Origin of the sequence: Clostridium hominis (assembly GCF_014287825.1) — a bacterium.
Lineage (GTDB): Bacteria > Bacillota > Clostridia > Clostridiales > Clostridiaceae > Clostridium > Clostridium hominis.
Map to the genome: position 1 here is coordinate 230,685 of NZ_JACOOO010000004.1, position 115,343 is coordinate 346,027.

87 protein-coding genes, 1 other RNA gene and 4 riboswitches (2 of these 92 cut by a window edge) are annotated in these 115,343 nt (G+C 28.9%); of the genes, 12 read left to right on the plus strand and 76 right to left on the minus strand.

The window, feature by feature from the left end; genetic code table 11:
- From hcp (H8S20_RS02880) to H8S20_RS02980, 22 genes are all read right to left on the minus strand, one after another.
- Positions 1-345 carry the start of a hydroxylamine reductase gene (gene hcp, locus H8S20_RS02880; protein ID WP_032119793.1) on the minus strand. Its footprint begins 1,383 nt before the window's first position, so the window shows 345 of its 1,728 coding nt (coding positions 1-345); it begins with the start codon at positions 343-345; its stop codon lies beyond the left edge, outside the window.
- A 98-nt stretch (positions 346-443) separates the two neighbouring features.
- The gene (locus tag H8S20_RS02885; protein WP_032119794.1) at positions 444-629 is read right to left on the minus strand and encodes a DUF1858 domain-containing protein; all 186 of its coding nucleotides are present in this window, start codon (positions 627-629) and stop codon (positions 444-446) included.
- Between the two features lie 71 nt (positions 630-700).
- On the minus strand, positions 701-1,258 hold the full coding sequence (locus H8S20_RS02890; protein WP_032119795.1) for a hemerythrin domain-containing protein: 558 nt from the start codon (positions 1,256-1,258) through the stop codon (positions 701-703).
- Positions 1,259-1,521: 263 nt separating this feature from the next.
- A complete protein-coding gene (gene hcp / locus H8S20_RS02895; protein WP_032119796.1) occupies positions 1,522-3,195 on the minus strand; it encodes a hydroxylamine reductase in 1,674 nt (557 codons plus the stop codon).
- Between the two features lie 195 nt (positions 3,196-3,390).
- A complete protein-coding gene (locus H8S20_RS02900) occupies positions 3,391-4,902 on the minus strand; it encodes a bifunctional metallophosphatase/5'-nucleotidase (protein WP_186859236.1) in 1,512 nt (503 codons plus the stop codon).
- 33 nt (positions 4,903-4,935) lie between these two features.
- Positions 4,936-6,234: an MBL fold metallo-hydrolase gene (locus H8S20_RS02905; RefSeq protein ID WP_186859237.1), complete on the minus strand. Its 1,299-nt coding sequence runs from the start codon at positions 6,232-6,234 to the stop codon at positions 4,936-4,938.
- Between the two features lie 337 nt (positions 6,235-6,571).
- A complete protein-coding gene (locus H8S20_RS02910) occupies positions 6,572-7,312 on the minus strand; it encodes a response regulator transcription factor (protein WP_186859238.1) in 741 nt (246 codons plus the stop codon).
- 39 nt (positions 7,313-7,351) lie between these two features.
- Positions 7,352-8,248 carry a carbohydrate ABC transporter permease gene (locus H8S20_RS02915; RefSeq protein WP_081921805.1) on the minus strand — a complete coding sequence of 299 codons (897 nt, stop codon included), beginning with the start codon at positions 8,246-8,248 and terminating at the stop codon, positions 7,352-7,354.
- 13 nt (positions 8,249-8,261) lie between these two features.
- Complete coding sequence (locus tag H8S20_RS02920; RefSeq protein ID WP_032119800.1) at positions 8,262-9,143, minus strand: carbohydrate ABC transporter permease; 882 nt, start codon at positions 9,141-9,143, stop codon at positions 8,262-8,264.
- Positions 9,144-9,286: 143 nt separating this feature from the next.
- Positions 9,287-10,612, minus strand: coding sequence for an ABC transporter substrate-binding protein (locus H8S20_RS02925; RefSeq protein ID WP_186859239.1), 1,326 nt, complete (start codon positions 10,610-10,612; stop codon positions 9,287-9,289).
- Positions 10,613-10,719: 107 nt separating this feature from the next.
- On the minus strand, positions 10,720-12,555 hold the full coding sequence (locus H8S20_RS02930) for a sensor histidine kinase (protein WP_186859240.1): 1,836 nt from the start codon (positions 12,553-12,555) through the stop codon (positions 10,720-10,722).
- A 175-nt stretch (positions 12,556-12,730) separates the two neighbouring features.
- Positions 12,731-14,158, minus strand: coding sequence for a phosphoglucomutase/phosphomannomutase family protein (locus H8S20_RS02935; protein WP_186859241.1), 1,428 nt, complete (start codon positions 14,156-14,158; stop codon positions 12,731-12,733).
- A gap of 16 nt (positions 14,159-14,174) precedes the next feature.
- Positions 14,175-16,565 (minus strand): glycoside hydrolase family 94 protein, encoded by a 2,391-nt coding sequence (locus tag H8S20_RS02940; RefSeq protein ID WP_186859242.1) that lies wholly within the window; start codon positions 16,563-16,565, stop codon positions 14,175-14,177.
- A 234-nt stretch (positions 16,566-16,799) separates the two neighbouring features.
- Complete coding sequence (locus H8S20_RS02945; protein WP_186859243.1) at positions 16,800-17,753, minus strand: alpha/beta hydrolase; 954 nt, start codon at positions 17,751-17,753, stop codon at positions 16,800-16,802.
- A gap of 226 nt (positions 17,754-17,979) precedes the next feature.
- On the minus strand, positions 17,980-18,477 hold the full coding sequence (locus H8S20_RS20310; RefSeq protein WP_207725233.1) for an alpha/beta hydrolase: 498 nt from the start codon (positions 18,475-18,477) through the stop codon (positions 17,980-17,982).
- A gap of 15 nt (positions 18,478-18,492) precedes the next feature.
- On the minus strand, positions 18,493-18,957 hold the full coding sequence (locus H8S20_RS20315; RefSeq protein ID WP_207725234.1) for a serine aminopeptidase domain-containing protein: 465 nt from the start codon (positions 18,955-18,957) through the stop codon (positions 18,493-18,495).
- Between the two features lie 151 nt (positions 18,958-19,108).
- Positions 19,109-19,717 (minus strand): sugar O-acetyltransferase, encoded by a 609-nt coding sequence (locus H8S20_RS02955; protein ID WP_186859244.1) that lies wholly within the window; start codon positions 19,715-19,717, stop codon positions 19,109-19,111.
- A gap of 203 nt (positions 19,718-19,920) precedes the next feature.
- A complete protein-coding gene (locus H8S20_RS02960) occupies positions 19,921-20,799 on the minus strand; it encodes an ROK family protein (RefSeq protein WP_186859245.1) in 879 nt (292 codons plus the stop codon).
- Positions 20,800-20,814: 15 nt separating this feature from the next.
- Positions 20,815-22,818, minus strand: a complete 2,004-nt coding sequence (locus H8S20_RS02965) for a beta-galactosidase trimerization domain-containing protein (protein WP_186859246.1) — start codon at positions 22,816-22,818, stop codon at positions 20,815-20,817.
- A 34-nt stretch (positions 22,819-22,852) separates the two neighbouring features.
- Positions 22,853-23,689 (minus strand): carbohydrate ABC transporter permease, encoded by an 837-nt coding sequence (locus tag H8S20_RS02970; protein ID WP_032119808.1) that lies wholly within the window; start codon positions 23,687-23,689, stop codon positions 22,853-22,855.
- Positions 23,690-23,704: 15 nt separating this feature from the next.
- The gene (locus H8S20_RS02975; protein ID WP_081921806.1) at positions 23,705-24,691 is read right to left on the minus strand and encodes a carbohydrate ABC transporter permease; all 987 of its coding nucleotides are present in this window, start codon (positions 24,689-24,691) and stop codon (positions 23,705-23,707) included.
- 84 nt (positions 24,692-24,775) lie between these two features.
- Entirely contained in the window at positions 24,776-26,083 is a 1,308-nt protein-coding gene (locus H8S20_RS02980) for an ABC transporter substrate-binding protein (protein WP_042282119.1), read from the minus strand.
- Positions 26,084-26,203: 120 nt separating this feature from the next.
- Between H8S20_RS02980 and H8S20_RS02985 the strand changes: the two genes are divergently transcribed.
- Both H8S20_RS02985 and H8S20_RS02990 read left to right on the plus strand, forming a co-directional pair.
- Positions 26,204-27,955, plus strand: a complete 1,752-nt coding sequence (locus H8S20_RS02985) for a sensor histidine kinase (RefSeq protein ID WP_186859247.1) — start codon at positions 26,204-26,206, stop codon at positions 27,953-27,955.
- Complete coding sequence (locus H8S20_RS02990; RefSeq protein ID WP_186859248.1) at positions 27,936-29,429, plus strand: response regulator transcription factor; 1,494 nt, start codon at positions 27,936-27,938, stop codon at positions 29,427-29,429. Before H8S20_RS02985 ends, H8S20_RS02990 begins: the two co-directional genes overlap by 20 nt.
- A gap of 98 nt (positions 29,430-29,527) precedes the next feature.
- Here the strand turns inward: H8S20_RS02990 and H8S20_RS02995 are convergent, their stop codons facing one another.
- Both H8S20_RS02995 and H8S20_RS03000 read right to left on the minus strand, forming a co-directional pair.
- A complete protein-coding gene (locus H8S20_RS02995) occupies positions 29,528-31,297 on the minus strand; it encodes an oleate hydratase (RefSeq protein ID WP_186859249.1) in 1,770 nt (589 codons plus the stop codon).
- 223 nt (positions 31,298-31,520) lie between these two features.
- On the minus strand, positions 31,521-32,081 hold the full coding sequence (locus H8S20_RS03000; RefSeq protein WP_032119812.1) for a TetR/AcrR family transcriptional regulator: 561 nt from the start codon (positions 32,079-32,081) through the stop codon (positions 31,521-31,523).
- A 361-nt stretch (positions 32,082-32,442) separates the two neighbouring features.
- Here H8S20_RS03000 and speD point away from each other — a divergent pair, with 361 nt between their 5' ends.
- Together speD and speE are read left to right on the plus strand one after the other, a co-directional pair.
- Positions 32,443-32,862, plus strand: a complete 420-nt coding sequence (speD, locus tag H8S20_RS03005) for an adenosylmethionine decarboxylase (RefSeq protein ID WP_186859250.1) — start codon at positions 32,443-32,445, stop codon at positions 32,860-32,862.
- A gap of 10 nt (positions 32,863-32,872) precedes the next feature.
- Positions 32,873-33,724 carry a polyamine aminopropyltransferase gene (gene speE / locus H8S20_RS03010; protein ID WP_032119985.1) on the plus strand — a complete coding sequence of 284 codons (852 nt, stop codon included), beginning with the start codon at positions 32,873-32,875 and terminating at the stop codon, positions 33,722-33,724.
- Positions 33,725-33,806: 82 nt separating this feature from the next.
- Here speE and fliB read toward each other — a convergent pair whose 3' ends face one another.
- From fliB to thiW, 8 genes are all read right to left on the minus strand, one after another.
- Positions 33,807-34,949 (minus strand): flagellin lysine-N-methylase, encoded by a 1,143-nt coding sequence (gene fliB / locus H8S20_RS03015; protein ID WP_186859251.1) that lies wholly within the window; start codon positions 34,947-34,949, stop codon positions 33,807-33,809.
- Positions 34,950-35,060: 111 nt separating this feature from the next.
- A complete protein-coding gene (locus H8S20_RS03020; protein WP_032119815.1) occupies positions 35,061-35,792 on the minus strand; it encodes an ABC transporter ATP-binding protein in 732 nt (243 codons plus the stop codon).
- Positions 35,773-36,774, minus strand: coding sequence for an ABC transporter substrate-binding protein (locus tag H8S20_RS03025; protein ID WP_186859252.1), 1,002 nt, complete (start codon positions 36,772-36,774; stop codon positions 35,773-35,775). Before H8S20_RS03025 ends, H8S20_RS03020 begins: the two co-directional genes overlap by 20 nt.
- 33 nt (positions 36,775-36,807) lie before the next feature.
- Positions 36,808-37,581 (minus strand): ABC transporter permease, encoded by a 774-nt coding sequence (locus tag H8S20_RS03030; protein WP_032119817.1) that lies wholly within the window; start codon positions 37,579-37,581, stop codon positions 36,808-36,810.
- 135 nt (positions 37,582-37,716) lie between these two features.
- Positions 37,717-37,820: riboswitch (TPP riboswitch) on the minus strand.
- 66 nt (positions 37,821-37,886) lie between these two features.
- The gene (locus tag H8S20_RS03035) at positions 37,887-38,633 is read right to left on the minus strand and encodes a TatD family hydrolase (RefSeq protein WP_243177484.1); all 747 of its coding nucleotides are present in this window, start codon (positions 38,631-38,633) and stop codon (positions 37,887-37,889) included.
- A 146-nt stretch (positions 38,634-38,779) separates the two neighbouring features.
- A complete protein-coding gene (gene thiE, locus H8S20_RS03040) occupies positions 38,780-39,421 on the minus strand; it encodes a thiamine phosphate synthase (protein ID WP_032119818.1) in 642 nt (213 codons plus the stop codon).
- Positions 39,411-40,223 (minus strand): hydroxyethylthiazole kinase, encoded by an 813-nt coding sequence (gene thiM / locus H8S20_RS03045; protein ID WP_032119987.1) that lies wholly within the window; start codon positions 40,221-40,223, stop codon positions 39,411-39,413. Before thiM ends, thiE begins: the two co-directional genes overlap by 11 nt.
- Before the next feature lie 4 nt (positions 40,224-40,227).
- Positions 40,228-40,770, minus strand: coding sequence for an energy coupling factor transporter S component ThiW (gene thiW, locus H8S20_RS03050; protein ID WP_032119988.1), 543 nt, complete (start codon positions 40,768-40,770; stop codon positions 40,228-40,230).
- A gap of 346 nt (positions 40,771-41,116) precedes the next feature.
- Positions 41,117-41,228: riboswitch (TPP riboswitch) on the minus strand.
- A 194-nt stretch (positions 41,229-41,422) separates the two neighbouring features.
- Here thiW and H8S20_RS03055 point away from each other — a divergent pair.
- Entirely contained in the window at positions 41,423-42,379 is a 957-nt protein-coding gene (locus tag H8S20_RS03055) for an alpha/beta hydrolase (protein WP_186859253.1), read from the plus strand.
- 66 nt (positions 42,380-42,445) lie between these two features.
- On the opposite strand, the gene H8S20_RS03060 is transcribed toward H8S20_RS03055, so the two are convergent.
- The 6 genes from H8S20_RS03060 to H8S20_RS03085 form a co-directional block, all read right to left on the minus strand.
- Positions 42,446-43,405: a tRNA dihydrouridine synthase gene (locus tag H8S20_RS03060; protein WP_186859254.1), complete on the minus strand. Its 960-nt coding sequence runs from the start codon at positions 43,403-43,405 to the stop codon at positions 42,446-42,448.
- Between the two features lie 153 nt (positions 43,406-43,558).
- A complete protein-coding gene (locus H8S20_RS03065; RefSeq protein ID WP_186859255.1) occupies positions 43,559-44,941 on the minus strand; it encodes an MATE family efflux transporter in 1,383 nt (460 codons plus the stop codon).
- A gap of 306 nt (positions 44,942-45,247) precedes the next feature.
- Positions 45,248-46,048 (minus strand): TMEM164 family acyltransferase, encoded by an 801-nt coding sequence (locus tag H8S20_RS03070; protein WP_186859256.1) that lies wholly within the window; start codon positions 46,046-46,048, stop codon positions 45,248-45,250.
- Between the two features lie 230 nt (positions 46,049-46,278).
- A complete protein-coding gene (locus tag H8S20_RS03075; RefSeq protein WP_032119823.1) occupies positions 46,279-47,130 on the minus strand; it encodes a DegV family protein in 852 nt (283 codons plus the stop codon).
- A gap of 194 nt (positions 47,131-47,324) precedes the next feature.
- Complete coding sequence (locus H8S20_RS03080; RefSeq protein ID WP_032119824.1) at positions 47,325-48,614, minus strand: sensor histidine kinase; 1,290 nt, start codon at positions 48,612-48,614, stop codon at positions 47,325-47,327.
- Between the two features lie 187 nt (positions 48,615-48,801).
- The gene (locus H8S20_RS03085; protein WP_186859257.1) at positions 48,802-49,512 is read right to left on the minus strand and encodes a LytR/AlgR family response regulator transcription factor; all 711 of its coding nucleotides are present in this window, start codon (positions 49,510-49,512) and stop codon (positions 48,802-48,804) included.
- A gap of 203 nt (positions 49,513-49,715) precedes the next feature.
- Between H8S20_RS03085 and H8S20_RS03090 the strand changes: the two genes are divergently transcribed.
- Positions 49,716-51,440, plus strand: coding sequence for a sensor histidine kinase (locus H8S20_RS03090; protein WP_186859258.1), 1,725 nt, complete (start codon positions 49,716-49,718; stop codon positions 51,438-51,440).
- Positions 51,441-52,278: 838 nt separating this feature from the next.
- Here the strand turns inward: H8S20_RS03090 and H8S20_RS03095 are convergent.
- The 10 genes from H8S20_RS03095 to mgtE all read right to left on the minus strand — a co-directional run bounded on the left by H8S20_RS03095 (position 52,279) and on the right by mgtE (position 69,550).
- Positions 52,279-52,926, minus strand: coding sequence for a YczE/YyaS/YitT family protein (locus H8S20_RS03095; protein ID WP_186859259.1), 648 nt, complete (start codon positions 52,924-52,926; stop codon positions 52,279-52,281).
- Positions 52,927-53,186: 260 nt separating this feature from the next.
- Positions 53,187-53,288, minus strand: a complete 102-nt coding sequence (locus H8S20_RS03100) for a MetS family NSS transporter small subunit (protein WP_141395464.1) — start codon at positions 53,286-53,288, stop codon at positions 53,187-53,189.
- Positions 53,289-54,800 carry a sodium-dependent transporter gene (locus H8S20_RS03105; protein WP_186859260.1) on the minus strand — a complete coding sequence of 504 codons (1,512 nt, stop codon included), beginning with the start codon at positions 54,798-54,800 and terminating at the stop codon, positions 53,289-53,291.
- A 493-nt stretch (positions 54,801-55,293) separates the two neighbouring features.
- The gene (locus tag H8S20_RS03110; RefSeq protein WP_186859261.1) at positions 55,294-61,692 is read right to left on the minus strand and encodes an NPCBM/NEW2 domain-containing protein; all 6,399 of its coding nucleotides are present in this window, start codon (positions 61,690-61,692) and stop codon (positions 55,294-55,296) included.
- A 177-nt stretch (positions 61,693-61,869) separates the two neighbouring features.
- Positions 61,870-61,954: riboswitch (cyclic di-GMP riboswitch) on the minus strand.
- 687 nt (positions 61,955-62,641) lie between these two features.
- Entirely contained in the window at positions 62,642-64,156 is a 1,515-nt protein-coding gene (locus tag H8S20_RS03115) for a hypothetical protein (RefSeq protein ID WP_186859262.1), read from the minus strand.
- A gap of 37 nt (positions 64,157-64,193) precedes the next feature.
- Positions 64,194-65,219 (minus strand): nucleoid-associated protein, encoded by a 1,026-nt coding sequence (locus H8S20_RS03120; protein WP_186859263.1) that lies wholly within the window; start codon positions 65,217-65,219, stop codon positions 64,194-64,196.
- Between the two features lie 220 nt (positions 65,220-65,439).
- Positions 65,440-65,795: a transfer-messenger RNA gene (gene ssrA, locus H8S20_RS03125) on the minus strand.
- 240 nt (positions 65,796-66,035) lie between these two features.
- Entirely contained in the window at positions 66,036-67,439 is a 1,404-nt protein-coding gene (locus H8S20_RS03130) for a sensor histidine kinase (RefSeq protein ID WP_243177486.1), read from the minus strand.
- The gene (locus H8S20_RS03135; protein ID WP_186859264.1) at positions 67,432-68,106 is read right to left on the minus strand and encodes a response regulator transcription factor; all 675 of its coding nucleotides are present in this window, start codon (positions 68,104-68,106) and stop codon (positions 67,432-67,434) included. The genes H8S20_RS03130 and H8S20_RS03135 overlap by 8 nt, the downstream gene beginning before the upstream one ends.
- Positions 68,107-68,215: 109 nt before the next feature.
- Positions 68,216-69,550: a magnesium transporter gene (gene mgtE, locus H8S20_RS03140; protein WP_186859265.1), complete on the minus strand. Its 1,335-nt coding sequence runs from the start codon at positions 69,548-69,550 to the stop codon at positions 68,216-68,218.
- Positions 69,551-70,182: 632 nt separating this feature from the next.
- Between mgtE and H8S20_RS03145 the strand changes: the two genes are divergently transcribed.
- On the plus strand, positions 70,183-71,505 hold the full coding sequence (locus H8S20_RS03145) for a sodium-dependent transporter (RefSeq protein WP_032119852.1): 1,323 nt from the start codon (positions 70,183-70,185) through the stop codon (positions 71,503-71,505).
- Positions 71,506-71,886: 381 nt separating this feature from the next.
- On the opposite strand, the gene H8S20_RS03150 is transcribed toward H8S20_RS03145, so the two are convergent.
- The 3 genes from H8S20_RS03150 to H8S20_RS03160 form a co-directional block, all read right to left on the minus strand.
- Positions 71,887-79,461: an NPCBM/NEW2 domain-containing protein gene (locus tag H8S20_RS03150; protein ID WP_051986974.1), complete on the minus strand. Its 7,575-nt coding sequence runs from the start codon at positions 79,459-79,461 to the stop codon at positions 71,887-71,889.
- A gap of 220 nt (positions 79,462-79,681) precedes the next feature.
- Positions 79,682-79,766: riboswitch (cyclic di-GMP riboswitch) on the minus strand.
- 102 nt (positions 79,767-79,868) lie between these two features.
- The gene (locus H8S20_RS03155; RefSeq protein WP_032119853.1) at positions 79,869-80,228 is read right to left on the minus strand and encodes a hypothetical protein; all 360 of its coding nucleotides are present in this window, start codon (positions 80,226-80,228) and stop codon (positions 79,869-79,871) included.
- Between the two features lie 160 nt (positions 80,229-80,388).
- Positions 80,389-81,375, minus strand: a complete 987-nt coding sequence (locus tag H8S20_RS03160) for a Gfo/Idh/MocA family protein (RefSeq protein ID WP_032119854.1) — start codon at positions 81,373-81,375, stop codon at positions 80,389-80,391.
- 453 nt (positions 81,376-81,828) lie between these two features.
- Here H8S20_RS03160 and H8S20_RS03165 point away from each other — a divergent pair, with 453 nt between their 5' ends.
- Positions 81,829-82,695 (plus strand): amidase domain-containing protein, encoded by an 867-nt coding sequence (locus H8S20_RS03165; RefSeq protein ID WP_032119855.1) that lies wholly within the window; start codon positions 81,829-81,831, stop codon positions 82,693-82,695.
- Positions 82,696-82,742: 47 nt separating this feature from the next.
- Here H8S20_RS03165 and H8S20_RS03170 read toward each other — a convergent pair whose 3' ends face one another.
- The 4 genes from H8S20_RS03170 to H8S20_RS03185 all read right to left on the minus strand — a co-directional run bounded on the left by H8S20_RS03170 (position 82,743) and on the right by H8S20_RS03185 (position 86,654).
- Positions 82,743-83,639, minus strand: a complete 897-nt coding sequence (locus H8S20_RS03170) for an aminoglycoside phosphotransferase family protein (protein WP_032119856.1) — start codon at positions 83,637-83,639, stop codon at positions 82,743-82,745.
- A gap of 148 nt (positions 83,640-83,787) precedes the next feature.
- Positions 83,788-84,963 carry an NAD(P)-dependent malic enzyme gene (locus H8S20_RS03175; protein ID WP_032119857.1) on the minus strand — a complete coding sequence of 392 codons (1,176 nt, stop codon included), beginning with the start codon at positions 84,961-84,963 and terminating at the stop codon, positions 83,788-83,790.
- Positions 84,964-84,987: 24 nt separating this feature from the next.
- Positions 84,988-85,596, minus strand: a complete 609-nt coding sequence (locus H8S20_RS03180; protein WP_032119858.1) for a copper homeostasis protein CutC — start codon at positions 85,594-85,596, stop codon at positions 84,988-84,990.
- Between the two features lie 95 nt (positions 85,597-85,691).
- Entirely contained in the window at positions 85,692-86,654 is a 963-nt protein-coding gene (locus tag H8S20_RS03185) for a glycosylasparaginase (RefSeq protein ID WP_032119859.1), read from the minus strand.
- A 213-nt stretch (positions 86,655-86,867) separates the two neighbouring features.
- On the opposite strand from H8S20_RS03185, the gene H8S20_RS03190 reads away from it, so the two are divergent.
- Positions 86,868-88,454: a sigma 54-interacting transcriptional regulator gene (locus tag H8S20_RS03190; protein ID WP_032119860.1), complete on the plus strand. Its 1,587-nt coding sequence runs from the start codon at positions 86,868-86,870 to the stop codon at positions 88,452-88,454.
- Positions 88,455-88,710: 256 nt separating this feature from the next.
- Here H8S20_RS03190 and H8S20_RS03195 read toward each other — a convergent pair whose 3' ends face one another.
- Complete coding sequence (locus tag H8S20_RS03195) at positions 88,711-90,093, minus strand: aspartate ammonia-lyase (protein WP_032119861.1); 1,383 nt, start codon at positions 90,091-90,093, stop codon at positions 88,711-88,713.
- 586 nt (positions 90,094-90,679) lie between these two features.
- On the opposite strand from H8S20_RS03195, the gene H8S20_RS03200 reads away from it, so the two are divergent.
- Positions 90,680-92,287 carry an oligosaccharide flippase family protein gene (locus H8S20_RS03200; protein ID WP_032119862.1) on the plus strand — a complete coding sequence of 536 codons (1,608 nt, stop codon included), beginning with the start codon at positions 90,680-90,682 and terminating at the stop codon, positions 92,285-92,287.
- A 258-nt stretch (positions 92,288-92,545) separates the two neighbouring features.
- Positions 92,546-93,244 carry a hypothetical protein gene (locus H8S20_RS03205; RefSeq protein ID WP_032119863.1) on the plus strand — a complete coding sequence of 233 codons (699 nt, stop codon included), beginning with the start codon at positions 92,546-92,548 and terminating at the stop codon, positions 93,242-93,244.
- A 124-nt stretch (positions 93,245-93,368) separates the two neighbouring features.
- On the opposite strand, the gene H8S20_RS03210 is transcribed toward H8S20_RS03205, so the two are convergent.
- From H8S20_RS03210 to H8S20_RS03305, 20 genes are all read right to left on the minus strand, one after another.
- Positions 93,369-93,926, minus strand: coding sequence for a Fe-S-containing hydro-lyase (locus H8S20_RS03210; protein WP_032119864.1), 558 nt, complete (start codon positions 93,924-93,926; stop codon positions 93,369-93,371).
- A gap of 2 nt (positions 93,927-93,928) precedes the next feature.
- Positions 93,929-94,771 (minus strand): fumarate hydratase, encoded by an 843-nt coding sequence (locus H8S20_RS03215; protein ID WP_032119865.1) that lies wholly within the window; start codon positions 94,769-94,771, stop codon positions 93,929-93,931.
- 117 nt (positions 94,772-94,888) lie between these two features.
- Positions 94,889-95,995: a M42 family metallopeptidase gene (locus H8S20_RS03220; RefSeq protein ID WP_032119866.1), complete on the minus strand. Its 1,107-nt coding sequence runs from the start codon at positions 95,993-95,995 to the stop codon at positions 94,889-94,891.
- A gap of 37 nt (positions 95,996-96,032) precedes the next feature.
- Positions 96,033-97,103: a M42 family metallopeptidase gene (locus H8S20_RS03225; protein WP_032119867.1), complete on the minus strand. Its 1,071-nt coding sequence runs from the start codon at positions 97,101-97,103 to the stop codon at positions 96,033-96,035.
- Positions 97,104-97,126: 23 nt separating this feature from the next.
- Positions 97,127-98,251 carry a Sapep family Mn(2+)-dependent dipeptidase gene (locus tag H8S20_RS03230; protein ID WP_032119868.1) on the minus strand — a complete coding sequence of 375 codons (1,125 nt, stop codon included), beginning with the start codon at positions 98,249-98,251 and terminating at the stop codon, positions 97,127-97,129.
- Between the two features lie 74 nt (positions 98,252-98,325).
- On the minus strand, positions 98,326-98,847 hold the full coding sequence (locus H8S20_RS03235) for a GrdB-related putative oxidoreductase (RefSeq protein ID WP_032119869.1): 522 nt from the start codon (positions 98,845-98,847) through the stop codon (positions 98,326-98,328).
- Between the two features lie 12 nt (positions 98,848-98,859).
- Positions 98,860-100,203 (minus strand): PTS sugar transporter subunit IIC, encoded by a 1,344-nt coding sequence (locus H8S20_RS03240; RefSeq protein WP_032119870.1) that lies wholly within the window; start codon positions 100,201-100,203, stop codon positions 98,860-98,862.
- 34 nt (positions 100,204-100,237) lie between these two features.
- The gene (locus tag H8S20_RS03245; RefSeq protein ID WP_032119871.1) at positions 100,238-100,570 is read right to left on the minus strand and encodes a PTS sugar transporter subunit IIB; all 333 of its coding nucleotides are present in this window, start codon (positions 100,568-100,570) and stop codon (positions 100,238-100,240) included.
- A 63-nt stretch (positions 100,571-100,633) separates the two neighbouring features.
- Positions 100,634-101,221, minus strand: a complete 588-nt coding sequence (locus H8S20_RS03250; protein ID WP_051986975.1) for an RDD family protein — start codon at positions 101,219-101,221, stop codon at positions 100,634-100,636.
- 267 nt (positions 101,222-101,488) lie between these two features.
- Positions 101,489-101,959: an SsrA-binding protein SmpB gene (gene smpB, locus H8S20_RS03255; RefSeq protein ID WP_032119872.1), complete on the minus strand. Its 471-nt coding sequence runs from the start codon at positions 101,957-101,959 to the stop codon at positions 101,489-101,491.
- A 195-nt stretch (positions 101,960-102,154) separates the two neighbouring features.
- The gene (rnr, locus tag H8S20_RS03260) at positions 102,155-104,377 is read right to left on the minus strand and encodes a ribonuclease R (protein ID WP_032119873.1); all 2,223 of its coding nucleotides are present in this window, start codon (positions 104,375-104,377) and stop codon (positions 102,155-102,157) included.
- 179 nt (positions 104,378-104,556) lie between these two features.
- The gene (secG, locus tag H8S20_RS03265; RefSeq protein WP_032119874.1) at positions 104,557-104,787 is read right to left on the minus strand and encodes a preprotein translocase subunit SecG; all 231 of its coding nucleotides are present in this window, start codon (positions 104,785-104,787) and stop codon (positions 104,557-104,559) included.
- 207 nt (positions 104,788-104,994) lie between these two features.
- Positions 104,995-106,035, minus strand: a complete 1,041-nt coding sequence (locus H8S20_RS03270) for a lysylphosphatidylglycerol synthase transmembrane domain-containing protein (RefSeq protein ID WP_186859266.1) — start codon at positions 106,033-106,035, stop codon at positions 104,995-104,997.
- A complete protein-coding gene (locus H8S20_RS03275; protein WP_186859267.1) occupies positions 106,028-106,711 on the minus strand; it encodes a polysaccharide deacetylase family protein in 684 nt (227 codons plus the stop codon). Before H8S20_RS03275 ends, H8S20_RS03270 begins: the two co-directional genes overlap by 8 nt.
- Positions 106,712-106,717: 6 nt before the next feature.
- On the minus strand, positions 106,718-107,791 hold the full coding sequence (locus tag H8S20_RS03280) for an MGDG synthase family glycosyltransferase (RefSeq protein WP_186859268.1): 1,074 nt from the start codon (positions 107,789-107,791) through the stop codon (positions 106,718-106,720).
- 200 nt (positions 107,792-107,991) lie between these two features.
- A complete protein-coding gene (locus H8S20_RS03285; protein WP_186859269.1) occupies positions 107,992-109,005 on the minus strand; it encodes a glycoside hydrolase family 130 protein in 1,014 nt (337 codons plus the stop codon).
- 156 nt (positions 109,006-109,161) lie between these two features.
- Positions 109,162-110,244 carry an SGNH/GDSL hydrolase family protein gene (locus tag H8S20_RS03290; protein ID WP_186859270.1) on the minus strand — a complete coding sequence of 361 codons (1,083 nt, stop codon included), beginning with the start codon at positions 110,242-110,244 and terminating at the stop codon, positions 109,162-109,164.
- A 12-nt stretch (positions 110,245-110,256) separates the two neighbouring features.
- Entirely contained in the window at positions 110,257-111,363 is a 1,107-nt protein-coding gene (locus H8S20_RS03295) for an SGNH/GDSL hydrolase family protein (RefSeq protein ID WP_186859271.1), read from the minus strand.
- Between the two features lie 172 nt (positions 111,364-111,535).
- Positions 111,536-112,831, minus strand: coding sequence for a phosphopyruvate hydratase (gene eno, locus H8S20_RS03300; RefSeq protein WP_186859272.1), 1,296 nt, complete (start codon positions 112,829-112,831; stop codon positions 111,536-111,538).
- Between the two features lie 259 nt (positions 112,832-113,090).
- Entirely contained in the window at positions 113,091-113,690 is a 600-nt protein-coding gene (locus H8S20_RS03305) for a serine/threonine-protein kinase (protein ID WP_032119879.1), read from the minus strand.
- Between the two features lie 159 nt (positions 113,691-113,849).
- On the opposite strand from H8S20_RS03305, the gene H8S20_RS03310 reads away from it, so the two are divergent.
- Positions 113,850-115,343, plus strand: the 5' portion of a protein-coding gene (locus H8S20_RS03310) for a glycoside hydrolase family 35 protein (RefSeq protein WP_186859273.1). The gene runs 273 nt beyond the window's last position; the window shows 1,494 of its 1,767 coding nt (coding positions 1-1,494); the start codon lies at positions 113,850-113,852; its stop codon lies beyond the right edge, outside the window.

Sequence of the window (115,343 nt, forward strand, 5' to 3'; positions counted from 1 at the left end):
CCATAAAGCAGCTTCTGATAAATTTTCTTTATTATCTAATTTAGCTATTAACTCTGTCTTTATTCTTAAAGTTTCTTTTACTCTACTATAAAATACTTCATTATCAAAATTTGCATTAGTTATTGTTGTAAAAAGATTTAAAGTTATAAAATTATTTATTTCTTTTTTTATTGTTTTTCCTTCTTTTCTTAATCTTGTTGTTACTTCTGATAAACCTTTAGTAACATATATCAATAAATCCTGCATATTTGCGAGCTCTGGGCTTTTTCCACATACTCCAAACTTAGTGCAACCTGTACATCCAGCTGTTTCTTGACATTGAAAGCAAAACATTTTATTTTCCATTTCTATTCCTCCAAAATTAAAATATTTATATTATATACACATTTTACATTCTATTTAATAATTGGTCTGTAACACTTGTTACAAAGTTAAATTTTATTTTATAAATTATTTAATTTTTCTACTACATCATCTAAATTTAATCCGTGAATACTACAAGCTTGTTCTAATGACTCAACTCTTGCTGATGGACATCCCAAGCACCCCATCCCAAAACTCATTAATACTTCTGCTGCTTTAAAATTTATATCTAAAATTTCACCTATTGTCATATCTTTATTTATCATAATTCATCTACTCCTTATATTTTCAAATTATTTATTAATAGTACTTTTGTAATTGTTACCAATACTTTACCTTATACTTCTTCAATATACTCTCTTTCTAGTTCCTCTAAGATATCTATACTTTTTTCTTTAATATCATTATTTTTAAGTTCAAATTCTATACATTCCTCATTAACTAAATCTAAAATACTTGATTCTAACTCTCTTTCAGCATATTTATAAATTACTCTATCTTCTTTATCTATATGTCTCTCTAAAAGATGCGTATAAGAAATAGCATTTGCTATAAGATCTAGCTTTGATTCTTCATTTCCATTTTTAACATTTTCTAACGCTCTGCTAAAATCTTTAATATACAATCTTCCTAAATCATGTTCCACAAGCATTCCCGTTTTAACTACTTTTTCTGCTGTTCCACCTAAGTGTTTTACCATTTTATCAAAAAGTATATCTTCCTCTTTTCTATGATGATGTTTATCCGCATACTCAACTATAAACTCTAACATTTTATCGAAATCCTCATAATTAACTTCTTCATCTTTTAAAACTTTAAAACAACAAATTCTTACTATCTTAAGCATTCTACTTATATTTTCATGTTCATTATTCATTACTTCTATAGCATTCATATTTTCTGCCTCACTTTCTAACTTTATATTTATAACTTTAATCTTATTTATATTTAAACTTTATCCTTTATTACTAGCGACTACATTTCATATAATATACCATCTTTCATTAAAACACTGTAACATTTGTTACTATAAAAAAATAATGTGCATTTTATATATACTATTATTTTCACTCCCTCATACTTTTCACATAATTATAATTTTCTAAAAATAAAATAGGCTCTGTTAGATATTTTAATCTAACAAAGCCGTAAATTTTTTTATATTTCTTGCTTTAAGCAACTCTTTAAATCATCATCCGCTGTACTTATAGGTTTTAAATCAAAAGTATCAACTAAATATTGAAGTACATTAGGACTTAAAAATGCAGGAAGTGAAGGACCTAAGTATATTCCTTTTATGCCTAATGATAATAATGCTAGTAAATCTGCCACAGCTTTTTGTTCGTACCAAGATAAAATTATTGATAATGGTAATCCATTAACATCTGTTCCAAAAGCATCTGCAAGTGCTGTTGCGATTCTAACTGCTGAATAAGCATCATTACATTGTCCTACATCTAAAAGTCTTGGTAATCCTGCAACTTCTCCAAAGTCTAATTTATTAAATCTATATTTTCCACAAGCTAAGGTTAGTATTATACAATCCTCAGGAACCTTCTTTGCAAATTCTGTGTAGTAATTTCTACCTGGTCTTGCCCCATCACATCCACCAATCAAGAAGAAGTGTCTTATCTTTCCATCCTTAACTGCATTAACTATTGCCTCTGCATTGCTTAAAGTTGCATGATGACCAAATCCTACTAATATTTCATGTGGTTCTTGATCTTCTTCGTATCCACCAAGATCTAAAGCTTTATTTATGATTTCAGTAAAATCTTTTTTACCATCTTTATTTTTTCCTATATGTTTAACTCCATCCCAGCCTACTACACTTGTTGAAAAAATTCTGTCCTTATATGTGTCTCTTGGTCTCATAAGACAGTTAGTAGTCATAAGTATACATCCAGGTATATTATCAAACTCTTTTTGTTGATCTTGCCAGGCACCACCAAAATTCCCTACAAGATGAGAATATTTTTTTAGTCCTGGATAGCCATGGCTAGGTATCATTTCACCATGGGTATAAATATTTATTCCCTTACCTTCAGTCTGTTCTAACAACATTTCTAAATCTTTCAAATCATGTCCTGACACTATTATAAATGGTCCTTTTTTTACATGAACATTTACTTTATGGGGTGATGGATTGTCATAAACTGTAGTATTTGCTTCATCTAATTTCTTCATAACTGCTACACTCATATCCCCAGTTCTCATCGTCCATCTTATTAGTTCTTCTACACCTAAACTATCATTGCATGTAGCTTCTAATGCTCTTGCATAAAAATTATCTACTTGGTCATCATAATATCCAAGTTCTCTCGCTTGATGGCCATAAGCACTTATTCCTTTGAGCCCATACACTATCGTTTGTCTTAAGGAACGAATATCAGGATCTAAATCTTGATCATACATTATTCCTGCTTTTTTAGCATCTTCTAGCATTTCTGATTTTGTACTGCTTAAATTGTATGTAGCATGTTCTGTATCATTTTTAATCTTTCCTACTCTTTTTCTCAAAACTTCCTTTATCTTTTGTGATTGTTTAAGCATTTCTACATGAACATCTGCATCAAAATTCACATTTGTTAATGTAGTAAATAAAGTATTTTCAATAAAACTTACTATATCTTTATCTAAATTCTCTCCCTTTTCAATTATCTCTTTTGCATAGCAGCTTATTCCTTTTGCTTGATAAATAAGTAAATCCTGAAGTGCTGCTACTTCTGGAGTCTTGCCACATACACCTAGCTTTGTGCATCCCTTTCCCCCTGCAGTCTGTTCACATTGATAACAAAACATTGGATATTCCAACGCCATATTGTTTTCCATAACCTATACCTCCAATTAATATTCTCTATAAATATAATTCCCTAATTTCTTTTTAAATATGCCTACGTAACTAATTTACTTCAAACCTTTTTATAATATTAAATAAAAAATATAAATGTCGATAATAATTCTTCTTTCGTATAGAAACAGAATCATTATCGACATTCACTTTGTACTTTAGCGTGTATTATTTTTTTATTTAATTGTGTAATTACTTTCATCCAGAACTTTAATTTTTTTATTTTCTTGGAAATAATTTATTATTAATTCACTTATATCTACATTTATTTCTTTAACTACCTTTGCATTTTCATACGCAGGATATATTGAAGTATTAGTTGCACGATAGTTATTTAAAACTATAGTATATTCTTTATTTAAATCAATTTCCTTACCATCCTTCTTCATAGATACTACTCTATTGCCAAACTCCTTTGATAAATCTATTTCATAAGTTAATCCACCAAAAGTATCGTAATTATAATTTTGAACCTTAGGAACAAGGAATCCAGTACTTATTTTTACTTCATTATCTTCTACAACAAAATATGTAGCAGCTTTTTCTATAGCTTCTTTTAATTTATGTCCACTTATCTTTAACACCATTAATGTATTTGGATATGGATAATTAATTAAAACATCTCTAATTGAAACATTCTTTTTAAAGCCAATAGCTGAATCAAATAATGATAACGCTGAAAAATCTGCACCTGAAACATCTAGATGTACTTGATGTAAGAAGTTTATAAACGGATGTCCTTTTAATCTTGCTATAAAGATATCATCCATAAGTATATCTTTATCAAATTCTCCAATTTCATTGTTTAGATAATCTTCTAATTCAAGCTGAACATTATTAAATATCTTTTCTATTTCTTCATTAATTTCATCATTCAACTTAGATACGTCAATTAATTCATAAGATGCTTCTTTACTTTCAGTATCTAATACAATCTTAGTAAAGTTTTGTCCATTATGTAATGGTTGTGCACAAACCACTCCATTAATCTTCGTGATAAAAGATCTATGTTGATGTCCGCTTAATACCATATCTATTGAATCATACTTTTCTAAAAGTTCACTTGCTTGATTTTCTTTAGTTAACTTTTCTGTTGGAGTATTAGTCCCATCTAAACTCTTTTCAAAGCCTCCATGATAACAAACAACTATAAAATCTGCTTTTTCTTTTAGCTCTTTTTCATACTTTCCATAAACTTCAACAGGATCTAGGAAAGTTACTCCATTAATATTATTTTCATGTTCCCAATTTGGTATAAATGATGTTGTAAATCCAATACATCCAATCTTAAATCCACTATAATCAAATATCTTATAAGGCTTGGTTTCAAGAGATAACCCTTCAATATTAGCATTTATTATTTTATTTTCTACCTCTTTATAAGAGTTAATTAAATAATCCTTACCATAATTAAACTCATGATTACCAATAACATAGGCGTCATATCCTATAAACTCTAAACCTTGAATTAGAGGATTTTTTTCTATTTTTCTTTTAGATAAATAATGAGCTAAAGCTGATCCTTGAATTAAATCTCCACAGTCAACTTTTAAAGATGCATCATAATTCTTTTCGTCTTTTAATATATAACTCCCTATCTTAAGAATCCCAAGATCCATATCTTTAACATAATTAGTAGGATAAACATAACCATGTAAATCACTTGTTTGATATATTGCTAATTTCATTTGTGTCTCCCTTCAAATAAAGTACTAAGTACTTTAAATCGTTTGTCCTTTTTCAACTAAAATCATATCTCCATTTTCGTTATAAAGTTTTTCTGGACGATATGAATGAATAGGTGCTAATAACTTAGGTTTTATTAAGTTAATTATTTCTATTAAATCATATGGACGAGCATGTCCACTACACACCACTCTATTAAACTCAATATTTCTATCAGCAAAAGATTTTACAAAAGGTTCAAATGCCGGGTCAAATTCTCCTAACGGCTGTGCATCACAGTGAATATAAACTCCACCTTCTTTTAACTCATTAAAATGTTTAAGCGCAAGTGTTCCTAATTGCCAGAAATATTTTTCTGTATCATTTAATAACTCTTCAAATTCAATCTTTAATTCTGGATTTAATCCGTATTCTTTATTATCTAAATCATAGTAATAAGCTTCATATCCAGCTGCTTCTTTTACTACATATGCACTGTATGAATCTAAAACCACTGTTCTTGGATTTGTTTTTAATATATTTAAAATTCTTTCAACATTTGCAATATAATAATTAAATGTTATTTGTTTTCCTTTATTATCATTTACAATTTTATTAATTTTATCTATTAATTCTGATTCATTAGCTGGTTCTCCACCCCTTAAAGAATCACCGAAATCTTGGAATGATACGCTAACACCTTCTATTAATAATACATCACAGTTTTCACTTTCTTTACAGAAATTTAAAGTATCATTTTTTCTATAACCATGTAATCTTATATCTCCTGTATAAGCTATAGTTAAATCTGGAGTTTCTATAAATAATCCACAAGCTCCATAAGCATCATGGTCTACGGGCATAACTTTAACCTTTATTTTACCTACTTGAACTACTTCATTTTCTTTAACCCCATTTACATCTCTTGTATTTTTAATCCCGTTATTTTCATAAAGTGGGAAAAGAAAATCATTATTTATATTTAATGTATTTAATAATGACTTTGTGCCTTCTAAAGTATATAGAGGTACTTCTGGATTTAAGTAGTTAACTATCTTAGAGTGATCTAAATGGATATGTGATAAAAATACTGCGGTATTCTTAAAATTATTCTCTTTTGACTCATATCCCTTTAAAGGTATTTTAGGATCAAACATATTATCTAAAAATGGAACTAGTTTTTCATCTAATAAACCTTGTAAGTCTGTAGGATTTACCTTTGCAGCAGGATTGTATTCTGAGCCAAAGTCAAAGAATATATGACTATCTTCATAAGCAACTTCAATTATAGTTCCTCCAATTGTTAAAACCCCGCTATGGAATGTAATTTTTGTTTTTTTATCCTTTAAAACCATTCTCCTAACAACTCCTCTTATGTATATTTTAGTTTACTTCTCTCTTTGTTTAATACTATTTATATATCACATTTAATAAATAGCATAGAACATTTTATTATACATTATATTTTTACATTTGTATCGCTTATATAATTATTTTTTCCTAATTTCTTTTTTATAATTATACATATTTTATATTCATAACATTAAGCTCTAATTAATTCTTCTTTAAACTTATCCCTTATATAATTATCCCTCTTTTTCTTATTATATAAAAAATAATAAATAAAAAATCAAGGATACACATAATTTTAATATGCATTTCCTCGATTTATATATTTTACTTTATATAATTTTAACTATTTTTATTTCTATATTCATTAGCCGAACATCCTTCAAATTTTTTAAATACCCTTGAAAAATGAGCCATATCAATAAATCCAACCTCTTCGGCTATATTTCCTATTCTCATCGAAGGATTTCTAAGTAAATCCTTGGCAACATTAATTCTTATTTGATTAAGGATATCAGAAAAACTTTTTCCTGTATGCTTATTTAATAGCTTACTTAAATACCATTGACTAACATAAGTTTTTTCTGCTACTTCAGCTAATGTTACCTTTCTAGTGTAATTTTCTTGAATATACTTCAATGCATTTTTTACTATAAAACTATTTGCTGAATTTGATTCTGACTCCTCTGCTTCACTATGAATGTTCTTTTTCTTTAAATTCCCAACCATAGTACTAACTGCTTCTTCTATTTCTTTAAGGTTAGAAGGTTTCAATATTAACCTTGTTACACCTAACTGAATAGCTTTTTGTGCATATTCAAAATCACGAAATCCAGTTAATATAGATATCTCCATATCTGGAAATTCTCCTTTTAACCCAGCAATCATAGCTAGTCCATTCATTCTTGGCATAGAAATATCTGTAATAATTAAATTGGGCTTTATATTTCGTATAAGCTTTTGACCTTCAAACCCATCATATGCTGTTCCTGCAACAATACATTCCCATTCACCCCAAGGCATTGTTCTGCTTAAGCCTTCAACTATAATAGGTTCATCATCAATTATTACAATTTTATACATATAGCCCTCCTTTTTCCAAATAATCCCATCAAGAAAATTTTATCCTTTAACTGCTCCTGCTGTCAAGCCTTTAATTATGTTCTTCTGAAGTAGCAAATATACTATAAATACTGGTATTAAAATAATAGTTACAGATGCAGCCATAAGCCCATAATCAGTACCATACTTAGAACTTATCTCATTTAAAAGAGCGCATACTGGATAATTTGCTCTTTTACCTATCATTGTAGTTTGTACAAATAAATCATTATATGACCATAAAAAACTAAATATCGCTACTGTAGATATAGCTGGTTTACTAATTGGAACAATAATTCTTGTAAATACAGTAAAGACATTTGCGCCTTCCATGTATGCAGATTCTTCTATATCAATTGGAATTGATCTCATAAATCCCATCATAACAATTGTTGCAAAGCTTAAATTACTTGCTATTTGAGGTAATATAACTGACGTAGCAGAATTTAATAATCCCCATTTAATCATCATTTGATATACAGGAATAATAGTTGAGAAAACTGGAAACATAAGACTTGCTATTAATAATCCATCTAATATTACTTTCCCTCTAAATTTATATCTAGTCATAGCAAATGCCATCATAGATGATAGCACTATCACTCCAACAGTTACGCTTCCTGATATTAAAAAACTCATTCCATAAGCTCTCAATATATTTAAATTATTAAAAGCATTTCTATAGTTATCTAAGGTAAATTCCTTTGGTAAGCTAAATGAAGATGTTAATAATTCTGCTGATGGTTTAAATGAATTTATGATAACCCATATAAAAGGAAATATAGTAGTGACAGCCCAAAAAATTAATACTGCATATAATATAACTTTACTTGCACTAGCTTTCTTCTTGTTAACTCTTTTGGTTTGAGTTTTATTTTTTCTAATAGTTTTTTCTACAATTACACTATTATCTACCATTCACTAACACCTCCTATGCTTGATTTTCTGGTTTAACTATAATATTTATACCTCTAGAAACTGCAATACCTAAAATAACTATTAACACTGCTAAAGCTGAACCATAATCGTAGTTATTCATTCCAAAGGTACTTTGATACATGTATGTTCCTAAGAAGTGAGTTAATCCTTGTGGTGCTCCATTAGGAACTAATACCCAAGGTAAGTCGAATACCTTTAAAGCTCCTGTTACAGCTAAAACTACACAAGTGCAAAGTACACCTCTTAGCATCGGAAAGGTTATATAAAATACTTGCTTAAACTTGCTACAACCATCTATTGATGCAACTTCATAAATATCTTCTGGAATATCACTTAGTCCTGTTAATATAATTACAAAATAGAAACCTACGTAGCTCCATATCGTAGGTATAGCAACCATGATAAACGCTAATGCTGGACTTAACCAATTAACTGGGCTTTTTCCAACCATCTCTAATAACTGATTTAACATACCTCCATTATAGTTATAAAACAATTTAAATATTAAACCTATGGCAGTTGCAGAAATAACTACTGGAAAGAAATATACTGTCCTAAAAAACTGTTGCATGCGTTTTGTTTGACTTACCATAACTGCTAAAACAAAAGCAATTCCTACTTGAAAGATAACAGTTAAAGCCATCATCTTTAATGAGTTAAAAATCGCTATTCTTAAATCTGGATCTGTTAACATCTTCTTATAGTTTTCAATTCCGATAAACTTCCAAGTTTGTCCTTGAAGCAATACCGGTGTTGTCATGTCGTATAAACTATTCTTTATGTTATTAAGAAATGGAATATATAAAAATATTACTAAAAATATAAGACTAGGTACTAAAAATATTATAAGTGGCCATTTTTTCCTATATAGCATTCTTTTCCACCCTTTCTATTTTATTTTTTATATAAAAAATCTAAGTAAGATTTATCATTTTCTATTCTATTTATAATTAAATTCAGCTAAATTAGATATAAAAAAGCAGAGGGGGTTTTAAGTGCCCCTCTGCAGTAATACTATTAATTTGCTCTTTCAGCACTTAATTTTAATGCTTCGTTAAGAACGTCTTCTGCTGACACTGCACCTGTAGATATTTTTACTACATTCGCAATTATATATTTGTATGCTTCTGGGTCAATTCTTGAGTCTGTAGGTGCTGATATAGATTTTGCTGAACTACTATATTCAAGAGCATTAACTGCTAATGCACTCATACCATCAACTGGTTCCACTGCTACAGCTGCTTGACCAACTGATCCACCAGCTATCCAATACTTGGTAACTCCTTCTTTACCAGTATGAGCTTCTACAAATTTAACTGCTGCTTCTCTCTTAGCAGGATCTTCCCAAGCCTTCTTAGTAATATAGAATCCTGAAGATATTCCACCTACCATAGCACCCTCTTGAGCCTTTTGATTTTCAACTCCTGGGAATGATATAACTACTGTGTTCTCTTGGTCTGTAACTCCACCAGTTCTCCAGCTACCATCTAATATCATAGCAGCTTGTTTATTATTGAATAATTCGATAACATAAGCTTCGTCAACTGTATCTGTATCCTCTGGAAATGCACCCATGTCTCTTAAAGTTTTGAAAGTTTCAAGGCCTTTTGTCCATTCTGCCGGAGCTATTTCAGGTACTGATGTATAAGACTCTTCACCAGCTGAGTAAAGCATTAAGTACTCTACAAAGTAGTGTGGTACATTATTTAAAGAAACTGCAAATGGAATAATTCCATTTTCCTTAAATGTTTTAATAGCTGTTTCTAAAGAAGCCCAATCTGTAGGTAATTCTATATTGTATTGGTCAAATAAATCCTTATTACAGAAAAGTCCTTCCCAATATCCTGTTGTAGGAATTGCTCTTTGAATCCCATCAGTATTTGTTACTGCATCTAATGCTGCAGGAAGTGTATCCTTTGCATAATCTGGATATTCCTTCTTTATATCTTCTACAGCCATAAGCTTGTCTGTAGCTACGATGGCATTTGCAGTTGCATCAGTAAAGAATTGAATAACATCTGGTTCATTTCCAGAAGCAAAATCTGTTGCAACCTTAGCCTTCCACTCTTCATCAGAAGATTGAGAGTTATCTTCAATTGTTATGTTTTCGTTTGCAGCCATAAACTCTTTATTGATTTCTTGATAAACCTCAGCATTTGGATCTGTTCCTCCAAACATAGATACTGTGTTTAAAGTAACTTTTTCTACCTTAGTATCATTTCCTGTTTCTGTACCAGTTCCTGTTCCACTGTCACCAGTTGAACTACTTCCACACCCTGTAAATACTGTAGCAACCATAGTTGCAGCAATAATTGCTGCTAAAACCTTTTTAGTTTTAAGCATTTAATAAACTCCCCCTTAACCTTTTATTTTCTTTAATTTGTTTTTGTTTCTTTATATACTTTTATTATACAGAGTATTGCTAACCTTTTCATTGCACCTAATTGATATTATTTGCCTAATATTGTTATCTTTGAAATCATGTCATCCATCTCCTCATCAAGCTCTTCATGATATGGAATACATATTAATGATCTTGTCTTTCCCTCTTCTATTGGCTCTATTGTTAAACCATATTTTTTACCATATATAAGCTTAATTCTCTCATTTACATTACGAATTCCTAAAGACGCATGTTTACCTGGAACTGGCTTAATTGCATCTGGATCATTTGATAATATCTTATTTATCCTATCCTTATCTTCTTCACTCATAGGCTTTCCTGTATTAATAATCTCTATATAAATCTTTATATCATCATGATATATCTTTAAAGTAATAACTCCTGTACTTACTGTTTCTATTCCATGAACTACAGCATTTTCTAAAATAGGCTGAAGTATAAGCTGAGGAACCATAGATTGTAATAGTTCTTCATCAATTTCTTTTTCTACCACTAACCTCTTTCCAAATCTCATTGAAATAATATAAAAATAAGCATCAACACATCTTAATTCCTCTGATAATCTTATAAGACGCTTATCCTCTCTATCCATATGGTAATCTAGCACTGTTCCTAATGCCTCAATCATATTGGAAATAGTTTCATCTCCTGCCATTCTAGCTTGCCAATTCATAATCTCTAAAGTGTTATTTAAAAAGTGAGGATTTATTTGTGCTTGTAATGCTAAAATCTTAGCATCCTTCCTTGCTAACTTTTCATCATATGCATAATTAAAAAGATACTGTACCTGCCTAGACATCTTATTAAAAGAATGTTGCAAATACTTAAACTCTTTATTTGGCATATCTCCCCCTGAAACCGTAACCCCAAGCTTTCCACTTTCTATGTCTTTTGCAGCTTCCACCAATTTATCGATAGGAGCTGTAATCTGATTTCTTAAAAAAAATATTATTATTATAAGTACCGGTAAGGTTATTAATAATAATATAAAAATCATTCCATATAAATAGTTCATCTCTGCATCTACTACTATTTTATCCACAGTTAATAAAATACCTAAATGATAATCATCATGCTTAGCTTCTAAAAAGTAACCATAATAATCATTGTTATTTTTAATAATTATCTTATTTCTATCATTTACCGAATACTGAGTTAAAATCTCATCAGCTATATTCTTTTTACTTTCATCTTCTAGGAAATTTTCATTAGACACAAAAGCATTAGGATTATTTACACAAAATGCTAAGGACTGTCCTTCATCTAATGAAATATCCTCAAATATATTCTTAATATTTAGCTCTAAAACTAATGTTCCAAACTTTTCATAATTATTCGTAGTATAAACATTTCTAACTATAAAAACTCTTCCATTATCCACAATAATTTGTGTATATGACGAGTCCATGTCCCTAATTTCTTGTACTCTTCCATGAATTTCTTCCATATAACTTTTCATAGATATATTGCTGCTAGATAAATAAGTAAATGGTTCAACTTCTCCTTCAATATAAAAACTACAAACGTTAAACCTCTTATCCCAATAAAACTTATTCCTTAAATTGCTACTAATAGTTGTATAACAATCATTTCTTCCACTACTTCCTTCCAATACATACTTGTTCCATGCTTTTTCTAAGTAATATTCATATGAAGGTTTCCTAATACTCTCTATAGCTTCGTCTAAATGGTTAGATAAAAATACATCTGTACTCCTTAATTTTTCTATAAATATATTTACAAGTTTTTTTTCAATATTATCTTTATACGATGTCGTCATAGATACAAAGATAATAATTATAGGTACAACCCAACAAAAAATACAAAACAATACTATCTTTCTATTTAATGATTTTCGTCCCTTTACCTTTTTCTCTCCCAAATTTTATCCACCTCACCCTTTGTATAATTATACCATATTTTCCTATTACTGTTCGAATCTTCCTGTATCTCATAGCTTTTCTTTCTATAGACTATCAATTATAATTAAAAAGGCACCAGAAAACCTTAGTTTTCCGATGCCGGTATAATAAGTTGAGGAGACCTAAATAAAAAATTTATATTTCAAGAAATTTTGCAAACTTATCACATAAGTCTTCTGACTTCTTTTCTGAATCCATTTCACAGAATATCCTTAATAATGGCTCTGTTCCTGAGAACCTTGCAATTATCCATCCCCCATTTTTAAAGTATATCTTACATCCATCTAAATATGATACATGATCTATTTCTAACTCCATATCTGGGAGTTTCTTTTGAATTAGAAGAATATCATAAATCTCATCCTTCTTTTCTTGGCTAAATTTATAATCTCTTTCAGCCATATATAAACTTCCAAATTCATCTTGTATCTCTTTTACTATTTTAGATAACTTCTTACCTGTTACAGCTATCATTTCTACTAATAAAGCTGCTGCATAAATTCCATCCTTACCATTTATGTGTCCTCTTACAGTAAGTCCTCCTGATGATTCCCCACCAATAATAGCATTAGTTTCTTGCATCTTTGCTGAAATGTGCTTAAACCCTACCGGTACTTCATAGCACTTCTCTTCAAAGCCTAATGCAACCTTATCTAGCATATGAGTTGTAGCTATATTGCGAACTACAGGACCTGACCACCCCTTATATTTAACTAGATAATAATATAATAATACTAGTATTTCATTGGGATGAAGGAACTTACCTTCATCATCAATAACTCCAATTCTATCAGCATCTCCATCTGTAGCTATTCCTATGTCATATTTATAATCTATAACATAGTTTTGTAATGTACGTAATGTTGCAGCCGATGGTGATGGAAGCTTTCCTCCAAATAAAGTATCATGTCTTTCATGGATTACTTCAACATCACAGCGAGCAATAGAAAGAATTGTTTTTAATGATGTTTGACTCACTCCATACATAGGGTCTAACACAACTCTAAGCTTACTCTCTCTTATAGCTTCAATATTTACTTCTTTTATAATATTATCTATATAGTCATTAAGAGGATTAAACTCTACTACATATCCATTTGCTAAAGCCTTATCATATTCTAATATTTTTACTTTATTTCCTTCTTCGCAATCTTTTTCTACTTCACTTATATATTTTTCTATTTCTTTTGTTTGAGTTTCATTAGCATCTCTGCCCCCATAAGTAAAAACTTTTATTCCATTATAGATAGCTGGATTATGGCTAGCAGTTATCATCATTCCATAAGGAAGCTCTTCTTTCATTACATAATACATAATTAACGGGGTTGGTGATGATCTATTTATAAAATAACTCTTAATTCCTTCATATGCGAAAACTTCAATAGCCCACATAGCTGATTCCTTCGAAAGAAATCTCCTGTCATACCCTATACATATTCCCTTGGAAATTTCTCCTTCATCCTTCATCTTCATGGCCAATGCTTTAGATAGTTTTTGAATATTTTCTCTAGTAAAGTCATCTCCAATTATAGCTCTCCAACCGCCAGTGCCAAACTTTATCATAAAACCATCCTCCTCATTATCCCATTACTACTTTTACATTATAGGTTCTTCCATCTTCTCCTATATTAATTTTATCTACTTTTATTCCATCTACGGATATCTCTTTAATGCCTTTCATAACATGACTTGGATTTTCTACTTCTATTTTATAAGTTGCTCCCCTCCACTTTCTTTGAGCTTTAAATCCATTCCATTCTCCTGGAATACAAGGATCAATAATTAACTCATCAAATTGAGGTCTAATTCCTAACATATATCTAGTAGCTGAAAAATATGCCCATCCTCCAGTACCTGTCATAAATGGATGTCTAGCTCTTCCGAAAGCTGTATGAGCTTTTCCCATAATAAATTGACAGTATGAATATGGCTCAGCCTCTCTTATTTCTATCATATCATTTTGATAATATGGGCAAAGGGCATTGTAAAATTCCATAGCTCTATCACCACGTCCTAATTTACATTCTGCTGCCCATGCCCAAGGGTTTGGATGACTAAATATTGATGCATTTTCCTTAAGTCCTGGATATACCCTAGTTACAAATCCTATATCTTCATTTGGCTTTGTATATGCTGGTGAATTTAACATAATTCCATAAGGGGTAAATAAGTATTTATATACTGAATCCATAGCCTTAATTCCTTTATCTTTAGGTGCTGCTCCAGATAAAACTGCCCATGAGTTTGATTCTAGGTGAATTTTGCCTTCTTCATCTTCCATAGTTCCAATCTTAGAACCATTTTTAGTTATACCTCGAATATACCATTCTTGGTCCCAAAGCACTTCATCACAAACATTCTTTACCTTTTGTAACATAGCTTCATATTTCTCTATGTCTTCTCTTCTATCTTTAAGTATTGCTATCTCTAAAAAATTATTTATTGCATGGTAATGTAAGAAGGATACTAATGCACTTTCTCCACCACCTAAGTTTAAGCAGTCATTCCAATCTGCACGCAGTCCCTTACAAACCCCTGTTGCTCCTACTTGCTCTGCTGAAAAGTCTAATATCTTTGTCATATGCTCATAAACAGTCCCCTTGCCTCCATCAGCATATGTTAATTCCTCATCTAAAAATTCTACTTCTCCTGTTTCCTTTATATACTCAACAATTGTTGGTATAAGCCATAATGCATCATCTGAACAAGTATCCTCTAGACCATGTATCATATCTGAAACCTTTGGTGTAGGTACTACTGTTGGTGACTTAAATGGTTTTACATCTGTGTCTGGATCAAACCATTCCGGTTGGAATAAATGTAATCCATACCCTTTTGATACAAGACCTCTTAAAAGTTCTACTATCCTTTGCTTACATTTCTCTGGATTTGAATGCGGTACTGTCATAGCATCTTGCGAAGTATCTCTATATCCAAGGCCTGTTCTTCCACCTACTTCAATAAATGAAGCAAATCTTGAAAACATAACATTAATTTCAGCTTGATATAGAGTCCATGTATTTATCAAAGTATTCATACCTTCATTAGGGGTATCTATTTGAAGCGCTTCAAACTTTTCATTCCAAAAATCACCTAAAGCTTGGTATGCTTTATCAACATTTTCTAAGTTACTATACTTTTCACGAATTCCTTTTCCAACTTCTCTTTTGCCTTCTCCAAGCATAAATACTATTCTAATCTCTTCTCCTGGGGCTAAAGTAATCCTCTTATGAAGAGCTCCACAGTGATTGTTCCCCTTTTCGAAACTTCCACTACATACTCCTTTTTCAACTGCTATAGGATTATCTTCTGTTCTGTATGAACCGATAAATTTATCTCTTAAGCAATCAAAGCTATCTGCTTCAAAATTAGCTGTAAAGTATTGATACCCAAACTCTTCATAAAATAAGTCATTTTCTATGATTCCATCTTCATATGATGAACCCGATGCATACATACTCATTTGGAAGTTTTTATTATCCATTTCTATATGATGAAATGAAAATTCTAGGTAAGAAAATACGCTAAGATTTCTTTCTTTATCTGAGTTATTCTTAATCTTTACATCCCATAATTCTACTGGATCATCTATAGGAACACTTAGTTTTTGCTCAGCATGAATTCCTTTATAGTCACACTCATAAACTGTATAAGACATACCATGACGGCATTTATATTTTGCTTCATCAAAAGATTTACCTACTGGTTGCCAAGAAACACTCCAATAATCACTGCTTTCATCATCTCTTAAATAAACGTAATGACCAGGCCTATCCATAGGTATAGCATTAGGTCTAAACCTTGTTACTCTGTGATATTCTGGAGATTTATAAAAAGTATATCCTCCTGCTGTATGATTAATTACAGTACACATATCACGTACTCCAAGATAGTTTGTCCATGAAGTTGGTATGTCTAGCTTGTCTATTACATATTCTCTATTCTCATTATCAAAGTATCCGTATCTCATTATCCCTTCCCCCTCTAATAACTTTTATATCCACCTTATAAACTATTATAGTTTTTAACGTTTACAATTTTAATTGTTAATTATGGGACTTTTTGATTATTATTGTCCTCATCAAATTTAGGAATATCATCAAAGGAATCAAGAGTTCTATTTTGCATTTGCATAGAATTTAACTGCAAATAAAAAAAGCATCTATTCCCGTAGGAATAGTGCTTAAATATCTAAAATATAAATTTATCTAACAAATTCATAATTATTTTTGTAACTACCTATCTTATCAAATAACCAATTTGATATATCATTCATTACTTCAACTTTATTATCTTCATTTAATATCTCATGTCTTTTATCTTTATAAAGCTTATAATTAACATCTTTAATTCCAGTTGATTTTAGCTTATTATATAAATTTAATATTCCCTTACCAAAGAATCCTACAGGGTCCATATCTCCAGCTAAAATGTATATTGGTAAATCTTTAGGTATAGAATTGAAGTTTTCATCTTTATGAATTGCTTTTAATCCTCTTAAAAGATCATAATAAAATGATGCTGAGCATACAAAACCACAATATTCATTATCAATATATTTATCAACCTCTTCTTCTACACTACATAACCAGTCATATGGAGTTCTATTAGGTTTAAACTTTCTATTAAAATCACCAAAAGATAACTTGTCCATCATTTTACTTGTATGCTTTCTTCCAAATAACTTTATTTCTATATTTGATAGTACTATTCCTAGTGGTGCTAATTTAGTTGGTTCACCATTGCTTCCTGAAAGAATTACACCATCTATTTCATTTCCATGCAACTCTATAAATCTTTGGCTAATAAAAGACCCCATACTATGTCCAAATAAATAAATAGGTAATCCCTTGTTCTCTTCTTTAACAGCATTAATTATCTCATATAAATCCCTAACTAACCAATCAAACCCTTCATTATCGGCTATATATCCACGTTCGTCTTTAGTTTTTGCAGTTAACCCATGCCCCCTATGATCATGTCCATACACAATAAACCCTTCGTTATTTAAATGGTTTGCAAATTCATCATATCTTAAAACATTCTCCGTCATTCCATGTGAAATTTGTACTATCCCTTTAATCTCCCCACTTGGAATCCACTTATACACATTTAATTCTACACCATCACTATCTTTGAATCTAAAATTTTCTCTCATTTCACACCTCTAAAACTGTAAGATTAGTTTATTAGAATTATTATATCAAATTTAAACTTTAATTTAATTCTTGATATTAAATTTTACACATTATTAATTATTTTTATTTATCTATAAATAGCACAGTATAATTTTTATCAATGCACGGTATTTCTTTAATATACGATTAAGGACTTATCATTTTCAGACAAGCCCTTATATCTTAAACTATTTATTATACATATAATTATTTAACATATTTACTTAAGAAACTAAATACTTTCTCGTAATAAGTTTCTGGATCAACATCCGGTGCTGCACCATGACCTGCTCCATCGATTACTAGCATGTCCTTTTCACAAGTAGCTGCTTCATATAATCTATAAATCATTTCAGTTGGTACATATGTATCATCTCCTCCATGTGTAAACAACATTGGAGTAGTAGATTTTTTAACTTGTTCTAAAGCTGAAGCTTTGCTAATGTCATATTTAGCTCTTATTTGTGTAACAGCCTTAGCTGCATTTAAAATAGGGAATGATGGAAGTTCAAATCTTTCATATAATTGTGCTTCAAACATCTCCCAAACAGACGTATATCCACAATCTTCTACAATAGCTTTAACGTTAGTTGGTAGCTCTTCGCCTGATACCATCATAACTGTAGCTCCACCCATAGACTCACCGTATAATACCACTTGAGAGTTAGCATCACGCTCTACTACGTAATTTATCCATTTTAACATATCTTTTCTATCTAACTATCCCATACCTATAAATTTACCTTCACTATTTCCATGAGCTCTCATATCTGGAGTTAAAACATTATATCCCTGATTATAGAAATTTAAAGCTATTGGTTGAATATCTTCATGACTTGAAGTATATCCATGAGCTATTATTACCCACTTATCAGTCTTTTTTTCTTGAAAATAAATCTTTCCCCAAAGCTTTAAACCATCTTCTGATTCTATAGTTGCTTCTTCAGTTTTTACATCATCCAACCACTTGTCCACTTCTTCTCTAGATTTTTCTTTATTAGCTACTTCAGCCATAGTTTCTACTGATTCAGGTGCATTTGGATCTACGTTTGCTGCAGTTACTATTCCTTCTTGTCTAAGTAGAGCATATTCAAAGAAATAATTACCCACAAAACCTAATGCCCCCACTATTAGTACTATTATTAATGCAATAATTGATATCACTATCTTTTTTTTCTTACTCATATAAGTCCTCCTAAAATGTATGTATTTTCACATACCATCTGCTATTATTTTAAAGAAAAATATTTTGACAGTCAATATATTTGATTTTATTAATTAATTCTACTAAAATTAAAGACCAGAAAGTTTTCTAAAAACTCCCTGGTCTTACTATTTAATAATCATCAACATCAAATTCGTTATTTCTATAATAATACTTTCTATCTTCTTCCGTTATTTCTCTTATTACTCTACATGGATTTCCTACAGCTATAACATTATCAGGTATGTCCTTTGTGACAACACTTCCAGATCCAATTACAACATTATTACCAATCTTAACTCCTGGATTTATTACAACGCTGCCTCCTACCCATACATTATCACCAATAGTAACAGGAATTCCATATTCATATCCTGAATTTCTTGATTCGGGATGTATTGGATGTCCTGCCGTATAAATTGATACATTAGGAGCAAACATAACATTTTTCCCAATTGTTACCTTTGCAACATCTAATATTACACAATTATAATTAGCAAAGAAATTATTCCCTACCTCTATATTTTTACCATAATCACAACGGAAAGGTTGTTCTACACAAACATCTTCTCCTGTCTTTCCAAGTATATTTTTTATCATTTCTTTCATCTTTTTCTTATCATCTGGACGAGTTAAATTATATTCATGTATCTTTAACTTATTTTCCATTCTCTCTTCTCTTAATCCATCTAACCATGCCCTGTATGGCAATCCTGCTAACATTCTTTCCTTCTGATTCATTCTATACTCCTTTTATCTAAACATCTTTTATCTAACTTAATAATATAATTACATAATAACCTTTATGTAATTAGTCTTACTAATATTAATTTTATTATATATCATTCTTTATTATTTTCATAAAATGAAAGTATCCTTATTTTTTCCTAGAAATAAAATAAAGATAAAGAGAATTATATATCTCTTTATCTTTATTTTGAGTATTAAGGATTTATGAAATTATATGCTGCTCCTATTAGACCAGCATCATTTTCATGCTTACATTTCTCTAATTTACACTCTACAAAATGCCACCAAGGAATTTCTTTTAAAGCATTCTCAAGCTGATAAATTAAATCTTCTCTAGCACTAACTCCTCCACCGATTAAAATCTTTTCTGGATTTAATATTGATGAAAGATTAAATATCATTCTAGCTATATTTCCATACCATTCATGAATAATATTTTCTACATTTTCATCAGTTTCAGCTTCTTTGAAAATTTCATCGCCTAAAACTTCAACAGTTTTATCAAGCTTTTTATATTCTTTATACATATCTATAAGAGCTGTTATTGAAGAATTTTGACTAAGTATTTGATGACCTTCCTTATCTTTAGTCATCATATAACAGAACTCTCCACCTTTGAATTGCTTACCTCTTATAAGCTTATTATTTAAGTAAATTCCTCCACCTATCCCAGTTCCTATAGTTACACATATAAAATCTTCACATTCTGTAGCATTTCCGCTGAACTTTTCTGCTAAAGCAACACAATTAGCATCATTCTCAACTCTAACTTCTAAGTTAGTTCTAGAAGCTAATTCATCCTGTAGCTTATAATTTTCTATAAATCTTAAATGACTACATGCTATAGGTATTCCAGCTCTATTATTAATAAAGCCTGGCATACTAATTGATACTCCTAAAACATCACTATGATCATTATATAAATTTACTATTTCACATAGTTCATTAACAAAGTCTTCTGCTCCACTTTTTACTGTCGCTCTCTTATCTTTACATAGAACTGTTCCAGCTTCATTTACAAGTCCATATTTTATAAAAGTCCCGCCTATATCGATTGAAATTACTTTTTTCATAACTCTTACTTCCCTTTAATAGTTTATCTCCACCATCTGATGACCATTTATCTTATCTACTGTAAACTCTAAAGTTCCATCTATAACACTAAACTTAACCTCTTCATTTTGTGGAACTAATGTAACACTCTTAGGTAATTTGTCTAAATTCAACTTCATTTCTAAGTTATATAGAGGTATTACATCTTCGATTACATCTATCCTTTGACATCTTCTTTCTGGAATATAATGAAGTAGGTGAAGTACATATCTATTTTCATTTTCCTGCTCATTTAAAGTGCTTATTATAGTGCTAGGTCCATTATGATTAACTAATCTATTTTCTAATAATATATCTATAGCATTAATAAATAACTTCTTACACCAAACAGATCCATAGTTATGATATTGAGAGAATATCTTATGAGCAAAGTATATTGAATTATCCCCCTTTATAATAGCTGGTCCATATATTTTCCCTGAGCTTGGTGCATGTTGATGAGAGCAAAAATGTTCTGGTGTTCTATTGAAATAAGGCTCTATTGAGTTACATAGTACCTCTCCACCTTCTTCTACAGAAACCTTTGATGAATCCTCATACATAACATATTCTGTATTATATAAATCTTTAGATATTTTGCCTTCTGGTACTACAAATGTTGGAGTAAATTCTCCTTTACCTTCATATTTTACTTTTAAAGATGGTATATTAAATCTAGTTTTCTCTTCATTTAGTCCACCTTCATATACAGCTATTATTTTACCACCATCTTTGATAAATTTCTCTATTTTATTCTTGAAATCATCATTTACTATTACCCTTTCTTCTGGTAATACTAACAATTTATATTTACTAAACTCCATAGAACTATCAATAATATCAAATTGAAGTGACGCTTCTTGTAACATTCTAGTTACTCCAGTTATTGAAGGTTTTAACCCAAATGGACTTTTTGAATCATAGTCTATAAATTCTTCTGGGGTAAATACTGCTATCTCACAAACTGCCTTTGCATCTTCACACCAAGGTTCTTTCTTTTCAACTTCACTATAAACTTTACCAATTAAATCATAGACTTCCTTAGATATCTTTCCATTAGGATCTAATTGATCTCCAATAGAGCATTTTGTATTTTGCGCTAGCATATGGAAGCATTCATATTGAAGTGCAGCTAAATTTTTAAATGAGTGGAAATCTCCCCAATAAGTGTGGAACTTTCCTGTCATCCCTAAGCAATCCTTCCCTAAATTTCTAGCATATCTAACAGTTGTAGGGAAATGCATGTATCCCCATCCTCCACTTGGCAATGACTCAATTTCAATATGACTATAATTATCTATTCCACCTTTAAGTTGTGGACTTATATGTGAACCATTATAGAATATAGTTACACTTGGATTTATTTCATTAATAAATTCAGTCATTTCTTTCTTAAATTCATTAAGCATCTTTTCAGAGAACTTTAATCTTTCTCCTCTTATTGTGTAGTCAATCCCCTGTTCTTCCATACTCTTTTTACACTTTTCACAAGCGCAAGGAACTACCATAACTATATCAAAAAATAATCCGTCACACTCTGGGAACATTTCTAATATTTCTCTTACATGATTCTTTAAAAATGTTCTATATTCATTATTTACACATAAAAACTCATAAAACCCTGGTTTTCCACCCTCACCTTTTATTATGCTACCATCTATATCTTTAGAAACCCATTCTGGATGCTCATCATAAGTGAACTTGTCCCACTGAACTGGTAAGTATATTGGTGCTTTAATTCCTCTTTCATGACATGCTTCTATTTGTTCTTTTAACAAATTCTTATTAGCAAGATGCGGATGAATTCTTTCCTTATTAATCTTTGAATCATAATATAAATATCCATGATGACATCTAGCAAAGCAAGTTATAGAATTAACCCTAGCTTTTTCTAATATTTCTCCAAATTCTTCTTTATTAAAATCTTTACCTATACCTTCTATTAATGGACTTGTATGAAAATCTAAATGTATTTGCCTACTTCTTGTCTTATATCCCATAATAATTCTCCTCTAACCTTAATTTTATAATAATTTATCCTTTAACAGCTCCTGCTGTAATACCTTTTTCAACATGCTTTTGGCACAGAACATAAATCACAATAATTGGTATTATAAACATACTTATAGCTGCGAATATTGCACCTTTATCTGATGAATATCTTCCATTTAAGCTCATAAGTGCTACTGAGATATTATATTTTGACTTATCAGTTAAGAACATAAGAGCAAATATAAACTCATTATATACACCTAAGAATGTAAATATTGATACTGTAGCTGCTGCTGGCTTACTAAGTGGTAATAATATTCTAAATAACAATCTTAATCTTCCACAACCATCAATTGTAGCGGCTTCATCAATTTCTTTGCTTATGCCCTTCATATACCCAGTCATCATTATTACCGCAAACGGTAATTGGAACGTTGCATAAAGGAATATAAGTGGTATAAGTTTGTTCTTAAATCCATATCTATTTATAATATCTGCTATTGGAATTATTGTTGTATGCATTGGAATTGTTAACCCTATTACGAAATATGTCAAAACTAAATTTCTAAGTTTAAATCCTGTTCTTGTTATTACATAAGCAACTAATGTTGAAAGTAATACTACTAAAACAGTTGTTGATATAGATAAGAAAAATGAATTAAATATGGCAGTTGAAATATTCGCCTTCTCCATTGCAGTTTGATAGTTAGTAAAATCTATACTATTAGGAAGTGAAAATGCATTACCATATATTTCGTTAGTGCTTTTAAATGATGATATTAATGTAAAAATCAATGGTGCAATACTTAAAATAGCCCATATTATCGCACATACGTACATAAGATACTTTATTATTTTATTTTCTTTATTATTTAGCATATTCTGTTCCCCCCTTTACGCATATTCTTTCTCTTTAAATACTCTATTTAATATTAACGTACATATTATTGATGCTATTAATATTAACATACCTATTGAACTACCATATCCAAAGTTGTTATATTTAAACGCCTGGTCATACAATAATGTTACTGGAACATCTGTAGCTCCCCCTGGCCCTCCACCAGTCATAACGTAAATTATGTCAAAAACCTTGAATGATCCTACTATAGACAATACTGAGAATATTTTGAAACTTTCTTTCATTAAAGGTAAAACTATGTGTATTTGCTCTTTAAATCCATCAGCCCCATCTATTTTAGCAGCTTCTATTAAGTCATCTGATATATTAGTTAATCCTGCTATAAAAATAATCATATTATATCCTATAAATACCCATGCATTTACCAATGCAACAGTAAATATTGCAATCTTAGGATTGCCTAACCAGTCTTGTTGCGCCATTCCTAGACCTATTTTCATTAACAATGTATTTAATGCTCCACCTGATTTATATAAAATTAATGTCCACATTAACCCTGTTGCAGCACTTGGTAATATTGATGGTAGGAAATAGACTGTTTTAAAAAATCTCTTTCCTTTAATGTATTTACTGCTAACCATTAAAGCTAGTAAGTACGCAAATGGCATAATTATAAGAAAACTTACTCCTATAAAAACTGCTACATTTTTTAAAGCATTATAAAATGCTGGATCTTTAAATATATTAATAAAATTTTGTAAACCCACAAACTCCTTAGAAATAGCTGGAATTCCATTCCACTTTACAAATGATAAATAAAATGACTTAAATACAGGCGCAATATAAAAAAATGTATATATAAAAATTGCTGGAAGTAAAAACGCTATAAAAACAGTATTATTTTTTAGAATTTTCTTTAGCTTAGATTTCTTAAGATTATTATTCTTTTTACTTTTTATATTGATTTTTTCTAAATTTTCTTCTATTGATTGCTGATTTTCTGTTACGACCCTTCTCATTTTTTAACCTCCCTAGTTCCCTTAATACTAGATAAAGCGGGTCGTATTTTCCACGACCCTCCTATTAAAAGCTTGTCTCCAAACTTACTGCATATCTGTTACTTTTTGTATTCTAGCTAAAGTATCATCTACGCTAGTTCCAGCAAACATACCTTGTATAGCATCTCTTATTTCTTCTCTTAATTGTGGATTTTTAGCATAATCTCCTGGCTCTAATTTAGTATCTTGAACATCAACAAAAACCTCATTAAACTCTTTAGCTATTGGTGTAATATCATCAATTTCTTCCATTGTAGTAACAGGGAAAATTCCACCTTTAGCAATTTTTTGTGATTCATTGTATGCATCCGCATCTGTTAAATATTTTAATAATTTAATTGATGCTTCTAATCTTTCTTCACCATTATTAGCAGATATACTTATTCCTTCTGAAGTTCCTGAATGCCAGTTGTTTTTGTATTCTGGATACTTTTCAAAATAAGGGAATGGTATAAATCCAAATCTCTCTGGATTTTCAGCTTCACTAATTTGTGTCATAAACCATGATCCATTTATATGCATTGGAGTCTCACCGTTTAAGAATAAAGCTTGTTCACCTGTTGCATCTAATGTTGTAATATTATCTCCTAAGTAACCTTTCTTTTGCCAGCTAGACATTACTTCAAATACTTCCTTCATAGCTGTATCATTCCACTTAGTTTCTCCATCAATAACAGACTTTGTATAATCAAAATTTTCTCTTTTTAATATTAAATTTGCTAAAAGATGTGCACCTCTAAAGTTGTCTTTGTCACCTAAAGCAAATGGTGTAATTCCTTTTGACATAAATGCATCACATACTTTTTCAAATTCTTCTATAGTCTTAGGTACCTCTAAACCATTTTGTGCAAATAAATCTTTGTTATAATAAACTCCTGTAGCAAAACATGCTACTGGAACTCCATAGAACCCTTCTATATCTTCATATTTCCATGCATCTAACATTGTTGGAATATACTTATCAGCCCATTCCTTATCCTCAGCAGCCACTTTGCTTAAATCATAGAATAATCCACTTTCAACATAATCTTGGAATTGAGTTCCCCCGTAATTAACAAAGATATCTGGAGCATCCCCTGTTGCTATAGATGTTTTAAACATATTGTTATATGTTGCTTCATCACCAATAGCTTCATGTTCAACTTTAATATTAGGATTTTCATCCATGAAGCTCTCTATTCTACTATTAAAAACAATGTCATCTGGTCCTTGGTCACTACTATATCTTGATAGCACCTTTATAGTTACAATATCGCCTCCTTCACTACTCATGTTGGAACCTTTATTTCCACATCCAACTAATGAAGTCATAGTAATCGCAGCTAAAACTAAGCCAATAATTTTTTTTCTCATAAAACCTCTCCCTACCTTTCATTTTCTATGATTCTATGTTAACATTTACATTAATGGGATTAAATGTATTATTTTTGATGTACATTGTACTATTTTTAGAATTTATTTGGAGCTTGCTTTATGGAAATTAACTTTTTTAAATTTAAATCAATCAAAGATAAAGTATTCTATTTCTCATTTTGTGTAACTTTATCAATCATATTACTTCTGATTTTTATAGCATATTTTATTTCATATAACACTATAAAGAGTAATTCTATATCTAGAGAATTAGATACACTTGAGATAATAGGTAATCAAACTAACATAGTTTTAAATTCTGCTGAATCGAGCGCCACCGGAATTATTATTGATTCAGAAGTTCAAAATATACTAACTAATTGTAGTATAAATAATATCTATCCTAGTGAAGCAGATATATTAAATGTTCAAAGAGCTATAGATAACAGTATGTACAAAAATTCTGTTATATCCGGAGTTATATTACATTCTATTGATAACTTTGCATTTAAAACAAATAATAAACTTATTAGTTTTGTAAATTATGATATGGAGTTTAACAAATGGTATGGTGCTATTTCTGATACAACCGGAAAGTATTATCTTTATACAATAAAACAAATTTTTAATATGCATACAGGAAAACTAATTGGATCTTTAGAAATCTTTGTTGACGAATCTACTCTATCTACAAACTATACCAATGATAATTATAGTAAATTCTCTGATTTCTTTTTGATTAATGATGAAGGTTTTATAGTTTCCTCATCTAATCAAAATGAAATTTCTGATAATATTTTCAATCTTAGAAAAAACTTAGAATTTGCTGATTCAACAGATTCTATAAAGATAATAAATAATAGAAAAGAAGATAAATTAACACTTATGCTATATCATAGCAAATTAGAGTGGAACATAGTTGCTGATATATACTTAAAGGATTTAATTAAAAATAAAGAATTACTTATTATATCATTAATACTTTTAACATTCATAGGTTTATTATGTTCTTATGCTCTTTCTAAAACCATTGCAAAATCTATTATAAAGCCAATAAATAATCTATCTTTTGCTATAAACCAAGTAGAAAAAGGTAATTGGTCAACAGAAATAGAAATTTTATCTGATGATGAGATAGGTTTGCTTTCAAGAAAATTTAATCATCTTATTATATATATTAAAAATTTACTTAATAAAATAACTGTTGAACAAAATAAAAAGAAAGAGTTTGAGTTTGAACTAATTCAGTTACAAATAAAGCCTCACTTTTTATATAACTCACTTGAAAATATTTCTGCTCTAGTTGAACTTGAAATGAATGACGAGGCTGTAGATATGATTTCAAATCTTTCAACCTTTTATAGAGGTGCCTTAAGCAAAGGAAATAATATTATTTCAATCAAGGACGAGCTTTCCTTAACAGAAAGTTACTTAAAGATTATGAAGCTTAGATATTATGACATTTTTGATTATGATATTATCTGCGATTCCAATTTGGAACAATTTTCTTGTCCAAAACTTTTAATTCAACCATTAGTAGAAAATGCTATCTACCATGGTTTAAAAAATAATGATGATAAAGGCAAAGTAATAGTTTCTATTGAATCTCTTAATGATGAATTAAAAATAACTATAGAAGATACTGGTGTAGGAATGACAGAAGCTGAATTAAAAAAAGTAATTAACGGTAATATATCATCTTCAGCAAAAGGTGGATTTGCCGTAAAAAATACTATAGAACGTTTAAATTTGTTTTATCATAATAATTGCATTTTTAAAATTAAAAGTAAAAAGAATTTTGGAACTACTATCACGATAGTAATCCCTGCAATAAGAAAGGAGTTATACAGCGATGAATATACTTTTAGTTGATGATGAATATCTTATTAGAGCAAAACTTTTAAAGTATTTAAGAGATAGTAATTTTACATTTGATAAGACTTTTGAAGCTTCAGATGGCTTAGAGGCCTTGGAAATCATTAGAAATAACCCTATTGATATAGCAATAATCGATATACAAATGCCTAAATTAACAGGTATTGAACTCCTGCAAAATCTAAGAGCTGAATCTTATCAAACTAATGTAATATTTCTTACAGGTTTTGAGAGATTTGAATATGCTAGACAGGCTATTAAATATAATATAGTAGAATATCTGCTTAAGCCTGTAAAAAAGTCTGACCTTTATACTGCTATAGATAAATGTATTTCTTTAATAAAAAAATCTGACCAAAACTTAGTAGCTTTAAAAGAATTAGATGAAAAATCAAAATATCAATATATAATAGATTCTCTTTATAATGACGTAGATATAACTAGTTCTCCCCTTAATATTAAGAGTGATAATTTTATTCTTGTATCAGTAGAATTGTCAAAGGAATCTTATATAACTGATTTGTATAACTTTTTAAATAATAACTTTAAACCCTATGACGTTATTTATGGTATTTCTAAAAGAAACAAAATAATAGTTATTAACTCAATATATTCTGATTCAATGAGGGAGTTGTTTAACTCTCTAGTTGAAAAGAGAATATTATCCTATTGCTATTTTAATAAAAACTGTAAAGATATTAAAAAAATTAAGGATTCTTTCTTTGAATGTATTACTTTATTTCCATCTAAGATTTTTTACAATGAGTTTTCAATATTCACTTTTAAGGATATTAAATATAAAACTTACTCACTACCCGAAAATCTTAAGCTTGACTTCGAACTATTAGCACGCTCTGACAGCGAAAATAGCTTAATAAATAAGTTTGAATTTTATTTAAATGAGATAAACGTAACCAAAGATGTACACGCCCTAAAATTACTGGTTAATTATTTCTTGTCATCAATAGAAGATGTATTTTTAGGAGGTAACGGTGAGTATTTATCTTTAATAAATCTTGATCATCTTACAAACAATTTATTATATACAAGCAAAGATATAACTTCTATTAAGATGTATTGTTGTACTTATTATGAACGCTTAACAAAAGAACAATCTAAGGTTAAAAACACTAAAAATTCTGTTTCCTCAAAAACAATACTAAAAGTTAAAGATTATATAGATCAGAATTACTATTCCGATGATATGAATTTAGATTATTTATCATCTCATTTTTATATTAATAGCTGCCATTTGAGCTCTACCTTTAAAAAAATCACAGGTGAGAGCTTAGTTGAATATATAACAAAAAGACGTATTTCTGAAGCTAAATCCCTACTTAAAAATGATGATAGAAAACTTGCAGAAGTAGCTGAAAAAGTAGGTTATAAAGACTACTATTACTTTAGTAAACTATTTAAAAAGCATGTAGGTATATCACCACTTAAATATAAACAAACATCTAACATCTAAAATTAAGATAGTAGTATATAATTTACGCTGAAATGCCCCCTGTCATGTATACAGGAGGCATTTTAATACATATTTTTTATTTACATTATATATTAAGTCTATATTAAATTATATCTTCTTAATAATTCTTCAATTATAGTTCCCTCAATTTCTTTAGCTATTTTCTTTTCTACTAATTTAGCTTTTAGGGGCAACTTAATATCTGTTAATTTCTTACCATCCATCATTTTAGAAGTTGAATCTAATAAAACTCTTATATCATAGCAAGAACCAAATACTTCAGGCACTCCTCTATCAATATTTAAAAGAGTATATACCGCTTCCATAGCTGTTCTTACTGAGTACTCTGTTGTAAATACTGTATCACGAACTGTATCTGCAAATTGACCTAAGAATGCAAAGTTAACACATCCATCTGGCACAACCTTTGGTCTATCCCCTGCTGTTCTTGGCATAAAGAATGCAGTAATATAAGGCATCATACAAGGTATACATCTAGCCGAATTCTTAGCCATATCTGGTATTTCTTCTACTGGAACACCTAAATGGTATAACCATTCTTGTGTAATTTCATATCCTGTACATTCTTTCATCGGTTTCTTTATAAAATCTCCTGGTCTATCAGTAAATAATCCATAAACCCATACAACAAGTTGATCATCTGGTTGCTCTTTAAAATGAGGTTGACGATTTAAAGTATAACTCATTAACCATGAAGAATCCTTGACAGTTATTATACCTCCTGTAACAACTTTTCCACTAAATGGATCACGCTTGCATACTTTTTGAATATATGGAGGTATTCTATTATCTAAAGTAGTTACTGTAGCTGATTCCCAATTAGTAGCTTGAATATTAGTACAGAACTTATCTGGATTACCAAATGAAGAATCTTGAGCTGCAATGTTTCTCCATAGCTTCCAGCAACCACCTTCTTCAGTATTTAATTCTGCTGGATGATCATGATCTCCATAGCTAGAACTTTCAGTACAACTACCATTTGTAACAAATACCAAGTCATCTTCAACTAAATCAATAACTTCTTCTTCACCGTTATGGATACAAATAATTTGTTTTGCAATCTTTCTATCTCCATATTTCTCAAATATTACATTAGTAACTTGAGTATTATATTGGAAATCAACTCCATTCGCTTCTAGATATTTAACCATTGGTAATATTAGAGATTCATATTGATTATATTTAGTAAACTTTAGTGCTGAAAAGTCTGGAAGTCCACCGATATGATGAATAAACCTTTGAATATATAACTTCATTTCTAATGCACTATGCCATTCTTCAAAAGCAAACATTGTTCTCCAATATAACCAGAAGTTTGAGCTAAAGAAATCTTCTGTAAAAACATCTTCAATCTTCTTATCATATAAATCTTCATCTCTAGTTAAAAATAATTGAACAATTTCCATAGATGCTTTATCTGATAATCCAAATTTACCATCAGTATGAGCATCTTCTCCCCTATTTACTGTAGCTCTCATTAAAGAGTAGTTTGGATCTTTTTTATTAAGCCAATAATATTCATCTAATACAGATACTCCTTCGGTTTCTATTGAAGGAATTGATCTAAATAAATCCCATAAACATTCAAAATGATTTTCCATTTCACGCCCACCACGTATAATAAACCCTCTTTGAGCATCATTAATTCCATCACAAGCTCCACCTGGTAGATTTAGCTCTTCTAAAATGTGAATATGTTCCCCTTTCATTTGTCCATCACGAACTAAGAAACATGCAGCTGATAAAGATGCTAAACCTGCTCCTACAAGATATGCTGACTTTCTATCTACATCTGCTGGTTTTTCTGGACGAGCAAATGCTTCATAATTTCCATTACTATAATACATAAAAAATCCTCCCTCATATAATCATTAAATTTATATACTTATACTATTACTCTGAGAGAACTTCTTCTATAGACAAAATCAGTACTATGTCAAAGCTTTAAACATACCCTTAAAAGTGTATAAATTTTAGACAAACTCCATTATTTGTCTAAAATTAAAAACTCTATTAGACTAAACTTTGCATCTTAAATATATGCTAGTAAAATCTAATAGAGTTTTATTTCTATCTATCTCTTCTATAACTTTCTAAAGCTTTTTCAATATTACCTGAAATCAACATATTTAATCTTTCAATTATTTCAGCTGGTTCTTCCTTCATTCCTTTTCTAACCCACTCAAGTACAAGTCCTACAAATCCATATTTATAAAAATCTGCAATAAAAGACTTATCCTTATCTTTAACCGACATACCTTTAGCTTTTTCTTCTACTACTCCAATTAAAAGTAAATAAGTTTCATTATATAAATAACGTTCTAAGTATTCTCTACTTAGAGAGTTGTATGTATTAAGAACAAAAGATTTGTTGTCTAAGATATACTTAAATATTTCATACAGCCCTTCTTGCCATGTATCATAAGTTTTTTTATCCCCTATAGCTCTTGTTGCATCATTAGTATAAACCCACTCCAACAAATCATATATATCCTTAAAGTGATAATAAAATGTTTGTCTATTTACTTCACAATCTTCAGTAATATCTGTGACCTTTATCTTATCTAACGGCTTTTGTTCCATTAATTTTTTTATTGAAGCTTCAAAAGCTCTCTTAGTTGTTTGTGACATACATTTATCCAAACCTCCTTTTATAAATATTAGAAGTCCTAAAGATATTTTGTAGTAAATTTTATCCTAAAAAAAACTCTATATTTAAATTATTATATAAAATATGATATCACAAAATATATCCTTATACCTATCCATTTACATTTTAACTATAGTTTTTCATACAAATATTAATCATAAATATTGACAAATAATTCGTAATTTACTAAAATATCTATTGTATTAGTAATAGTTAACCTTAAGTTTACTATTACTAAACTTTTCCCAAATTTTTAATAGGAGGTTTTATGAATATTGCATTTTTACTAAGAAAATATTTATCTGTTGGATGGATGTAATTTAAAATTATTGGAGGTTTATTATGAATATTGAACAATTAGGAAGACACATTTTAGTGGAGTATTATAACTGTGATAAGGAATTATTAAAGGATCATGAAGCTATTGAAAGGTTTATGAATCAAGCCGCAAGAGAAGCTAATGCAACAATAGTAACTAGCTGCTTTCATAAGTTTAATCCATGGGGAGTAAGTGGTGCTGTAATTATACAAGAATCACATCTGACAATTCACACATGGCCAGAATATGGTTATGCATCAGTAGATTTATTTACATGCGGTGATAGTGTTAATCCATGGAATGGATTTAAGTATCTTGAGAAGGTATTATCTGCAAATAGAAGTGAATCGACAGAAGTTTCTAGAGGACTTGTGGACAAGATTAAAACTTTTGGTGATGGTCAATATGATCAATTAGTAATGTCCCATAAATTGGAGGTATAAAAAGATGAATATGGAATTATGGTATACAGAAAATCAAACCCAAAACGTTAATTTCTCAATGAAAGTAAAAAGTCATCTTTATTCTGCTCAAAGTGAGTTTCAAAAGATAGACATAATAGACACTTATGAATTTGGGAGAGTTTTAGTTATTGATAATTGGACAATGGTAACTGAAAAAGATGAATTTATTTATCACGAAATGATAACTCATGTTGCTCTAGCTACTAACCCAGAAATTAAAAATGTACTTGTTATAGGCGCTGGTGATGGTGGTACAGTTAGAGAACTTACTAGATATAATAATATAGAAAATATAGATATGGTTGAAATAGACGAGCTTGTAGTTAAAGCTTCTATTGAACATTTACCTTTTACATCAAATAAATTATCTGATCCTAGAGTTAACTTATACTTTGAGGATGGAATAAAGTTTGTTAAAGGTAAAGAGAACTTATATGATTTAATAATAGTTGATTCAACTGATCCTATTGGGCCTGGTGAAGGTTTATTCACAGCTGAGTTTTATACTGACTGTTATAACGCCTTAACAGAAAAGGGTATATTAATAAACCAATGTGAGAGCCCTTACTATTCTCATAATGCATATGAAATGAAAAGATCTTATAAAAAATTAAACAATTTATTTAGTATATGTAAGGCTTATCAATACCATATGCCAACTTACCCATCTGGTCACATGATTTTCTGTTTCGCCTCAAAAGTATTAGATCCTATTAAAGATTTAGACAGCGAAAAGTGGAATGAATTAGAACTAGAAACTAAATATTATAATACAGAATTACATAAAGGAGCTTTCTCTCTCCCTAACTATGTAATAAAACTACTAAATAGCGAGAATTAATCTTAAACTTATATTAATAAAACACTAAGCAATATAATTTTTATTGCTTAGTGTTTAGTAAATAATATAGGCCTTTCTCTTTTTAAAATAAGCTTATAAAACATAAATATCCTATTTCTAAAATAGGATCTCCAAATCCATCTTCAATAAATTCTATAACTGAATCGCTATTATTTCCAATAACTCTAGAAAAACATACAATATAATCTTTAATATCTTCTAACTTTATATTGTTATCGTCCCTTATAGAGTAATTTAAAAACACAGCATATCTAACTAATAAATATTCTATTATTATCATTTGAAGTGAAAGTGCTAATTCTTCAATATCATCACTTATACAACTACTTAAAACTTTAGCAATTATACAATTTTTAATTAACATATTATAATCTTCAAACTTATCTTTGAAAATTTCCCATTTACACAAAATATGCTCTAAATTTACTTCTTCAGCATAGTGTGAAATATCTTTTAATAGAATTTCTAACCCTGAAACCTCTTTATAATTTTCTATAATATCTAAAAATAAATTGTTTATCTCTTTAATAGACTCATATTTATTTATCTCTATATCATCATAAATATCTATAAGTTCTTTTAAATATTTATTATCTTCAAAATACTCAAATTCACTTAATAATAAATCTTCTGTAATTTCCTCATTATCTAAAATGTTTAATAACATCTGAAAACTTAAAATAAGTTTTTTATCTAACTCCAAATTATCTCTATTTATTATATTAACTATATTTTCTCTAATCTTAAGCTCTAATAAATCTTCATATGAACTTTCAAACCCATTGTTATCCATCTTTATTTCATTATCTATCTTACTTATAATCTCAACTACTTCTGGGCACGCACAAGACAATGAAATTTCTTTTATGCTTTCAAATCTATTCTCTACTCTAGGAAATGTACGACATGTTAAAGATAAGTATTCATCTCCCCTCTCTTTAACTATATTGCATAATCCTTTATGGTCAAGGAGTAAACATCTTTCGCTAGTTTCTTTATTTATTAGGTATTCTTTTTTTCTTCCACATTTATTTACTTTAACATTATTTAAAAGGCTATTATCCTCTATATTCTTCCACTTACTATAAGTTTCATAATCTATTGCAATATCCCAACCTTCACAACATGTAAAATTACATTTATCTGCAATACATTTAAACTTATCATAGTATGATATCTTTGATATATTTATTTCTTTATTCATATTTCAACTCCAATTATTATGTTTAATTTCTTAATTTTAACATAATAAATAGTAAAAATCCTTAACTTTCTTTTTATGAACTATTTTTAATTTTTTATAAATTTAAAGCTCTTAGGTATTACCTAAGAGCTTCAAAACATTTCTTTTAATTTCAATAAATTCTTTAGTTAAGGATATCTCCTCATAATTATCACGAGAAATATCTACTTTAACCTCACCTTTTATAATGGCTGGTTTTTCTGATATAACGTAAATTCTATCAGATATTAGGATTGCTTCATCAATATCATGAGTTATAAACAATATAGTTGAATTTGTTTTCTTCTTTAATCCTACTAACCACTTCTGTAATTTTCCTCTGGTTATAGAATCTAACGCTCCAAATGGTTCATCTAAGAGCATAATATCATTAGACGTTAAGTAAGTCTTCAATAAGTTTGCTCTTTGCTTCATCCCCCCTGATAGTTGACTAGGATATTTTTCTTGAAAACCTTCAAGTCCAAATATACCTATATGTTTTTCAACAATTTCTCTTGCTTCTTTTTTCTTCATCCCATTAAGAACTAACGGTATTGCAATATTATCTATAACCTTTTTCCATGGAACCATCATATCCTTTTGATACATATAACTAACATCCCCATTGATATTTAAGCTGCCACCATCAACTTCTGTTAATTTAGTTATAATATTAAATATAGTACTCTTGCCACTTCCAGAAGGTCCAACAATAGTTACTAACTCACCTTTATTAACATTAAAGCTAATATCTTTTAATATCTTCATACCATCATAAGATTTACTTATTCCATTTAATAGAATTTTACTTTGGTAAGAATTCATTAGTATAAGCCTCACTTGCTTCTAAATTTTTTTGAATCAATTCATTTTCTAATAAGAATTGAGTGTAGTTATTCCAAACACTATCCTTCATTTCTCCCCATCTAGATGCATCAGCTTTATATTCATTAGCTAAAAACTTTTGGCTTTCAATAGCCAGTTGTTCATCTATTTCTGGAACTGCCTTAACTAAAATCTTTGCTGATTCTTCTGGATTTGCAATTGCATATTCATATCCCTTTGATGTTGCTTCCATAAACTTTGATACCATATCACCTTTTTCTGAAAGCACACTTTCTGAAGATGCTATTATAGGCGTATAGTAATCTAATCTTTCATCTAACTCTCTAAGTGGTATATAATTAATATCAAAATTTCTTAATTTTGCTGATATATTTGTCCACCCTTCAAAAGTCCATTCAAAATCAATATTATTTTTAGTAGCTATAAAGAAATCTTCGGTTCCTACGTCTACTGTAGTTAACTTAGAAAAGTCTGAACCATTCTTTTCCATCACAGCCTTTAAAATAGCTTTTTCACTTGGACCACCGTATCCGCCATAAACTTTGCCCTCAAAATCCTTTACTGTTGTAATATTCTTTTCTTTAGGTGAAGCAAATCCTGAAGTATTATGTTGAATAATAGTTGCTATAGCTTTTACCGGAAGAGGATTATCTGAAGTTTTCGCATATGTTAAATCTTCTTGGTAACTCACAGCAAAATCTCCTTTTCCTGCTGATATTAATTGTAATGATGAACCTTCTGATGGTTGAATTATTTCAACATCAAGTCCTAAATCCTCATAATATCCAAGTTCTTTAGCTACATAAAATCCAGTATGATTTGTATTAGGCGTCCAATCTAATATTAGCTTTACTTTTTCTAATCCATTTCCCTCTGATTTTTCACTTTTAGCTCCGCATCCACCAAAAAATAAAGTAGATGCTAATCCTAATGCAATCAATGATATTATCTTTTTTTTCATTTTTAATTCTCCTACTCTTTAGTATATAATATATTATTTTTTTATTTTATTTTCCCTATTCCAAGGTGTTAATACCTTTTCAACTTTACCTATTATGTAAAACATAATCATACTCATAAGCACGATAACCACTATAGCTGCAAACATTTTATCTAAAGCATATGTGCTTCGAGCTCTTGTCATATATACTCCAAGTCCCTTATCTCCACCAAGCCATTCACCAATTACTGCACCCATAATACTATAAGTTGCAGCAATTCTAAGTCCAGAAAAGAAATTTATTATTCCATAAGGAAGCTTTAAGTGGAAAAATCTCTTTAATTTAGATGCTCCCATAAGTTTAAAATGATTAATTAAATCTTTATCTACACCTTCTAACCCATCGGAAATACTTATTACTATAGGAAAGAAACATACTATTACAACTACAATTATTTTAGGTAATGCTCCAAAACCAAACCATATTATAAATAGCGGTGCTAATGCTATAACTGGAACAGTTTGAGATATTATAAAAACTGGATAAATAGCCTTTTTCACCATTGGTAATAAATCCATAATTATTGCTAATATTAATGCTAATAATACAGCTATCCCAAATCCAACTACACTTTCAAACAAAGTTGCAATAATATGAGGCATCATTGCTCCAAAGTTTTCATAAAGAGCCTTTATTATGTCACTTGGTGCAGGCATTATATATTTTTCTATTTCTAAAACCTTAATTATTAGCTCCCAAATAATAATTAGTGATATTGAGAATATTATTGGCAAACTAATATCTAATATAGTTTTATTCTTTTTCATTTGCTTTACTCCTTTCATTTAGAATCTAAATTATTAGATGAAACATACTATTTAAATTTTGAATCTCACTTAAATAAAAAAACGTATAGTTTCCCTTCATTGAAAACTATACGCTCGATAATTCTTAAATAACTCTATATCTATTTACTATCTTCCTACGTTGGCATTATCCAAATCAGGTTATTATGGGTCGAATTTTCAATTCCTCTCAGGCTTAATAGCCTCCCCAGATAAGTTCTTTTATAAAATTTGTCTTTCACCTCATATTAAATGACTTTTATATATTTTGTCAATGATAATAATTATTAATTTAATATTCTATTAAAATTATCATAAATTATATTAATAAGCTCTTCTTCACTAATTTTCTTTATATGAGCTATCTTTTTAACAACATTTTTTATTTCACTTGGATATCCATATTCTCCACTAACCCACTCCAATGCAGTCGGTCCATCTGTTTCTACTAAGAGCTTATCTATTGGAATTTTCATTAATATCTTTTCAGTTAAATTTGAATATCCAATATCAACACTTATAGTAAAATAGCATCCTAATTCTATAAACTTTTCTAAAATCTCTAAAGGTCCACTATACCAATGTATTATTACCTTATTATATTCAAGCTTTTTAAGTGAATTATAAACCTCTTCCTCTGCATTTTTAGTATGAATAGATATGTATTTATTTCTTTTAGCACTTTCTTCTAAAATAAAATAATATATTTCCCTTTGCTTTTCATCTAAAGTTCTATCTTCTACCCATAAGAAGTCTAATCCAATTTCTCCAATAAGCTTACTTTCTTCTATATATGGAATTAATTCTTTTAGTTTGCCTTTAAAACTACCTACACTATTTGGATGTATTCCAAATGTCGGAATAATAAATTTACTTTTTTTACTATACTTTTTATTTAAATTATAACTATTAATATCCATACTATTAGCTAAAGTAATTATTTTATTTTCATTTATATCTTTTATTGCTCTATCGATATTATCATTATAAAAATCCAAATGATTATGAGCATCTATATACATACTTCTTTTCATTTTTTTATCTCTCTCAATTTCTATATCATTATTTTATTTATCTTCTTATTATATATATATTAAATCTAATTTTTTATAATATTAGTAAACATTAATAATTATAAGAAAATTCATACAGAAATCTGATTTAGTTACACAACTCTCTTCTAATACATCTTTCCTATCTTAATACTATTTACTTTTTCTTTTAATCTCTTTGTAGCCTCTTTAATATCTTTAGCCTTCATAATTGCAGATACTACAGCTATTCCACTAATTTTACTTCCTATCAGGACATCACAATTATTCTCATTTAATCCACCAATAGCTACAACAGGTATATCTACTACTTCACATATATTGCTTAATGTTGAAACTTCTGTTATTACTGTTGTAACTTTTGTAGTCGTTGGATAAATAGCACCTACTCCTAAGTAATCAGCACCCTCACTTACAGCTTCTTTAGCCTGTTCAATAGTTTTAGTGGTAGCTCCAACTATCTTATTTTCTCCTAATAGCTTTCTTGCATATCTAACATTTATATCACTTTGACCAACATGAACTCCTGCTGCATCTATAGCCATTGCTATATCTATTCTATCATCTATTATCAAAGGAATATTATATTTGTCGGTTATTTCTTTAACCTTCATTGCTAAGTTAAGATATTCCCTTCCATACCTTTCTTTTTCTCTTAGCTGCACTAATGTAACTCCAGCAGCACAAGCTTCTTCTACTCTTCTTAAAAAGTCTCTTTCATCTAGGCCTGTACTATCGGTTACTAAATATAAACTACAATCAAAATTCATCTTTACCCACCATTCTTATCTTTATATTTTCTAAAATCTCTTCTACTTTAATAGTTGAAATATTATCTAATAATTCTATTTTAAAAGAGCCTGTTCCTCTAGCATTTCTAGAAAACTCTCCACTAACACCCATTATTACAGTTCCTAGAATAGAACCATTAATAATATCCTTAGTGCTTATACAGGTAGCAATTAATACATTTAACATGCATCCTGTTCCCGTTATTTTAGAAAGCTCTTCACATCCATTTTCAATTATGTAAGTTTCATTTCCATCACTTACAATATCTATAGCTCCTGATGCAACTACAACTGAATTTGTTTTTATTGCAAGCTCTCTTACTATATCAATATTGTTTTTAATAGTATCTTCAGTTGTAACATCTTCCTCACTTACATCAACGCCTTTTGATCTTGTATTAAGACCATAGATTGCCTTTATTTCAGACATATTTCCTTTAATAACACTTGGTTTACACCTATCTATAAATTCTAGTGCAAATCCTAGCCTTAATTTACTACAACTAACACCTACAATATCAATAATTGAAGGTATACCTTCTTCTCTAGCTCTTATTCCAGAAATCATAATTGACTTCATTCTATTATCACTTATATTCCCAAGATTCACAGCTAATGATTTAGCTGAAGCTGTAATACCAGAAACTTCATCACAATGTTCAGCCATAATAGGTTTACCACCTACAGCTAAAACAACATTTGCACAATCATTAATTGTTATATGATTAGTTATGCAGTGTATCAGAGGCTTTTCTTGTATAACACTATTTTTTATTTCTATTAACTTACTTAATACAAACTTTTTTTCTATCATATATTCCACAACCTAATCTGTCTTGAATTTTAACAAGCATTCCTGTCTTTCTTAGTGCTATTAAGAAAATATATGCCATACCTCCACCTAAAATAGTTGCACTAACAAACATTGGAACATAGAAAAATGCTGTTAATCCTTCTTTTCCAACTAAGAAAGTCATTACAGGATATGAAACTATAGCCCCAATAATTCCAGTACCAAAAATTTCTCCTAATACAGCAAATATAATTTTCCCATTAGACATTCTGTAGAATACGCCTGATAAAAATGCTCCAAACACCGCTCCAGTTAATGCTAGTGGAGGTATTCCCATAAACATCATTCTAATAACACCTATTAATGTTGCACATAAAAGTGAATACCATGGTCCCATAAATACAGCACATACAACATTTATTAAATGAGCTGTTGGACACATTCCCTCAATCCTTAAAATTGGAGATATTACTACTCCTATTGCTACCATAATTGATAAAAATACAGTTCTTAATACTTTTGAATTATTTCTCATCTTAACTTCTCCTTTTAACATTGTTATTTTAAGCTTTTGCTTAATTACTAATAAAATCAAGACTTGTCCTTCCTTAAAATAAATATTGCTAAAAGAATAATTTCTAACAAATAAATAGCATGTAAAAGAAAGGACATAATCCCCTTTTTAATCGGTCGTAGCTAACTAGCTACCTCTCATCTCGAAACACGAGCTCCCTCGCTATTTATTTGTTCTGCCTAAACAACCTCAGGGCGCTCCCCCTCAAGTTGCAAAGAAAATTCTTTATAGGCTAAATTATAGTTATAAAACAAAAAGCTTTCTCACAAAAGTAAGAAAGCTTATAACCAATCCAATTAATATCATTTATATTAACTAAAAGCTTCCCTTCGTAAGAATTACCTTAATCAGGTTATTAGGGTCTTTAAGTTATGGCTCTTTTCTCAGCTATCCAAATTATAGCTCCCCTAGCTCTGTATTATTTTGTTAAATTTATATTATCATCTATCAGTTAATTGGTCAATATATTCCATATTATCACTCTAAATTTATTAATCTTTTGTTCACTATTATTTAATTTTACATAACCTTTTAACCATGATAGAATATCATTACTTAAATTCTTATTTCAAATAATTTGACATTCTTAATGTTTGCAACAAAGGAGAGTAAAATGAGTAAAAAAAAGATTTTTGGAATAGCTTCAGGTATTATTATATCTGTAATATTAGTATCATTAGGTTTTATAGGAAACTATTTTTATAATCTAGCTTTAAATCCTGATACTCCTAAAGATATAATATTTGGAACTCCTGAAGAACAAGAAGCAACAAGTGGCCAAGTATTAGAAGGCGATATTGATTGGTTGTTAAATGCCTCTAACTATACTGATGAATATATAACTTCTTCAGATAATTTAAAGCTTCATAGTTATCAAGTAAAAAATGAAACTGAATCAAACAAATGGGTTATAGCAGTTCATGGTTATACAAGTGAAGGTTTAAGGGTTAGTTCATATGCTAAAAAATATTATGATATGGGATATAATGTTTTAATACCTGACTTAAGAGGGCATGGCTCAAGCGAAGGCGCCTATATAGGAATGGGTTGGGATGATAGATTAGATATTATCTCTTGGATAAATTACATATTAGAAGATAATAAAGATGCTGAAATAGTATTACATGGAGTTTCTATGGGTGCAGCTACAGTAGCTATGACCTCTGGTGAAGAACTACCTACTAATGTAAAAGCAATAATTGCTGACTGTGGCTATACATCAGTTTGGGACCAATTTGCCTATCAATTAGATAGTTTGTTCTCATTGCCAGAGTTCCCAATTCTTAATATTTCCTCTTTAGTAGGTCAAATAAGAGCTGGTTATTCAATAAAAGATGCTTCTGCTATAGAGCAAGTAAAGAAATCTAAAACTCCAATACTATATATTCACGGAGATCAAGATGATTTTGTTCCTTACTTTATGATGGAGGAACTTTATAATGCTACTAACTCTGAAAAAGAAATGTTAACAATCAAAGATGCTGGACATGCTAAAGCTTCTGAAGTTGATCCTAAAACTTATTGGACAACAATTTATGATTTTACAAATAAATATATAAAAAATAATTAAAAGACTTTATAAAAAAGAACCAAGTTATGTATATATTCTCTAATATACTAACTTGGTTCTTTTTACTTAATCCCTAAAGAATCCGGACCCCTTTATTATATCTTGCTCTGCAAATAAGCTTTCAACTGCATGATTATAATCCGCTACTTTTTGAGCCTTTTTAATCTTCTTAGCATATTTTTTATTATCTGAGAACATATAAATCATGTAACCCCATACTTCTTTCATTCTATACATAGCGTTCTTATCTTCTTGGAATACCTCTCTATAAGTATTGAATACTTCATCATGAAAATCTTTTAATATCTTTTTGTCAACACCAGGCATTCCCTTTATTTCATTAACTAATCCTGGATTTGCTAATACTCCTCTTCCAATCATTATATTGTCTACTTCTGGAAATGCTTTCACAAAATTATTATAATCTCCAACTTTAAAAATATCCCCATTATAACATATAGGAGCCTTACTTACCTCAACTCCATGTTTGAAGATTTCAAAATTGGGTTTATTTCCATAAAAATCATCCCTAGTTCTAGCATGCACTATAAGTTCTTCTAACGGATACTTATTATAAATATTTATAATATCATAGAATTCATCTGGTGAATTCTTACCAAGCCTAGTTTTTATGGAAATTTTCATATCATCCATCTTATATATTTCATCTAAAAATCTATCTAGTTCATCCTTTAATGCTAAAAATCCTGAACCCCTATTTTTCCCTACAACTGTGCCTGCAGGACAACCTAAATTCAAATTAATTTCATCATATCCTAATTGTTGTAGCTTTCTAGCTGTAGTAATAAATCCTTCCGCGTCATTAGTAAGTATTTGAGGCACTATATTTAATCCTTTGTTATTTTCCGGTAAAAGATCTCTTAATTCCTTTGTCTTTAAACTCTTACTATTATTAGGAACTATAAATGGAGTAAAATACTTATCAATATTCCCAAAATACTTTTCGAAAGAGTTTCTATATATATGTACTGTTATACCTTCCATTGGTGCTAAATAAAATTTCATCTGGTTGCTCCTTTAAATAAACATTCTCTGCAATATTATATCAGCCTTATTTTTTCTTATCTACTTATATTATTTGTCAATCTTCTATGAGTTAAGCCTATTACAAAAAAACTACATCAAAATTACCTTAACTTTGATGTAGTCCGTTTTTATTTATGCAACTTTTACTTCTTCAATTAATTCATCTTCTTCAATTTTTGAATATCTTCTAACTTCATTAAATAAAACTACTCCTGTTACAACAGATGCTATAACATCCGCAATAGGTTGTGCAAACCAAGCACCATTTACTCCAAAAAATCTAGGCAATATTGCAATTAAAGGTATCAATATTATTACTTGTCTTAATAAACTTAATAACATAGACATCTTTGCTTTTCCTGTTGACTGTATATAGTAAGTTCCTACTATTGATATTCCTATTACAGGCATTGCAAGAGTGTATTTTCTTAATCCATTTATTGTTAATCCCATCAATTCAGGATCTTTGTTAAATACTCCAACTAACATTTCTGGTGTAAATTGAGTTAATAAGTATCCTGCTATGAATACAATCGTAGCAGCAATTAAACTTATTTTTAATGTCTTTTTAGCTCTGTCATATCTCTTAGCTCCATAGTTGTATCCAACTATTGGTTGCATAGCTTGTACAAATCCAAAGGCAGGCATTACAAACATCATGCTTATTGAATTTACAGTTGCCATAGCTCCTATTGCTAAGTCCCCACCATATGTTTTTAATGAGAAATTATATATAAGTTGAACTATACTAGTTGCTAATTGCATTGCAAAAGGGGATACTCCAATTATTAGTATTCCAGTAACACTAGATTTGTATAATTTTAAATTTTCTTTTTTAAACTTTACATTAGATTTTCCTCTTAAATAATACATAAGTCCTAATATTGTTGAAATTGCTTGAGCTATTACAGTTGCAATTGCAGCTCCTTGTATTCCCATATTAAACACAAATATAAATACTGCATCTAAAATTATATTAGTAATACATCCTACTGACATAATAACAGCTGAAAGCTTCGGATTACCATCGCCTCTTACTATGTTACCAAATATACTTGAGAACATATTGAATATTGTACCTGCTAAAATTACAATCATATAATCTTTTGCATACACAATAGTATTTTCACTTGCTCCAAACATAGTTAATATGTTATTTAGAAATAGTAATCCAAATACTGTAATTACAATACTTAATATTATTGTTAATGTAAAAGAATTACCTATAATCTTTTCTGCATCATCTCTTTTTCCTTCACCTAATTTTATTGATACTTTTGTTGTAGCACCAACTCCTATAAGTGTACCAAAAGCAACTAGTATAGTCATTATTGGTAATGTTACGCCAAGTCCTGTTATAGCCATTGGCCCAACCCCTGGTATATTACCTATAAACATTCTGTCAACTACGTTATAAAGAGCATTTACCATCATACCAATAATAGCTGGTATTGAATACTTTATTAATAATTTACCTATAGACTCTGTTCCTAATATATCCTTTTCCTTAGACATACTTCTCCTCCTCTTTTGTTTATCTATGTTACTATATACTTTTTCAAGTAATTTTTTTACGTTATTTTTGTTACTTCCTTATAACCTTTCAACTTGTCAGTAATTATCTTTTTTACAACTATACTAATATATCATCAGAATGTTGAGTCTGCAACAAAATCCTTATCACATTTTTTCTTAAATTTAATTGTAATTTTCCGGAAACAAAAAACCTAAAACAAATTATAGATAATATCTATTATTTGCTTTAGGTTTTTCAGTTATATAATATTCATTACTTTATTATCATAGATTTGACTTTTTATTCTAATTAACTAAGCTTACTACTTCTTCATCATACTCAAGCTGTTTGTTTAATTTCGCTCTCCTTATAGCTTTACTTATATAAGTAGTTGCAAAATATGGTATAAATAAATATACAATAAAAACTAAAAATGTATATCCTAATTCGCTATTGTTATATAATGTATGAAGTAACGGAACAGGAATACTAGAAGGTTCTCTAAGAAACATTAAATTACTTTCAAATACACTATTTATTGTAATTGCTATTGCTGCAAAAAGTAAAAAAAATGCCGAGTACATTTTATATATACTCATATTTAAATTAACTTCTTTTTTCCAAATATATAATATTCCCATATAAATCATTAAGGTATGGAATAACATACTATACATACATAAATAATGCCATACTGGGTACATAGTTAATGCTGTAGAAGGAATTAATAAATATGTTCCACCAGCTACTATAGCCACGCCAGCAATAAAACCTTCCCCCATTTTCTTATACTTTCCTTTTCCATATCCACTTAGCCATAATGCATATATAAATAAAGAACAATACGACATAGGAAACCATGCATTTATCCATGTATATCCATAGTGAAAATTAAAATAAATTTTAATTACTTCTAAAGCACTAATAAGTACTGCAAAAACCTTTGTTACCTTAATTATTTGACTATCTGTTATCTTTTTAGATTTAAATAGTAGAATACTTAATATAAACATACTTAATAGTAATAGCTGAATATGTCCATTAGTAAACATTCCACAAGGTTCATATAGCTTTCTTGGCGACCAAAATTGATTCAATAAATACATTTAACCTCTTCCCACTTTCATAATTACTAACTTTACCCTTTCATATGTGGCAATTATTGTATAGTGAAAACTTAACACAAACATACTAACTGTTCAAATTACATTTTTGTAAACATTTCTAATACACCTTTAATAATTTATTTATGATTCAAAAAGAAAAAAAGTTCTCCAAAAATATTAGAGAACTTTTTATAAAATCTTTTTTAGATAAAAATCTTATATTCAGTTAATTAAGCTCTTGTATAATATGCAATTCCTATACTTCCTGGGCCTACATGAAGCCCTATAACAGGACCTATAGATTGTATACCTACTTTCCTAGATAGTTTTTCTTCTAAAACTTTAGCTAACTTTAAACCGTCTTCTTCACAGTTTATATGATGAACAATAACATCACCTAACCCATTAGCTTTTATATCGACTAATACTTCTTTAACTATTTCATCTATAACTTTTTTTCTGGTTCTAACCTTCTTAAATACAGAAGTTTCACCATCTACAACTGTAAGTATAGGTCTTATTTGAAGTATATTTCCGAATAAGGCTGCCGCTCCCCCTATTCTTCCACCTTTCTTTAAGTAATCTAAAGTTTCTGGTGTAAATAAAAATCTACTATTATTAAATACATGCTCTGCTGTAGATATTACCTCGTTAATACTTTTTCCTTCAGCAGAAGCCTTTGCTGCTTCTATAGCAGCAAATCCCATTTGCATACAATTAGTTTTAGAATCAAGTATGCGTATATCAGCATTTGGATATTCTTCTAATATCATTTCCTTCACCATATTTGCAGTAGAATAGGTTCCACTCATTTTTGATGATAAGAATATACCTACTATAGAATCTCCTGCTTCAACTATTCCTTTAAAAATATCTATCATTTCTTGTGGAATAGGTTGAGATGATTTAGGAACCTCATTTGATTCATCCATTTCTTTATAAAAATATTTGTTATCTATATCAACTTCTCTTTTGCTTACTCCATTCATAATAACGTTTAAAGAAACTACTTTAATATCATATTTTTCAATATATTCACTTGGAATATACGATGTACTATCTGTTACTATTTTAATCCCCATATTCCTTACTCCTTATTATATATTATAGCTCTATTATATCCTAAATAATTATTTTGTTAAACCAAATCTATTACTTACATATTAATCTAAGCTATTCTAACTTTTATCTCGAGTAAATAAGATATTCAATAAAAATAGTACAAACCTATTTGTAGTTCTATTTAATAATTTTTCATCAAGTTAATTACTGTAATTTATTTTATAGGAATTATCACTTTACTTTCAAAAATATTATTCTCATCATTCATATAGAGCATTCCATTATATTTACTAATAACTTTATTTACTCTATTTATCCCTAAGCCATGAAGATTTTCTTCTTTTGTTGTCAAATAACTACCATTGAATTTTTCTATGTATCCATCAAATGTATTTCTTATTTTAAAAACAATATTATTATCTCTTTCATATATATTGATATCTACTTTCTTTTCTTTAGCTCTTAATGCTCCCTCTATAGCATTATCTAATATATTACTCAGTATTATATTAATATCAAAATCTGAAATTTTTCCTTTTTCTATTTTCTCGGTATTTATATTAAATTTAATCCCCCTACTACTCCCATATAAGTACTTAGATGTTACTACAGAATCTATAAGAAAAACTCCAGTATAAATTACCGCTTCAGCAACCATTATTTCTTTATCAAACTCTTCAATATACTTAAATAACTCTTCATGCTTATTTTCTATAGCTAAATTACAGATTACATTTATATTATTTCTATAATCATGCTTCCATGATTTTATATCAGTATATATTTGAGAGATTTCATTTATATACCTTTCTTCTAACTCATTTTGTTTAACACTCATTTCTAATAAATACTTCTCTTCAATTTCTTTAGAAAGAAATGTTAAAATTTTATAAAAAAATATATCAACTCCAAATAGTAATATAACTAAAATCCCCTCATAAAATGTTACAGGATTATTAATCACTACACTACCCTTTAAAGTAATAATTAAGAAGAATTGTATAATAAGAAATACTAAAATAGATATTACCTTCTGATTATTACTAAGATTATCAATAATAAACCTATTCTTTATATTAACTTTTATAATTTTAATTCTAAATAAAACTGAAAAGAAAAATATAGTTTGCTTTAATAACGAATTAGCATTATAGAATTCTAGAAAGGTGCATTTTTCAAAAAATGCACCAAAAATATATGTTAATATAAATACACATAAACAATTTGAAACAGATTGAGTTATCCAAAAAACATTTGATAAATTCACTTTAGCTTTTATATAAATTGCATAAATAAATAGCACACTATAATACCATATTATAGCTAGGAAAATTCCAATTTCCTCTCCTACTATTATTATCAATAAAATCAATGAACAAAATATAAATTTATTCTTCCTTCTAATTTCACTGTCGCAAACTAATACATTATCTAAAAACCATAAGCTAGTGCATATATTAAATATACAAATTGTGGCTCTGAAAACATAACATAATAATTTCATTATCTTTAGTACACTCCTAATATTCAATTATATAACTTTAAACAACCATAATATAAAGCTGAAAATATTATATACCACTTTAAATTATTAAATTTATTCTTTTCATTAACGATATTAAATAGTTCATAAAAATATATATTAATAAAAAAACCTTATATTTTAACATTATAAAATATAAGGTTTTTTATTAAAAATATTTAAAATATAAATCTTTAACTTGATTTTTTTTCATTTTACTTACTGGAATCTCAACACCATTTTTTAATACTATACTATTTTTCTTTATTTCCTTTGTATATGATATATTTGCTATGTATGATCTATGTGTTCTTATAAATAACTTTTCATCTAATTCTTTTTCTAAATCTGATATTTTCTTTTTAACTCTTATTTTACTCCTAATAGTATTAATCTCTACATAATGTTGGTATGACTCACAGTATAATATATCGCTATATTTTAAATTTATAATATCTCCGAATTTCTTAATCGTAATAATTTCTTTTTCTTCTTTATACAAAGATTTTCTGCTCCATGCTTTATTTAAACATCTTGAAAACTTTTCTGCATTCAATGGTTTAATCAAATAATGTATCGCATCAAAATCGTATCCATAAGATATATACTTTTCTAATCCACTAACAAAAATGATGCTAATATCTTTATTTTCTTCCCTTATTATTCTCGCCAATTCTATTCCATTAATCTTCTTTAATCCTACATCTATTATTATACAATCGTAGCTTAAACTACTCTCATTTTTAATAATAAACTCTTCTGCAGAATAAAACTCCTTTATACTTACGTCTATGCTCCTTTTTTCTCCCCACTTATTAATAAGAAGCTTATTAATATCAACTTGATATTTGTCATCTTCACATATTGCTACTCTAAACATTTTACCCCCACAAGTCATAACTCTTATATATTGACGTGTATATTATATCAACTCACGCTATAATTTCATAATAAAAAATATATTAAATTTTTATAGTGCTATTTATGTACATAAACAGTCTTTTTATTAACAAAAAAATAAATTATTGTAATTTTATGTTATATTGTTAAAGAAAATTTTTAATGTATTAAATGGAGATAGCAATGAGCAAAAGTAATCGATTATATACTATAGAAGATTTAGAAACTATTCTAGATAACTTACCTTGCAGTGTATTTATAAAGGACAGTGAAGGAAAATATATTTATACTAATAAATTCGCTGCTAACATTTCAGGATTAGAAAAATATCAGATTATAGGTAAAAGTGATTTTGATCTAAAAAATAATGATGAAGCTATAAAAGCTTTATCAACAGATAAAAAAGCTCTAAAAGAAATAACTCCTGTACTCACAGAAGAATTTGGAATAAATAAAAGCAAAAATGAAATATTTAGTATTTATAAACTTCCAATACCTAAATCCGAAAAAATTGCTTCTATTTCAAGACAAGTTAACTTAAATAGTACTACAAATATAAACTTTAAAAAGATTACTTGTAAAAAAACTAATACTAATATTGAAAGCAATTATACTGATTTCATAGTTGAAATGTTAAATAAGTTTGCTAATATACTTGATGCATCAGATATAGACCTATTCTTATTTGATAGCAACAGTGTAACAATTAAGTCTTATGCATCATCTACTATTAATGATAATGTTTTTGAAGAAAATATTCTCATTGATGTTAATTACTCTATTATATCTAAATTTAATAATATAACAAATTCATTTAATGATACCGAATATATAAACTCAATCTTCTCTAATCATTATAAAAAAGAATGTTTAGAAAAAAACACTTCATCTTTTATAATAAAATCATTATGCTTTGCAAATAAACTAGTAGGTATTTTACATATAACTTATGATAATCTTACTAAATACCAGATACATAATGAAGGTTTTATTAAAGAAATATGTGATAATATCAGTTCTCTTCTAGTAAGCTTTAATGTCACAAACGAATTTGAAAAGTATGTCTTTAAGAAGAACGATATGGTGTCAGCTGAATATTCTCCTGAAATACTTTTAAGTAAAATGAATTATTTTGCAACTCTTTCTCATGAGTTCAAAACGCCTATAAACATTATACTTTCAAGTATTCAATTACTTTTAAAATTATTATCTGATAATTATGAGATTGATAATGCCACACTATTAAAATATCTTACTATTTTAAAACAAAACTCTTATAGACTATTAAGACTTACTAATAATGTGCTAGATAGTAGCAAGTTAGAAAATAATTTTAATGACTTAATATTAGTTAACTGTAACATAATAAATGTTATTGAGAATATAGTATTATCAACCTGTGATTATCTAGATCAAAATAATAAAGAAATAATTTTTGATACTGATGAAGAAGAAGTTTTCTTATCATGTGATCCTGATAAAATAGAAAAGGTAATTTTAAACTTAATCTCTAATTCATTAAAATTCACAGATGAAAATGGCGAAATAAAAGTAAAAATTTCTACAGACCATGATAACAAAAAACTTTTTGTACATGTTCAGAATAATGGTCCTGAAATTTCTATAGATGATTCAAAAAAAATATTCAGTAGATTCATTCAAAGCGATGAGTTATTTACTAAAAAAAATCAAGGAACTGGAATAGGCTTGTTTTTGTGTAAGTCTTTTATAGAATTGCATAGTGGTGAAATATGGGTTAATCCTAACTTTAAAAATGGTGCAGAGTTCATTTTTTATTTACCAATAAAGTTATGTGCTGATGAGAGAATTCAAACTTTAGGTACAGAAACTTCTTCATCAAAAATTGAAAAATGTCATATTGAATTTTCAGATGTGTATTCAATATAATATAAAATTATTTAACACTAATATATCCCAATTAAATAGAACCGTACAGAAAACTGTACGGTTTTGATTTTAAAAAAATTTTTGAGCTAAGTATTTTAACTCTTTAACATATTCACAAGAGAATTTTTCAGATTTTCCTTCATCAATAATCTTCCCTTTCCAAATTAAAAATCTAACTCTTTTCTATCTTCATGACTAGATATTATCAACTCAGTGTGAAAGAAATATAAAATTAAATAACGAATAACATGTATTATATAGGATGCAAATAGTGAAATAACTAAACTTATCTCTATAGAATATGGTAATATCATAAATACTCACTTATTCCCTCTCTTATATCTCTTTCATCTTCTATAACTAATATCTTTATGTTCACTTTTATTAACCTCTTCACTAATTTTTATTATCACTAAAGTAGATTTTTTTATATTTATGCATGAGCTATTTAGTATGTAAATATTATTCTAATAAATTCTCAAAATATAAATATACTATATTAATTAATACTATAAAATATAATATAGTATTAATGTGAAACTAATATAAAACCAAAGCTAAAATAAATATATTGTATATAATAAAAATATAAAATATTGTAGAATGAACAAGGTAATTGGTCCCACTTTTCTATACTCAGTTATCAGCGCTAGTTTAAAACCGAGCCTAATTTAAAAAGTAAAAACCATATTGACTATTTCATCAATATGGTTTCCGTATATTTCAGTTGTGGAAGCTATTCATATAAATCATACCTACAATTTTATATTACATAATCTTAGTTAATATAGTTATAAAATAATTAAGTGATTACAGTATTATTTAGTGTTATATAATTTTATTCTTCGTATTCAATTTTACCAACAATATTGGATTTATCTAGTAATCTTTCTGAGAAATTCTTATTAATGAATTGAACTATTGGGCCCATACCACATGCTATTATTAAAGTACTTACCCCTATACTTACACCGAATATTAAAGCTATTACTACACAAATACAATCTGCAAAAACTCTACACGTACCAAATTCAAACTTTGTACTTTCAGATAATATTATTGGTAGACAATCATATGGTGCTAATCCTAAATTAGCTGTGTAATACAAAGATAACCCTATACCTATTATTACAACTGCCACAAATAGTAAAGCAAGCTTTATAAATAAGTTGTCTGGTACCACAACAAATTTAGAATAAATATTAATAAAAAATTCAATTACATATCCTAATCCTATCATATTAAAAAATGTACCTAATCCAATTAACTTCTTAGAAAATTTATATAGTACTATGAACATTAAAATGTTCAAACTCATTTGTGATACACCTAATGATATTGATGTAGTTTCACTAATTCCTATATTCATAGCTGCAAATGGGTCTACCCCTAACCCTATCATGTTACATAAAGCCACTCCCATACCTAAAATTAAGACACCAATTGACATCATTGCAAATCTCTTACTCTTCATAATTCCATACATACCTTTTACCCCTATTATTTATAAAATCTAAATATGTTTATTATATATACTTAGGTTTTTATTTGTAATTTTTTATACCCATTTTATGCGTTAATAATTTCTATTATTTAATGTTATCTTCTTTGAATAATTAGCTTTTAGCGTTGTATCCTGGTCTTTGTTCTTATTTGATGGATGCAATACATATTATCACCTAATTTATATCTAACTAACTTTGTTAATATACATTTGTTGTATATTTAATGAGTAAATATATTAATCTACTGTTTTTCATGTTTAAAATTTATAACTAATGTTACAATTAGCCCTCCCCAAAGAATAGTTGCTCCTAATACTAAAAATAAAATAGCATACCCTGTCATTTATAAAACCTCCTTACTTTTTATATTTTGAGATTCATTTTCTATCTTCCAAGGCTTCTTGCTTATTAATATTCCACCTATAATTCCTAATGCAATAATCGCCCAACCATATAGTAATAAAGATATTAAATCATATCCTCCATAAGGGGTTTTAAACTCTGTAATAATACTTTGAATTAATGTTATTAATAGTAATGTAGGTGTAATATACTTTATAATGAAGTCCCACCATTTACCTATTTTAAAATAAGAAATAGCATTTGTATGTTCTCTTATTTCCTTAGGCTTAACTATCCAACCAATAACAAAGGCCTCTAATAATCCAACTACAACTATCCCATAGTTATTTATAAAATTATCCATAATATCTAGCAAATATAAACCTGCATTTGTTGCAAAAGCTATACTTACTAAAAATCCAATTATACACATACTTGTTACAACTTTATCTCGCTTCCAACCAAATTTATCAATTACTGCGGCTGATATTGCTTCAACTAATGAAACTGATGAAGTAATTCCTGCAAATACTAGACATACAAAGAATAAAACTCCTAATATATTTCCCCATACTCCCATTATCGTAAATACCTTAGGGAATGCTATAAACGCTAGACCAATTCCACTTGTTACTACTTCTTTAACAGGCACACCTTCACTTGTTGCCATTACCCCAAGTATTGCAAATACCCCAATAGCACATAAAAATTCAAATCCACAATTTGCAAACGCAGTCATAAATGCACTATTATTTATATCTGTTTTTCTAGGAAGATAACTAGAATATGTCATCATAATACCAGTAGCAATACTCAATGAGAAAAACACTTGTCCATATGCTAAAATCCAAATCTTAGGATCCTTTATCTTATTCCAATCAGGTGTAAATAATACATTCAATCCAGCTTCTGCTCCGTCTAATGTAACTCCTCTTACAACTATAATTATCATTATTAACAATAAGCAAGGTAATAATATTTTATTCATTTTTTCAATCCCTGCTTTTATACCCTTATAACATATAAACCAATTTATAAACCAAATTAAAGCAATTCCAATTAGTATAGGAAAAACTATTCCACCAAGATTTAGTGGTGAATCAGATGCTTTTAAAAAATCATTATAAAAGAATGAATTGGAATTCTCTCCCCAACCTTTATTAAAACTAAGAGTCAAATATTTCATTGCCATACTTAATATCATTGAATAATAACATAATATAATTGATGAACTAATTATTGACCACCATCCAAACCATTCAAATCTTTTATTAGCCCTTGCTAATGAAAGGGGTGTAGAACCTCTAAATTTATGTCCCATTCCATACTCTAGTATTAAAAGTGGAATTCCTGCAGTAAATATAGCAAAGAAATATGGTATTAAAAATGCTCCTCCTCCACTTGAGTAAACTACATATGGAAACCTCCATATATTACCTAATCCTATCGCTGATCCGACTGCTGCAAGTATAAAACCTACCTTAGAACCCCATTGTTCTCTATTTTCTTCCATCTTTAAATCCTCCTAACCTAAATTCTAATATTTATAAAATAAAAAAGTCCCACAAATAACTATGGGACTTTTTAGCCTAGGATATAAAAAGAGTCCCATATAAATCTATGAGACTTATCTTATCTAAAAATAATAAAAAATAGCCTCATATAAATCTATGAGGCTATTTATCCATAAGAAATATATTAGCCGTCATAGATGCAATCACTTAATATCGCAATTCCATCTATGACAGCAATAAATATAAATCTATTTAATCATATCTGAAATTGCTATATTAACTCGGCTAATAATAAGAGTACTCTATTAAATTTTGATTTCTTTTGAATTTGCAATTTTATAATTTTCATAATATTTCCTCCTTTTAATATTTTTGTATATAATACCATAATAATTTGCCCTTTGTCAACTTTTTTAATTTATGGTGGAGGCTATTCGCAAGAATAATACCCACGATTATTTTAAATATAAATTTTACTCTATATATAAAAATTTATTTAATTGTAGCTATGTTCATTAATATACCACTTAATTCACCATCTTCAAATACGACATGAACTCCATATATTCCTGCTTTTAAATTAGAAACATCTAAACTAACTTCTGCATCACCATTCACAGCTCTTTCATCTAACACAGTACCAGTACTGTCTACTAATGTAACTTTTGTAGCTACATTCTTTCCATCTCTATTATAAGCTTCTGTATTAACTGTAACAGTTCCATCAACTACTTTTAATTCGCCTACTGGTACATATTGATTTTTAAAATTAGCTTTTTCTAACTTCTTTAATTTAGCTAATGGTCTAAGATCCTTTATCTCATTATATTCTGATTCAATACTTACTAAATTCTTAGCATATTGTAACCCTTCTAAGCTAGTAACACCACTTAAGCTTATTTCAGTTAATTTCCTCATATCACCAATAGTGAAGCCTTCTGACTTACCTAGAACATTAGCTAAAGATTTAGCTAAATACTTGTCTGGTATGTTTACTACTTCATCTAAATTTATTCCTATTAATGCTTTAGCTGATTCTTCTAGTTCCAAAGTTACATTATCTATAGTATCTTGACTAGCATTGTTATCTTCTAAAATTTGCTCTGCTTTAGCCAAAACTATTTGCATTGCATTAAAAGATTCTTCTGTATAGTCATCCTCATTTAATTTTTTAACTTCGTTTACTAAATTATTTAATTCAGTTTTGTCTATTCTTGATTCATTTACATAGTGTAATTTAGTATCACCGAAAGTTGCATGGTCAGAACCATTTCCGTTACCACCATCTTTAACTACTAACTTTAATTCTTTAGCATCTGCTAAATTTACTTCTACATATTTTTGCTTATCTTTAGCTCTCATTACGCCACTATCATAAGCTAACTTACCGTCAACATATATTTCAAACTGTACTTGACCTACAGTATGATACATTGCCCTATCTACACCTATATAAGTGCTGAACATATCTGCATTTTTATCAGTTAAGTCATATATAACTGTACTTGTTGAATGCATTCCTAAACCTTTTTCATACTCAACTACTTCGTTATTTTCACCTGTAAGTGTTAACTTTCCACCATTCATAGCTACATCCTTTTGAGCTTGTCTATAGTTATTAGATTGACTCTTCCAGTTATAATCACTTAAGTAAGTGAAATCTTCCATGTTAAGTACTTTTATATTTCTAGTAGCTACTGTAGTATTTCCATCAGAATCTTCTACTGTATATGTTATTGGATATATACCTACTCTATTAGTATTAACTTTATCTTCTCCACTTATCTTAACGTTTTTAGTTATATCTCCGTCTTCTTTATCCGTAGCTTCAATATTACCTATTATATTCTCTAAAGTGTCTCCCACTTTTATTGCTTGAGATTCATCTATATTTATCACTGGCTTAGAGTTGTTTCCTATTAATTTAGGTTCAACTATTATACCATGGTCATAAGCATCACTACCATCTGCTATGCCAACTTCTATTTTAAGCTCTTTAACACCTTTTATATTTAACTTAAAATGCTTTAAGTCATCAGCATATCCCATTTTACCAGTTTCAGCTAGAACATTTCCATCAGCTATTACCTTAAAGTCTATGGATGTTCTGCTTGCTGCTTTACTGGAGTCTGCACCTAATTTAATATCTAAGGTTTCATAAGAATGTTCCCCTAAGTCATATAGTACATAACCATTTGCATGAATTCCTATACCTTTTGAGAACTCTTTAGATATACCATTTACTCTACCAAAAATGTCCCTGTTAAATCTAGGAGAACCCCAACCTACCTGAACATCTTTATGTTCTAAATCACTTAGGTAAGCAAAATCACTTACTACTGTTACTGTACTAGTATCTGTTAAAGTTACTCCCTCTTGAGTTATCTTATAAGTTACTTCATACTCACCTTTTCTAGATGTATCTACATTATGTTCTACTATTATATTATCAAGTTTGTTACCTTGATAATCAACAGCTTTTACATAATCTAGAGGGTTAAACTCCTTATTAAGCTCTATAACTATGTCCTTTTGAGCTTCTAACTTATGTGCATGTGCTTTAACACTTACACCTTCTGCACTGTTTAGATCATTGCTAAAAGCAACAACCTCATAAGTATGATTAGTTCCCATTACAGCTTCTTTATCTACATAAGTTTCCTTATTTGTAAATCCTATTAAGCTTCCATCTCTGTATATTTCGTATCCTAAAAGACTCTTATTATTTTCTCTATCTATTTCCATAGTTAAAGTTACATTTTCTTCATTTACTTTTGGGTGTAATTTTAAATTGAAGTTTTCATTAAATGCTTCACCCTCTTTTAGATATTTGTTATCATTCATGTACCATAGCTTTTTAGTTGTTTTTTGATATTGTTTCATGTGTTCTGCTGTTTCCTCATTTACACGGAAGCCATGTCTAGCAAAATGTTCAGTTAAGTCCATTTGCATTACATTAGATGCAGCAATTACCCAAGCTTCATGCTTGTTATCCCAGCTTCCACCACCTAATGAAGTATTGGCTCTAAACTCTTGTTGTAATCTAGGCCAGAATGTTTCATCATATAACTGTAATTGCCATAATGGAGCTATGTGTTGTAAATTAGAGTAATCATTTTCTGGATACCAAATATTATTTGAGTAATCCTCCCTTGTTACCTTAGGGAATATATTAGCTTCGTATTGGTTTTGTTGAGAAAATCTACTTGCCTTTCCTTCTAATACTTCAAAATGTAAAGGTAACATATTATTTGTAACTTCTACTACACTCATTCTAGCAGTATCCATATTATGTCCTAATTCATGCATTAATCCCCAACCAGTGTTATAGCCTAAAACTGCTCCCTGCTCATTTTGGTTATAACCTGTTATACCATTACCTGCATTCATGAAGCCACCATTATCTAACCACTTTAACATTGATACATATCTGTAATTGTAGTCTGAGTTTACTTCACTTGAACCATCAAAGCCCCAGAATTTCATTGCTTCTGCTACTATTCCATCTACCTTATTTGCAGTGTATGAAGGAAGTAAATTATTCTTTTTGTACCAATCCAAAGCATATGTTGCTCTAGTGTTAACTAAGTTCTTCTTACTAAATACTTCATATACATCTGGTAGTGTAGGATCTTTTTCTAGCTTATCAACATATTCTTCTAGTTCCTTCATTATAGCTTCATCAGAATCTTGTCCTAATACGAAATCAGGATATTCAAAAGCACCTTCTATTTTTATCTTAGGACTTCTTATTTGTTGCTCCTTTGTATAAGGGTTAACAGTGTATAATACCCCTGCCTTAGCTACATTTGGTCTTAATTCATTAGAATTAAGTTCAGGTATTGTAATAACATTTTTACCAGGAGATAATCTTAAATCAACATTACCATTATGTTGAGAATCCATTTGCTTAAACACTAATCTAGGAGTTGGTGTTCCTGGTTCTACATCTACATAAACAGTTATTTCTTGTCCTGACTTAACTGCTAAACCTGTTGGTTGCCAATCTTGGAAATTCCACATTTGTCTTTTTTGAGATTCTTTTATAGAGTCTCCCCTAGATTCTAATTCATACACATACTGTTTAGCTTGTTCAGGATTTTGAACTATATCCTTAGCTCTTTTTATATACTCCATTAACTCTTCTTTTAATGGATGTGTATTAACTTCTCTCTCTAAAGTTTCTATTTCTTCTATTGTGTCATACTCATCAACTAATTCATTCATTAAATCACTTGTAAACATGTTATAAACTTTATTAGCTATAGAGTCTTCTTTTAAGAAAATTAATTCATTTAAGGTAGCCCAGCTTTGATCTCCTTTAACTACTCTTATTTTTAATCTTTGGAATTTAGTAGGCTCAAACTTTGCCTCAACTAAACCAGTAGTTTTATCTGCTTTTGCAGTAGATACTAGTTTGAAGTTATCTCCTTTTGTTGTAGCAGAAGCATAAATTTCAAATTCCTCTAAGAAACCTTTTCTGTCTGATTTTCTAGCACCATAAGCTATTCTATCTATAATTACCGGATTTATAAATTCTACAGTAACTTCATTTTTCCAATCTTCTTTATTAGCTGTATTAGTTTCCCAATATGTATCTAAATCACCATCTATGGCATTATCTATTCTCATAGTAGACCATTGTCCACCGTTGTTAGATATTTTCTTTATATTCTCTCTATTTATAACAAACTGATCCATGTACTCCTTATTGTTATAATGGTTAAACTTTTTAGTTTTACTTACAGTTGCTTCAACTTCTCCTTGTTCAACCAAAGCCTTAGCATTTTCTATATCTTCTTTAAAATCTTCGTAGAATGGATGTACTTTAACTTCATCTTCTAATTTATTTAAAGCTTCCATATTAGCATATTCTTCGCTTACAGTATTCATAGTTTCGTCTGTGAATAAGTTATCCATCTTATCTATAATTGTGTCTTGTTTATATAAACCAAACTCATAAGCTAGTGCAAAGTTTTCATAAGCTTTAGTGTATACAAACTTAACTCTTCTAGCTTCTGTTGGATTAAACTTTATAGAAACTGAATCATTAGTTCTACTTGCTCTACCACTTGTAACCTTTTCGAAAGTATCACCTTCTAAAGTTTTAGATACATATATATCAAACTCTTCTGCAAATCCTCTAGCTCTAGGTGAAGTGTAAATTACCTTATCTATAGTTTCTAGTTTATCTAATGTCATAGTAACTTCATTAGTATGGCTTTCGTTATTTGTTCTATTTGAATGCCAAGAAGTTTCAACATTACCATCTATTGCTCTTGCTATTACATCATTAGCATAGTGACCCCCGTTAGTAGTTATGTTTACTATACGCTCATTATCTATTTTATAAGTCTTATCATACTCTGCTAACTCAGGTGAACCAAACTCTTTAAATTTAGATACTCTTGCATCCACATATGTAGCTTTATTATTTTCAAGTATTAATCTAGCATCATTTATACCTTCTTTATATAAATTATATAAAGGGTGTTGCTCTAATTCTTTATCAAACTTTTCTAGCTTCTCTATAGAATTAAACTCACTACTTATTTCATTTTTCTTATCATTTGTAAATAATGTAGCGTACCTTTCACTTAATTCATCTTGCTTATATAATCTCATTTCTGAAGCAAATGCCCTACCACTGTTACATTCGTTAAATACTAATTTAACTCTTTTAACTTTTGTAGGAGCGAACTTGAATTCAACCATGTCACTTGTTACACTAGCTTCTCCATCGGCTATTTTTTGGAATGTTTCTCCTTTAGAAGTTTCTGAAACATGTATTTCAAACTTAGTAGGAAATCCTTTGCTATTTACACTTCTAGCTTTATAAGCTAATCTATCTATAACTTGTGCTTCATCTAAAGTTAAAGTTATTTCATTTGTGAAATCTGTGCTATTATCTTTGGTAGTTTCCCAATGTGTATTAGGGTCACCATCAAACATATATTCATATTTAGTACCTGGATATATTCCACCATTAGCTTCTACTTTAGTTATTTTATTTGTTGATATCATAAATTTTTCATTATAAGCGTCTTGATATTCTGTATCATATGCAGTTAATTTCGATACTTTAGCTATACCACTTTCTAGTTCTTCCCCTTCTAATATAGCTATAGCATTATCTATATCTTCCTTGAAGTTTGCATAGAACGGATGATCTTTAGCTTCTTTTTCTAAAGCTTTAAGATCTTCTAAGTTAGCAAAATCAGGGCTAACTTCATTCATGTTATTGTCAGTGAAAAGTGTTTCCATCTTATCTAAAGTTTTATCTTCTTTGTAGAACCAAAACTCTGAAGCACTTGCCCAACCATTATGAACATCAGAGAATATAAACTTAACTTTCTTAGCTTCTACTGTATCAAATTTAAATTCAACCATATCTCCAGTTACTTTAGTGCTTGTAACTTCTCCAACTAATTTGTAATCTCCATCTTCTGTTTCAGATACTAGAATTTGTGCAGTTTTAGGATAACCTTTAGGTTTCGCCCCATCTTGTCTAGTAGCATAAGCTAATCTGTTTATTTTTTCAACATTTTCAAATTCAAATTCTACTTCGTTTTTAAAGTCTGCTTTATTCTCTATTCCAGTTTCCCAGTGTGTTTCTAACTTGCCATCTATAGCATTAGTTATAACACTTTGATTGTACTTCCCCCCATTATTAGTTATTGATTTTACATTTACCCTATAAGCTTCATTATACTTAGTGAAGTTTTCATAATCCTTCATTTTGAAATTCTCCACCACCATATTTGGGCTTACTTTCTTTACTATGCCTGTTGCTTTATTTCTTGCAATTTCATCTGCAAAAGCACTCATTGTTGGCATAGTATTAGTAACTACTATAGACATAGCTACTAATGCTGCGATTTTTCTTTTCATATTTACCCCTCCTGATTTTCCCCCTCAGAAGTACATTATAGATAAATTTTCTTTAAGAATAAAAAAAAGTTACTCAAAAAGAGTAACTTAATACAGACTTGATAATTTAATATTTTTCATATAAATATACGCAATAATACTAACTATAAATCTTAAAACAAAAAGTATAATGTACTCTTTGGCAACTGGCTGACATAGTTTTAAAACCTTAGTCCCTATAGCTTTGCGTCCCTACGTTTCCATAGGTTTGCCTATTAATTTTTTCAATAAAATTCTATCATATTATATATTTTTTTGTCAATTATTATCCACTTTTTCAATTTTTACATTTATATCAAGAAATTATTTAATTGCTATCGCTCCTGATGTTAACTTCAATACTATAAATTTATTAAATCTTGCTACTAAAGAAAAGAGCTGAATTATTATTGAATAAATACAAAGAGCTCCCCCTAAAAATGGTAGATACTATGATGAATTATTAAAAGCAAAATTTAATTTTTATAAAGAATTTATTTCTATAAAATAGAAAAACCGTGCAGAAAAATCTGTACGGTTTTATTTGGTGGAGGCGATACGTAACTATTAATACCCTCGACTTCTAAAATCTAAATAATATTGATTTCATTACACAATTTCTCAAATATTATTTACTAATATTCCTCTAATCTAGTTCTTCTTAATTATATGCTTATATTAAATTTAATTTAGGTAAGTCTTCTTTTTAATCAATTCATAAACTTTATTCATTCCACTACCTAATACTTCTACAAATTATTTAATATTTACTCCCATTATAATATTCTACTCTTTTCTCTGTTAATTTTCTTAATACTTATTTGTTTTATATCCATTAATAAAATTATCTTCACTTGTTATATACTGTTATTTTTTATTGTATAAACTTATTTCTTATTTTTCATAAAAAAATAGTTCATATACACTCTTTCTAAATTATCTTTATAATATTTTCTAGTAATCCATCTTTAAACACTAAAAATAAAATAGCTAAACTAATTATCCAATAGGTTATATTCATTATACAAAATGTTTTTTCAATATTTTTTTTATTTTCACCAAAATGCTTTTCTTCAATCTCTAAAGGTTCTGATAATCTAAATTTTTCATTATACTTATGTATATTGAATAGATACTCCTCTTCTATTTGCTTAAATTGTCTTTTTATATTTGGAATAATGTAAAATATATTAATTATTAAAACAAAACAGTATGCAAGCATTATTACTTTCATTATTTTCAAACTTGAATTGTCCTCTAATGAATATGTTAATAATCCTGTTGCAATAGTTGCTACAAATGCTAGAGCATTACTACTATTTTTCATCATAAGTTCATCTATCTTTTCATTAACACTATTAATATTATTCTTTATCCTATCAATTAATGTAAATCTAGACTCAAAATATTTTTCTATTGAGTCTTCAATAAATTCATCATATGAGTCTTTAGATGATACTACTAGCCAATCACTATTTTTCAATATCAAGTTATATATATTTCCTTGACATTTTGCAACAACAATACTAACAATAATATTCCTTACAAAATTAATTTTATCTGCAGATGAATTTGAATAAACCCAAGTGTACAACTTAAATAAATTTTTCATTGAATTTATAGAGTATTCAGTTGCCTTAAACTCTATTTCAGCTCTTTTAGTTGCAATAAAAATACTTTTTACTTCTCCATTAGTATCTATAGTAATATTTGCAAGCGACTTAATAATTAAATCTGTACATAAATGTACAATAATTTCTGCTATATTATTGTCTATATATTCTATATCAGCAAAAAGATCATTTGGAGTGATCCACTTTGTTCCATCAATCCAATTTGATAATTCATTTCTTTGTCTTATTTGTTCTTTTCTAACTTCCTGTGTTTCTTTATATTTCATTGAAATTGCCTGTATTGTTTCTTCAATTAAATTATCCGCACTAATTATTGCAAACCCATTATAAATTAATGAGCACCTTTCATTTAATATTAGAAATATTGAATATTTGTCCTCATATAATAAATCTTCTAAATAGCACTTTGATGCTTTTATTTTTTCTTCTAATCTTTGTTGTGAATAATATATCTCAAAGTTAGTTTTATTTATAAAACTATATTCATTAATATATTTACCTTTTAGCTCCCTCTTATTGATTTTAATACTAATACTATCAACCTTATATTCTCTATTTATATCATCCATAAATCTTTCAATATCAGGATACGCTTTTATATTTATAGGAAGAACATCATTCTCTATTATTATTTTTAAACATTCTTTTATTTCACTACTAAAAATTTCTCTTAAAAGCTTTATAAAATCCTTTTTATCTTCTAATTTACTTCTACCCAATACTTTTATTTCATTATTGGTTTCTGTGTAATTTAAATTTTCTTGATAAAACAAGCATTTTATGTACTTATCGATCTTTTCATAATAATTCATAGAACTCCCTCCTCCCTAATATCAGTATATTAACGAATTAATTATCTAAAACATCATATTTAACGTTTCTGATTATTATATCTACATTTCCATCCTCATTCTTATCTATAATTTCAAAATTATCACTTTCGAATACATCCCCTTCACCAACTATTGTGATTCCAGAATTAGTCACATATCTAACTTTCTGAAATCTTCCATTTAGATACTCTGGGTCAACATTAAATTCAAAATCAAAATTTTCTTTTTCTCCTATTTTTTCTAACGCCTTATCTTTTATTCCTTCATCCGTAAATATTTCACCTAAAAAATCTGGTACATTTATATCTTGACCTTTACAATTAATTAAAACTTCTTTAAATTTTTTAAATAATTGTGATTTAACCTGTGGATTATCCTTATATTCATCATTTATGTAACTTGTGAATTCATGTATAAACACCCCAAAATTTTGATTGTTGGTATTTTTTAATTCACAACTCAAAAATGCTTTGCTAAAGAATTCTGAAACCTCTTTTCCCCTTTGTTTGTCTAATAATAAAATATGCTCTTCTTCAATATCTTTCAAAAAAATATTTTCAGATATAAATACACATTTTTGTAACTTTTCATTTTTACTAGGTAGAGATTTATCTATTGCCTCTAATTCAATTTTCAATTTCCCATCAACAACTTTTTCAATTGGAGTAAATATTTCATTAAAATCCATTTTCAATAATGCTATTTTTTTTATTCCTTCTTCAGAATATTTACAAAGTATTAAATTAGCCGGCGAAGCATTACCTGTCATACATCTAAAAAGATGTTCTGCAATCGTTTGAGATTCATTTACAAAAGCATCATCATTTTTGAAAATTTTTTCACACGCATCTTTAACAATATTGGTTTTTCCTGTAAAAAAGGCAATTTTTCTATTATCATGTTTTTCAGACCTTTGAATATGTCTTGCCAATTGCGGCTCTATTCTACTGTAATCCTCCAACTCGAAATCACTCAATTTTTTATTATTTGTTTTATTATCTAATGAATGAACTATAACCTTTTCAAATATTATTCTTCCCATTTTACCCTCTAACATCCTATTTATACAATTTTTATATTTTATTTCATATTCATGTAAAATTATACTACTATATAAATTTTACATCAACACTATATAAACTCTAAATTTGATATATTTTTATAGTAATTAGCAATACTATAACTTTGATGCTTACGTATATGTATAATCTATATTGCTCATAATACAATAAAAATCCACGATATTTCTATCGTGGATTTATTGGTGGAGGCGACGGGTGTCGAACCCGTGTCCGAAAGCAGACCAGCCTGACTTTCTACGAGCGTAGTTTGTGACTAAAATTTCGGTCCTTAGTTCGCTCACAAACAAACTCCTAATTCCCTAGCTTCATAAATACCCCTCTAGCTCAAAGCTTTGCTAGACTTCGTTTCCCACTTTTATGACACCAGCTACCCTAAACGTGGGCATTCAGGACTGATGAGTAGCTTATATTAAGCTGCTAATGCAAAATTGTCTTCTGCGTTTACATTTAGTGCATAGCTTATTAACGAGTCGTCCATGCTTTACTCGGCCCGCTTATCAAACCCATCTTACCCCCGTCGAAGCCAAAACGCCCCCATGTTAGGTAAATAGGTCGAAACGCTTATCCCCTATTTAATTTTCAAACGATGATTAACATCGTGACTTTATTATAAATCAACATATCTCCACTGTCAACTTAACTATGCTATTAAAATTATAGAAGAAAATCTATAATATTCTTATTTTTAAATTTTTTATTAAATAGTGAAACATTATATATTATCACTTAATACATGAAGATTAATAACTTATATTATAGTTATCTATATTAAAGCATCACTTTGGTATAGTGATAATAAATTGAGATCCTTTATTTATTTCACTGAATACCTTTATATCTCCATCATGGGCATTTACAATAGATTTAGATATTGTTAGCCCAACACCAAGCCCTCTATTGTCGCTATTTCTAGATTTATCAACTCGATAAAATCGCTCAAATATATTCTTCAACTCTTCACCAGGAATTCCTATTCCTTCATCTTGTATTGATATATTTATCATATTATCTCTTTCAAATGCTTTAATAATTATTTCTCCATTTCCATTATTATATTTAATAGCATTAGATAATATATTTATTATTACTTGTGCAAATTTTTCCTTATCAATTGTGGCTTCTATATTTTCTATTTCATACTTTATAAGTATATTTTTTTTTATTGCATTTTCTTCATAATTATATGCTATATTCTTTATATAATTTTCTAGTTTTACTTCCTCTTTCTCTAATGTATTTTTACCACTATCAAATCTAGCTAACTTTCTTAATTCATCAACAAGATTGGCAATTCTTGTTACTTCTTCATTAATACTTATAAGTCTTTCATTAGTCGGCTCCCATATTCCTGATATAATAACATCTAAGTGTCCTTTTACACTAGTCAAAGGTGTTCTAAGTTCATGTGCTATATCTCCAGTTAATTGCCTTCTTAAATTTTCTTGTTCATTTAAATCTTTAGACAATTTATTTATAGATTTTATAAGTCCATCAATTTCTTTTATATCACTTTTATATATAACCTCTTGTTTGTAATTCCCATCTGCAATAGTCTTTGCTATCTTTAAAACCTTACCTATAGGATTTGATATAGATTTTGATATAATTATTGAAATTATAATAATACTACTAATAGAAATTATCCCTATTATAAAAATAATCTTATTTACTGCCTCAAAAAGCTCTACATCATTTTCCATATAATAAGTGGATTCATAATGGCCTATATAGCTATATCCTATCTCCTTATTATTACTATCTTTTACACTGACCTTATATTCCTGAAAATTATTATCCCATTTCTTATCTATACTTTGCATATTTTCACTTATATCTCTCAGTGTTTCGTCTGACAATACTTTTTCATCCTCAAATATACTCCATATTTTTTCATTATCTTCATTATAAACCTCAATTGCTATTCCTTTTTTTATAGCATCTAAGCCTAATTTTTCTATTAAATCCATATCCCAATTATTATTTATATATATACTTTTTATATCTATATCTAATAAGTGTTGTAATTCTGCTTTATTACTATCATTAACGTATTTCTCAAAAGAAGAAATGAAGCTGGTATTTACAAAAAATCTTATAGACATAATGGTTATAATCATAATAAATGTAAAGCATATTATAAGCTTCCTATTTATTGATTTCAATTTACTGTTATTATCCAAACCTATATCCCACCCCATATACAGTTTTAATTATCTTAGGATTTCTTGAATCAATTTCTATCTTCTGACGCAAGTTTTTTATATGGCTATCTATAGCTCTATCTCCCTTATCATAATATCCTTCAACAGTCTTTTCTAACAACTGATCTCTTGTATATATCTTCTTTTGGTTGGTTATTAAGGTAAATAATATTCTATATTCAGTATTAGTTAAAGTTATTTTTTCACCTCTTACCTTCACTTCGTGAGATAATGTATTTAATTCTAATTCATCACCAAACTTTATAATTTCTCTCTCTTCTCCACCACTACTTCTCTTTAAAATTGCTTTTATTCTTAGTAATAATTCCACAATATTAAATGGCTTGCATATATAATCGTCGCATCCTATCTTAAATCCATCTATCTTATCGTCATCTTCAACCTTTGCAGTCAACATAATTATAGGTACATCTGATCTTTCTCTTATATATTGGCATATCTCCTCTCCACTTATATCAGGAAGCATTCTATCTAAAATTATTAAATTGTATTTATCCTCATTAAATTCGTTAATTGCAGCTTTCCCATTATATACAACTTTAGTGGCATACCCTTCATTATCTAAACAAGCCTTTATAAATTCACATATTTTTTTCTCATCATCAACTACTAATATGCTAATCATAATAACAATCCCCCTAAAAATTCTAAACTTCTATCTTAGGTTAATATTTTTAAGACAAAATTAGAAGAGTTGTTTATAAAAATATTTTTATAACAACTCTTAAATAAATTTATATTCCTAGAAGTAGCTTTGCTAAAGCGAAATATACCATAAGTGCAAAAGTATCTACTATTGTTGTAATAAGCGGACTTGCCATTATTGCAGGGTCTAATTTTAACTTTTTTGATATTATAGGCAGAATTCCGCCTATAACTTTTGCTAATATTACTGTTAAAAATAGACTTATACATACAGTCAAAGAAATTGTAAAACTAACTTTTGTAAAGAAATATATTCGTATGAAATTCACTAATGATAAAACAAGTGCAACTAATATACTTACTCTAAACTCTTTAAATATTACTTTTAAATAATCCTTAGTTTTAATTTCTCCTAATGCTAGTCCCCTAATGACCAATGTAGCAGATTGTGATCCTGCGTTTCCTCCCGTATCCATTAGCATAGGAATAAATGAAGCCAATACTACTACTGATTGAATGACATCTTCGAACTTTTGAATTATTGCACCAGTAAAGGTTGCTGATATCATTAACACTAAAAGCCAAACTATTCTATGTTTTGCCAGCGTGAAAACTGTGGTTTCTAAATAGGGCTCTTCATTCGGTTCCATTGCAGCCATTTTTTGAAAATCTTCTGTATTTTCTTGTTCTATAATATCTACAATATCGTCTACTGTAATGATTCCTACTAATCTATTTTCAGCATCAACTACAGGCATAGATAATAAATCATAGGTCTTAAATAATTCTGCAACTTTCTCTTGATCTTCAGAGGTTTTTACAGATACAATATTTGTTTCCATTACTTCTGATAGTACACTATTTTCACTACTTAAAATTAAATCCCTTAAAGATAAAATTCCTTTTAAAACTCTCTTATTATCAATAATAAAGCAATTATCTATGCTCTCCTTATTTATTCCTATTTCTCTAATATTATCTATGGCTTCTTTAATAGTTATTTGTTCTTTAAATTCTACAAACTCTATAGTCATAATAGCGCCTGCTGAATCTTCCTTATACTTTAAGAACTGATTTATCAGCTGTCTTTTTTCTAATGAAGTATTGGTAATTATTTTTCCAACTATATTAGCAGGCAATTCTTCTATAATATCAACTGTATCATCTAAAAATAGTTTTTCAATTATATCCTTTACTTCATTGTCAGTAATTAATTCAATAATTCTTTTCTGTGACTTTTTATCTAAATAAGAAAAGACCTCTACAGAAATATCCTTGGTTAATAACCTAAATACTAAAAGTAATTCTCTGTCATCTAGCTCAATCATACTTTTCGCTATATCTATATGATTCATACTTTGTAGTTTTTTACTTAATTCATTTATTTTTTCACCTTCAATTAATTCTAATAATTCTGTTGCCATACTTCCTCCTTCTGAGTCCATATATAAGCACCATCATTTAATTAGTATTTAATTAAACTTCATTTGTGATATATATGAACTGCTTAAAAATTTTATTTTTCCATACTTCAAAGGGACGTCGTCCATAAAATCACTCTCCTATACTTTTTTTATAATTATACAAAACAACTGTGGAGAAATTATGAGTTTCTTTATTAAAACAATAATTTTCCCCAAGTATTTATTGTTAATATTATTTATACCACCTATTATTAAAAGTTCAGCTTCCTATTATAGCACTTTTTCCCTTATTTGTATTGACACAACCTCTTCCTAATGTTATGATATTTTACATAAATTAACTTTTAGGAGATATAGTTATGACTTTAATAAGAAACCTATCAATTTTAAAACTAAATAATAGCTTTTTCTTTAGCTTTTTTAGATAGGTTTGTATCTATATAATGATTGTCATAGATACAAACCACACCATGTGTTTTGTATCTATGATGGCTAAAGTTTTTGTTGATTGATTAAGCCTCATAGATAATACTATGAGGCTTTTCTATATCCTAGATTAAAAGTCTCATGGTAAAAACTATGAGGCTTTTATTTATTATAAATTTTTAATAATTATCTAGGAGGTATTTAAAATGCAAAAAACAAGAAAAAGGGAATTATTCTCTAGCAAATTTGGTTTTATTCTTTCATGTGTTGGAGCTGCTGTAGGACTAGGTAACATATGGATGTTCCCTTATAAATTAGGGGAAAATGGTGGAGCTGTCTTCCTTATTCCTTATTTTATCTTCGTAATATTACTTGGAACCGTTGGCTTAATGGCTGAATTTTCATTTGGAAGACAATTTAGGGTTGGATCAATGACATCTATAAGAAATATTTTTAAAGAAAAAAATATAAAAGGTGGTTCAATTTTATCTATTATTCCTACTATAGGTCTTACTGGTATATTTATGTTTTATACAGTCGTTATTGGTTGGATATTAAAATATTTCTTCATAAGTCTAACTGGAGAAATATCCACTATAGATACAACCTCATATTTTTCAACCTTCACTAATAGTAATAGTGTTGTATTTTGGCATGGACTAGCAGTACTAATAACTTTACTTATTGTTAGCTTTGGAATTTCTAAAGGTATAGAGAGAGTGAATAAAATTATTATTCCATTATTATTTATAATATTTATTCTTCTAACTTTAAAATCTATAAGTTTACCAAATTCTATAGAGGGTATTAAATATCTTCTTACCCCTGATTGGTCTTACTTATTAAACCCTAAAACCTGGGTTATGTCTTTAGGCCAGGCTTTCTTCACCGTATCTCTTACAGGATGCTGCATGGTTATGTGTGGGAGCTATACAGATGAAAAATTTGATATCCCTAATTGTGCTATAAGTACAGTTTTATTTGATAGTTTAGCTGCCTTACTAGCTGCATTTGTGATTATGCCTGCAGTTTTCGCTTTAGGATTTAACCCTACTGCCGGTCCTGCTTTATTATTTGTTACTGTCCCTAGTATATTCCAAACAATGAAATTTGGACAACTTTTAAGTGCCCTTTTCTTTTTAAGCATAATTTTCGCTTCTATTTCTTCTTCTATAGCTATGTTAGAGGGTCCTGTAGAAGCTATTATGAATGTAACTAATTGGAGTAGAAAAAAGACTACTTATATAACTGCTATCATTGCATTTATATTAGCTATTCCATTAGGGCTTAGTAGTACATTCTTTGATAATTTCACTAATTTTATTACTATAGTGTTATCACCACTAGGAGCATTAATAACTGCTTTTATATTCTTCTATATCCTAAGTCCAGAAGAAACATTAAATCAATTAAATTTAGGTGCAAAATATAAGATTGGAGTTTGGTTTATTAAATTTGGTAAATATATATTTGTACCAATAACAGTCATTGTTATTATTTTGGGTGTACTGTATGGTGGTATTGGTTAAAAATTATTAACCTTTAATTTATCCTATATACATTTTTTAACATTGCTTTTAATTATATATGATGTTATTATAAATGAGCAGTTGGTACGAAAGTGCTAATTACTTATAGAGCCTAGGTTGTCTTTCGCCGGATACTAGGCTCTATTTTATTTTCTTAAAGTTACCCACATCTACTTCAAAACAATTCACATCTTTATCAACATTTTCCAATTATTTGTTGTTAATAACTTTTTATATAAACAATAGAAGTGATAGAGCCTATCCCATGATAAGTTCTACCACCTCTTATAACATTATATTATTATAAATAAAAAACTGTTACTATTACTACCCACCAATTTATTTTTTAATTATTTTAAATAAACCAAGTTATATATTTTTTTATCTATTATCAAATATATATATAGCTTGAGCTAAATAATTATCCTCTTTATCTTCATATACTAAATATAAACTATGAACAAATGCTTCAAAATTTGTTGTATCAAAAGATACTACTCCATTCTCGTCTAAGCATTCATTTATATTTAATGTGGTATCTTCTAGTGTTTTGTTATTTCTAACTATTACTGCTATTGGGTTTAACTTTTTACCTTTCTTATTTATAGCATCAAATTTTACAGTTATTTTATTATCTTTCTTATAAAGAGAAGATACTGCTATATTTTGGTACTTAGCTTGTAAATTAGTTAGTCTTTTAAGATCTTTAAGCGGTGATAGATCATTTATTTCATTATACTCTACATTTAATGATTGTAAGTTCTTAGCATATTGTAATCCTTCTAAACTAGTTATCCCCCCATAAGATGCATCTAGTTCATCAAGCTTATACATATCTCCAATAGTTACATCATCGGAATCTAAAGATAACGCTTTTTTAATGGCTTGTTTTAAATATTTATCTTTAATATTAACCACTTCTGATAAGTCTATCTTTATCTCTAAAGCATTTATGGTATTATTTAACTCTTCAACTACTAAATTTACCTCTTCTTGAGACACTAATTTATTATTTAATAATTCAGTTGCTTTTAAAATAACCTCTTCCAAGACCATTATAGTTTCTTCAGTATAAATATCTTTATCAATTGCATTAGCTTTTACTAATGCCTCTTCTAAAGCTGTTAAATCAGCTAGCTTAACTAAAGCTTCATAAGCCTCATTCAACTTATTATACACTGTATCCACTTCTTCTTGATTATATCCATCAGTTAAAGAATTATTAACTTCCTCTAAAACAGTTTGTAGATTTGTAAAGCTTTCTTCTGAATATAAATTTGAATCTAATTCATTAACTCTTTTAATTAAAGAATCCAATTCACTTCTATTAATTTCAGAACTTTGATTGTTAGCATAATGAAGTTTAGCAGCTCCCCAAGTAGCGTGGTCTGAACCATTACCATTTCCACCATCAGTAACAACAAGCTTTAATTCCTTAGCTCCACTTAAATTAACTTCAACAAACTTTTGCGAATCTCTTGAACTCATAAATCCGCTATCATATACCTTCATTCCATCAAGCCACACCTCAAATGTCACTGACCCAACAGTTCCATACATTTGTCTATCAACTCCAACATAACTTGTAAAATATCCATAGTTTGTACCAGTTAAATCATAAACAATAGTTGATGTTGAATGTGTTCCAATACCTTTTTCATAAGTTACAACAGAACCATCTTCTGCTGTAAGCCTTAAAGCATTTCCACTTGCAGATATATCTTTTGTAGCTCTTCCGTAACTATTATTTGCAGACTTCCACTCAATATCACTTAGATATATATTATCATTCATATCTACTACTTTAACTTCTCTTATAGCACTTATAGTATTTCCATCACTATCTGTAACAGAATAAGTTATTTCATATATTCCAGCCTTATTAAAATTAACTTCTCCACTAATTATTACATTAGAAGTTATATCACCATCTTCTGAATCAAATGCAGAATATTCTTCATTTAATTCTATAGGAAGACCTAATTTTGTTACTACTGTATTTGGAATATTCAGTGTTGGAATGGAATTTGTAGTATATAACTTACAATCTGCCCATGAAGCAAAATCTCCTAGACCTCCATCACCATTATCTAAAGCAACTAATTTTAGTTCCTTTACTCCAGTAACAGGTATACTTACAAATTCAGCCTTACTATCTTTTCTTATTAAACTTGAAGTATAAACTTCTTCACCATCAGCATAAATCTTAAATATTATACTTGTACTATTATGATTGTAATTCTTGTCTGTACCTAAATAAGTAGTAAAATAATCATAATTGTAACCTTCTAAGTTATATATAATTTCTGAATTTGCTGCTGCTCCAAATCCCTTATCAAATATTCTTATTTCTCCATCAACATTAAGATTAATCTTATTACTAGTATTTACTGCTGAATCTTTATTTACGCTCTTCCAACCTGAAGTAGCACTTTCCCACTCCTTGTCGGATAAATAACTCTCTTCACTATATACAAGTATATTTTTAGACTTACTTACAGTATTTCCATTACTGTCTGCTACTGTATACTCAATATTATATAAACCTGTTCTATTAGTAGTAAAATCATTTGAATTAATTACTACTTGATTAGTTATATCTCCATCTTCCTGGTCATTTGCAGTTACAGATGACATTAAGTCATATTCACTTCTTAACTTAACATATTCCATTTCACCTACAGTTAAGCTTGGAAATTTAGCTCTTATAATTTCTTCTGCTCTATTTAAATCCTCTTGGAAGAGTTCTACTGCAATATGACTTCTAACCTCTTCTCTTAATGCATCTAACTTTTCTAAAGTATTATAACTTTCTGATACTTCTGTCTTGCTATTATCAGTAAATAACTCTTTTGTTATTTTATCTGATAATTCATCACTCTTATAGAAGGACATCTCACCTATACTTGCCCAATTTTGATTAGCTTCAATAAATTTAAACTTAACTCTTCTAGCTTCTGTTTTAGCTATATCAATTTCAATAACATCATTAACACTTCCACTATATGAACCAGTACCAGCTAAAATAAAATCATTTCCTTCTGCTTCACTTGAAATATAAATCTCAAATTTTCTTGCAAACCCTTTTCCACCATTTCTAGCAGCATAAGCAATTTTATCTATTTCATTAACTTGGCCTAAGTCAAATATAACTTCATTTTGGAATGAAATACTATTAGGATTTCCTGTTTCCCAATGGGTATTTCTATTATTATCTATTGCATACTTTATTGCAGAACTAGAATATTGTCCACCATTGTTTGAAACTGAAACTACTGGAATTTTAAACTCTTCGTTATATGCTTCTAAATTATTAAATAGACCATACTTTGATTTAGCAGTTGCTAGTTCTTCATAAATTGTTATATATGAAGTCTTTTCAACTATATTATTATCATTATCAGTAACCCTATAAACAATTTCAAATCTTCCTAATTTTCCTTCTTCATAAGTATTTGAAACTATTTCAATGCTTGAAGTTAAATCACCATCTTCTACATCACTAGCGCTTACCCCTTCATTAAAGTCTACTGCTTCTCCTAACTTATAAATTTTATCTGTAACAACTAAAGAAGGCTTTGCATTATTGGTAGTAAGCTTAGGATTAGCTACTACTGCATGATCAGAATTATTCCCATTACCTGCATCACTAACCTCTATTACTAGTTCTTTTACTCCCTTAACAGGAACATTTATAGCTACCATATTATCTGCATGTTTCAATATATTTGTAGTAGATAAAATTTCACCATCAGCAATAACTTTAAATATTATACTTGAGTTACTTTGAGAAGTTATTCCCATATCAACTCCAACTAATGCTTCAAAGTTATCATAATCTACATCTGATAAATCATAAGTTATTTTACCATTTGCATGTATTCCAAAACCTTTATCAAATGTCTTTATTTCTCCATTTACCCTTCCTTTGATATTAGTATTTCTTCTTGGAGTTCCATATTGAGTTGTAACTTTAGCCCATGCTTTATCTGATAAGTATTCATAATCACTTACTACTTGTACATTTATAATCTTTGTAACAACTATTCCATTATCTTCTATAGAATATTCTATTGGATAAATCCCTTTTTCATTTACATTTACCGTTCCATTTACTACAACTCTTGAGCTTATATCTTCACCATTGTAATTTAATGCTTTAACTAAATCCATTGGATTAAATTCTTCCATAAGTTTTACACTTACTTCATCTTGTTGAACGCTTAAACTTGGTGTTAAAGAATTAATTTCTACTGCTTCTGACTTATTTAACTTTTTATCATAAGGTATAACAGTATAATTTGCCGCTTCACCTATATTTGATTCTGTATCAACAAAACTATTAGTTGAAGTAAATCCTATTAACTCACCTTCTTTAAATATCTCATAACCTAATACATCATTTTTAGACTCATTATTAACATCAAATGTTAATTTTATATTTTCATTTTCTTTAAGAATATTAACCACTAATTCAGGGTTTTTAGCAAATCCTTCACCTTCATATTCTATATAACTATAATCAGCATACCAAAGTTTTTTGTCTGGTTTTTGATATTTACTTAGTAATTCTTTTGTTTCATCCGAAACCCAGAATCCATGCCTTTCAAAATGCTCACTTAAATCTAACTCTAAAGCTATACTAGAATATTTAGCTAATTGATTTAATTTATCATTTGCTGAATTATTTGAATCTAAAACTACGTCATTTTCTCTGTATTGTTTATTTAATTTTCCCCAATATCCAGGGTATATCATTTCTAACTGCCAGAAAACTGCTAAGTTTTCAAAATATCCACCATTATAATAGTTATTATTATCAGTCGCTATAACATTCTTAAAAACATGACTTTCGAAAGGTATTCTCTTATTCGGCTTATTATAATAATAAGAAGAGTTTTGAGGTATCATATTATTTGTAACTTCACCTATAGTTCTTACCCCTATATCAAGCTTGTGTCCCATTTCATGGTCAACACCCCAGCTACCTACACTAGTTAACATAGATACCATTACATCACCTTGAACACCTATATGTCCGCTAGCTGCATACATATATCCAAATGGCTGAGCAAGTCTTATATTTTCCCTAGTATATTTAATATCATTCTTTTCATTGCTTCCATCCATACCTAAATAATTAAATACAACATCCATATGGTCATTATACATATTTATAGTATTCTTAGGCCCAAATTCTTGATTTATATAAGCCTCATATGCTCCAGTTGCAGTACCTGTAAATACAAGATGTTCTGAAACTATTTCTACAACATCAATCATCTTTCTATCCATTACATTTGGATTAGCTGCTTTATCTTCATCAACTCTTACTTTATAGTCCTTTAAAAGTTCTAAGAACTCTTTCTCATCAGTATTTTTATCCATCATAGGGAACTGCTCACAACCTGAAGCGAATCTTATAACTGGCGCTTTACTTTGTTGTTCTTGTGTATATGGATTTACTATATATACAGCTCCTCCCGGAGTTACATCATGTCTATACCATCCATCATTTTGACTAACAGCTGGAACAGTTATTACATTCTTACCAACATGTAAACTTACCGTTCTTCCCCAACTTGCAAAACTTCCTTCTTGTTGTGAGAACATTAATTGTGGTAGTGGCTGTCCTGGTTCTGCATCTACATACACTGTTACTATTTCTCCAGGTCTAGCTACTATTCCAGTAGGTTGATTGTTGTTACCAAATCCAAATTTTAAATTTCTATTTGCATGTGAATTTCTATCTCCATACTGCTCTGCAACAACAGTTTTCACAGTTTGTAAAGTTCCGTTTACAGCCTCCTTAGCTACTTGTATATCTTTTAAATAAATAGGTGCTAAAGGATGATCCTTAACTTCATTTTCAAATGCTGTTAATTTTTCAATTGTGTTAAATTCTTCTGATACCGTATCCATTAATCCATTTGTAAATAACTTTTTCATTTTATTCGCTACTGCATCTTCTTTATATAATCTTATATCTGAAATCGATGCCCAATTTTCACGAGCCTTATCAAATACAAATTTAACTCTCTTAGCTTTAGTGGTTTCAAACTGCACTTCTAACATATCATTAGTTACTGTATATGAACCTTCTGTTATCTTTTGGAAGTTATCTCCTGTTGGGACTGGAGATATATATATACTGAATTGTTCAGCAAATCCTTTCCCTCCAACTCTAGATTTATATGTTAAGCGACTTATCATTTCTGCTTCTTCTAAAGTTAATACAACTTCATTCTTAAATGAATCACTATTTGGATTCCCAGTTTCCCAATGAGTATTTGCATCTTCATCTATTGCATACTTTATTGAAGAGCTAGAATATTGTCCACCATTATTACTTATACTTAAGTTTTTAACTCTATATACATCATCATATTCATTTATGTGCTCTGTATAGAATGGTTCAAATTTAGATATATTAGCATCTCCACTTTGAACTTGTCCAAATTCTATTAATTCTTTAGCTATACTTAATTTTTCAATATATTCATCTTTAAATGGATGTCCATTTGCTTCTTCTATTAAAGTATTAATAGCTTCAGTTGTTCCAAACTCTGGATTAACTTCATTCATGTTTTCATCCACAAACAATATATCAATTTTCTCATTTAATTTATCTGGCATATATAAACCAAACTCATAAGCTAAAGCCCAATTTTCATAACCTTTTTTATATACAAACTTTATTCTTCTTACTTCTGTTTCCTTAAATTTTATCTGTAAAGTGTCTTTAGTTGTTATATTAGCTGATCCTTCTGAAATCTTTTCAAAAGTATCTCCCTCTGAAGTTCTAGAGCCATATATTTCAAACTCTTGTGCAAATCCTCTAGAAACTAAACTTGTATACATTATTCTATCTATTGTAGTTAACTCATCTAAAGTTATTATTACTTCGTTTGTATGGCTGGATGTATTTTGTTTACCTGAATGCCAATTAGTATTTACATCTCCATCCATAGCCCTTGATATAACATTAGAAGCGTAGTGTCCACCATTAGTTGTTATACTTGTAATCTTATTTAATGGTACTTTAAATAATTCATTATAATTAACTAATCTCTCATCGTTAAATTTCTTGAAATTAGATACTTTAGCCTCTGTAAACTCCAATTTAGTTCCATCCAAAAGTATCCTAGCATTATTTATATCTTCTACTATTTCATTATATAGAGGATGTGAGCTTGCTTCACTATTAAAGGCTTCTAACTTCTCTAATGTATCAAACTCAGAACTAACTTCATTCTTTAACTCATTAGTAAATATCTTGTTCATTTTATCTATTACTATATCTTCTTCGTAAAACCAAAATTCTGATGCACTAGCCCAATCCTGATTTGCTTTCTTAAATACAAACTTAATTTTTTTAGCTGTAATAGTATTAAACTTAAACTGAAGCATATCTCCTGTTACAGAATGGTTCCCAATAGCCATAAGCCTAAAGTCTTCATCTGCTCCTGATAAAGAAGCATATATTTCAAACTCAGTTGGAAATCCTTTTCCCTTAGCTCCATCTTGCCTAGTAGCATAAGCTATTCTATCAATAGATTGTACTTCCTCAAACTCTACCACAACTTCATTTTTAAAAGTTGAAGTGTTTTGTTTTCCAGTCTCCCAATGAGTAGCTAAGTTTCCATCTATAGCTTTATCTATTGAACTAGATGAATATTGCCCCCCATTATTTGAAATAGACTTAATTTGATTTCTTGCAATTTTGTACTGTTCATTATACCCTTCAAAATCGCTATAATTTGTTAAATTAAATTTAGTGACTGTGACTTGATCTACCACCTCTGATTGTAAAGCATTACTTCCATCAGTGTTAAATTCCTCCTTTTCCCTATTAACACTGCTTCTTAATATTTCATCAGCATAAGAATTTATTGCTGGTGAAATATTAGTTACTATCAACGATACCGCTAATATTGCTGATAATTTTTTCTTCATGATATGTCCCCCTTTAAAATTAATAATTTTGTAAGTATAAAATGGCTATTAAGTTTTATACTTGCACAACTAAGGGTTATCACCAAGCCTAAGAACAAAAAAAAACTACCCTATAAAGGGTAGTTGCCATCTATTTTGGACATCACAAGAAATCTACAACTCAGAAATAAATATTTCATTAGCCATAAAATAACTCATAATAAACAAAGAATATTCATTCTTCGGCAACTGGCTGGCATAGTTTTTTAACCTTAGCCCCTTTAGCTTTGCGTCTCTAGATTTCCCTAGATTTGCCATTATTCTTTTTACAAATATATTTTATACTAATTTCTGAGTTTTTTAAACAGTTTTATATAATATATTGTAATTTTTTTCTCTTAATCCCCTTTTTCTTATAAAAAATTGTTTTAATAAGGGAAGAATGGATATGGATATGGGTATGGGTATACTGGATAAATAAATGGATATCTTAATAATTCGAGTCTGTTTATTCCACGCATCGGAAACTTTCTTCGTCTAAACCGTCTATATCTATTCGAACGATTGTGTCCCATAGGTTGCTGACGAGTATTTGTATCTTCATTATCATCAATTACTACATCTTCTCCAACTAGCACTATAATGTCATCATCATCTACCCCTTCAATGATCCCATCACACGTACTTCCATCATTCATTATTAAAACCGCATGATAAGTTAAATATGTCTTACATTCCTCTTTTATTGAATGTAAATCTCTATAAGAACCAACTACCTCTAAAGACATATATTTGGCACCTCCTTTTTAATTAATATGATATTCCTATATGACTCTAGTTGTTCTATATTAGTGAAGTTAAACTTAAAAATAAATTTAAATTTGTTTTTATATCCATATAAAAAAAGAAGAAATTGCTTTAAAACAATTTCTTCTCATAATTCAACTTCTAATTTTTATCAGCCGGATATACAAGTCCTATTTGTCTTCTTGCCTCATCCATTATCTCCATAACATTTTTAGAAAACTCTAAAGAATTAATCTTAGATTCTTTTTCTTCATTTTGTATTATATTAATAAATTCTTCGATTTCATAGCACATATTATGTTGTTCTTGATATCTAGATAAATCCTCAACTCTCCCGTCTCTATATATAATTTTTACAGACCCCATTGTATTTACTCTATCTATTACCATAGTTCCCTCTTCCCCCTGAATCTCTGTAGGAAGGTGTGAGTTAGATATTTTAGAGTATATTACGTTAGCTTCCATATCATCATACTTAAATATTATTGTACCCTCTCCATCAGCTCCTGATTCAAGCATATAGCTACTAGCTTTTACTTCATTTGGTTTTCCAAAAAGAGCTACCATCGGAGCTATAGTATATACACCAATATCCATTAGTGATCCATTTGATAATTCAGGATTAAAAGCATTTAATACTATTCCCTCTTTATACTTATCATATCTTGAAGAATATTGACAAAAGCTTGCAAAGTATCTTCTTACTTTACCAAGCTTATTTATATTTTCCATAGCAGCTTTAAAATTTGGCATAAGTGTAGTTTTCATAGCTTCCATTAATACTACATTATTTTTCTTGGCCGCTTCTATCATTTCATTAACTTCTTTTGCATTGGAAGCAAAAGCTTTTTCTCCTAATACATGTTTCCCATTATTCATAAATAGTATTGCTTGCTCTGCATGTAACCTATTCGGTGATGCTATATATACTGCGTCTATAAGGTCACTTTTAGCCATTTCTTCTAGGCTAGTAAATGTATTTTCTACTCCATATTTATTAGCGAATTCCTTTGCTTTCTCTTCAGTTCTAGAGTAAACTGCTGTAAGTTTAAAATCCTTAACTAAGTTTGCCCCCTCTAAAAACCATGTTGTTATATTGTTTGTCCCTATAATTCCAAATCTAATCATTTCTCAAGCCACCTCTTTTATTATTTTATAAACATAATATTTTAATTAGTTAAATAAATTCTTTCACTCTTAGACTTTCATAGTTTCAGTTTACTTCCTAAAATCATTAACATAATAATTAATAATATCTTTTTACCTAATTTATTCATAAATGAATCATAAAGAGAAATATACTTAAATATATTGATTTACTTCCCTGTAGAATACATTAACAATTTTACTATTAAGTTTAAGTCTACCTAAATAAAATATTTATACTATTAATTTTACATTTATATTAGGTATATACTCAATAGTTAAGGGGAATATAATAAATAATTTATTTAGATTTTAACTCTAAAATTATACAAACATATATTTTCGTAATGAACCGAACTAATCATATTCATTCGTAGGAGTAAATTCAAATTACTAAATCATAGATTTAGAATCTCACTTGAAGAAGGTATAAAAATGAAAATTTTAAAAAATGATAGGTATTTCTCAAATAACTTAAAAAATTTTTTATATTTTATAGCTTATAGTATTTTTATAATTACTATATTCTTTCTTTTTGCCCTTAATATATCTAAAACTAGTAACTTAACTTCTAATAATTATTATTTAGAAGATGATAGTTTTGATGTAGGTAGCTTTAATAAAAACACTATTTCTCTTGAGTTAAAAGCAACTGAATTTATTAATGATTTATTTTCTGACAGAAATGACGCTTTTTTAACCGGCTATATAAAAGATTTATCCAGGTTTTATAACCTAACTCACACAAATAGCACTTATTCATTTAATAATGAACTTAAACGTATAGCTTATTTAAGGGATTGGGCAATTGAAAGAGGAGTAATTTTCACCTCTATAACATCTAATGTTAAAATAAAAAACTTAAAAGATAATGGTGATACAATTACTTTTAAAGCTGATGAGAACTGTGAATTTAATTATATTTACTATGATGATAATACAGAAAACACATTTAATGTAAACTTAATTCACATACTTTCTCTTAATAAATTAGATAATAGTTTCGAAATTGAAAAAGATTATTATTTAGACTTCTTAAATAATACCTCCAACAATTATACTTATAATTTAAATGGAGGTCATTTAGAATTTTCTAAATCCTTTAATAAAAACTTTACTTTAGTAAATGAATTTAATATTGGAGATATACTTTCCTATAAAAAATTTAACTTTGTAGATCATAAAGGTGTAGTTTGTGGATATGATTCTAAAAATTATCCGCTAATAAACTCTACTACAATTAACTCAAATAACATTCCTTTTGACTTAGGTTGGAAGGAAAAAAATATCTATAAAGAATAATAAATACCCAAGATAGATTACTATAATAATCCATCTTGGGTATTAACTTAATTATTAATTAAGTTCTTATATTCTTCTATTACTTCATTAAAAATTTCTTTAGCATAGCTACATTTAACTTTATCAGAATCTTTATAATAATTTATGTCATATAATGCTTTCCAAAGCACCCATCCTCTAGCTCTATTCCAAGTTTCCTTATCTAACTCAAGTATATTTTTAAATACTTCTCTTTCTTCACCTTTGAAGAATGTCCAGTACATAGCTAAATCACATGCGGGATCACCTACGCCCAATATTCCAAAATCAATTATGGCTTCTAACTTACCATTTAATATAAGAATATTAGTAGGTGCCATATCTCCATGAACCCAAACGTTATTTTTCTTCCATTTAGAATTAAGAGCTAATTCCCAAATCTCATTTAATAAATCTTTTTCTATATTAAGATAATCTTCTAATTCATTTACCAGCCATATATATTCATCATTATAAACTAATATATCTCCACCACGATAAAAGTTATGTTTACCTGCTATAGGTCCATCACTACAATCTATAGCTTGCAATGAAACTAAAAACTCAGCTAAATCCTTTGCAAACTCATTCATATTAGATATATTTTCTCTTTTTGCTATATCTCCATCTATCCATGAACATATTGACCATACATATGGAAATTCCTCACACTTATTGCCCTTAGCTATTATCTCAGGTATTTTAACTTTTAATTCCTCTTTCAATTTAGGTATCCATTTTTGTTCCTTCTCAGCTTGAAGAGCATAATCCTTCCCACTAGGTAATCTAATTGACATATCCTCTCCTAAATGAAAAGTTCTATTATCATGTCCCATATTACTTACTGCTTTAATTTCTAAATCATCCCACTTAGGAAATTGCTTCTTTATTAGCATTTTTACTAAATCTATATTAATTATCTCCATATATCCTCCATAAGTAAAAGTATATATTTAAAGAGATTGTATAATTATTATATAAATAATTAAATACAATCTCTTTACCTATTTCTATATTATCGTTAACTTATTGAATTTACTATTAATTTACTTATTACTAATTAATTTATCTTTGTTATTTTATTCTAGCAACACCACTATTAATTGCAGCTTGTTTTACTGCTTCTGCAACAGCTTCTGCTACATTTTTATTTAGTGCCTTTGGTATTATATAATCCTCATTTAATTCTTCATCAGAAACTTGATCAGCTATAGCATGTGCAGCTGCTAACTTCATCTCTTCATTTATATCACTTGCTCTTACATCAAGAGCTCCTCTAAATATACCTGGAAATGCAAGTACATTATTTACTTGGTTAGGGAAATCTGATCTTCCAGTTCCTATTATTCTAGCTCCGCCTTTTTTAGCATCTTCTGGGAATATTTCTGGAACTGGATTTGCCATAGCAAAAATTATGGCATCTCTATTCATTGTACTTACCATTTCAGTTGAAAGAAGGTTTGGTGCAGATACACCTACGAATACGTCTGCTCCCTTAATTGAATCAGCTAACTCACCGCTTTCATTGTTAGGGTTAGTTATCTTAGAAATCTCAACTAAAGATGGATCAGTGTACTCTTTATTTCTATCTATAATTCCTTCTTTGTTAAACATTACTATGTTCTTTACTCCAAAGCTTAGTAAAAGCTTAGCTATAGCAACTCCTGCTGCTCCCGCACCACTCATTACTACCTTTAAGTCTGAAGGCTCTTTCTTAATTATCTTTAAAGCATTCATTATTCCTGCTAAAACTACTATCGCAGTTCCATGTTGGTCATCATGGAATACTGGAATATCTAATTTTTCTTTAAGTCTTCTCTCTATTTCAAAACATCTTGGAGCAGATATATCCTCTAAGTTTATTCCACCTAAAGAACCAGCTATCCTAGATACTGTCTCTACTATTTCATCTGTATCTTTAGTATTTAAAACTATTGGGAATGCGTCTACATCAGCGAATTCTTTGAATAGTATACTTTTGCCTTCCATTACTGGTAAAGAAGCTAATGCCCCGATATCTCCAAGACCTAAAACTGCTGTACCATCTGAAATTACAGCAACTGTATTACATTTTCTTGTATAGATATAAGCATTAGTTGGGTCTTTTGCTATTTCTCTACAAGGTTCTGCAACACCTGGAGTATAAGCTAAGCTTAAATCTTTTTCACTTTCTACCTTAGCTCTTGAAATTACTTCAAATTTACCTTTTAATTCTTTGTGAAATTGTAATGATTCCTCATATATACTCATATTAAAGCACCTCTATTTCTTTAATTAAACTACTTTGCTACCATGAATCTCAACTGTATTTGTATACTCTAATAGATAATCTCTATTTTCCTTAGTAACACTCTTACCAGGCATTATCGAAATTTTTCCATTTGCATACTCTGAAAATGCTTTTAATTCATCTTTACCTTCTATAGCGTTAGCTTTTCCACCCTTTGTAAGAATTCTGTTTATTCCTAATTCAGCTAACTTATCAATAGCCTTATATTTATCTTCTATTTCATCGAAAGCCATATGGAATGTAACACTTAATCCTTCACACTCTTGTAATAAAGCTTCTATAGTTTCTATATCTATCTCTTTTCCTTTTAAAGCTCCTATTACAACTCCATGAGCACCTAACTTTTTACAAACCTTAATATCTTCCTTCATAATTTCAACTTCATCAGAAGAGTATTCAAAGTTTCCACCTCTAGGTCTTATTATAACCATAACTGGTATATTAGTTTTTTCAACTGCAAGCTTTATAGTACCATAACTTGGTGTGGTACCATCTTGCATTAAGTTATCACATAACTCAATTCTATTAGCACCACGTTTTTCAGCTTCTATAGCTTCAATGTAATTACCAACACAAGCTTCATAAATAGCCATAATCCTCTCCTCCATTGCATATTGCTATTATAATTATAGAAACTCCCAAGGGAGTTTCTAAATCAATTCTTAACTCTTAATTGTTAACTCTTAACTTAGTCAAAAGTTACTGGTGAGTTTATTCTCTTAATATAAGCATCTAACCATTCTTGGCTAGCTGGTTCATAAGTAGTAACTCCATTTTCTTGTTTGTCACATACATAAACTTGTGGTTCTTCTCCATCTCTTACTACTGAGAATGAGAAACCAGCTATATTTGTAGCTGCACCGAATTCACCTTTGTTATTCATACAAACTACTGATAAATCTCCTGATTTACCTCTTCTCCTTGTTAGTTCATCATGTAATTTTGAAACAGCTGTATCTGCTGCTTGTTGTGGAGTCATTCCTTCTTTCATTAATCTTACTATTTCATAAGATATACAACCTTTCATTAAGTCTTCTCCAAGACCTGTTGCAGAAGCTCCTCCTACCTCACTATCACAGTAGAATCCTGATCCTGAAACTGGTGAATCACCAACTCTTCCTCTTCTCTTCATGAATAATCCACTTGTGGAAGTAGCTGCCACCATAGAACCTTCTGTATCTAATGATATCATTCCTACTGTATCATGTCCATCATATGGGCTTAATCCTTTTTCTATCGTTTCTTTTCTTCTCTTTTCGTAGAATTGTTTAGCTCTATCCGTTAGCATATTAACTCTTTCAAAGCCGTTTTTATGAGCGTATTCTTCAGCTCCAGTTCCAACTAAGAAACAGTTAAATCTTTCTTCGCTTAATTTTCTAGCTATGCTTATTGGGTTTTTAAAATCTCTAATTCCTCCAACAGCTCCTATAGATAAAGTATTACCATCCATGTATGCTGCATCTAATTCAACTTCACAGTTTTCGTTTGGTAATCCACCATATCCAACTGATTTATATAATGGATAATCTTCTACCATCTTTATAGCTTTTTCAATAGCATCTCCTGCTGTAGCTCCGTTATTTAAATCTTTTGCAGCCTCTGTTATTCCCTCTACTGCCATTCTCCATGTTGCAATCATTCCATATTTCATAATGTCATCCTCCCAAACGTACAATTTATACAATATATTAAAGCAATTTTTGTGCCAACATAATTACCCATTGATTTCTCTTATAAGAGTGTTGTAAAATAATACATATTCAAGTGTTTATTAAGAAAATCGACACACTTTTTTAAAATAACACACAAATTAACACTATAGGTAAGATCCTTTGTATACAATTACATCTAAGGGGTGAGCTTTATGAAGAGAATTGATCTAATCCTAAACTCTATAGAACGTCTTGATAAAGGACAAGGTGTTACTACTATAGAAATAAGTAAAACATTAAATTTAGAACGTTCTAATGTTAGTAAAGATTTAAATAAACTAGTTTCACTAGGTAAACTTTACAAAAATTCATCAAGACCAGTAAAATATTTTTTAAATTCGCCTACTGTTATAAACTTTTCTGCAAGGTCTTCAATAGATAATCTTGCTTACTTATATCCATCGCTAGCACCAGCAATTAAACTTGCTAAAACCTCAATCATTTATCCTCCAAATGGGATGAATTCACTTATAATAGGTGATACCGGTGTTGGTAAGTCAATGCTTGCAAAACTTATGTATGAATATGCACAATCACTTTCACCATCTGAAGATATGCCTTTCGTACATTTTAACTGTTCAGATTACTCCAATAACCCACAATTATTAAGTGCCCATCTCTTTGGTGTAAAGAAAGGTACTTTCACTGGAGCTACTGAAGATAGACCAGGTCTGATTGAGCAAGCTGATGGCGGTTTCTTATTCTTAGATGAAATACATAACCTTCCTAATGAAGGTCAAGAAATGCTATTTGTATATATGGATACAGGATATTTTAAGAGATTTGGTGAAGTTTCTAAACAATTAAAATCAACTACAAGAATTATTTGTGCAACTAATAAAGATATAAATTCATCTTTATTGGATACTTTCACAAGAAGAATCCCTATTAAAATAAACCTTCCTGGCCTTAATGAAAGGCTTCTTGAAGAAAGATTAACACTAATTGAATACTTCTTAAAAGAAGAAAGCTTAAAATTAGATAAGCCAATATTAGTATCATACAATGCAATGTTATGTTTATTATCATATCATTGTCAATATAATATTGGTCAGTTAAAAAATGATATTACTTTAGTTGTTGCAAATGCTTTTTCTGATTACTTTATAAATAATAAAAAACAACTTAAAATTAATAGTCCTGATTTACCAGAGCTTATTAAGAGTATGTCTAACTCTCCTTTAATAAAAGAAAAAGAATTATTAAACTCTTTGAACTTTGATCATGGCTATATCACATATGATGCTAGCACTGAAATAACAAGTCACTCATATGTAAAACAACGTCATGTTATATTAGGTGGTTTTACAAACTTAATTAAAAACATTGATAATATAGTAATTAATAAAGATACACCTAGAGAAACTATAAATAACCTTTTCCAAGGATATTTAAAAACTATTAAGGATAATGAAGCTAATTATAGATTTTCATTAGATGATTATGCATTTAATGAATTTGTAGAAGAAACTTCTGCAAGTAATAACTCTATAAAAATAGCCTTTGAAAGTGGTACCATTAGAAATTTCTTTAGAGTACATATTGATTTGATCTATGATAGAATAAACTTAATAAACTTTAATCCTCTACCAGTACTTAATAGATTAAAATCATACTTTAATGAAGAGTACGACTTAGCATTTGATATTACATCTGTTATAGAAAAAACATATAATATCAATATTTCTTCAGTTGAAGTACTATTCTTAGTACTATTCTGTATATATATAAATCAGTAATTTTGTTAGGTGAAAAGTCAGCTACGTTGAAGGGAAAAGACACCTTTTGGTATAGTGAAAGGTTTGCTGCCGCAAATGAGAAAATTGGCTTCGCCAAGATAATGTTCACTTCATGAATAGAAATATCTACTTTCTCCAATAGAAATTTTCGCTTTATGAAGATGCTATAAAAAATTTCTAATTATAAATTTTCAATTTTCAATTAATAAAAGGCTGTGCTTACGCAACAGCCTTTTATCATGTTTATGTTTAAGTTTTAGTAAGTTAGCATTTTTTCAACGTTTAATAAATTAACTATTTCTGAAGTAGAAAGTCCTGATTCTTCTTCAGCTATTTCTTTTACTTGCTTTCCTGTATAAAGGGCTTTTTTAGCTATAGCAGCAGCTTTTTCATAACCTAATACTGGAGCTAAAGCAGTAACTATTCCTATACTTCCTTCAACTAATTCTTTACATCTCTTAACATTTGGTTCAATTCCTAAAACACAATTGTTTATAAATGTATCAACTCCATTAGATAAGATATTAATTGATTGATATAAGTTATATATTAATACTGGATAGAATGCATTTAATTCTAATTGACCTGATTGAACAGCCATAGATATAGTTAAATCGTTCCCCATTATTTGGAACGCTATTTGTTTCATTACTTCTGGCATTACAGGATTTACTTTACCTGGCATTATTGAAGAACCATTTTGCTTTGATGGTAATTTTATCTCTCCAAATCCTGTTCTTGGTCCTGAAGACATAAGTATTAAATCTCCAGCAATTTTACTTATATTAACTGCACAAGTCTTTAACTGAGAAGAAACTTCTGAATATTTATCTAAATTTTGAGTTCCATCAATTAAATCTTCTACTTGATAAACATCTAATCCTGATACAGTGCTTAATTCATTAACAACAGTATCCATATATTTTCTACTTGCTGTAATTCCAGTTCCTACTGCTGTACCACCTAAGTTAACACCTAGTAATTCATCTTTAACAGCATCTATTCTCTTAACATCTCTTCCTATAGCTCTTGAGAATGCTTTAAATTCAGCTCCTAAGCTTATTGGAACTGCATCTTGCATTTCAGTTCTTCCCATTTTAACTATATTTGCAAATTCCTTCGATTTTTCATCAAAAGCTGCTTCTAATCTCTTAAGTTGTTCAACACATGTAACTAAATATTTATAAGCTGTTACACTTCCTGCTGTTGGTATAACATCATTTGTAGATTGCCCCATATTTACATGATCATTTGGGTGTATTGGATAATATTCACCTTTTGCATGTCCTAATATTTCATTTGCTCTATTTGCAATTAACTCATTCATATTCATATTTAAAGAGGTACCTGCTCCCCCTTGAATAGGATCTATAATAAATTGATCTATAAGTTGTCCAGCAATTACTTCATCACAAGCTTTTACAATAGCATTAGCTAATTCTTCTTTTAACTCACCAGCTTTCATATTTGCAATAGCACACGCCTTTTTAACAATAGCTAAATCCTTTACAAACCTTTCATCAACATTTAACCCTGTAATTCTGAAATTTTCATAACCTCTTAAACTTTGTACTCCATAATAAGCGTCTTTCGCTATTTCCTTAGTTCCAATAGAATCTCTCTCTACTCTAAAATCCATTGTTATTTCCTCCTAAAGTAATATTAAAAATAAATATCTATACTATTTACTTTAGCAAAAGCTGTGCCATCTTAATTTTCCTACAGTTTTTCTTAGTATTTTTTAATAAATAACTCTTTTCACTCAACATAAAAAGAAAAAACTACACACTAAAAAATACTGTGTAGTTTTTAATAAGTTTTTTGTATAATATAATACACTCAAAATTTATTAACTTGAGATAAAATACACTATTTACGTACTATCTATTCTTTACCATAAAAATATTCGCTACATGAATAAAAATATCTTAATTAGATTATTCTCTTTGATCTACTTAAGATATAAATATTTTTATAGTTCTATCTTTACATTTTCTAAACTGTGTTTTTCTTCTTAAAAATGCATAACTTCCTTATTTGGCTCAGCCTATTATCATTTTCCAAAATTATGTAGTATAATTATATATAAATATATTCGTAGTTAAAAACACTCGTATTAGAGTACGAGCGAAGCTCACAATATGAATATTTGATTTCATCAAAGAAAAATGTGTATTTCAAATAGAAAAAATAATAAAAGAAATATGTTTAATATTGAGGTGTTTATGCAAGAAAATTCTATTGGCCGAGGAGTTATAATTCTAGCCATATCAAGTATTATATTAAAACTATTGTCAGCTTTATATATGCCAGTTTTGTCTCATATTTTAACTGATGACGGAATAGCAATATATACTGTTGGGTATGATGTTTTTATATTTATATTCGCTCTAACTAGTCTAGGGATTCAGCCTGCAATAACAAAGTTAGTATCAGAAGAAAGAACTATAGGCTTGGATAAAGATGTGTTCAATGTTCTTTTTATCTCAAAAAAATTTTTGTTAATTTATGGAGGTATAGCAAGTGTAGTATTTGCTATATTAGCAAAACCACTTTCGATATTATTTAATAGTAACGATTCAATTAAAGTATTTGTTTTCTTATCTCCGGCGATTCTTTTAGCATCAATATTAGCTGCATATAGAGGTTTTTTTCAGGGATATAACGATATGATTACACTTAGTATATCCAATATTATTGAACAGTTATTTAATGTTATATTTAGTTTGTTCTTTGCTTTTCAACTAGTAAACATATCTATTTCATGGGGAAGTACAGGAGGAACGATTGGTACGACTTTAGGTGCTATTGGAGCTATAACATATATTAAATATATATTAAATAAAAAATATCAATCTAAATTAATTTCTATAAATACTTCGGAAGATAAATATAAAAGAAAGTCACATAATAATAAAATTTTAAAAAGATTATTTATAAGTGCAGTACCATTTATATTAATAGCAGCTATACAAAATATATCTGCTATTATTGATGTATTTACTGTAAGAACTTTTATTGAAACTGATATAAATATAAGAACAGCAACATTAAAATACTATACAACTATAATAAATGTACCACTTGTTATAATTACTTCTTTAGGTATAGGAATTTTTCCAAAAATAATTAAAGGTTATCTTGAAAAAAATAAAAAAGAATTAGTAATTCAAACATCTTACTGCTACAAATTAACGTATATTATTACAATTCCTTCAGTATGTGGATTAATGATTTTGGGTAAGGATATATTTAAACTAGTTTTTAATAGAGATTTTGGGTATGAAATATTATTATTTGGTGCAGTTGCATTAATTTTTATGGCACTGTCTACAATCCAAAATATAGTTCTTCAAGGAATGAACAAATTTAAATTCATTATAAAGCTAGGATTTATATCACTCATTATAAAAACATTAATTAATATAATTTTTATCAGAATCAATAATATAAATGTCATTGGAGCTGTTATTGGAAGCATAGTATCATTGGCTATTATTACAGCATGTAATCATATTAGTCTACAAGAATATTTTGATATTAAAATACCAATTATTAATCAAAGTAAAATTCCATTAATTGCATCAATAATAATGAGTATTGTTTTATTAATATTGAGATATATATTAATAGCTGGATTCATTTCTGATAATTATACAAGAATAAATATATGCATAGTGACGTTTGGGTTAATCGTTATAGGAGGTATCATATATTTTCTATCTCTCTTATTATTAGGAGGCATTAGTAAATATGAGCTAGACACAATCTCTCCAGTTATATATAGACGACTTCCTTTAAAATTACAAAATAGAATAGTTAAAACAATATAATAAACCTATATTTATACAAAATTTAATTTGCAACTTTAAATTTTGATTAAAAGTTATATTATTAAGTTTATTAAATTTATAAAATATAAGCAGGAAATTTTATGTATTTTGCACCAATGCTATATGAGGATATTTAACTATTGCTTTAATGCTAACTTTTACAGGCTTATGGATATATATTTTAATACTTTAAATAAAGATTTTAAAAGTATATATCAAGAAAAAGCCTAATATAAATCTTAAACTTGGGGGGGAATTATGGGGAAAAAGAATAAGAATTATATACTTGTGTTAATTCTTTTAATTGGTATTGTAATAATAACTACAATATTTTCAAAATATTTTAATAGTGCAACAAGGAAAGAAATTAAACTAAGTTCAACTAACATTGAAACATTAAATTTAAAAGAAGAATTTCAAAATATAAAAAATGAACTCAATATAAAGAACGAAGTTAAGTTAGATAGTATAAATATAGAATATACTAATGATGAAGAAATAACTCTGATGAGTACATTTTTTATCGATGAAAAAGATGTTGATATAAAATATTTTTATAGTCTTTATTATAATAAAGAAAAGTTTAAAGATAATCTTATAATAGAAAAAATTAAAAATAAAAATTTTTATAATGATAATAAATTGTTAGAGATTAGTAGTTTTAACTTATGTGAAGAGTTTTTGAATAAGTTTAACTTAGTAAAAAATGAAAAACCACTAAACATATATGAGGAGTATTCTTTATATGCTAGTGGTAATATGGTTAGATATAAGTTAAGAAGTGGAAAAGCTATTGTTATGGGTAAAAATAATAACGTTAGAGAATTAACTGATGAAAAAGAAGCTGTAGATGGAGATTTTATAAATATTACAGGAACAAAACGAGATGGAAAGTCTGTAAATACTGCTGCACCTATAGAGAAAACTTATGGAAGTGTTGATATAATAATTCAATAAATAAAAAGAGCCTAAAAATAATGAATTAAAAGAATTATCTCTTAAATTACTTTTAGTATTAAACAATCTTAAATTATTACGAATAAAACTGCGCAGGACTACATTCTACGCAGTTTATTCTATACTATCTTTTTAATTTCAAGTATTCTTCTCTTCCTATCTTATAAAGATTGTTTCCTTCAGAATCTATAATAACTATAAGTGGTAAATCTTTTACTCTTATCTTTCTTATTGCTTCTGCACCTAAATCTTCGTAAGCTACAATTTCACATTCTTCTACTCTTTGCGCCATTAAAGCTGCAGCTCCACCTATTGCTCCAAAGTATACAGCTTTATTTTCTACTATTGATTTTACTACTTCGTCATTTCTCTTACCTTTGCCTATCATTCCTTTTAAGCCTAAGTTAAGTAATTGTGGTGTATAGTCATCCATTCTATAACTAGTTGTAGGCCCGGCTGATCCTATAACTTGTCCTGGCTTTTCTGGTGATGGCCCAACATAGTATATAGTTTGATCTTCTATCTCAATAGGAAGTTCTTTTCCTGCATCTAATAATTCAATTAATCTTTTATGTGCTGCATCTCTTGCTGAATATATTACTCCAGATAATAATATAGAGTCTCCAGCTTTAAGATCCTTGATTTTATCATAAGTTAATGGAGTTTCTAATCTTATTTCCATATTTAAACCTCTCTTTCCTTATGTCTAGTTGCATGACAATTTATATTAACTGCTACAGGTAGTCCTGCTATATGAGTTGGATATACTTCAATATTGATTCCTAACGCTGTTGTTCTTCCCCCAAAACCTTGTGGTCCAATTCCTAACTTATTTATTTCACTTATTAATTCTTCTTCTAAATCTTTATAAAATTCTATTTCACTACTTTGATCAATTGGTCTAAGTAAAGCTTTCTTTGCTAAATATGCTGCTTTATCAAAAGTTCCTCCTATCCCTACTCCAACTACCATTGGTGGACATGGATTAGGGCCTGCATTCTCAACTGTTTCTAATATAAATCTTTTAACCCCTTCTACTCCATCTGAAGGCTTAAGCATAGCAATTCTACTCATATTTTCTGAACCAAATCCCTTTGGTGCAACAGTTATTTTTACTTTATCACCTTTAACTATGTCATAGTATATTATCGCAGGTGTATTATCTTTTGTATTAACTCTATTTAGAGGGTCTTTTACAACTGATTTTCTTAAAAATCCTTCCTCATATCCTCTTCTAACCCCTTCATTAATAGCATCTTCTAAGCTACCACCTGTGATATGAACATCTTGTCCTAATTCCACAAAAACACAAGCCATTCCTGTATCTTGACATATAGGCATACTATTATCCCTTGCTATATCAGCATTTAAATATATCTTTTTTAATACATCATTTGCTAAAGGATACTCTTCCTTTTCAATACTATCTTTTAATCCATTTCTTATATCGTCACCTAAATAGTAGTTTGACTCAATGCATAATTCTTTTACTGTATCAACTATCTTCTCAACACTAACTTCTCTCATTTTCCCCTCCAAAAACTTTTTAAAATATATTGTTTATGAGGAGGTATAAATTATACCTCCTCACATATGTTCGTACTTGTAAGTTCAATTAACTAAATCAGAGATTTAGAATTTCACTCACTTTCTATTATTTAATCTTATCTCTTCAAGTAGTTCTCTGTCTACTCTCTTACAGAATTCAGCTATTATTTTAACAGTTTCTACATAATCTCTACGATGTATAACCAATCTATGTGAATGCATATATCTTGTAGGAATTGATAATGTCATAGCTATTATTCCATCAAAACTCTTATGTATGTTAGCAGTATCAGTCCCACCAGCTACCATAAAATCGTAATTTAGCTCTAACCCAACTTCGCTTGCTATAGCTTCTAGCTTGTTTAATAATCCTCTATTAGCTAAAGATAATGAGTCTAATACACTTAGAATTATTCCTCCTCCAAGCTTTGCTCCACCTTTATCCATAGGTGTATCTTTTGCAGTAGTAACATCTAAAGCAAATGCTATATCTGGTTTAATATTAGCTGTAGCCGTCCTAGCACCTCTTATTCCAACTTCTTCTTGAACTGTCCCTACTGAATATACATTAGCATCATGCTCTAATCCATCTAGTTCTCTTAAAACATCAATAGCAACAGCTGCACCTATTCTATCATCCCAAGCCTTACCAAGTAGATAATTAGGATTATTCATAACTTCAAATTTAGTATCTGGAGTTATCATATCACCAATTTGAATTCCTAAAGCCTCTGCTTCTTCCCTATTATCTACACCTAAATCTAAGTGTAAATCTTTAGGTAAAATAACTTTTTCCTTCTCTTTTGCAGGCATTCCGTGAGGAGCTCTAGAACCTACAACTCCAACTATCTTCTTACCTTCAGCTGTAGTTATTATAAGTCTTTGTGATGGCAGTACATGTCCCCACCATCCTCCTACTGGTAAAAGCTTCACATAACCATCTTTATCTATATCTCTAACAATAAACCCAACTTCGTCTAAGTGACCAGCTATCATTATTTTAGGGCCATCTTCTTTACCTTTTTTAAGTCCTATTATTGAACCAAGATTATCATATGATATTTCATCTGCATACTTATCTAAGTATTTTTTCATAACTCTGCTAACTTCTTTTTCGCATCCAGAAATACCATCAGCTTCACTTAGTTCTCTTAACATCTCTAAGTCTACATCATATATCGAATTTTCTTTTGATAAACTCATATTAAACTTCCTCCATGAAGATTCACAAAACTAAAAATTATCTATTTTCAGTTTTAAACATCTCTATCATCTCTGTATTTAACGACTTAATAACTTTAGTAACAGCTTCTCTTGCACCTAAATAGTCATTTACATCAATTATCGAACTATTATTTTCAACATTTCTTGCACAGATACAAGCATTTAGTGTTGGACATCCTCTTAATAGTTTATGTATCCAACCTCCATCACCATCAGACATTGAATAATAGAATTGATGTGAAATACCATTATTTTTGCATGTAGTCATTAAATGATTTAATAAAGCTCTGTTTGGCATCATTGACTTATCATAGAAGTTAATAAGAACTCCTTCCCCCAGCTTACCAACAGCATCAGAATCTCCACTTATATCATCTGCAGTTAAACAATCTAAAACTATAGCTAAGTCAGGAGAAATTAAATTTGTAGCAGTTTGTGAACCTCTAAGTCCTACTTCATGTTGTACTGTACATCCAACGTATAAATCAACATCAAGTTCTACATCTTTTAACGCTTCTAATATTTCTATGCCTAAAACGCATCCATAACGGCTATTCCATGCTTTAGACATAATTCTTTTTCCTGTTGCAAGTACTTCAAAGCTTCCATCAATAACAATAGAGTCACCAAGCTTAATTCCTAATGATGAAAAATCTTCTCTTGATGATGCACCGATATCTATTAATATCTTATCAGCATCTAATACTTTGTCCTTATCATTATTTGATTTTGCTACTATTGTACCTTTATACTCTTCTCCATCATTAGTCATAACTCTAACTCTTTGCCCTAGTAACCCTTGCTTACAAGCTGGACCTAAAGATAATACCTTTATTAATCCATTCTTAGTAAAGTCTTTTACTATAAATCCTACTTCATCCATATGTGATGAAATCATAACTTTAGGTGCATTTTGCTTCTTAGATTTTTTAACTCCATATACTGAACCTAAGTTATCATACACTATTTCATCAGTGTATTCCCTATAATAATTTTGTAGTATTTTTGATATTTTTATTTCATTTCCAGATACAGCTATAACCTGAGTTAACTCTCTCATTAACTCTAAAGTTTTATTTGTAATCATTATTTATCCCCCTATTGTGTCAATTATTTGGCTAATCTATAAAGTGCTTGTGCATAAATTTTTGCATTTAAAATAATATCGCTTATATCCATATACTCATTTGGATTATGAGCTATTCCCTTTTGTCCTGGGAATGATGGTCCAAATGGAACTATATTAGGCATAGCTTTCGCATAAGTTCCTCCAGTTGTAGTTACAGGAGTTCCATCTAATCCTGTTACATCTTCATATGCATCTTGAAGAGATTTTACCATGAAGCAATCTTTGTCAAACTTCACTGGATTATAATTGTGTAAAAGTTCAATCTCTACATTTTCTGTAGCTTTTGATCTTATTTGTTCCATTATTTCATCTATCGTTGCTACTGCTGGATAGCTTAACGCCAAGTTAAACCCTAAGCTATTTTCATCATTATCTAATGAGTATCCTCTCATAACCATAGTTCCAAACTCTTTATCATCATAATTGATACCAAGTCTTTCCCCATTATCTTTACTACTTAAAATATATTTATTTACAAAGTCAAAGAATTCTCTTGTAACTTCAACTCTATTTTCATTATCTATATCAACTTTAACTCTTATTTTCGCTCTTCCTCTTTCACCATATACAACAGGATACTTACAATCTGGAGTAAATCCCATCACTGGTGGTTTTTCCTTACTTAAATAATAATCTAAATCTGTGAATCCACTTTCTTCATCAGTCCCAAAAACTATTCTTACTGGCTTAGTTAATTTTAAACCACTTTCTTTTATTGCATATAAACCATATAAAGCTGACATTATAGGTCCTTTATTATCTAAAACACCTCTGCTAAATATCTTCCCATCTTCTATATGTCCACTGAATGGTGGATTAATCCAACCTTCTCCTACTGGAACTACATCTAAATGTCCGAAAACACCTACATAATCTTCCCCTTCACCAAACTCTGCGTATCCCATATATCCATCTATATTTTTAGTCTTAAATCCAAGTTCTTCTGATATTTCAAGTGCTTTAAGAAGAGCATTATTTACCTCTTCACCAAATGGAGCTCCATCAATAGCTTCACTTTCAACACTTGGTATTTTTACTACATCTATAATATGATTAATCATTTTATCTTTATTTTCATCGATCTTAATACTTAATATATCTTCCATACGCTCTCCACTCCATATATTTTTTAACCATATATAATATGGTAGCCTAAGACTTTCTTAGGCTACCACTCTTATTAATAACATATAGTCTCTACTAAATCCTCTATGTTTTCTTTATTAACTTTTTTATGAGCTAATTGACAAATATGTCTTAAAGAATCATTTAATCCAATTCCACCTTTTTTAGGCATCTTTACTATATTAACTGAATCTTTAAACTCTGCAATTGTCTCATCATTTTCTTGTGACATAGCTGCTACTGCAGGAATATCTGTATTTGCTTCAATAGCTTTAGCTAATTTAGCACTCATAGCTGCATATCCTTTATAGTTAAATGCTGGTCCACATATAACTACATCAGGGTTTATCTTTTTAGTCATTCCTACAACTTTTCTAGTAACTTCTTCTTCATTTTCTGCGAAGAATGCATCACCGCAGTATATAGTAGCTACAATTTTTCCATCTTCAGCTTTTAATGCAGGTTCTAACATACTTGCAGAACCTATAGGCATCATTTTTCCTCCTAAAGCTTGGTGAGCATTTTCTTTTCCACCCATTCCTGCTTGGATTTGATCAAATATCATTAAAACCTTCATTTTTATTGCCTCCTATAGATCATCAAATGCTAATTCATCAAATGAAATATCCTCATCTTCATTGTTCTTAGCGTTTTCTTCATCTCTTAAATATTGTTTATCTAGTATCTTAATGAATGGGAAGTATATTACACATCCTAATACTAATAATACAACCTGCCATAAACTAGACACTATGCTTCCTGTTGATAAATATCCTGAGAATATTATTGGAGTTGTCCATGGTAAAGAAATTCCTGTTGTATAAGGAATTATTCCAATTTGAGTAATTATAGTTGAAAGAACTAAGTTAATTAATGGTACTCCAATGAATGGAATTATTAATATTGGATTTAATACTATTGGTAAACCGAATATTATTGGTTCGTTAATACCGAAGATACCAGGTACTATTGATAATTTACCTAATTGAGTTATTCTCTTAGACTTACAGAATAATAACATAACAATTACTAGTGAAAGTGTACTTCCTCCACCACCGAATGTTGTAAAGAAGTCTGTGAATGGTCCAGTAAATATATTTGGTAATGGTAATCCAGCTTGTAAAGCTTCTAAGTTCTCAATTGTTAATACTTTTAATATTGGTGAGAATACTGTATTTGCAACAGCTGGCCCATTAATTCCAAAGAACCAGAATCCTGAACAAGCTAATGAATAAACAATTTGTGCTCCTAAAGTATTTCCAAATCCTTTTAATGGAGTTTGTAATACTTGATAAATAAAGTTATGAGCAGTTTCATATGGAGTAAATTCAAATGCTATTCTTACAAAAAAGAATAAAGTCATAACAAATGCACTTGGTATTAAAGCAGCAAACGAATCACATACAGCTGGTGGAACACCATCTGGCATCTTTATTGTCCAACCTTTTCTATAAACCCAGTTAAATACCCAAACTGAAGTTAAAGCAATAACTAAAGATAAGAATAGACCGTTAGATCCTATATATTCGAAAGCTAACCCACTTACATTAGCAGGTCCATCAACACCAACGTATGGTATTTTTGTAGGCATAACTATAAAGAATGATACTAGTGCAACTGCTGCACCTTGAATCTTATCACCTTTAAGCTCCCTAGCATAAGCATACCCTGTACCCATACAGCTAAATAATGCTGTAATACTAAATATAGCTGTAGAAACATTAGTGAACCAACTTTCCCAACCTTCACCTAAAAATTTTGCAACCATTTCGCTCCATCCTGGTATTGGGAAGTTAGCGATTAATAAGAATATTGAACCAACTATAATAAGTGGAGTTGTAACTAAGAAACCATCACGGATAGCAACTAAGATTTTATTTTTACCTAGTTTATCAGCTATTGGCATAAGAATTTTTTCTAATCCTGAAAACATAATATTGTCCCCCTTTTATCCTTTTGTTTTTTTATTATGCATTTTCTTTCATATGTTTTTTATAACCCATTATTGCAGTCTTAAGAACCTTTTCTCCGTTCATTACACCGTAATCTTGAGAATCAATAACAAATATTGGCTTGTTTAAATCGGCAAATCTCTTTTTAGTATCTTCATATAGATACTTAACTTGTGGTCCAAGTAAAATACAATCTGGGTTATGCTTTTCAATTATCTCTCCCATAGTCCCTATTGGGAAAGCCTTGACCTCAACTGGAATTTTGTTTGCATCTGCAACCTTTTGCATTTTGCTTGCTAATAAACTTGTAGACATTCCTGCACTACAGAATAAATAAAACTTTTTCATCTCATTTCTCCTCCTCTAGTTTTTTAAGAATTTATATAAAATAAGTTCTAACGTAATTTGTAATTAAGCATTAACTACTTTTGTTCCACCAATAATATCGTGGATCATTTTGCTTTCTTTATTAAACATCATTATTACAATTGATATAAATGGTATTACTATAGCAACTATGGCTAATATTCTATAAATACTATCCATTCCTGCAATTAAAAGCATTTCTCTTAAGTATTTACTACTACTAACTAGTCCAGCTTCAATAAGCATTACTCCTACAACTTCTCTCTTTATAAGATTCTTAGCTGTAACTTCGCTTCCATCATTCTGAACTATCTTAACGCCTAAGATGCTTTTAGCTAATGTTTGTCCTTTATTAAATTTTAATGGAACTACAACATAGTAAAGTGTTATAATCACTATTCCTACTAATCCAGCAATTATTCCTAAGTTTCCACTAAACTGAGTTAATGATGCTGGCACCTCTGTACTACCACTTTGAACACTATACATATATAGAAGTGGAATACCTGCAAGTAATGTCGATATATACCAATCTGCAAAAAAAGCAATAGCTCTTTTGACTTTACTTACCTTTTTTATTTGAGTATATGCCATTAATTTATCTTTTAATGTCATCTTCTTATTTTTAGCCATATCCTACTCCTCATATTAATTATTTTTCCTTGCAAATATATAAAGCAATTACCATGCCAAAATTGAAACTCCTTATAAATCAATAACACTTTTAATACATTTTTAGCAACTGTATCCATATAGACACACTAATTAAATGTTTACATAACTTTTCATGCACTAGTGTGTTACTTTTCTTCAAAAATTTACACATTGTTTTTCGTCAAAATGATACATTATTCGCACAAATAAAAAAACAGACCAAATTTAATTGATCTGTTTAATAAATTAATATCTATTTCTATTTTTCATTTCTCTTTCAATATCTCTTTTATGAGCTTTTTCAAGCATAGAATCTCTCTTATCGTAATTTTTCTTACCTCTACATATTCCAAGAGCAACTTTTACTCTACCATTTTTTAAATATAAAGATAAAGGCACTAATGTATATCCATCTCTAGATACTAACCCAGCTAATCTCCCTATTTGCTCTTTATGAAGTAGTAGTTTTCTCTCTCTTAAAGGATCTACATTAAATATGTTCCCTTGTTCATAAGGACTTATATGCATATTTAAAATAAATATCTCGCCATTTTTAATATCTGCATAACAATCTTTTAAATTACATTTCCCATTTCTAATAGATTTAACTTCTGTACCTACTAATTCAATTCCCGCCTCCATTGTCTCCTCAACAAAATAATCATGACGAGCTTTTCTATTTTCAGCTAAAGAATTACTATTCTTAATTCTTGCCATTAATTTCACCCACTCTTTTATATACGTTTTTCTTAATTATATCACATAATATAGTTAAGAGTTAAGAGAGAAAAGTTAAGAGCTAATCTTTAAACTACTCTGTAGTTTAAAGATTTATATTTATTATTGTAAAGTGAGCCTAAACTGACTTTATTCATCAACTCTTAACTCTTCATCTTTGACTTTTAACTAAATTTACTCTTCTTCTGCTTCTACAGTTTCTTTAACTCCAAATTCTTTTTTAACTTCGGCTATTATTGAAGCTGTTTCATCACTTGGAATTATTTCTTTTCTGTCATTTTCACTTTCAACTATATCAAAGAATATTTCTCTATTATCAATATCTACTCTACTACAAACAACCTTTACTGAATCTCCAAGTCTATAAATGTTTTTAGTCCTTTGACCTAATAACATTAAATGTTGTTCATCATAAACATAGTAATCATCATCTAAATCCGTTATATGAACAAGTCCCTCTACTGTATTAGGAAGTTCTACAAATATACCAAAAGAAGTGACAGAAGATATAATTCCTTCAAATTCCTCTCCTATTCTATCCATCATATATTCAGCTTTCTTTAAATCATCAACTTCTCTTTCTGCTTCTTCAGCTATTCTTTCTGTATCAGAAGATATCTTAGCTGCTATTTCTACTATAGTAGTAAGCTTTTGAGTCCTATTTTCATCTATCTTACCATTTAAGTGCTCTTTTATAATTCTGTGAATTTGTAAGTCAGGATATCTACGTATTGGTGATGTAAAGTGACAATAATATCTAGCTGCTAATCCAAAGTGTGAAGTGCATTCTGGAGTATATTTAGCTTTCATCATACTTCTTAATAAAAGCGTACTAACTACTACCTCTTCTTTCTTACCTTTTACTTTTTCTAATACCTCTTGTAACATTCTTGGATGTATATCTTGAGTAAACTTCATAGTATATCCAAGGTTATATACAAACTCTCTAAATCTTTCTAGCTTTTCTTCATCTGGATTTTCATGGACTCTATAAACAAACGGTAAGTTATTCCAGAACATAGCTTCAGCAATAGTCTCATTACACACAAGCATAAATTCTTCTATTATTCTGTTTGCTATCTCTCTTTCATAAGGCTTAATATCTATTGGTTTACCATTTTCATTTAAAATTATCTTAGATTCTTCGAAATTGAAGTCTATTGCTCCTCTTCTCATTCTCTTTTCTCTTAAGATTAGGCAAAGCTCTTCCATTGTCTTAAAGTCATCTACTAAATAATCATATTTCTTTATAAGTTCTTCGTCTTTATCCTTTAATATCTTTGTAACATCTGTATAAGTCATTCTTTCAGAAGTTCTTATGACAGTTTCTGCTATTTCATGACTTAAAACCTTACCTTTATCATCAAGTACCATAAAACAACTTAAAGCAAGTCTATCTACTTTAGGGTTTAATGAACATATTCCATTAGAAAGTTTCTTTGGTAACATCGGAATAACTCTATCAATTAAGTATACAGAAGTTCCTCTCTTTAAAGCTTCTTTATCTAGAGGATTCTTTTCTCTTACATAGTGAGTTACGTCAGCTATATGAACTCCTAACTTATATCTTCCATTATCCATCCTTTCTATAGATACAGCATCATCTAAATCTTTAGCATCTTCTCCATCTATAGTTACCATTCTTAAATTTCTTATATCTTTTCTTCTTCTAATCTCTTTTTCATCTATCTCTTCAGATATTCCCTCAGCATAACTTAATACCTTTGCTGGGAATTCTTCTGGAAGTCCAAACTTCTTGATTATAGTTAATATATCTAGTCCTCTATCACCTTTTTTACCTAATACCTCTTTAATCTCACCTTCTGGACTTCTTCTTCCATCTGGCCACTTAGTTACTTTAACTATAACTACATCTCCATGATTAGCTCCATTTTTATCTTTTTTAGATACAAAAATATCTTGATTTAATCTTGTATCTTCAGGAACTACAAATCCGAAGTTTCTACTATCTTCATAAACTCCAATTATAGTAGTATTAGCTCTTTCAACAACCTCTACTACTTCTCCTTCTTTCTTTTTACCATTTCTATCTTCTCTAGTTATTTGAACTATAACTCTATCATTATTCATAGCACCATTCATTGAAGAACTTGGTATAAATACATCTGATTCTCCCTCAGTTTCTGCTATTAAAAATCCAAATCCTTTTTTATGAGTTTCAATCCTACCTTGAACTAATCCTATTCTTTCCGGTACCGCGAATCTCTCTTTTTTAGTTCTTACTATTAAACCTTCTAACTCCATAACTTTTAAAGCTTTTTTAAATTCTTTATATTCATCAGGATTTATATCAAAAACTGAAACTAGTTCCTCAATATCCATAGGTCTATATGCTTCTTCTCTCATAAAACTTAATAATGTTTCTTTAATTCCCATATATAAATTTTCCTCCATATTTCTTCATTATAATTATTCCCATAATTTTCATTCCCCAGTCATTTATTATAGTACCACAGTAGTATATTTTTATTCAAACTAACCGTTGTAAATTCTCCCCTTTATGATTTATCACAAAAATAAAATAGACCACCAAGTTATTGGCGGTCTATCATATATTAAAGTAAATTTAAAGCTATTGTATTTACAGCAAATAAAAGCATTGAGATCATGGTTATCTTTGCTAACATCGCTTCCTTAGTCTTTGCTTTATTCTTAGCAAAGAAAGTTTCGCTTTTACTACCTTGTATAAGTCCACTTAAAGCATCAGCTTTACTTTTTTGCATTAATATTGATACTACAACTATTAATCCTAAAACCGCTTCTAAAACAAATAAAAAACTCTTCACGGTTACACCTCCCAATTATCACTTTTATTTGTATTCATATGAATTAATGATAACATAATAATAATTAAAACACAAGTTATTTTACAAAAACATCCATAATCTAGAATCAAAATTTCATATTTGTTATTGAGATTTTACTTAAAATCAAATTTCATAATTTTCTTCCTTAAATCACTCTTACAATGGCATATAACTTATAAATTTTCTTCACATAAGAACATTTTTCTTTTTACTTAATATTACTTGTGTATACATCACTACTATTCCACTTATAAGAACAAAAAGATAAAAACTAATCCCTCTACTTAATAGCATTGCAGAACTTAACACTGATGCTGGATATATTGTTTTAAATATTCTTAAAAAGCTACTTTCACTAGCACCTACGGCACCTGGTAAAGGTATTCCAGAAACTGCAACATATAAAACCGCTTGTAAAGACATTATTTCCACAAATGAAGCCTTTGAAAATCCTAAAGCTCTATATACCCAAAATGTTATACTGTATAAAGCACATACTTGAATAAATGTAATAAATATTACTTTTATCATTATTTCTTTATGCTGTCTAATGAATACAGCACCTCTCTGATACTCTTCTACTTGCTCATAAAATTTTTCCTTTAAGCTATCTATTTTTATAAATCTTATTTTTTTGACAATCCAAAATATAAAATTTGCAATCTTCTCAGTAAATTTCTTAGAAAAAATAACACATAAAATGAATAATAAAATTAAGAAGTTAAATATTATTCCTCCTATTATTAATGTTATTATTAATGGATTAAATGTCTTAACTAATTCAAAGTTAAATATAAATGAAAAAATTGCTAATAATATTGTTACAAATTGAAAGCTAGCAAATTCTATAAATATTGCAAGCGATCCATGGGATACCTCTATATTATCCTTACTCATATAATAAATTTGCATTGGTTGTCCTCCAGAAGCTGATGGTGTAATTGAACTGAAGAAGAAACCTATAAATGGATACTTCAATATTGAAAGAAAGCTTTTTTTATAAGAAAAAAACTTTAATATAGTTCTAAAATTTATAGTTTCACAAATTACATAAATAAATGTACATATTATTCCTATTAACACATATATTTTATCTGAATTTTTAAACTCTACTATAATATCATTTAAATTATTATCCTTAAAAAGAATAAAAAATGTTATTCCAATAAGTACTATAAAAAATATGCTATTTTTAATAAAACTCTTTGGCGTTAACTCATTATTCATATAGCTCCTCAACTTTCACAAATTTATATCCTTCCCTTAACCATATAGGAAGTGTTTTCTCCAATGCTTGTATAGTTCTTAAAGGTGCTTCATTTTCACCTCTTCCATCATGTAAGCATATTATACTTTTGTTTCTAGATTCTTTTAATAATCTATTTGCTATTTCATCACTGGTAATATCGCCTTTCCAATCACCTATAATTACATCCCATAAAACTAATTTTAAATTATATTTTTTCAAATTACTTAAAGTTCTTAAATTAATATGTCCCCAGGGTGGTCTAAAAAATTTCACTCTCATATTAAAGTTTTTCATAATATCTAAAGAGCCTTTAAAATCCTTATCTGTATATATCGGAGATGCTATAAGTCCATTTTTATGTTCTAATGAATGTAGTCCTATAGTATGCCCTTCCTCTTTCATTCTTTTTATTATGTTAGGATTATTTTCTGCAAAAGTAGCTACTGTAAAAAAAGTAGCTTTAATATTATATCTCTCAAGTAAATTTAGTAATTGTTCAGTATACTTCTCATCTGGTCCATCATCAAAAGTTAAACACATATATTTATCTTTAATCTTGTCCTTATTAAAAGTTTTGAATTTACTTTTAAAATAATATGTAGGAATTATACTATAAGATAAAATTAGTACTACTAAACAAATAAATATCCCCATCCCTTGTTACGCTCCTTTTCTATAATTGCCTATAATTGAATTAATGCTGTCTATATCAAAAGACTTTTTTATACTCTTCATATTTATTCTCATATTTACAATTTCCTTATTATCATTTAATAATGAGATAATATCTTCTACTACCTCTCCTTCCTTATTCCAAACAACTCTTCCTATACGCTCGTCCTCAATATACTCTGCATTTCTAACTTCTTGTACTAAGAATGGCTTCACGACATACATAGGAACTTCACTATAAATAGCTTCATATAAAGTTACTCCTCCAGCCTTTGATACTATTAGATCCGACTTTTTCATATATTCATCTACATTATTAACATAACCTACTACCTTTAAGTTCTTATAATTTTTCTTTATAAAATCATACATTTTTTTATTATTTCCTGTAATTATAGTTGTTTTTATATTCTCTTCGTTATTTAATCTCTCAAACAACTCATTATCAAATTCTATAAGTCCAAGTCCACCACCCATTATTAATAAATTCTTCTTTAAAGAGTTATTATGAATATCCTCATTAACCTTAAATTTACCCTTTACAGGTATTCCACTTACTTTAATTTTTTCCTTATCAATTCCCTTTTTAATTAATTCTTCTTTCACCTTAATTGATCCTACAAAATAATAATTTGTATTTTGGGCAATCCATTCATCATGCCATGAAATATCTGTTATATAAGTTATCAATGGTATATTAATCTTCTTTACCATCTTATATGTAGATATATATTGTGAGCTTATTGGTAACGTTGAAATTATAATATCTGGGGAATATTCATCAATTAATTTATCTATTTTACTTATAAACTTTCCTTTTAGTGGTACAATACATTTCTGTCCCATAACCTTATTGAAAAAGTTGTATATATTCCCAAACTTACTAACTAGTACCTCAAAACTTCCATAAACATATTGGCTTGTTTCTGGCACTAAATATTCAACTATATCAACAATGTCTATTTTCATGTCGTAATAACAACTTTCTATTTCTTCTTTAATAGCATTTGCAGCAGAATAATGTCCCATTCCGAACCTACCAGTTAAAATCAATATGTTCATATAATCACCCTTTTCAAATTTAATCTTCTATTAAATTATACAAACTTAATCTTAAGATTTAATTAATATTACCCTTAAGATTTAATTAGTTTTTTATTATAAACTTCTATATTATTAATACTAGTATTTCACTATATAGCTTTTTAAAATCAGTTAATTTTTATAAAAAAAATGACCTCATAAAAGGTCATCTTAATATATTACCTGAATTCTATATCATCACCATATACTAGTTCAGAATTTTCTTTAATATATTTAACTAATTCTTCAACTTGAGCATATGCCACAGCTACATATGTATCTGCAGCTCCATAATAAATTGCTATTCTACCAGTCTCTGCATCATGTAATGTTGCACAAGGGAATGCTACATTTGGGACAAATCCTGTTGTTTCATAATCCTTTTCAGGAGTTAACAAATAATCTCTAGTTCTATATAAAACCTTACTTGGATTATCCTTATCTAGTATTGCAGCTCCCATGCTATAAACAAATCCATTACAAGTTCCTGATACTCCATGATAAAATAATAACCAGCCTTCAGTAGTTTCTATAGGAATTGCTCCTCCACCGATCTTTGTTCCTTGCCACCATCCTGAGCCGCCTTTAGACATCACTCTTCTATGTTTACCCCAATGAACTAAATCTGGACTTTCACTTAAAAATATATCTCCAAATGGAGTATGACCACTATCACTTGGTCTGCTTAATAACATGTATTTATCATTAATCTTCTTTGGGAATAATACTCCATTTCTATTGAATGGAATAAATGGATTTTCAAGTCTTGTGAACTCTTTAAAATCTTTTGTCATCCCTAATCCTAAAGAAGCTCCTCCAAACTCAGCACACCAAACTATATAATAAGTATCATTTATTTTTACTAATCGTGGATCATAAGAATAATTTGGTTGATAATCATTCCCTGTTTCATCTTTCCAATTAATTTCTTCATCTTCAATATCCCACTTTAATCCATCTTTACTTCTTCCTAAATGTAATTGTGGTTTCCCATTTTTATGATCTGCTCTAAATATTCCTATAAATCCATCTTCATATGGCACTACTGCACTATTAAAAATTCTTGCTGTTTTCTTTGTAGGATTCCATCCGATGATTGGATTTGCACTATGTCTCCAAACAACTCCTTCATATCCTTCTGGTTTATCTTGCCAAGGAATGTTTTTTAACTCATCACCTATTATTTTCACCATTTTTAATTTCCCCCTCAATTTGTATACGTTTTGCACAACATTTAATAATAAAATAATAATTTATGTCTAAACTTTACTATATTTACTTTATTAATTTAACTACTTTTACATATACCCATAATTATTGTATATATATCATAAAAACTATATATTTTATTAACTCCAAATGCTATCTCCAAAGCTTTTTATAAATTCTGTTAATTCAGTAGCCATTTCCTCTGCTTCAGAAATTCTTATATGACCTGGAGTCCCTGAACCATTTCTACTAAATTTAAATCTAACTATTTTACTATCATTCATATCTGTTGTCATTTCATCTAAAGCATCATCCCATCCTTTGTTATGACATAAAATAGTCGTTATTATTACAAATAAGGCATCTGGATATTTACTTCTTAAATCTAAAATTATATTTTTATATTTTTCTTTCCATAGTTCTCTTTTTTCTTCATCTTCATCTATATAATCATATGGATGTGCATCATTTTGCCCAAGTGCCATTATCACTACATGAGGAATATAATTTGAGAAATCCCATTCATTGCAATAACCTAATTCTGGATTATACCTTAATTTATCATAAGTTGATTCTAATCCTAAGTAACCTCTATCAGGATTAAAATATCCTGTACCATCCATTACTGCAATTCCACCTTGAGCAATATTATTAATTTCAGCATCTAAATTCCTTGCTGTCATCATAGAATAGGAATACCATGAATTAGACATTCTCCCTTCATGTCCTTCAGGATCAACTTTACCTACATAATCCATAGCCTCTGAAACCTCTCCTGCCGAAACAGAATCTCCAAAACACTCAATTCTCCTATTACTTTTCAGATCTGGTAATTCTAAATTACATCCCTTATCTAATACAACTCCGTAGAAATCAAAGTAATGACATGCAGAAGCTCTTTTATATAAAACTAGCTCATGTATACCTTCACCTAATCCTTCTGCAACATCTAATACAATATCTTTTCTATGTTCTTCTATAACTACTTTTCCACTAATAGAACCATCTATACTAAACCCTATAGCACATTCATACCCACCACCATTATTATTTACTGCAATTTTTAATGATGTTCCTGTAAATTTCGTTTTAATAGTACTTCCTGCATAAATAATAGTTGGAGCTTTTATATTTTCAAAATCTACTCTTCCCATGTACTGATAATTAGAATTATCCGCTTCTATCAATACATATTTATCTTTATCAAGGTTTTCTAAATACACAATACATTCCTCCTAAGACACTAATAATCCCATAATGTATATTTCTTTGTTTAAATTACTACTATCCACTAAAATTTCGACTGTATATTTATCTACCTTATCTCCTTCAATTAAAACTTCAGTTTCTGAGTAATCTCCCCATCCATTTTCAAAATAGCAATCTATATTCTTAATATATCTTCCATTAACCTTAACAACAAAACTTCCGGCGTTATCTTTTATTAGTTTCTTATAAAGTAAAAATATATTTTTACCTTTTACCTCTATTTTTAAAGTTGCCTTATTATATGCGGTTCTGCTTATCTTCCATCCATTTTTAAACCCTTGAAAACCTTCATCATCTACTATAAATCCACTGTTGCAAATAACTTCAACATTATTAGAATTCATAATTTGTCCTTTAATATAATCTTCGCCAAAAACAGGTTGTCCAAATTCTCTATCTTCATTTTCCTTTTTATCTCCATCCTTATCTATGCTTTCTAGCAAATTAATTAATAACTCAGAAATTATTTCATGTCCTATATCATTTGGATGAACTTCATCTGAAGCAACTTCACTCCACTTTAACTTATCATTCTCAATATCATTTCTAATAGCATCTCTAAAACTAACCATTGGAATTTCATATCTTTTTCCTATTTCTATTTGTTGATCTTGTACGTTTTCTAAAACGTCAGTACTCATAAACACTTCAATTAATGCTAGCTCACTATCATGTGATAATATTCTTCTTATTAAGCTTTCATAAGCTACCTTGTTGTATTTATTATTTTTATCGTTAACAGCAAAATCTACAAATACTATATCTGGATCTTTGCTTAAAACTTGTTCTTCTACCCTATGAACACCTATTATTGAACCAGTAGCTCCAATTCCAGCATTTATATATTTTACATTTATCTCAGAAAATCTGTTTTTAAACCATAAATAAGTTTTATTAGCATAGCAATTTTCATGATTTGTAGCATTACACCCTTGGGTTATAGACCCACCTAAAAAAGCAACTGTAATATCTTCTCCTCTATACGCCCTTTCAATAACCCTTTTTACTTTAGAAGTATCGCCCCTATATACTAAAGATTCTTTTAACATTTTTTCATTAGCTATTCTTTTCATAATATCCACCTACTCTTCATACTACTTAATAAGCTTTTATAAAATCATTTTTATATTTTTATTATACATATTAAACAATTACATTTTTTAAAATCATATTTTTATACTATAAATAGTAAATAGTGTTTATATTTATTACATAAAAAAAGAGCTACATTTGTAGCTCTTACTATTATTCCTTAATATTGAAGAATGCTTTTCTTCCACGATATTCAGCAACATCGTCAAGTTCCTCAGATATTCTTATTAATTGATTGTACTTAGCAACTCTTTCAGATCTTGCAGGTGCTCCAGTCTTTATTTGACCAGCGTTAACAGCTACAACTAAATCAGCAATAGTTGTATCTTCTGTTTCACCACTTCTATGAGAAATAACTGCAGTGTATCCTGCTCTGTTGGCCATTTCTATAGCATTTAAAGTTTCTGTTAAAGTACCAATTTGATTTAATTTTATAAGAATAGAGTTTGCAACGCCTCTTTTAATTCCTTCTTCTAATCTTTCAGTATTAGTAACAAATAAGTCATCACCAACTAGTTGAACTTTCTTTCCAAGCCTTTCAGTTAATAGCTTCCAGCCTTCCCAGTCTTCTTCTGCCATACCATCTTCTATTGATATAATTGGATACTTATTAACCCAATCTTCTAAGAAGTCTACCATTTCAGCAGCACTTAAAGTCTTGCCTTCATGTTCTAAAACATATTTACCATCTTTATAGTATTCAGAAGATGCTGCATCTATAGCTATAAACATTTCTTTTCCTGGTTCATATCCAGCTTTTTTAATAGCTTCTAAAATAACTTCAATAGCTTCTGCATTTGATTTTAAGTTAGGTGCAAATCCACCTTCGTCTCCAACACCAGTAGAATATCCCTTATCATTTAAAGTTTTCTTTAATGCATGGTAAACTTCTGCACATGCTTGAACTGCGGTATCAAAGCAATCAAAACCTACAGGCATAACCATAAATTCTTGTAAATCAACAGAGTTATCTGCATGAGATCCACCATTTATTATGTTCATCATTGGAACTGGTAATACCTTTGCATTTACTCCACCAACGTATTGATATAAAGGTAATCCTAAATAATTTGCAGCAGCTTGAGCAACAGCAAGAGATACGCCTAATATTGCATTAGCTCCTAACTTACCTTTATTGTTAGTTCCATCTAATTCTATTAACATTTTATCTATATAAGTTTGATCAAATACATTACATCCTATTAATTCTTCAGCTATTGTATCATTAACATTTTCAACAGCTTTAAGTACACCCTTGCCCATGAATTTTGATTTGTCACCATCTCTTAATTCAACAGCTTCATATATACCTGTTGATGCTCCTGATGGCACAGCAGCTCTTCCTACAGTTCCATCTTCTAGATATACCTCAACTTCTACAGTTGGGAAACATCTTGAATCAAGTATTTGTCTAGCTACTACATCTACTATTTCCACAAAATTTTTCATTATATATCTCCTCCTTAATTTATAAATGAAACACCTTCTCCTTAACGTCGAATGTGTACACTGCTAGTTTAACTTCAAGTTACCAAATCAAAGATCTGGACTTTCAGTCAACTTCCAATAAATCTCTCTTGTTTATTTTATCCACAGCGTTAGATAATATTCATAAAAATAAAGCCAACACCTCTGTTAGCTTTATTTTTATAAGACATAATTTTACATCTCTAATTAATTGTTCATTCTACATTTTAATTATAATTAGTTAAATTATTTCCCGGGAATTTTCTTTATAATAATATTGATTTATCTTTTTTTCCCACTCAAGAGCTGTTTTTTCATCAAAACTCTCTACGTAAAATAAAAATTGATTAAGAACATTTATCCCTTTTAAGCCTTTCATTAAATGTCTTGGATAAGATACCTTCCTTTTATAGCATTGTTTGGGATCTATAACCATTACCCTTTCATTCTCTTCAACATAAACATCACGACATCTTATATCTAATTTAGTAAATCTAAGCTCTTCAAACTCTTTAAGTAATTTATACAAATTGTATGATAGTTTTTCCGTTAATCCATATTGTTCAATATAATGGTCCAACCTTGTCCCACCAACCTTTTCTCTTAAGATATAATAATCTCCTCGTTTATATATTTTAGGAAAGTATTTTGATTTTCTTACTCTTTCTAAAATATCGGCTTCTTCCTTACAAATCTTTTTCTCTAAAAATATTTTTAAGGCCTTATTTCCTGGTACTTCATATACAATCCCATTATGACCTTCACCTAAAAATTCTGCTTCTCTAAAAAGGTTTTCCACTTCTTTATCAAAATCCGCTGAATATGCATATGTTCTAGCCATCACACCCTACCTTATTAAGTATTTGTACTATTATATTATTAAGATTAATATAATATTCGATTAGTGCCATTTATGTATAATTCTTTACCTCAAATTCCATTATATACAATTTATTCAATAATTATGTTAATATATATATTAATAAAAGGGGGTTTTATAATGAATTCATTTCATATTAAAGACGATTTCTATATTAATGATAGAAAAATCAAGATAATCTCTGGAGCAATACATTATTTTAGGGTTGTACCTGAATATTGGAAGGACAGGCTAGAAAAGCTTAAATTAATGGGTTGTAATTGTGTTGAAACTTATATTCCTTGGAATATTCATGAACCTGAAAAGGGTAAATTTAATTTTAAAGGAATAAATAACTTTAGTGAATTTGTGAAGATAGCTCAATCTCTAGGCTTATATGTTATTCTTAGACCTTCTCCATATATTTGTGCTGAGTGGGATTTTGGAGGACTTCCTTACTGGTTATTAAAAGATGATTCAATGATCATTAGAAGCACTTATAATAAATTTTTAGAAGCAGTTGATGATTATTACTCCGAATTATTCAAATACATAGTTCCCTTACAAATAACTAATGGTGGTCCTGTTATAATGATGCAACTTGAAAATGAGTATGGTTCTTTTGGAAATGATAAAAAATATCTGAAAGCTATAAAAAATTTAATGATTAAGCATGGTTCAACTGTTCCTTTATTTACTTCAGACGGTGGCTGGCAAGAAGCTTTAGATGCTGGAGTATTATTGAACGAAAACATTCTCCCTACAGCTAACTTTGGTTCAAAAGTTATAGAGCAAACTAGTAATCTTAAAAAATTTATGGATGATAATAGTATTGATGGTCCACTTATGTGTATGGAATTTTGGATTGGTTGGTTTAATGCTTGGGGAAAAGAAATTAAAACAAGAGACTCAAAAGAAGTTAGTAAGGAATTTAAAGATATACTTGATTTAGGTCATGTTAATATTTATATGTTCCATGGTGGTACTAACTTTGGTTTCTATAATGGTGCTAATTTTTATGATTCTATTGTTCCCCAAATCACTTCCTATGATTATGACGCTTTACTAACTGAATGGGGTATACCTACAAAAAAATATTATGACTTTAAAAATGTTATTTCTAACTTTAAATCTATACCAAACTTCGAACTATCTACTAAAATTGATTTTATTCACTATGGAGATATAAACCTCACTAATAAAGTTTCCTTATTCAACACTTTAGAATCACTTTGTAATCCTATTTACAACGATATACCGCTTAATATGGAAAAGCTTAATCAAGGTTATGGCTATATCTTATATACTTCTAACCTTGGTAAGAAAAGATATATTTCTAGATCAAAATTAGTTGATTGTGATGATAGAGCCTCTATTTACTTGAACCATGAACCTATTGCTACTCAAGATGCTAGCAATATCGGTGAAAATATCCCATTAGTATTAAATAAGGATGATAAAAATGAAATAGCAATTCTTGTTGAGAACCTTGGAAGAATAAATTACGGAGATAAACTTAGATCACCTCTTCAAAAGAAAGGATTAAAAGGTGGTTTCATGGTAGACCTTCACTTTCACAATGGTTGGAACCACTATTGTTTAGATTTAAAAAATATTGATAAAGTAGATTTTTCT

Excerpts from the sequence above, each read along its gene's own strand:
- H8S20_RS02980 (WP_042282119.1), bottom strand. The coding sequence starts at position 26,083 with ATGAGAAAAAAAATTATTGGCTTAGTTTTAGCTGCGATTACTATGACT.
- H8S20_RS02940 (WP_186859242.1), bottom strand. The coding sequence starts at position 16,565 with ATGAGATACGGATACTTTGATAATGAGAATAGAGAATATGTAATAGAC.
- H8S20_RS02975 (WP_081921806.1), bottom strand. The coding sequence starts at position 24,691 with ATGAGAAGGGTCGTAACAGAAAATCAGCAATCAATAGAAGAAAATTTA.
- H8S20_RS02960 (WP_186859245.1), bottom strand. The coding sequence starts at position 20,799 with ATGAAAAAAGTAATTTCAATCGATATAGGCGGGACTTTTATAAAATAT.
- H8S20_RS03135 (WP_186859264.1), bottom strand. The coding sequence starts at position 68,106 with ATGATTAGCATATTAGTAGTTGATGATGAGAAAAAAATATGTGAATTT.
- H8S20_RS03120 (WP_186859263.1), bottom strand. The coding sequence starts at position 65,219 with ATGGGAAGAATAATATTTGAAAAGGTTATAGTTCATTCATTAGATAAT.
- H8S20_RS02915 (WP_081921805.1), bottom strand. The coding sequence starts at position 8,248 with ATGGTAGATAATAGTGTAATTGTAGAAAAAACTATTAGAAAAAATAAA.
- H8S20_RS03170 (WP_032119856.1), bottom strand. The coding sequence starts at position 83,639 with ATGGAGATAATTAATATAGATTTAGTAAAAATGCTAATAAAGAAGCAA.
- H8S20_RS03275 (WP_186859267.1), bottom strand. The coding sequence starts at position 106,711 with ATGGGGATATTTATTTGTTTAGTAGTACTAATTTTATCTTATAGTATA.
- H8S20_RS02890 (WP_032119795.1), bottom strand. The coding sequence starts at position 1,258 with ATGAATGCTATAGAAGTAATGAATAATGAACATGAAAATATAAGTAGA.
- H8S20_RS03295 (WP_186859271.1), bottom strand. The coding sequence starts at position 111,363 with ATGAAAAGAATAGCTAATGAAAAAATGTTAAAAGAATCTTTAGTATAT.
- H8S20_RS03250 (WP_051986975.1), bottom strand. The coding sequence starts at position 101,221 with ATGGCTAAAAATAAGAAGATGACATTAAAAGATAAATTAATGGCATAT.
- H8S20_RS02925 (WP_186859239.1), bottom strand. The coding sequence starts at position 10,612 with ATGCTTAAAACTAAAAAGGTTTTAGCAGCAATTATTGCTGCAACTATG.
- H8S20_RS20310 (WP_207725233.1), bottom strand. The coding sequence starts at position 18,477 with ATGTTAAAATGGATAAATTACGTAGTAGAGCGTGATGCTAACTCTCAA.
- H8S20_RS03105 (WP_186859260.1), bottom strand. The coding sequence starts at position 54,800 with ATGGAAGAAAATAGAGAACAATGGGGTTCTAAGGTAGGTTTTATACTT.
- H8S20_RS03145 (WP_032119852.1), top strand. The coding sequence starts at position 70,183 with ATGCAAAAAACAAGAAAAAGGGAATTATTCTCTAGCAAATTTGGTTTT.
- H8S20_RS03270 (WP_186859266.1), bottom strand. The coding sequence starts at position 106,035 with ATGAATAATGAGTTAACGCCAAAGAGTTTTATTAAAAATAGCATATTT.
- H8S20_RS03085 (WP_186859257.1), bottom strand. The coding sequence starts at position 49,512 with ATGTTTAGAGTAGCAATATGTGAAGATGACAAATATCAAGTTGATATT.
- H8S20_RS03075 (WP_032119823.1), bottom strand. The coding sequence starts at position 47,130 with ATGGGGATTAAAATAGTAACAGATAGTACATCGTATATTCCAAGTGAA.
- H8S20_RS03190 (WP_032119860.1), top strand. The coding sequence starts at position 86,868 with ATGAAGAGAATTGATCTAATCCTAAACTCTATAGAACGTCTTGATAAA.
- H8S20_RS03020 (WP_032119815.1), bottom strand. The coding sequence starts at position 35,792 with ATGAATTCTTACCAAAGTAAAATTCTATTAAATGGAATAAGTAAATCT.
- H8S20_RS03115 (WP_186859262.1), bottom strand. The coding sequence starts at position 64,156 with ATGAATTATTATGAAAAGATCGATAAGTACATAAAATGCTTGTTTTAT.
- H8S20_RS03030 (WP_032119817.1), bottom strand. The coding sequence starts at position 37,581 with ATGAAAAAGAATAAAACTATATTAGATATTAGTTTGCCAATAATATTC.
- H8S20_RS03055 (WP_186859253.1), top strand. The coding sequence starts at position 41,423 with ATGAGTAAAAAAAAGATTTTTGGAATAGCTTCAGGTATTATTATATCT.
- H8S20_RS02900 (WP_186859236.1), bottom strand. The coding sequence starts at position 4,902 with ATGAAATTAGCAATATATCAAACAAGTGATTTACATGGTTATGTTTAT.
- H8S20_RS03070 (WP_186859256.1), bottom strand. The coding sequence starts at position 46,048 with ATGTATTTATTGAATCAATTTTGGTCGCCAAGAAAGCTATATGAACCT.
- H8S20_RS03060 (WP_186859254.1), bottom strand. The coding sequence starts at position 43,405 with ATGAAATTTTATTTAGCACCAATGGAAGGTATAACAGTACATATATAT.
- H8S20_RS03235 (WP_032119869.1), bottom strand. The coding sequence starts at position 98,847 with ATGAAGGTTTTAATGATATTTGATCAAATCCAAGCAGGAATGGGTGGA.
- H8S20_RS03195 (WP_032119861.1), bottom strand. The coding sequence starts at position 90,093 with ATGGATTTTAGAGTAGAGAGAGATTCTATTGGAACTAAGGAAATAGCG.
- H8S20_RS03215 (WP_032119865.1), bottom strand. The coding sequence starts at position 94,771 with ATGAGAGAAGTTAGTGTTGAGAAGATAGTTGATACAGTAAAAGAATTA.
- H8S20_RS03230 (WP_032119868.1), bottom strand. The coding sequence starts at position 98,251 with ATGGAAGATATATTAAGTATTAAGATCGATGAAAATAAAGATAAAATG.
- H8S20_RS02920 (WP_032119800.1), bottom strand. The coding sequence starts at position 9,143 with ATGCTATATAGGAAAAAATGGCCACTTATAATATTTTTAGTACCTAGT.
- thiW (WP_032119988.1), bottom strand. The coding sequence starts at position 40,770 with ATGAGAAATAATTCAAAAGTATTAAGAACTGTATTTTTATCAATTATG.
- H8S20_RS03100 (WP_141395464.1), bottom strand. The coding sequence starts at position 53,288 with ATGACAGGGTATGCTATTTTATTTTTAGTATTAGGAGCAACTATTCTT.
- H8S20_RS03150 (WP_051986974.1), bottom strand. The coding sequence starts at position 79,461 with ATGAAGAAAAAATTATCAGCAATATTAGCGGTATCGTTGATAGTAACT.
- H8S20_RS02885 (WP_032119794.1), bottom strand. The coding sequence starts at position 629 with ATGATAAATAAAGATATGACAATAGGTGAAATTTTAGATATAAATTTT.
- H8S20_RS03180 (WP_032119858.1), bottom strand. The coding sequence starts at position 85,596 with ATGGCTATTTATGAAGCTTGTGTTGGTAATTACATTGAAGCTATAGAA.
- H8S20_RS03175 (WP_032119857.1), bottom strand. The coding sequence starts at position 84,963 with ATGAGTATATATGAGGAATCATTACAATTTCACAAAGAATTAAAAGGT.
- H8S20_RS03035 (WP_243177484.1), bottom strand. The coding sequence starts at position 38,633 with ATGAAAAGAAGTATGTATATAGATGCTCATAATCATTTGGATTTTTAT.
- H8S20_RS03225 (WP_032119867.1), bottom strand. The coding sequence starts at position 97,103 with ATGATTACAAATAAAACTTTAGAGTTAATGAGAGAGTTAACTCAGGTT.
- H8S20_RS03160 (WP_032119854.1), bottom strand. The coding sequence starts at position 81,375 with ATGATTAGATTTGGAATTATAGGGACAAACAATATAACAACATGGTTT.
- hcp (WP_032119796.1), bottom strand. The coding sequence starts at position 3,195 with ATGGAAAACAATATGGCGTTGGAATATCCAATGTTTTGTTATCAATGT.
- H8S20_RS02910 (WP_186859238.1), bottom strand. The coding sequence starts at position 7,312 with ATGTATAAAATTGTAATAATTGATGATGAACCTATTATAGTTGAAGGC.
- H8S20_RS03205 (WP_032119863.1), top strand. The coding sequence starts at position 92,546 with ATGGGGAAAAAGAATAAGAATTATATACTTGTGTTAATTCTTTTAATT.
- H8S20_RS03185 (WP_032119859.1), bottom strand. The coding sequence starts at position 86,654 with ATGAAATATGGAATGATTGCAACATGGAGAATGGCAGTAGAGGGAATA.
- H8S20_RS03245 (WP_032119871.1), bottom strand. The coding sequence starts at position 100,570 with ATGAAAAAGTTTTATTTATTCTGTAGTGCAGGAATGTCTACAAGTTTA.
- H8S20_RS03090 (WP_186859258.1), top strand. The coding sequence starts at position 49,716 with ATGAGCAAAAGTAATCGATTATATACTATAGAAGATTTAGAAACTATT.
- rnr (WP_032119873.1), bottom strand. The coding sequence starts at position 104,377 with ATGGGAATTAAAGAAACATTATTAAGTTTTATGAGAGAAGAAGCATAT.
- H8S20_RS03210 (WP_032119864.1), bottom strand. The coding sequence starts at position 93,926 with ATGGAAATAAGATTAGAAACTCCATTAACTTATGATAAAATCAAGGAT.
- fliB (WP_186859251.1), bottom strand. The coding sequence starts at position 34,949 with ATGAATAAAGAAATAAATATATCAAAGATATCATACTATGATAAGTTT.
- H8S20_RS03220 (WP_032119866.1), bottom strand. The coding sequence starts at position 95,995 with ATGAGTTTATCAAAAGAAAATTCGATATATGATGTAGACTTAGAGATG.
- H8S20_RS20315 (WP_207725234.1), bottom strand. The coding sequence starts at position 18,957 with ATGAGTAAGAAAAAAAAGATAGTGATATCAATTATTGCATTAATAATA.
- H8S20_RS03095 (WP_186859259.1), bottom strand. The coding sequence starts at position 52,926 with ATGTATGGAATTATGAAGAGTAAGAGATTTGCAATGATGTCAATTGGT.
- H8S20_RS02990 (WP_186859248.1), top strand. The coding sequence starts at position 27,936 with ATGAATATACTTTTAGTTGATGATGAATATCTTATTAGAGCAAAACTT.
- H8S20_RS02995 (WP_186859249.1), bottom strand. The coding sequence starts at position 31,297 with ATGTATTATAGTAATGGAAATTATGAAGCATTTGCTCGTCCAGAAAAA.
- H8S20_RS03110 (WP_186859261.1), bottom strand. The coding sequence starts at position 61,692 with ATGAAAAGAAAAATCGCAGCATTAGTAGCTATGTCTATAGTAGTTACT.
- H8S20_RS02955 (WP_186859244.1), bottom strand. The coding sequence starts at position 19,717 with ATGAATCAGAAGGAAAGAATGTTAGCAGGATTGCCATACAGGGCATGG.
- H8S20_RS03200 (WP_032119862.1), top strand. The coding sequence starts at position 90,680 with ATGCAAGAAAATTCTATTGGCCGAGGAGTTATAATTCTAGCCATATCA.
- smpB (WP_032119872.1), bottom strand. The coding sequence starts at position 101,959 with ATGGCAAGAATTAAGAATAGTAATTCTTTAGCTGAAAATAGAAAAGCT.
- H8S20_RS03000 (WP_032119812.1), bottom strand. The coding sequence starts at position 32,081 with ATGTCACAAACAACTAAGAGAGCTTTTGAAGCTTCAATAAAAAAATTA.
- speD (WP_186859250.1), top strand. The coding sequence starts at position 32,443 with ATGAATATTGAACAATTAGGAAGACACATTTTAGTGGAGTATTATAAC.
- H8S20_RS03065 (WP_186859255.1), bottom strand. The coding sequence starts at position 44,941 with ATGTCTAAGGAAAAGGATATATTAGGAACAGAGTCTATAGGTAAATTA.
- H8S20_RS03025 (WP_186859252.1), bottom strand. The coding sequence starts at position 36,774 with ATGAAAAAAAAGATAATATCATTGATTGCATTAGGATTAGCATCTACT.
- speE (WP_032119985.1), top strand. The coding sequence starts at position 32,873 with ATGGAATTATGGTATACAGAAAATCAAACCCAAAACGTTAATTTCTCA.
- thiE (WP_032119818.1), bottom strand. The coding sequence starts at position 39,421 with ATGAATTTTGATTGTAGTTTATATTTAGTAACCGATAGTACAGGCCTA.
- H8S20_RS03165 (WP_032119855.1), top strand. The coding sequence starts at position 81,829 with ATGAAAATTTTAAAAAATGATAGGTATTTCTCAAATAACTTAAAAAAT.
- H8S20_RS03305 (WP_032119879.1), bottom strand. The coding sequence starts at position 113,690 with ATGGCTAGAACATATGCATATTCAGCGGATTTTGATAAAGAAGTGGAA.
- eno (WP_186859272.1), bottom strand. The coding sequence starts at position 112,831 with ATGAAAAATTTTGTGGAAATAGTAGATGTAGTAGCTAGACAAATACTT.
- H8S20_RS03155 (WP_032119853.1), bottom strand. The coding sequence starts at position 80,228 with ATGTCTTTAGAGGTAGTTGGTTCTTATAGAGATTTACATTCAATAAAA.
- H8S20_RS03285 (WP_186859269.1), bottom strand. The coding sequence starts at position 109,005 with ATGGTGAAAATAATAGGTGATGAGTTAAAAAACATTCCTTGGCAAGAT.
- H8S20_RS02985 (WP_186859247.1), top strand. The coding sequence starts at position 26,204 with ATGGAAATTAACTTTTTTAAATTTAAATCAATCAAAGATAAAGTATTC.
- H8S20_RS03080 (WP_032119824.1), bottom strand. The coding sequence starts at position 48,614 with ATGAAATTATTATGTTATGTTTTCAGAGCCACAATTTGTATATTTAAT.
- H8S20_RS02905 (WP_186859237.1), bottom strand. The coding sequence starts at position 6,234 with ATGGTTTTAAAGGATAAAAAAACAAAAATTACATTCCATAGCGGGGTT.
- H8S20_RS02935 (WP_186859241.1), bottom strand. The coding sequence starts at position 14,158 with ATGATAAAGTTTGGCACTGGCGGTTGGAGAGCTATAATTGGAGATGAC.
- H8S20_RS02970 (WP_032119808.1), bottom strand. The coding sequence starts at position 23,689 with ATGCTAAATAATAAAGAAAATAAAATAATAAAGTATCTTATGTACGTA.
- H8S20_RS03240 (WP_032119870.1), bottom strand. The coding sequence starts at position 100,203 with ATGTTTTCAGGATTAGAAAAAATTCTTATGCCAATAGCTGATAAACTA.
- H8S20_RS02945 (WP_186859243.1), bottom strand. The coding sequence starts at position 17,753 with ATGAGAGAAAATTTTAGATTCAAAGATAGTGATGGTGTAGAATTAAAT.
- mgtE (WP_186859265.1), bottom strand. The coding sequence starts at position 69,550 with ATGGCAACAGAATTATTAGAATTAATTGAAGGTGAAAAAATAAATGAA.
- H8S20_RS03280 (WP_186859268.1), bottom strand. The coding sequence starts at position 107,791 with ATGAACATATTGATTTTAACTGGTAGGTTCGGAATGGGACATTATTCT.
- H8S20_RS02965 (WP_186859246.1), bottom strand. The coding sequence starts at position 22,818 with ATGGGATATAAGACAAGAAGTAGGCAAATACATTTAGATTTTCATACA.